The organism is Marinobacter daqiaonensis (assembly GCF_900115285.1).
Classification (GTDB): domain Bacteria; phylum Pseudomonadota; class Gammaproteobacteria; order Pseudomonadales; family Oleiphilaceae; genus Marinobacter; species Marinobacter daqiaonensis.
On record NZ_FOYW01000001.1, the window covers coordinates 286,376 to 400,512 of the forward strand.

Annotated in this window: 107 protein-coding genes, 3 tRNA genes and 1 other RNA gene (1 of these 111 cut by a window edge); 61 read left to right on the forward strand and 50 right to left on the reverse strand. The window is 59.7% G+C overall.

Annotation, left to right across the window (positions count from 1 at the left end; translation table 11 throughout):
- The first annotated feature begins 275 nt into the window (after positions 1-275).
- Positions 276-2,909 carry a type I DNA topoisomerase gene (topA, locus tag BM346_RS01285; protein WP_092008503.1) on the forward strand — a complete coding sequence of 878 codons (2,634 nt, stop codon included), beginning with the start codon at positions 276-278 and terminating at the stop codon, positions 2,907-2,909.
- A 265-nt stretch (positions 2,910-3,174) separates the two neighbouring features.
- Here the strand turns inward: topA and BM346_RS01290 are convergent, their stop codons facing one another.
- A complete protein-coding gene (locus tag BM346_RS01290; protein ID WP_323807475.1) occupies positions 3,175-4,065 on the reverse strand; it encodes an NAD(P)-dependent oxidoreductase in 891 nt (296 codons plus the stop codon).
- Between the two features lie 398 nt (positions 4,066-4,463).
- The gene (gene gltA / locus BM346_RS01295; RefSeq protein WP_092008505.1) at positions 4,464-5,741 is read right to left on the reverse strand and encodes a citrate synthase; all 1,278 of its coding nucleotides are present in this window, start codon (positions 5,739-5,741) and stop codon (positions 4,464-4,466) included.
- Between the two features lie 512 nt (positions 5,742-6,253).
- Between gltA and sdhC the strand changes: the two genes are divergently transcribed.
- The 13 genes from sdhC (at position 6,254) to rluB (ending at position 21,659) form a co-directional block, all read left to right on the forward strand.
- Complete coding sequence (gene sdhC / locus BM346_RS01300; protein ID WP_092008506.1) at positions 6,254-6,631, forward strand: succinate dehydrogenase, cytochrome b556 subunit; 378 nt, start codon at positions 6,254-6,256, stop codon at positions 6,629-6,631.
- Entirely contained in the window at positions 6,616-6,969 is a 354-nt protein-coding gene (sdhD, locus tag BM346_RS01305) for a succinate dehydrogenase, hydrophobic membrane anchor protein (RefSeq protein WP_092008507.1), read from the forward strand. Before sdhC ends, sdhD begins: the two co-directional genes overlap by 16 nt.
- Before the next feature lie 3 nt (positions 6,970-6,972).
- Positions 6,973-8,745, forward strand: coding sequence for a succinate dehydrogenase flavoprotein subunit (gene sdhA / locus BM346_RS01310; protein ID WP_092008508.1), 1,773 nt, complete (start codon positions 6,973-6,975; stop codon positions 8,743-8,745).
- A gap of 14 nt (positions 8,746-8,759) precedes the next feature.
- Positions 8,760-9,464: a succinate dehydrogenase iron-sulfur subunit gene (locus BM346_RS01315; protein ID WP_092008509.1), complete on the forward strand. Its 705-nt coding sequence runs from the start codon at positions 8,760-8,762 to the stop codon at positions 9,462-9,464.
- 314 nt (positions 9,465-9,778) lie between these two features.
- Positions 9,779-12,613, forward strand: a complete 2,835-nt coding sequence (locus BM346_RS01320) for a 2-oxoglutarate dehydrogenase E1 component (protein ID WP_092008510.1) — start codon at positions 9,779-9,781, stop codon at positions 12,611-12,613.
- 26 nt (positions 12,614-12,639) lie between these two features.
- Entirely contained in the window at positions 12,640-13,887 is a 1,248-nt protein-coding gene (gene odhB / locus BM346_RS01325) for a 2-oxoglutarate dehydrogenase complex dihydrolipoyllysine-residue succinyltransferase (RefSeq protein WP_092008511.1), read from the forward strand.
- Between the two features lie 65 nt (positions 13,888-13,952).
- Complete coding sequence (gene lpdA / locus BM346_RS01330) at positions 13,953-15,395, forward strand: dihydrolipoyl dehydrogenase (RefSeq protein ID WP_092008512.1); 1,443 nt, start codon at positions 13,953-13,955, stop codon at positions 15,393-15,395.
- A 278-nt stretch (positions 15,396-15,673) separates the two neighbouring features.
- Positions 15,674-16,840 (forward strand): ADP-forming succinate--CoA ligase subunit beta, encoded by a 1,167-nt coding sequence (gene sucC, locus BM346_RS01335; protein WP_092013161.1) that lies wholly within the window; start codon positions 15,674-15,676, stop codon positions 16,838-16,840.
- Complete coding sequence (gene sucD, locus BM346_RS01340; protein WP_092008513.1) at positions 16,840-17,712, forward strand: succinate--CoA ligase subunit alpha; 873 nt, start codon at positions 16,840-16,842, stop codon at positions 17,710-17,712. Before sucC ends, sucD begins: the two co-directional genes overlap by 1 nt.
- Positions 17,713-17,881: 169 nt before the next feature.
- Positions 17,882-19,096, forward strand: coding sequence for a tryptophan--tRNA ligase (locus BM346_RS01345; protein WP_174805172.1), 1,215 nt, complete (start codon positions 17,882-17,884; stop codon positions 19,094-19,096).
- Between the two features lie 8 nt (positions 19,097-19,104).
- Positions 19,105-19,941, forward strand: a complete 837-nt coding sequence (locus BM346_RS01350; RefSeq protein WP_410477318.1) for a segregation and condensation protein A — start codon at positions 19,105-19,107, stop codon at positions 19,939-19,941.
- A gap of 32 nt (positions 19,942-19,973) precedes the next feature.
- On the forward strand, positions 19,974-20,654 hold the full coding sequence (gene scpB / locus BM346_RS01355; RefSeq protein WP_092008514.1) for an SMC-Scp complex subunit ScpB: 681 nt from the start codon (positions 19,974-19,976) through the stop codon (positions 20,652-20,654).
- Positions 20,655-20,672: 18 nt separating this feature from the next.
- Positions 20,673-21,659 (forward strand): 23S rRNA pseudouridine(2605) synthase RluB, encoded by a 987-nt coding sequence (rluB, locus tag BM346_RS01360; RefSeq protein WP_092008515.1) that lies wholly within the window; start codon positions 20,673-20,675, stop codon positions 21,657-21,659.
- 52 nt (positions 21,660-21,711) lie between these two features.
- Here the strand turns inward: rluB and BM346_RS01365 are convergent, their stop codons facing one another.
- Positions 21,712-22,665 carry a GGDEF domain-containing protein gene (locus tag BM346_RS01365; RefSeq protein WP_092008516.1) on the reverse strand — a complete coding sequence of 318 codons (954 nt, stop codon included), beginning with the start codon at positions 22,663-22,665 and terminating at the stop codon, positions 21,712-21,714.
- 283 nt (positions 22,666-22,948) lie between these two features.
- Between BM346_RS01365 and smc the strand changes: the two genes are divergently transcribed.
- From smc to ligA, 3 genes are all read left to right on the forward strand, one after another.
- On the forward strand, positions 22,949-26,446 hold the full coding sequence (smc, locus tag BM346_RS01370) for a chromosome segregation protein SMC (RefSeq protein ID WP_092008517.1): 3,498 nt from the start codon (positions 22,949-22,951) through the stop codon (positions 26,444-26,446).
- 93 nt (positions 26,447-26,539) lie between these two features.
- Positions 26,540-27,586 (forward strand): cell division protein ZipA, encoded by a 1,047-nt coding sequence (zipA, locus tag BM346_RS01375; protein ID WP_092008518.1) that lies wholly within the window; start codon positions 26,540-26,542, stop codon positions 27,584-27,586.
- A 47-nt stretch (positions 27,587-27,633) separates the two neighbouring features.
- Positions 27,634-29,664 carry an NAD-dependent DNA ligase LigA gene (ligA, locus tag BM346_RS01380; protein WP_092008519.1) on the forward strand — a complete coding sequence of 677 codons (2,031 nt, stop codon included), beginning with the start codon at positions 27,634-27,636 and terminating at the stop codon, positions 29,662-29,664.
- Positions 29,665-29,894: 230 nt separating this feature from the next.
- Here the strand turns inward: ligA and BM346_RS01385 are convergent, their stop codons facing one another.
- The 6 genes from BM346_RS01385 to flgA form a co-directional block, all read right to left on the reverse strand.
- Positions 29,895-30,527 carry a CBS domain-containing protein gene (locus BM346_RS01385; protein ID WP_092008520.1) on the reverse strand — a complete coding sequence of 211 codons (633 nt, stop codon included), beginning with the start codon at positions 30,525-30,527 and terminating at the stop codon, positions 29,895-29,897.
- Positions 30,528-30,605: 78 nt separating this feature from the next.
- Positions 30,606-32,504 (reverse strand): bifunctional tRNA (5-methylaminomethyl-2-thiouridine)(34)-methyltransferase MnmD/FAD-dependent 5-carboxymethylaminomethyl-2-thiouridine(34) oxidoreductase MnmC, encoded by a 1,899-nt coding sequence (mnmC, locus tag BM346_RS01390; RefSeq protein ID WP_092008521.1) that lies wholly within the window; start codon positions 32,502-32,504, stop codon positions 30,606-30,608.
- Positions 32,505-32,506: 2 nt separating this feature from the next.
- Entirely contained in the window at positions 32,507-33,103 is a 597-nt protein-coding gene (locus tag BM346_RS01395; protein ID WP_092013170.1) for a peptidylprolyl isomerase, read from the reverse strand.
- A 180-nt stretch (positions 33,104-33,283) separates the two neighbouring features.
- The gene (locus tag BM346_RS01400) at positions 33,284-33,754 is read right to left on the reverse strand and encodes a flagella synthesis protein FlgN (RefSeq protein ID WP_092008522.1); all 471 of its coding nucleotides are present in this window, start codon (positions 33,752-33,754) and stop codon (positions 33,284-33,286) included.
- A gap of 8 nt (positions 33,755-33,762) precedes the next feature.
- A complete protein-coding gene (gene flgM, locus BM346_RS01405; protein WP_092008523.1) occupies positions 33,763-34,092 on the reverse strand; it encodes a flagellar biosynthesis anti-sigma factor FlgM in 330 nt (109 codons plus the stop codon).
- Between the two features lie 195 nt (positions 34,093-34,287).
- A complete protein-coding gene (flgA, locus tag BM346_RS01410; protein ID WP_092008524.1) occupies positions 34,288-34,992 on the reverse strand; it encodes a flagellar basal body P-ring formation chaperone FlgA in 705 nt (234 codons plus the stop codon).
- 268 nt (positions 34,993-35,260) lie between these two features.
- Between flgA and BM346_RS01415 the strand changes: the two genes are divergently transcribed.
- The 8 genes from BM346_RS01415 to BM346_RS01450 all read left to right on the forward strand — a co-directional run bounded on the left by BM346_RS01415 (position 35,261) and on the right by BM346_RS01450 (position 41,301).
- On the forward strand, positions 35,261-36,190 hold the full coding sequence (locus BM346_RS01415) for a chemotaxis protein CheV (protein ID WP_092008525.1): 930 nt from the start codon (positions 35,261-35,263) through the stop codon (positions 36,188-36,190).
- Positions 36,191-36,249: 59 nt separating this feature from the next.
- Positions 36,250-37,080: a CheR family methyltransferase gene (locus BM346_RS01420; RefSeq protein ID WP_092008526.1), complete on the forward strand. Its 831-nt coding sequence runs from the start codon at positions 36,250-36,252 to the stop codon at positions 37,078-37,080.
- Positions 37,081-37,090: 10 nt separating this feature from the next.
- Positions 37,091-37,987: a LysR substrate-binding domain-containing protein gene (locus BM346_RS01425; protein WP_092008527.1), complete on the forward strand. Its 897-nt coding sequence runs from the start codon at positions 37,091-37,093 to the stop codon at positions 37,985-37,987.
- A gap of 98 nt (positions 37,988-38,085) precedes the next feature.
- Positions 38,086-38,451 carry a DUF7352 domain-containing protein gene (locus BM346_RS01430; protein WP_227662962.1) on the forward strand — a complete coding sequence of 122 codons (366 nt, stop codon included), beginning with the start codon at positions 38,086-38,088 and terminating at the stop codon, positions 38,449-38,451.
- Between the two features lie 82 nt (positions 38,452-38,533).
- Positions 38,534-39,478, forward strand: coding sequence for a sodium-dependent bicarbonate transport family permease (locus tag BM346_RS01435; RefSeq protein ID WP_092008528.1), 945 nt, complete (start codon positions 38,534-38,536; stop codon positions 39,476-39,478).
- A 28-nt stretch (positions 39,479-39,506) separates the two neighbouring features.
- A complete protein-coding gene (locus BM346_RS01440) occupies positions 39,507-40,034 on the forward strand; it encodes a lipocalin family protein (protein WP_092008529.1) in 528 nt (175 codons plus the stop codon).
- 115 nt (positions 40,035-40,149) lie between these two features.
- Positions 40,150-40,356 carry a DUF2905 domain-containing protein gene (locus tag BM346_RS01445; protein ID WP_092008530.1) on the forward strand — a complete coding sequence of 69 codons (207 nt, stop codon included), beginning with the start codon at positions 40,150-40,152 and terminating at the stop codon, positions 40,354-40,356.
- A gap of 6 nt (positions 40,357-40,362) precedes the next feature.
- Positions 40,363-41,301: an ROK family protein gene (locus BM346_RS01450; protein ID WP_092008531.1), complete on the forward strand. Its 939-nt coding sequence runs from the start codon at positions 40,363-40,365 to the stop codon at positions 41,299-41,301.
- 13 nt (positions 41,302-41,314) lie between these two features.
- Here the strand turns inward: BM346_RS01450 and BM346_RS01455 are convergent, their stop codons facing one another.
- Both BM346_RS01455 and BM346_RS01460 read right to left on the reverse strand, forming a co-directional pair.
- Positions 41,315-42,262 (reverse strand): AEC family transporter, encoded by a 948-nt coding sequence (locus BM346_RS01455; protein ID WP_092008532.1) that lies wholly within the window; start codon positions 42,260-42,262, stop codon positions 41,315-41,317.
- 104 nt (positions 42,263-42,366) lie between these two features.
- The gene (locus BM346_RS01460) at positions 42,367-42,966 is read right to left on the reverse strand and encodes a DUF938 domain-containing protein (protein WP_092008533.1); all 600 of its coding nucleotides are present in this window, start codon (positions 42,964-42,966) and stop codon (positions 42,367-42,369) included.
- A 186-nt stretch (positions 42,967-43,152) separates the two neighbouring features.
- On the opposite strand from BM346_RS01460, the gene BM346_RS01465 reads away from it, so the two are divergent.
- A complete protein-coding gene (locus tag BM346_RS01465; RefSeq protein ID WP_092013173.1) occupies positions 43,153-43,932 on the forward strand; it encodes a fructosamine kinase family protein in 780 nt (259 codons plus the stop codon).
- Positions 43,933-44,007: 75 nt separating this feature from the next.
- Here the strand turns inward: BM346_RS01465 and BM346_RS01470 are convergent, their stop codons facing one another.
- The 3 genes from BM346_RS01470 to BM346_RS01480 form a co-directional block, all read right to left on the reverse strand.
- On the reverse strand, positions 44,008-46,341 hold the full coding sequence (locus BM346_RS01470) for a xanthine dehydrogenase family protein molybdopterin-binding subunit (RefSeq protein ID WP_092008534.1): 2,334 nt from the start codon (positions 46,339-46,341) through the stop codon (positions 44,008-44,010).
- A complete protein-coding gene (locus BM346_RS01475) occupies positions 46,338-46,799 on the reverse strand; it encodes a (2Fe-2S)-binding protein (RefSeq protein WP_092013176.1) in 462 nt (153 codons plus the stop codon). The genes BM346_RS01470 and BM346_RS01475 overlap by 4 nt, the downstream gene beginning before the upstream one ends.
- A 200-nt stretch (positions 46,800-46,999) precedes the next feature.
- On the reverse strand, positions 47,000-48,001 hold the full coding sequence (locus BM346_RS01480) for an aldo/keto reductase (protein WP_092008535.1): 1,002 nt from the start codon (positions 47,999-48,001) through the stop codon (positions 47,000-47,002).
- Between the two features lie 137 nt (positions 48,002-48,138).
- On the opposite strand from BM346_RS01480, the gene BM346_RS01485 reads away from it, so the two are divergent.
- The gene (locus BM346_RS01485; protein ID WP_227662961.1) at positions 48,139-49,317 is read left to right on the forward strand and encodes a cation:proton antiporter; all 1,179 of its coding nucleotides are present in this window, start codon (positions 48,139-48,141) and stop codon (positions 49,315-49,317) included.
- A gap of 332 nt (positions 49,318-49,649) precedes the next feature.
- On the opposite strand, the gene BM346_RS01490 is transcribed toward BM346_RS01485, so the two are convergent.
- From BM346_RS01490 to BM346_RS01505, 4 genes are all read right to left on the reverse strand, one after another.
- A non-coding RNA gene (locus BM346_RS01490) (RtT sRNA) lies at positions 49,650-49,791 on the reverse strand.
- A 28-nt stretch (positions 49,792-49,819) separates the two neighbouring features.
- A tRNA-Ser gene (locus tag BM346_RS01495) sits at positions 49,820-49,910 on the reverse strand.
- A gap of 104 nt (positions 49,911-50,014) precedes the next feature.
- Entirely contained in the window at positions 50,015-50,353 is a 339-nt protein-coding gene (locus BM346_RS01500; protein WP_092008537.1) for a branched-chain amino acid transporter permease, read from the reverse strand.
- On the reverse strand, positions 50,346-51,050 hold the full coding sequence (locus tag BM346_RS01505; protein ID WP_092008538.1) for an AzlC family ABC transporter permease: 705 nt from the start codon (positions 51,048-51,050) through the stop codon (positions 50,346-50,348). The genes BM346_RS01500 and BM346_RS01505 overlap by 8 nt, the downstream gene beginning before the upstream one ends.
- Before the next feature lie 167 nt (positions 51,051-51,217).
- Here BM346_RS01505 and BM346_RS01510 point away from each other — a divergent pair, with 167 nt between their 5' ends.
- The 4 genes from BM346_RS01510 to pgsA all read left to right on the forward strand — a co-directional run bounded on the left by BM346_RS01510 (position 51,218) and on the right by pgsA (position 54,862).
- Positions 51,218-51,475, forward strand: coding sequence for a YheU family protein (locus tag BM346_RS01510; protein WP_092008539.1), 258 nt, complete (start codon positions 51,218-51,220; stop codon positions 51,473-51,475).
- A gap of 322 nt (positions 51,476-51,797) precedes the next feature.
- Positions 51,798-52,451: a UvrY/SirA/GacA family response regulator transcription factor gene (gene uvrY / locus BM346_RS01515; RefSeq protein WP_092008540.1), complete on the forward strand. Its 654-nt coding sequence runs from the start codon at positions 51,798-51,800 to the stop codon at positions 52,449-52,451.
- The gene (uvrC, locus tag BM346_RS01520; protein WP_092008541.1) at positions 52,435-54,300 is read left to right on the forward strand and encodes an excinuclease ABC subunit UvrC; all 1,866 of its coding nucleotides are present in this window, start codon (positions 52,435-52,437) and stop codon (positions 54,298-54,300) included. The genes uvrY and uvrC overlap by 17 nt, the downstream gene beginning before the upstream one ends.
- A 7-nt stretch (positions 54,301-54,307) precedes the next feature.
- The gene (gene pgsA, locus BM346_RS01525) at positions 54,308-54,862 is read left to right on the forward strand and encodes a CDP-diacylglycerol--glycerol-3-phosphate 3-phosphatidyltransferase (RefSeq protein WP_092008542.1); all 555 of its coding nucleotides are present in this window, start codon (positions 54,308-54,310) and stop codon (positions 54,860-54,862) included.
- A 4-nt stretch (positions 54,863-54,866) separates the two neighbouring features.
- Here pgsA and BM346_RS01530 read toward each other — a convergent pair whose 3' ends face one another.
- Genes BM346_RS01530 through BM346_RS01545 form a run of 4 tightly spaced genes read right to left on the reverse strand, consistent with a single transcriptional unit; the run spans position 54,867 to position 58,384 of the window.
- Positions 54,867-55,526: an ABC-type transport auxiliary lipoprotein family protein gene (locus BM346_RS01530; protein ID WP_092008543.1), complete on the reverse strand. Its 660-nt coding sequence runs from the start codon at positions 55,524-55,526 to the stop codon at positions 54,867-54,869.
- On the reverse strand, positions 55,523-56,461 hold the full coding sequence (locus tag BM346_RS01535; protein WP_092008544.1) for an MlaD family protein: 939 nt from the start codon (positions 56,459-56,461) through the stop codon (positions 55,523-55,525). Before BM346_RS01535 ends, BM346_RS01530 begins: the two co-directional genes overlap by 4 nt.
- 1 nt (position 56,462) lies before the next feature.
- Positions 56,463-57,266 (reverse strand): ABC transporter ATP-binding protein, encoded by an 804-nt coding sequence (locus BM346_RS01540; RefSeq protein ID WP_227662960.1) that lies wholly within the window; start codon positions 57,264-57,266, stop codon positions 56,463-56,465.
- Positions 57,263-58,384 carry an ABC transporter permease gene (locus tag BM346_RS01545; RefSeq protein ID WP_092008546.1) on the reverse strand — a complete coding sequence of 374 codons (1,122 nt, stop codon included), beginning with the start codon at positions 58,382-58,384 and terminating at the stop codon, positions 57,263-57,265. Before BM346_RS01545 ends, BM346_RS01540 begins: the two co-directional genes overlap by 4 nt.
- A 174-nt stretch (positions 58,385-58,558) precedes the next feature.
- Here BM346_RS01545 and BM346_RS01550 point away from each other — a divergent pair.
- Together BM346_RS01550 and BM346_RS01555 are read left to right on the forward strand one after the other, a co-directional pair.
- Positions 58,559-58,634 (forward strand) — tRNA-Gly (locus BM346_RS01550).
- A gap of 87 nt (positions 58,635-58,721) precedes the next feature.
- Positions 58,722-58,795, forward strand: a tRNA-Cys gene (locus tag BM346_RS01555).
- Positions 58,796-58,885: 90 nt separating this feature from the next.
- Here BM346_RS01555 and BM346_RS01560 read toward each other — a convergent pair.
- The 4 genes from BM346_RS01560 to BM346_RS01575 form a co-directional block, all read right to left on the reverse strand.
- Positions 58,886-59,320 carry a type II toxin-antitoxin system VapC family toxin gene (locus tag BM346_RS01560; protein ID WP_092008547.1) on the reverse strand — a complete coding sequence of 145 codons (435 nt, stop codon included), beginning with the start codon at positions 59,318-59,320 and terminating at the stop codon, positions 58,886-58,888.
- A complete protein-coding gene (locus tag BM346_RS01565) occupies positions 59,320-59,556 on the reverse strand; it encodes a type II toxin-antitoxin system Phd/YefM family antitoxin (protein WP_092013177.1) in 237 nt (78 codons plus the stop codon). Before BM346_RS01565 ends, BM346_RS01560 begins: the two co-directional genes overlap by 1 nt.
- 327 nt (positions 59,557-59,883) lie before the next feature.
- Positions 59,884-60,399 carry a hypothetical protein gene (locus tag BM346_RS01570; RefSeq protein ID WP_092008548.1) on the reverse strand — a complete coding sequence of 172 codons (516 nt, stop codon included), beginning with the start codon at positions 60,397-60,399 and terminating at the stop codon, positions 59,884-59,886.
- A 362-nt stretch (positions 60,400-60,761) separates the two neighbouring features.
- Positions 60,762-60,899 (reverse strand): entericidin A/B family lipoprotein, encoded by a 138-nt coding sequence (locus BM346_RS01575; RefSeq protein WP_139229884.1) that lies wholly within the window; start codon positions 60,897-60,899, stop codon positions 60,762-60,764.
- A gap of 145 nt (positions 60,900-61,044) precedes the next feature.
- Between BM346_RS01575 and BM346_RS01580 the strand changes: the two genes are divergently transcribed.
- Both BM346_RS01580 and BM346_RS01585 read left to right on the forward strand, forming a co-directional pair.
- On the forward strand, positions 61,045-62,052 hold the full coding sequence (locus tag BM346_RS01580) for a 2-hydroxyacid dehydrogenase (RefSeq protein ID WP_092013180.1): 1,008 nt from the start codon (positions 61,045-61,047) through the stop codon (positions 62,050-62,052).
- A gap of 68 nt (positions 62,053-62,120) precedes the next feature.
- Positions 62,121-63,248, forward strand: coding sequence for a CapA family protein (locus tag BM346_RS01585; protein WP_092008550.1), 1,128 nt, complete (start codon positions 62,121-62,123; stop codon positions 63,246-63,248).
- On the opposite strand, the gene BM346_RS01590 is transcribed toward BM346_RS01585, so the two are convergent.
- From BM346_RS01590 to BM346_RS01600, 3 genes are read right to left on the reverse strand one after another with little or no spacing between them, the layout of a single operon-like run.
- Positions 63,229-64,785, reverse strand: a complete 1,557-nt coding sequence (locus tag BM346_RS01590) for an FGGY-family carbohydrate kinase (RefSeq protein WP_092008551.1) — start codon at positions 64,783-64,785, stop codon at positions 63,229-63,231. The two genes, BM346_RS01585 and BM346_RS01590, sit on opposite strands and share 20 nt — an antisense overlap.
- The gene (locus BM346_RS01595; protein ID WP_092008552.1) at positions 64,782-66,359 is read right to left on the reverse strand and encodes a glycerol-3-phosphate dehydrogenase/oxidase; all 1,578 of its coding nucleotides are present in this window, start codon (positions 66,357-66,359) and stop codon (positions 64,782-64,784) included. Before BM346_RS01595 ends, BM346_RS01590 begins: the two co-directional genes overlap by 4 nt.
- A complete protein-coding gene (locus BM346_RS01600) occupies positions 66,340-67,989 on the reverse strand; it encodes an FAD-binding oxidoreductase (protein WP_092008553.1) in 1,650 nt (549 codons plus the stop codon). Before BM346_RS01600 ends, BM346_RS01595 begins: the two co-directional genes overlap by 20 nt.
- Before the next feature lie 344 nt (positions 67,990-68,333).
- Here BM346_RS01600 and BM346_RS01605 point away from each other — a divergent pair, with 344 nt between their 5' ends.
- A complete protein-coding gene (locus BM346_RS01605) occupies positions 68,334-68,747 on the forward strand; it encodes a TA system antitoxin ParD family protein (RefSeq protein WP_092008554.1) in 414 nt (137 codons plus the stop codon).
- Entirely contained in the window at positions 68,737-69,306 is a 570-nt protein-coding gene (locus tag BM346_RS01610; RefSeq protein ID WP_092008555.1) for an AAA family ATPase, read from the forward strand. Before BM346_RS01605 ends, BM346_RS01610 begins: the two co-directional genes overlap by 11 nt.
- A gap of 28 nt (positions 69,307-69,334) precedes the next feature.
- Here the strand turns inward: BM346_RS01610 and BM346_RS18015 are convergent, their stop codons facing one another.
- The gene (locus tag BM346_RS18015) at positions 69,335-69,556 is read right to left on the reverse strand and encodes a hypothetical protein (protein ID WP_092008556.1); all 222 of its coding nucleotides are present in this window, start codon (positions 69,554-69,556) and stop codon (positions 69,335-69,337) included.
- 640 nt (positions 69,557-70,196) lie between these two features.
- Between BM346_RS18015 and BM346_RS01620 the strand changes: the two genes are divergently transcribed.
- Positions 70,197-71,291: a sigma-54 interaction domain-containing protein gene (locus BM346_RS01620; protein ID WP_092008557.1), complete on the forward strand. Its 1,095-nt coding sequence runs from the start codon at positions 70,197-70,199 to the stop codon at positions 71,289-71,291.
- Positions 71,292-71,302: 11 nt separating this feature from the next.
- Positions 71,303-72,058, forward strand: coding sequence for a Crp/Fnr family transcriptional regulator (locus BM346_RS01625; protein ID WP_167812658.1), 756 nt, complete (start codon positions 71,303-71,305; stop codon positions 72,056-72,058).
- 39 nt (positions 72,059-72,097) lie between these two features.
- Here the strand turns inward: BM346_RS01625 and BM346_RS01630 are convergent, their stop codons facing one another.
- The 4 genes from BM346_RS01630 to BM346_RS01645 all read right to left on the reverse strand — a co-directional run bounded on the left by BM346_RS01630 (position 72,098) and on the right by BM346_RS01645 (position 75,232).
- Positions 72,098-72,937 (reverse strand): ion channel, encoded by an 840-nt coding sequence (locus BM346_RS01630; RefSeq protein WP_092008559.1) that lies wholly within the window; start codon positions 72,935-72,937, stop codon positions 72,098-72,100.
- 6 nt (positions 72,938-72,943) lie between these two features.
- Positions 72,944-73,594 carry a hypothetical protein gene (locus tag BM346_RS01635; RefSeq protein ID WP_092008560.1) on the reverse strand — a complete coding sequence of 217 codons (651 nt, stop codon included), beginning with the start codon at positions 73,592-73,594 and terminating at the stop codon, positions 72,944-72,946.
- Between the two features lie 324 nt (positions 73,595-73,918).
- Positions 73,919-74,569, reverse strand: a complete 651-nt coding sequence (locus tag BM346_RS01640; RefSeq protein WP_092008561.1) for a transglutaminase-like cysteine peptidase — start codon at positions 74,567-74,569, stop codon at positions 73,919-73,921.
- A 9-nt stretch (positions 74,570-74,578) separates the two neighbouring features.
- Positions 74,579-75,232 (reverse strand): type II secretion system protein N, encoded by a 654-nt coding sequence (locus BM346_RS01645; protein ID WP_092008562.1) that lies wholly within the window; start codon positions 75,230-75,232, stop codon positions 74,579-74,581.
- Between the two features lie 241 nt (positions 75,233-75,473).
- On the opposite strand from BM346_RS01645, the gene gspE reads away from it, so the two are divergent.
- The 11 genes from gspE (at position 75,474) to gorA (ending at position 85,542) form a co-directional block, all read left to right on the forward strand.
- Positions 75,474-76,988, forward strand: a complete 1,515-nt coding sequence (gspE, locus tag BM346_RS01650; RefSeq protein WP_174805171.1) for a type II secretion system ATPase GspE — start codon at positions 75,474-75,476, stop codon at positions 76,986-76,988.
- Positions 76,989-78,200, forward strand: a complete 1,212-nt coding sequence (gspF, locus tag BM346_RS01655; protein ID WP_092008563.1) for a type II secretion system inner membrane protein GspF — start codon at positions 76,989-76,991, stop codon at positions 78,198-78,200. It abuts the gene before it with no gap.
- 86 nt (positions 78,201-78,286) lie between these two features.
- Positions 78,287-78,724, forward strand: coding sequence for a type II secretion system major pseudopilin GspG (gene gspG / locus BM346_RS01660; RefSeq protein WP_092008564.1), 438 nt, complete (start codon positions 78,287-78,289; stop codon positions 78,722-78,724).
- Positions 78,690-79,295, forward strand: a complete 606-nt coding sequence (gspH, locus tag BM346_RS01665; protein ID WP_092008565.1) for a type II secretion system minor pseudopilin GspH — start codon at positions 78,690-78,692, stop codon at positions 79,293-79,295. The genes gspG and gspH overlap by 35 nt, the downstream gene beginning before the upstream one ends.
- Positions 79,295-79,675, forward strand: coding sequence for a type II secretion system minor pseudopilin GspI (gspI, locus tag BM346_RS01670; RefSeq protein WP_227662958.1), 381 nt, complete (start codon positions 79,295-79,297; stop codon positions 79,673-79,675). The genes gspH and gspI overlap by 1 nt, the downstream gene beginning before the upstream one ends.
- A gap of 62 nt (positions 79,676-79,737) precedes the next feature.
- Positions 79,738-80,481, forward strand: a complete 744-nt coding sequence (gene gspJ / locus BM346_RS01675) for a type II secretion system minor pseudopilin GspJ (RefSeq protein WP_228704302.1) — start codon at positions 79,738-79,740, stop codon at positions 80,479-80,481.
- Positions 80,478-81,515, forward strand: a complete 1,038-nt coding sequence (gene gspK, locus BM346_RS01680) for a type II secretion system minor pseudopilin GspK (protein ID WP_227662957.1) — start codon at positions 80,478-80,480, stop codon at positions 81,513-81,515. Before gspJ ends, gspK begins: the two co-directional genes overlap by 4 nt.
- Positions 81,516-81,531: 16 nt before the next feature.
- Positions 81,532-82,830, forward strand: a complete 1,299-nt coding sequence (gene gspL, locus BM346_RS01685) for a type II secretion system protein GspL (protein ID WP_092008568.1) — start codon at positions 81,532-81,534, stop codon at positions 82,828-82,830.
- Positions 82,831-82,832: 2 nt separating this feature from the next.
- Positions 82,833-83,360, forward strand: a complete 528-nt coding sequence (gene gspM, locus BM346_RS01690) for a type II secretion system protein GspM (RefSeq protein WP_092008569.1) — start codon at positions 82,833-82,835, stop codon at positions 83,358-83,360.
- A 106-nt stretch (positions 83,361-83,466) separates the two neighbouring features.
- Positions 83,467-84,144 (forward strand): GNAT family N-acetyltransferase, encoded by a 678-nt coding sequence (locus BM346_RS01695; protein WP_092008570.1) that lies wholly within the window; start codon positions 83,467-83,469, stop codon positions 84,142-84,144.
- A 36-nt stretch (positions 84,145-84,180) separates the two neighbouring features.
- Complete coding sequence (gene gorA, locus BM346_RS01700) at positions 84,181-85,542, forward strand: glutathione-disulfide reductase (RefSeq protein WP_092008571.1); 1,362 nt, start codon at positions 84,181-84,183, stop codon at positions 85,540-85,542.
- A 23-nt stretch (positions 85,543-85,565) separates the two neighbouring features.
- Here the strand turns inward: gorA and BM346_RS01705 are convergent, their stop codons facing one another.
- From BM346_RS01705 to BM346_RS01715, 3 genes are read right to left on the reverse strand one after another with little or no spacing between them, the layout of a single operon-like run.
- The gene (locus BM346_RS01705) at positions 85,566-87,548 is read right to left on the reverse strand and encodes a hybrid sensor histidine kinase/response regulator (RefSeq protein ID WP_092008572.1); all 1,983 of its coding nucleotides are present in this window, start codon (positions 87,546-87,548) and stop codon (positions 85,566-85,568) included.
- Positions 87,545-88,510, reverse strand: coding sequence for an ABC transporter substrate-binding protein (locus tag BM346_RS01710; RefSeq protein WP_092008573.1), 966 nt, complete (start codon positions 88,508-88,510; stop codon positions 87,545-87,547). Before BM346_RS01710 ends, BM346_RS01705 begins: the two co-directional genes overlap by 4 nt.
- Positions 88,511-88,547: 37 nt before the next feature.
- The gene (locus BM346_RS01715) at positions 88,548-90,764 is read right to left on the reverse strand and encodes a TonB-dependent receptor plug domain-containing protein (RefSeq protein ID WP_167812657.1); all 2,217 of its coding nucleotides are present in this window, start codon (positions 90,762-90,764) and stop codon (positions 88,548-88,550) included.
- A gap of 175 nt (positions 90,765-90,939) precedes the next feature.
- Here BM346_RS01715 and BM346_RS01720 point away from each other — a divergent pair, with 175 nt between their 5' ends.
- Positions 90,940-91,659: a hypothetical protein gene (locus BM346_RS01720; RefSeq protein ID WP_092008575.1), complete on the forward strand. Its 720-nt coding sequence runs from the start codon at positions 90,940-90,942 to the stop codon at positions 91,657-91,659.
- A 42-nt stretch (positions 91,660-91,701) separates the two neighbouring features.
- Here BM346_RS01720 and BM346_RS01725 read toward each other — a convergent pair whose 3' ends face one another.
- Together BM346_RS01725 and BM346_RS01730 are read right to left on the reverse strand one after the other, a co-directional pair.
- A complete protein-coding gene (locus BM346_RS01725) occupies positions 91,702-92,700 on the reverse strand; it encodes a bile acid:sodium symporter family protein (RefSeq protein WP_092008576.1) in 999 nt (332 codons plus the stop codon).
- Positions 92,697-93,380 carry a FadR/GntR family transcriptional regulator gene (locus BM346_RS01730; protein ID WP_092008577.1) on the reverse strand — a complete coding sequence of 228 codons (684 nt, stop codon included), beginning with the start codon at positions 93,378-93,380 and terminating at the stop codon, positions 92,697-92,699. Before BM346_RS01730 ends, BM346_RS01725 begins: the two co-directional genes overlap by 4 nt.
- 161 nt (positions 93,381-93,541) lie before the next feature.
- On the opposite strand from BM346_RS01730, the gene BM346_RS01735 reads away from it, so the two are divergent.
- Positions 93,542-93,772, forward strand: a complete 231-nt coding sequence (locus BM346_RS01735) for a DUF2789 domain-containing protein (RefSeq protein ID WP_092008578.1) — start codon at positions 93,542-93,544, stop codon at positions 93,770-93,772.
- Between the two features lie 18 nt (positions 93,773-93,790).
- Here BM346_RS01735 and BM346_RS01740 read toward each other — a convergent pair whose 3' ends face one another.
- The 3 genes from BM346_RS01740 to sodC form a co-directional block, all read right to left on the reverse strand.
- A complete protein-coding gene (locus tag BM346_RS01740) occupies positions 93,791-94,099 on the reverse strand; it encodes an Mpo1-like protein (protein WP_092008579.1) in 309 nt (102 codons plus the stop codon).
- A gap of 80 nt (positions 94,100-94,179) precedes the next feature.
- Complete coding sequence (locus BM346_RS01745) at positions 94,180-95,148, reverse strand: beta-ketoacyl-ACP synthase III (RefSeq protein ID WP_092008580.1); 969 nt, start codon at positions 95,146-95,148, stop codon at positions 94,180-94,182.
- Between the two features lie 276 nt (positions 95,149-95,424).
- Positions 95,425-95,967, reverse strand: coding sequence for a superoxide dismutase family protein (gene sodC / locus BM346_RS01750; RefSeq protein WP_092008581.1), 543 nt, complete (start codon positions 95,965-95,967; stop codon positions 95,425-95,427).
- A 153-nt stretch (positions 95,968-96,120) separates the two neighbouring features.
- Here sodC and BM346_RS01755 point away from each other — a divergent pair, with 153 nt between their 5' ends.
- The 3 genes from BM346_RS01755 to egtD all read left to right on the forward strand — a co-directional run bounded on the left by BM346_RS01755 (position 96,121) and on the right by egtD (position 100,486).
- Positions 96,121-97,854, forward strand: coding sequence for an isocitrate/isopropylmalate family dehydrogenase (locus BM346_RS01755; RefSeq protein WP_092008582.1), 1,734 nt, complete (start codon positions 96,121-96,123; stop codon positions 97,852-97,854).
- A gap of 314 nt (positions 97,855-98,168) precedes the next feature.
- Entirely contained in the window at positions 98,169-99,503 is a 1,335-nt protein-coding gene (gene egtB, locus BM346_RS01760) for an ergothioneine biosynthesis protein EgtB (protein ID WP_092008583.1), read from the forward strand.
- Positions 99,500-100,486, forward strand: a complete 987-nt coding sequence (egtD, locus tag BM346_RS01765; protein WP_092008584.1) for an L-histidine N(alpha)-methyltransferase — start codon at positions 99,500-99,502, stop codon at positions 100,484-100,486. Before egtB ends, egtD begins: the two co-directional genes overlap by 4 nt.
- A gap of 99 nt (positions 100,487-100,585) precedes the next feature.
- Here egtD and BM346_RS01770 read toward each other — a convergent pair whose 3' ends face one another.
- Complete coding sequence (locus tag BM346_RS01770) at positions 100,586-101,353, reverse strand: C40 family peptidase (RefSeq protein WP_092008585.1); 768 nt, start codon at positions 101,351-101,353, stop codon at positions 100,586-100,588.
- A 294-nt stretch (positions 101,354-101,647) separates the two neighbouring features.
- On the opposite strand from BM346_RS01770, the gene BM346_RS01775 reads away from it, so the two are divergent.
- The 3 genes from BM346_RS01775 (at position 101,648) to merA (ending at position 104,934) form a co-directional block, all read left to right on the forward strand.
- Entirely contained in the window at positions 101,648-103,012 is a 1,365-nt protein-coding gene (locus BM346_RS01775) for a DUF5666 domain-containing protein (RefSeq protein WP_092008586.1), read from the forward strand.
- Between the two features lie 378 nt (positions 103,013-103,390).
- Positions 103,391-103,540: a mercury resistance system transport protein MerF gene (locus tag BM346_RS01780; RefSeq protein ID WP_227662956.1), complete on the forward strand. Its 150-nt coding sequence runs from the start codon at positions 103,391-103,393 to the stop codon at positions 103,538-103,540.
- Positions 103,537-104,934, forward strand: coding sequence for a mercury(II) reductase (merA, locus tag BM346_RS01785; protein WP_228704303.1), 1,398 nt, complete (start codon positions 103,537-103,539; stop codon positions 104,932-104,934). Before BM346_RS01780 ends, merA begins: the two co-directional genes overlap by 4 nt.
- 133 nt (positions 104,935-105,067) lie before the next feature.
- Here merA and BM346_RS01790 read toward each other — a convergent pair whose 3' ends face one another.
- From BM346_RS01790 to BM346_RS01825, 7 genes are all read right to left on the reverse strand, one after another.
- Positions 105,068-105,511 (reverse strand): c-type cytochrome, encoded by a 444-nt coding sequence (locus tag BM346_RS01790; protein WP_092008588.1) that lies wholly within the window; start codon positions 105,509-105,511, stop codon positions 105,068-105,070.
- Positions 105,504-106,352, reverse strand: a complete 849-nt coding sequence (locus BM346_RS01795; RefSeq protein ID WP_092008589.1) for a WD40/YVTN/BNR-like repeat-containing protein — start codon at positions 106,350-106,352, stop codon at positions 105,504-105,506. Before BM346_RS01795 ends, BM346_RS01790 begins: the two co-directional genes overlap by 8 nt.
- Before the next feature lie 11 nt (positions 106,353-106,363).
- Entirely contained in the window at positions 106,364-106,885 is a 522-nt protein-coding gene (locus BM346_RS01800) for a DUF411 domain-containing protein (RefSeq protein WP_092008590.1), read from the reverse strand.
- 581 nt (positions 106,886-107,466) lie between these two features.
- Positions 107,467-109,083 carry a multicopper oxidase family protein gene (locus tag BM346_RS01810; protein WP_092008592.1) on the reverse strand — a complete coding sequence of 539 codons (1,617 nt, stop codon included), beginning with the start codon at positions 109,081-109,083 and terminating at the stop codon, positions 107,467-107,469.
- Complete coding sequence (locus BM346_RS01815; RefSeq protein ID WP_139229885.1) at positions 109,083-109,304, reverse strand: hypothetical protein; 222 nt, start codon at positions 109,302-109,304, stop codon at positions 109,083-109,085. Before BM346_RS01815 ends, BM346_RS01810 begins: the two co-directional genes overlap by 1 nt.
- Before the next feature lie 145 nt (positions 109,305-109,449).
- On the reverse strand, positions 109,450-110,784 hold the full coding sequence (locus tag BM346_RS01820; protein ID WP_092008594.1) for an ATP-binding protein: 1,335 nt from the start codon (positions 110,782-110,784) through the stop codon (positions 109,450-109,452).
- A complete protein-coding gene (locus BM346_RS01825) occupies positions 110,771-111,436 on the reverse strand; it encodes a response regulator transcription factor (RefSeq protein ID WP_092013189.1) in 666 nt (221 codons plus the stop codon). The genes BM346_RS01820 and BM346_RS01825 overlap by 14 nt, the downstream gene beginning before the upstream one ends.
- 198 nt (positions 111,437-111,634) lie before the next feature.
- On the opposite strand from BM346_RS01825, the gene BM346_RS01830 reads away from it, so the two are divergent.
- The 3 genes in view from BM346_RS01830 to BM346_RS01840 are tightly spaced (each overlapping or abutting the next) and all read left to right on the forward strand, a layout consistent with a single transcriptional unit that may run on beyond the window.
- Entirely contained in the window at positions 111,635-112,174 is a 540-nt protein-coding gene (locus tag BM346_RS01830; RefSeq protein WP_092008595.1) for a cupredoxin domain-containing protein, read from the forward strand.
- On the forward strand, positions 112,152-113,885 hold the full coding sequence (locus BM346_RS01835) for a copper resistance system multicopper oxidase (RefSeq protein WP_092008596.1): 1,734 nt from the start codon (positions 112,152-112,154) through the stop codon (positions 113,883-113,885). Before BM346_RS01830 ends, BM346_RS01835 begins: the two co-directional genes overlap by 23 nt.
- Positions 113,882-114,137, forward strand: the 5' end (the start) of a protein-coding gene (locus BM346_RS01840; protein ID WP_092008597.1) for a copper resistance protein B. The gene runs 485 nt beyond the window's last position; the window shows 256 of its 741 coding nt (coding positions 1-256); the start codon lies at positions 113,882-113,884; its stop codon lies off the right edge, out of view. Before BM346_RS01835 ends, BM346_RS01840 begins: the two co-directional genes overlap by 4 nt.

Here is a 114,137-nt window from a genome sequence, read left to right on the forward strand (position 1 = left end):
GGCTCTGGGATGGCGGCCAACCTGCAGGAGCTGGCCTGCCAGCGAGGAGGTTTGCGCCTGCATCAGGCTGGCTTGCGCATGTTGGCAAGCCCCGCCACTGTTGTGCTATAGCGTTACCAAAAATCAAATAATGGGTTGTCTTGACTTTGCTGACCCTGTAAAACAGTGCTCCTATGCGACCGGGCAAGGTGCAGTTGTTTCTCCAGTGGCCTGATTTTATTTGCTCTTTGGCCATGCCTGTTTATTGATCACGTTCCAGGGGTAATGTCTCTGATATGGGTAAAAGTCTCGTTATCGTCGAGTCGCCTGCCAAAGCGAAGACCATCAACAAGTATCTGGGTAACGATTACATCGTAAAATCCAGTGTTGGTCATATTCGTGACCTGCCGGTCAGCGGCAGCGGCTCTACCACGGACCCGAAGGAGCGTGCCCGGCTGGCAGCCCAGACCCGGAAGATGGACCCGGAGGAGAAGGCTGCCTACAAGAAGCGCAAGGCCCGGGAGCAACTTATTGCCCGCATGGGCGTGGATCCGGATCATGGCTGGCAGGCCCGCTATGAAATCCTGCCAGGGAAGGAAAAGGTGGTGAGTGAGCTCAAGCGGCTCGCCAAGTCCGCCGATCATGTCTATCTGGCAACGGATCTTGACCGCGAGGGAGAGGCCATCGCCTGGCACCTGCGGGAAACTATCGGCGGCGATGATGAGAAATACCGGCGCGTCGTGTTCAACGAGATTACCAAGCGCGCCATCCAGTCGGCGTTTGAGGACCCGGGCAGTATCGACACCGATCGCGTCAACGCCCAGCAGGCCAGACGTTTCCTCGACCGGGTGGTGGGCTACATGGTTTCGCCGCTGCTGTGGTCCAAGATCGCGAGGGGGCTCTCTGCCGGCCGGGTACAGTCCGTGGCGGTGCGGCTGATCGTGGAGCGGGAAAAGGAAATCCGCAGTTTTGTGCCGGAAGAGTACTGGCAGCTCCATGCGGATCTGAAGAAGGCCGAGAGCCCGGTCCGCTTCGAGGTTACCCGGTACCAGGACAAGGGCTTCCGGCCCGAGAACGAAAAGCAGAGTAGGGCCCACGTCGAACGCCTGAAACAGGGTCAGTTCCGGGTGGCGAAGCGTGAAGACAAGCCCACGCGCTCACGTCCTTCCGCGCCTTTCATCACCTCGACGCTCCAGCAGGCGGCAAGCAACCGCATGGGCTTCACCGTCAAGAAAACCATGATGCTGGCCCAGCGGCTTTATGAGGCCGGTTACATCACCTATATGCGAACGGACTCCACCAACCTGAGCCAGGACGCTGTCAACTCCTGCCGGGAATACATCAATAAGCAATTCGGCCAGAAGTACCTTCCGGATTCACCCCGGGTGTATGGCAGCAAGGAAGGCGCCCAGGAGGCCCACGAGGCGATACGGCCGACAGAAGTGACTCGCCGACCCAGCGATATCAGTGGGTTGGAGAAGGATGCTGAGAAACTGTATGACCTTATCTGGCGCCAGTTTATCGCCTGCCAGATGGCGGATGCGGAATTCCTCAGCACCTCGGTTGTGGTGGCCAATGGCGACTACGAGTTGCGCACCCGTGGCCGCATCATCAAGTTCGAGGGCTTCCTGAAAGCCGCTCCCCAGTCTGCCAAGAAAGACGAGGATGTGGCGCTGCCCGATATCCAGGTGGACGAAATTCTGGATCTGGTCAAGCTGGATCCGACCCAACACTTCACCAAGCCTGCGCCCCGGTACACGGAGGCAAGCCTGGTTAAGGAGCTGGAGAAGCAGGGCATTGGCCGTCCTTCCACCTACGCCTCGATCATTTCCACCATCCAGGACCGGGGCTATGTGCGGCTCCAGAATCGTCGTTTCTATGCCGAGAAAATGGGGGATATTGTTACCGGGCGTCTGACGGAATCCTTCCCGAACCTGATGGACTACGACTTTACCGCGCGCATGGAAGACGAGCTGGACGAGATTGCCGAAGGGCAGGAGGACTGGAAAAAAGTACTCAACGATTTTTACGCCCGTTTCCGGAAGCAGCTGGAAGAGGCTGAAAAGCCGGAAGAGGGGATGCGCAGCAACACGCCCACGGAAACCGACATTCCCTGTCCCAGTTGCGGGCGCAACATGCAGATTCGGGTTGCCAGTACCGGGGTATTCCTGGGGTGTTCCGGTTACTCGCTGCCGCCGAAAGAACGCTGCAAGACCACCATTAACCTCGTCCCCGGTGACGAGGTGGTCAGCGCTGATGACGATGTGGAGGGCGAGGGCGAAAGCCGGCTCCTTCGCAAGAAGCGCCGTTGCCCGAAATGCGGTACGGCGATGGACAGCTATCTCATCGACGAAAAGCGCAAGCTGCATATTTGCGGCAATAATCCCGACTGCTCGGGGTACGAAGTGGAGGAGGGCAGTTTCCGCATCAAGGGTTATGAAGGCCCGACCCTGGAATGCGATAAATGCGGTGCCGAGATGCAGCTGAAAACCGGCCGTTTCGGCAAGTACTTCGGCTGCACCAATCCCGACTGCAAGAACACCCGCAAGCTCCTCAAAAGCGGCGAGCCGGCACCTCCCAAGATGGATCCGGTACCCATGCCGGAGTTGAAGTGCGAGAAGGTGGACGATACCTACGTGCTGAGGGACGGTGCCTCCGGCCTGTTCCTTGCGGCCAGCAAGTTCCCCAAGAACCGCGAGACCCGGCCGCCCCTGGTGAAGGAGATCAAGCCGCACCGCAAGGAAATCGACCCGAAGTACGATTTCCTGATGGACGCGCCTGAAAAGGATCCGGACGGCAACCCCACGGTGATCCGCTACAGCCGCAAGACCAAGGAGCAGTACGTCATGTCCGAAAAGGACGGCAAGGCGACGGGCTGGTCCGCCTGGTACGAGAACGGCCGCTGGATTCCGCAGGACAAGCGTAAATAATAGGATTTGCCACGGAATTCACGGAAGAACACGGAAAAAAGACTGAAAAGATTCTTTGGCCGCGGAAACCGCGGAAGGACGCGGAAAAAGACTAGTACCGAAGAACGTTGCTGCGAACACTCCCTTACGGAAAAGACGAGAGTTTTTCGTGGTTGTTCGCGCCGTCCCTGGCTCTTCTTTCTCTTTTACTTCCGCGTTTTTCCGCGGATTCCGCGGCTATAAAAGCATTTTTCCGTGTCCTTCCGTGGATTCCGTGGCTAAACAATCATTTGGCCCGTAACCGCTGGATCAGGGAAGAGGTATCCCAGCGTCGGCCGCCCATGTCCTGGACGTCGGCGTAGAACTGATCCACCAGGGCCGCCACGGGGAGTTTGGCGCCGTTGCGGCGGGCCTCCTCAAGGCAGATGGCCAGGTCCTTGCGCATCCAGTCCACGGCGAAACCGTGGTCGAACTCCCCTCCGATCATGGTGGCCGAGCGATTGTCCATCTGCCAGGACTGTGCCGCCCCCTTGGAAATCACGTCGATGACCCGCTTCGGGTCCAGCTCTGCCTGTTCCGCGAAGTGAATCGCTTCCGAAAGACCCTGCACCAGGCCCGCTATGGCAATCTGGTTGACCATCTTGGTTTTCTGTCCGCTGCCCGGCGGTCCCATCAGGTTCAGTGCCTTGGCGTAAAGGCTGAGAGTCTTCTCCACCCTGTGAAAGGCCTCGTCATTGCCGCCGCACATGATGGTTAGCTGGCCCTTCTCGGCGCCCTGCTGGCCCCCGGAAACCGGGGCATCCAGAAAGTGCTGGCCTGCGCTGACGGCTGCGGCTGACAGCTCCTCGGCGATGCCTGCCGACGCGGTTGTGTGATCCACCAGAATGGCCCCTCGGGGAGCGTTGGCAATGATGCCGCCATCACCATAATAGACCTCCCGAAGGTCCGGGTCAGCGCCAACGCAGGTCAGCACCACGTCGGCGTTTTCGACGACCTTGGCAATGGTGTCACTGGCTTCGCCATCGTACTCCCTGACCCATTGCCTGGTTTTCTCCGGATTGCGGTTCCACACCCTGACGGTCAGCCCGGCTCTGGCCAGGTGCCCGGCCATGGGGTAGCCCATCACGCCGAGGCCGATAAATGCCATGTTCTTCATCTGGTGTTCTCCAGTCGACAGCTTGTTTTGCGGGAAAGGTAACAATGATTACAGAACCGTGAAGTATGTTAAAGGTGCTGGGTGTCGCGGCAACCTCCGGAAATTGGGGTCAGACCCTATTTTCTCTTCGAGAAAAATGGGTCTGACCCCATGTGTACCAAGGTCACGCTGTCTTTCGAGGTCGTCAAATGTCTGGGACGCGACGGTGGATGGGGGGGGATCTTTCAGAGCAGGGGCATGGATGCCCCGGAGCAAGGCCGGTCCAGGGAGGGGCCGTGAATTGCGGCGGCGAAAGACTTCCCCCGCCACCGGCGCGTCTTTCTCCGCCGTTCAGGGAGTCCTGATTTACACTGTATGCATCAAAAAAAGGCCGCTGGAATCCAGCGGCCCTTCTGTACGGTCCTGCAGGGCAGGCTACATTACTTCTTGGTCGGGTAGTCCCGTTTCTCCTCGCCGGTGTAAAGCTGGCGGGGACGACCGATCCGGTAGTTGCCGGAAACCATCTCGTTCCAGTGGCTGAACCAGCCAATGGTGCGTGACAGGGCAAAGATAACCGTGAACATGGACGTCGGAATACCGATGGCCTTGAGGATGATGCCGGAGTAGAAGTCGACGTTCGGGTAGAGTTTACGCTCCACGAAGTAGTCATCTTCCAGGGCGATTTTCTCCAGGCGCTGGGCGATCTTGAGCAGGGGATCGTCTTCCAGGCCCAGCTCCGCCAGCACCTCGTGGGCAGTTTCACGCATGACCTTGGCGCGGGGGTCGAAGTTCTTGTAGACCCGGTGGCCGAAGCCCATGAGGCGGAAGGGATCGTCCTTGTCTTTGGCCTTGGCAATGAACTTCTCGATGTTCTTCTCGTCACCGATTTCGGCCAGCATGTCCAGGACGGCTTCATTGGCGCCACCGTGGGCGGGGCCCCACAGGGCGGCGATACCGGAGGCAATGCAGGCATAGGGGTTGGCGCCGGTGGAGCCGGCCAGACGCACCGTCGAAGTGGACGCGTTCTGCTCGTGATCAGCGTGGAGGAGGAAGATCTTGTCCATGGCCTTGGCCAGGGTGGGGCTCGGCTTGTAGTCCTCACAGGGCACGCCAAACATCATGTGAAGGAAGTTTTCGGCGTAATCCAGGTCATTGCGGGGATACATGAACGGCTGACCAATGGAGTACTTGTAGCACCAGGCGGCAATAGTGGGCATCTTGGCGATCAGACGATGGGCCGTGATCTCGCGCTGACGGGGATCACTGGTGTCCATCTGGTCGTGGTAGAACGCTGAAAGGGCCCCAACCACGCCACACATGATGGCCATGGGATGCGCATCCCGGCGGAAGCCGTGGAAGAAGTTGCGCATCTGGTCGTGAAGCATGGTGTGGTTCTTGATGGTGTCGTGGAACCGCTTGTTCTCTTCGGGAGTAGGCAGCTCGCCGTTCAGGAGCAGGTAGCACACTTCCAGGTAATCGGACTGCTCGGCCAGCTGGTCGATGGGGTAGCCGCGGTGCAGCAGAACGCCCTTGGCGCCATCGATGTAGGTGATTGCGGACTCGCAGGCAGCGGTGGAAACGAAGCCCGGGTCGTAGGTGAAAACGCCTTCCTGGACCAGGCCGCGAACGTCAATGACGTCTGGGCCAACGGTGCCTGAGTAAACCGGAAGCTCAATGGATTTGTCACCCACCGAGAGCGTGGCTTTCCTGTCGGTCATGGTGCTCTCCTGTTATCAGCGATAGAGGCGCGGGAAGGCGCGTATTATTAACAAACCGGCGGCAAAATATAGGGTGTTGGCTTTTTTTGTCAATGCGCGACGGGATAAAACCTGATTTTACAATCCGGCCATGATACCGGAAAGTGAGGCTGATTGGAGGCCTCGCTCCGTCGAAAAGTATACGGTACGGTCCCTCCGGGACATTCTGTCATGTTTGGCTAGAGGCTTTTGACGTTTTTGTCAATCATCCCAATAGCGCACCGTATGGCCTGTCCTGACAGTGTTTTACCGCCTTGCCGGTTTGTAATTCCGGGGGGCACTCCTTATAATCCCTAGCCCGGAAACGGGGACAAACCAGAGCCCGAACGCCTGCAACGACGTTTGCGGTAATGTGCTCCCTCCCGAGTTGCCTGTGCCGATACAACGGCGTACCGACACGGTCATCACTTCATACCAACCATCCGCCCCGGCCCCGCCGGAAGCGCGGAGCAAAAAGAGAGTGTGAGAGCGCTGTGAATAGCAAACGACCAGTAAATCTCGATCTCGGCAAGTTTCATTTTCCGCTACCTGCCATAACCTCCATCCTGCACCGGATCAGCGGCGTCATCATGTTTGTTGGTGTTGCCTTTCTGCTCTATGGTCTGGACCTTTCCCTGTCCGGGGAGGCTGGCTTCAACCGGGTCAATGAACTGCTGGACAGCTTCCTGGCGAAGCTGATTATCTGGGGCATTCTGTCAGCCCTTCTGTTCCACCTGGTGGCTGGGATCAAGCATCTGTTAATGGATATGGGGATTGGTGAGGAGCTTGAGAGTGGACGTCTCGCTGCCAAGTTGACAGTGGTTATTTCGGTGATTCTGATTATTCTCGCGGGAGCATGGGTATGGCTGTAGATAGCGTAACTAACCTTGGTCGCAGTGGTGTCTACGACTGGATGGTCCAGCGCGTAAGCGCCTACGTATTGGCACTGTACACGCTTTTCCTGTTTGGCTTCATGCTCACCACGGACGTCGACTACGAAGCATGGGCAGGCCTGTTCAGTCAGACCTGGTTCCGCATGTTCAGCCTCGGTACGCTGCTTGCGCTCGGTGGTCATGCCTGGGTAGGCCTTTGGACCGTTTCCACCGACTACATCAAGGCGACCCTGCCGCGCTTCCTGGTCCAGGCAGCCTGTGGCACCGTCATGTTCGTATATGTCGTCTGGGGCATTCAGATTCTTTGGGGGCTTTAATCGATGGGTAACATCAAGACCATTTCCTACGACGCCATTGTTATCGGTGGTGGTGGTTCCGGCATGCGCGCCGCGCTTCAGCTGACCGAGACCGGTGTCAATACCGCCTGTATTACCAAGGTTTTTCCGACCCGCTCCCATACCGTTTCCGCCCAGGGCGGCATCACCTGTGCCATTGCGAGCGCCGACCCCAATGACGACTGGCGCTGGCACATGTATGACACCGTCAAGGGCTCCGACTACATCGGTGACCAGGACGCGATCGAGTACATGTGTTCTGTCGGTCCTCAGGCGGTTTTCGAGCTTGAACACATGGGCCTGCCTTTCTCCCGTACCGAGCAGGGCCGCATCTACCAGCGTCCGTTCGGCGGTCAGTCCAAAGACTATGGCAAGGGCGGTCAGGCCGCCCGTACCTGTGCCGCTGCTGACCGGACAGGGCATGCGCTGCTGCACACCCTCTACCAGGCGAACCTGAAGGGTGGCACCACCTTCCTTAACGAGTGGTACGCGGTCGACCTGGTCAAAAACAGCAAAAACCAGGTGGTTGGTGTCGTCGCCATCGAGATCGAGACTGGCGAAGTTGCCTACATCAAGGCCAAGGCCACGGTTCTGGCCACAGGTGGCGCGGGCCGTATCTATGCTTCCACCACCAACGCCCTGATCAATACCGGTGACGGTGTCGGCATGGCCCTGCGGGCCGGTTTCCCGGTTCAGGACATGGAGATGTGGCAGTTCCATCCCACCGGTATCCATGGCGCCGGCACCCTGGTGACCGAAGGATGTCGTGGTGAGGGTGGCTACCTGATCAACTCCGAGGGTGAGCGCTTCATGGAGCGTTATGCCCCCAACGCGAAGGACCTTGCCGGCCGTGACGTTGTGGCACGTTCCATGGTTCTGGAAATTCTGGAAGGCCGTGGCTGTGGTCCGGACAAGGATCACGTTCTGCTCAAGCTGGACCATCTGGGCGAAGAGACGCTGAATCTGCGTCTGCCGGGCATCTGTGAGCTTTCCCGCACCTTTGCCCATGTTGACCCGGTGAAGGAGCCGATTCCGGTTGTTCCCACCTGTCACTACATGATGGGCGGTATTCCCACCAACGTGGGGGGGCAGGCCCTGACCGTGGACGAGAACGGTAAGGACCACCCCATCGAGGGTCTGTTCGCCTGTGGCGAGGCAGCCTGTGTGTCAGTGCATGGCGCCAACCGCCTGGGTGGTAACTCCCTGCTGGATCTGGTGGTATTCGGTCGCGCTGCCGGTCTTCACATCGAGCAGATGCTCCGTGAAGGGTTCGAAACGGACATTGCGACCGAGGAAGAGATCCAGAAGGCCATGGCCCGCGTTGACCGCCTGAACAACACCGAAGAGGGCGAGGACGTGGCGAAGGTCCGTAAGGATCTTCAGAACTGCATGCAGCTGTACTTCGGTGTATTCCGTGACGGCGACAGCATGGACAAGGGTCTCAAGCAGCTGGACGAGATCGGCGAGCGGGTTCGCAAGACCAGGCTGGCGGATCGCAGCAACGCCTTCAACACCGCCCGTATCGAGGCGCTGGAGCTGGACAACCTGTACGAAGTCGCCTACGCAACCGCGGTTTCCGCTGTTGAGCGCAGGGAAAGCCGTGGTGCCCATGCCCGTAACGACTACACCGAGCGTGACGACGAGAACTGGCTGAAGCACTCCGTGTACTTCCCGCTTGAGAAGCGGGTGGGCAAGCGTGATGTGAATTTCGCGCCGAAGACGGTGCCGACGTTCGAGCCGAAAATCCGGACTTACTGAGGGGGATTCAAGACATGTTGGTAAGCCTTTACCGTTACAACCCGGAAACTGACAGTGCCCCTTACATGCAGGACGTGGAAGTGGAGATTCCGGAAGGCAGGGACCTGATGGTGCTCGACGTTCTGAGCATGCTCAAGGAGCGGGACCCTTCCGTTGCCTATCGCCGGTCCTGCCGCGAGGGCGTTTGTGGTTCCGACGGCATGAACATGAATGGCCGCAACGGCCTTGCCTGTATCACGCCGGTATCCGACGTGCTCAAGAACAACAAGCTGGTTCTCCGCCCATTACCGGGTCTGCCGGTGATCCGGGATCTGGTGGTCGACATGAACATCTTCTACCGGCAGTACGAGAGCATCAAGCCGTACCTGATCAACAACTCCCCGGAGCCGGCCATCGAGCGGCTCCAGTCTCCGGAAGACCGGGAGAAACTGGACGGATTGTACGAGTGCATTCTCTGCGCCTGCTGCTCCACGGCCTGTCCCTCCTTCTGGTGGAACCCGGATAAGTTCGTTGGTCCGGCCGGCCTGTTGCAGGCCTATCGGTTCCTGGCCGACAGCCGCGATACCGCCCAGGACGAGCGCCTGTCCGATCTGGATGATCCGTTCAGCGTATTCCGTTGCCGCGGCATCATGAACTGTGTCAGTGTCTGCCCGAAGGGGCTGAACCCGACCCGGGCCATCGGCCATATCCGCAACCTGCTGTTGCAGCGGGCAACCTGATCAGCGGTTTTCTGTAATACCGCTATACTGTTCTGGAAATGTTGGCCCCCGGCTCGCATACCGCCTGACCACACAGCCTTCTACCAAAGGCGCATTGGCAGGCGGGGGCCGGTAGGGCATCCTACGGAGCCGCAGTGGGCGCCCAAAAAGCTCCCCTGCGGCCCGATTCATTACAAAAACCACTGGGGAACGGAGAACATCCGTGAGCATTGTGGTGGCAGCAGTCGATCCCGTAAAAACCCGTATTGACTGTGACATACCCCTGGCCGACCATAGTGGGCTCCCCCGCACCAGTCCAAGGTGAGCTATTCAAAATGCATGAAAGCATAATGGAGCAGTTATGGCAGACATCCCATTTACAGGGTGGGAATCTGGCCTATGTTGAGCAGCTTTTTGAAACCTACCTGACAGACCCAAACGCCATTCCAGAAGAGTGGCGGAGCTATTTCGACAAGCTTCCGGGCGTTGAAGGCAACACCCGCGATATCGCTCACTCCACGATCCGCGCACAGTTCGAGCACATCTCCCGCAACCAGCGCTCCTATTCCGGCGCCGGCGTTCCCGCTTCCGTCACCACCGATGCCGACCGCAAGCAGATCCGCGTACTGCAGATGATCAATGCTTTCCGTTTCCGCGGCCATCAGGAGGCGAGGCTTGACCCTCTCGGGGTCTGGCAGCGACCGCCGGTGGAGGACCTGGACCCGGCGTTCCACGAGTTATCCGACGCGGACCGCGATCTGGAATTTCAGACCGGCTCACTGAACTTTGGTTCCGAGCGAATGAAGCTTGGCGATATCATCGACAATCTGCGCAAGACCTATTGCAGCAGTATTGGCGCTGAATACATGCATGTTGTTGATACCCGCATCAAGCGGTGGTTCCAGCAGCGCATGGAGCCGGTTCGCTCAAAGCCGGCGTACGAAGCCAAGACCCGCAAGCACCTGCTGGAGCGTCTGACCGCCGCCGAGGGCCTGGAGAAATATCTGGGCTCCCGCTATCCGGGTGTGAAGCGCTTTGGCCTGGAAGGCGGTGAAAGTCTGATTCCCTGCCTCGACGAGCTGATCCAGCGTGCCGGCAGCTGCGGCGCCAAGGAGATTGTTCTCGGGATGGCCCACCGTGGCCGCCTGAACGTGCTGGTCAATACGCTGGGCAAGAACCCCAAGGACCTGTTCGACGAATTCGAGGGCAAGAAGCTCCAGGATTCCGGATCCGGGGACGTAAAATACCACCAGGGCTTTTCCTCCAATGTCATGACCGAGGGCGGGGAAGTTCATCTTGCCCTGGCATTCAACCCGTCGCACCTGGAGATCGTTTCACCGGTGGTGGTCGGCTCGGTTCGCGCCCGCCAGACCCGTCGCAGCGATAACGATGGCAGCTCCGTCGTTCCCATCATCATGCATGGCGACGCCGCCTTTGCCGGCCAGGGCGTGGTGATGGAAACCTTCCAGATGTCCCAGACCCGGGGCTTTGGCGTGGGGGGCACCATTCACCTGGTGATCAACAACCAGGTCGGTTTCACCACCAGCAGGCAGGAAGACGCCCGTTCAACCGAATACTGCACCGACGTGGCCAAGATGGTCCAGGCGCCCATTCTGCACGTGAACGCGGACGATCCCGAAGCGGTCTTGTTCGTCACCCAGATGGCCATGGACTACCGCAACGAATTCAAGCGCGATGTGGTGATCGACCTGGTCTGCTATCGCCGCCGTGGCCACAACGAAGCGGACGAGCCCTCCGCCACCCAGCCGGTGATGTACGAGCAGGTTCGCAAGCTCAAGAGTACCCGCCACCTTTACGCCAGCCAGCTGGTAAAGGAAGGTGTGATCACCGACGAAGAATCCAAACAGATGGAGACCGAATATCGGGACGCTCTGGACAAGGGTGATCACGTGGTCAAGTCGTTGGTGAAACAGCCCAACAAGGATCTTTACGTGGACTGGTCGCCGTACCTGGGCCACGAGTGGACCGCCAAGTGCAAGACCAGCGTGTCGCTGAAGAATGTCCAGCGCCTGGGCAAGAAAATGACCTATGTGCCGGAAGGCTTCCAGGTCCAGCGGCAGGTTTCCAAGATTGTCGAGGACCGTAACAAGATGACCGCCGGCGCCCTGAGCCTGAACTGGGGTTATGGCGAGATGATGGCCTATGCCTCTCTGCTGGACGAGGGTCACCCGATCCGGCTTACCGGTCAGGACGTTGGGCGCGGTACCTTCTCCCATCGTCATGCGGTGCTTCACAACCAGAAGAACGGCGACACCTGGACCTCCCTGGCCAACCTGTCCGAGGACCAGCCGCTGTTCGAGATATACGACTCACTGCTGTCGGAAGAGGCGGTCATGGCCTTCGAATATGGCTATGCCACCACCGCTCCCAAGTCGCTGATCGTCTGGGAGGCCCAGTTCGGGGACTTTGCCAATGGCGCCCAGGTGGTGATCGACCAGTTCCTCACCAGCGGCGAACACAAGTGGGGCAGGCTATGCGGGCTCACATTGCTGCTTCCCCATGGCTACGAAGGGCAGGGCCCGGAGCATTCCTCAGCGCGGCTGGAGCGCTTCCTGCAGATGTGTGCCGAGCACAATATCCAGGTCTGCGTGCCCACCACGCCTTCCCAGGTGTTCCACATGCTGCGTCGTCAGGTCAAGCGGCCCCTGCGCAAGCCCCTGGTGGCGATTACACCCAAGAGCCTGTTGCGCCACAAGGAAGCCACCTCGGACCTGGACGATCTGACCTCGGGTACCTTCCAGACCATTCTTCCTGAGAAGGAGCCGTCTGACCCGAAGAAAGTGACTCGCCTGATTCTCTGCAGCGGCAAGGTCTATTATGACCTACTCGAGAAGAAAAAGGCGGACAGCCGTGATGATGTGGTCATTGTCCGGATTGAGCAGCTGTATCCGTTCCCCGGTGACGACCTGGACGAACTGCTTGCTCCTTATACCAAGCTCAAGCACACGGTCTGGTGCCAGGAAGAGCCCATGAATCAGGGTGCCTGGTACAGTAGCCAGCACCATATGCGGGCCGCGCTACACCGCCTGAACCCGAAGCTTTATCTTGCGTATGCTGGTCGTGACCCCTCAGCCGCGCCGGCTGCAGGCTATATGTCCACTCACGTCGAGCAGCAGAAAAAGCTGGTGAATGACGCCTTTGAAATCTGACGAGCTACCGAACGTAAGGATCTGAAATGTCAACAGAAATAAAAGCCCCCGTATTTCCGGAATCGGTCGCTGAAGGTACCGTTGCGACCTGGCACAAGAAGCCTGGTGAAGCCTGTGAGCGTGACGAACTGATTGTCGACATCGAGACCGACAAGGTGGTTCTGGAAGTGGTCGCGCCGGCGGACGGTGTCATCGAAGAGATTCTCAAGGATGAAGGCGATACCGTGGAAAGCGGTGAGGTAATCGGCAGGTTCAAGGAGGGGGCAGCCGGTAGCAAGTCAGAGGAATCCGGTTCCGAAGAGAGCAAGACCGCATCCGCGTCCAAGGAGCAGGAGCCCTCCCGGGAAGACGTATCCGCCGCCGGTGTCGACGAGGCGATTCTGAGCCCCGCGGCCCGTAAACTCGCGGACGAGAACAACGTCGATCCCGCGGATGTGAAGGGCTCCGGCAAGGGCGGACGCGTTACCAAGGAAGACGTTCAGGCCCATATCGAGGGTGGCAACAAGGCTGCTCCCACTTCGTCCGAGCCCCGGAAAGAGGCGGCGGCACCGGCCGCTGACGTACCCGTGGGCGATCGTCCGGAAAAACGCGTACCCATGACCCGTCTCCGCGCCAGCATCGCCAAGCGTCTGGTCAATGCCCAGCAGAGCGCCGCCATGCTCACCACCTTCAATGAGGTGAACATGAAGCCGGTCATGGACCTGCGCAAGCAGTACAAGGACAGCTTCGAGAAGCGTCATGGCATCAAACTCGGCTTCATGTCCTTTTTCGCCAAGGCGGCCACAGAGGCCCTCAAGCGCTTCCCGGCAGTGAATGCGTCCATTGACGGTAACGACATGGTCTATCATGGCTATCAGGATATCGGTGTCGCCGTCTCCACAGACCGTGGCCTGGTTGTTCCGGTGGTTCGTGATGTCGACGCCCTGGGACTTGCGGATATCGAGAAGAAGATTGTCGAGTATGGCCAGAAGGCCAAGGGTGGCAAGCTGGGTATCGAGGAAATGACCGGTGGCACCTTTACCATTACCAACGGTGGCATTTTCGGATCGCTGATTTCCACCCCGATCCTGAACCCGCCGCAGACAGCTATTCTGGGCATGCACAAGATCCAGGAGCGCCCGATGGCGGTGAACGGCCAGGTCGAGATCCTGCCGATGATGTACCTGGCCCTGTCTTACGACCATCGCATGATCGATGGCAAGGAAGCGGTACAGTTCCTGGTCGCCATCAAGGAAATGATCGAGGATCCGACCCGCATCCTGCTGGACGTCTGAACCTTTCACTCAATCAAGGAGCCCCGGCCGTCGACCGGGGCTTCCGCCAGATAACGGGATAGAACATGTCTGACAAGTACGATGTAATCGTGATCGGTGCGGGTCCTGGTGGCTATGTGGCAGCCATCAAGGCAGCGCAGCTGGGCCTCAAGACCGCCTGCGTCGAGTCCTGGACTTCAGAAGATGGCAAGCAGCAGGTGCTCGGTGGCACCTGTCTTAATGTTGGCTGTATCCCTTCCAAGGCTCTGCTGGAGATTTCCCACAAGTTTGAGGAAGCCGGCCACGGCTATGCGGAGCAGGGCATCGAGCTGAGCGATCTGAAGATCAACATCAGCAAGATGATGGAACGCAAGAACGGTATCGTGAAGCAGCTGACCGGTGGTATTGCCGGGCTGTTCAAGTCCAATGGCGTTACCTCCATCCACGGGCACGGCAAGCTTCTGGCCAACCGCCAGGTGGAAGTGACCGACAATGAGGGCAACACCAAGGTCTACGAGGCCGAGAACGTGATTCTGGCCAGTGGTTCCAAGCCCATCGAGATTCCGCCGGCGCCGTTTACCGAAGACTATATCGTGGATTCCTGGGGCGCCCTGGAGTTTGACGAGGTACCCAAGCGTCTCGGCGTGATTGGTGCCGGCTTCATCGGTCTGGAGCTGGGAAGTGTCTGGGCCCGGCTGGGCTCGGAAGTGACGGTTCTTGAGGCCATGGACACCTTCCTGCCCACAGTGGACCAGCAACTGGCGAAAGAGACCCTCAAACAGTTCAAGAAGCAGGGGTTGGACATCAAGCTCGGCGCCCGCATGACCAACAGCGAAATCAAGCGCAAGCTGGTCTACGTCGACTATGAAGACGGCAAGGAAAAGCAGCAACTCAAGTTCGACAAGGTGATTGTGGCGGTAGGCCGTCGTCCGTACAGCGAAAACCTGCTGGCCGCCGATTCAGGGGTAAACATGGACGAGCGCGGCTTCATCCACGTTGATGACCACTGCAAGACCGACGTTCCTGGTGTCTGGGCGATCGGCGATGTGGTTCGCGGTCCGATGCTGGCCCACAAGGCGTCCGAAGAGGGCGTCATGGTCGCCGAGCGGATTGCCGGTCACAAGCCGCAGGTCAACTACGACTGCATCCCCAGCGTGATCTACACCTCGCCGGAAGTGGCCTGGGTGGGCAAGACCGAGGAGCAGCTGAAGTCGGAAGGCGAGGCCTACAAAGTGGGCACGTTCCCGTTTGCTGCCAACGGCCGCGCCATGGCGGCCGATGCGGCTGTCGGTATGGTCAAGATCATTGCCGACGAAAAGACCGACCGGATCCTGGGTTTCCATGTGATGGGTCCGCAGGCTTCCGAGATCGTCGCACAGGGTGTCATTGCCATGGAATTCGGCTCCAGTGCCGAGGACCTGGCCCTGACCTGTTTCGCGCACCCGACTCTGTCCGAGTCGGTGCATGAGGCAGCCCTGGCGGTAGATGGTGGCGCTATTCATATCGCCAACCGTCGCAAAAAGAAATAACGCGTTTCCGGGGGCGCGCCGCGTAAGTGGCTGCGCCCCCGGTTATTTTCCGGGCCGGGAAAGCAAGGGCGTTTCCCGCGCGCGGCAGACACGGGCCGTTGCCCGGAACAGCGTTAAGACAGGCTGAGGTGATCCCCGGCCTGTCGACAGGAATTCGCGGACAGGAGTCCATCGGAGTCAGCGCGGGGCCCAGAGTGGCAGGCCTGTTTCCGATGGGTTCCGGCGGGTTCAAAATTCCGTATGTGGTTATCCTCCATCAAAAAGCGGGACACTTGACTATGAATTTGCACGAATATCAGGCCAAACAGCTGTTTGCTGAATACGGCCTGCCTGTATCCAAGGGCTATGCCTGTGATACTCCTGAGGAAGCCGCCGCTGCGGCAGACAAGATTGGCGGTGACGGCTGGGTGGTAAAGGCCCAGGTCCACGCTGGCGGCCGCGGCAAGGCTGGCGGTGTCAAGCTGGTCAAGAGCAAGGACGAGATCAAGGCATTTGCCGAGCAGTGGCTTGGCAAGAACCTGGTTACCTACCAGACCGACGAGAATGGTCAGCCGGTCAGCAAGATTCTGGTTGAGTCCCTGACCGACATCGACCAGGAACTTTACCTGGGTGCGGTGGTTGATCGTGGCACTCGCCGTATCGTCTTCATGGCCTCCACCGAGGGCGGTGTCGAGATCGAGAAGGTTGCCGAGGAAACCCCCGAGAAGATCCTCAAGGCGGAAATCGACCCGCTGGTGGGCGCGCAGCCCTACCAGGGTCGCGAGCTTGCCTTCAAGCTGGGCCTGAGCGGACCGCAGATCGGTCAGTTCACCAAGATTTTCCTGGGTCTGGCGAAGCTGTTCGAAGACAACGACCTGGCCCTGCTGGAAGTGAACCCCCTGGTCATCACCGACAAGGGCGATCTCCACTGCCTCGACGCCAAGATCAACGTCGACGGCAATGCCCTCTATCGCCAGAAGAAGATTCGCGACTTCCACGACCCGTCCCAGGAAGACGCCCGCGAAGCGGAAGCGGCCAAGTGGGAACTGAACTACGTGGCGCTGGATGGCAACATCGGCTGCATGGTCAACGGCGCTGGTCTGGCCATGGGTACCATGGACATCATCAAGCTCTCCGGCGGCCAGCCGGCCAACTTCCTGGACGTTGGTGGCGGTGCCACCAAGGAGCGCGTTTCCGAGGCGTTCAAGATCATCCTCTCCGATGACAACGTGCAGGCGGTCCTGGTGAACATCTTCGGTGGCATCGTACGCTGTGACATGATCGCCGAGGGTATCGTTGGCGCTGTCAAGGAAGTGGGCGTAAAGGTTCCTGTGGTGGTACGCCTTGAAGGCAACAACGCCGAAAAGGGCACCAAGGTGCTCGACGAAAGTGGCCTGAACATCATTGCCGCAACCAGCCTGTCCAATGCTGCAGAACAGGTCGTTAAAGCCGCGGGGGGTAAATAATGAGTATCCTGATCAACAAAGACACCAAGGTTATCTGCCAGGGCTTTACCGGTGCCCAGGGTACCTTCCACTCCGAGCAGGCGCTTGAATACGGCACCAAGATGGTCGGCGGCGTCAGCCCCGGCAAGGGCGGCACAGAGCATCTGGGCCTGCCGGTGTTCAACACCGTTCGCGAAGCGGTAGAGAAGACCGGTGCGGAAGCCACCGTGATCTACGTGCCGGCGCCGTTCTGTAAGGACGCCATCATCGAAGCCGCAGACGCTGGTATCCAGCTGATCGTGTGCATCACCGAAGGTATTCCCTCCATCGACATGCTCTACGCGAAAGAGTACGTGGATCGCAAGGGCGTTCGCATGATCGGTCCGAACTGTCCGGGCGTGATCACCCCGGGTGAAACCAAGATCGGCATCATGCCTGGCCATATCCACAAGCCTGGCAAGGTCGGCATCGTTTCCCGTTCCGGTACCCTGACCTATGAAGCGGTCAAGCAGACCACTGACTTCGGTTACGGTCAGTCCACCTGTGTCGGTATCGGCGGTGACCCGATTCCGGGCTCCAGCTTCATTGACATCCTGAAGCTGCTGCAGGAAGACCCGCAGACTGAAGCGATCGTGATGATCGGTGAAATCGGTGGTACTGCCGAGGAAGAAGCCGCAGCCTATATCAAGGAAAACGTGACCAAGCCGGTGGTTTCCTATATCGCCGGTGTCACGGCGCCTCCGGGCAAGCGTATGGGCCACGCCGGTGCCATCATTTCCGGTGGTAAGGGCACCGCAGACGAGAAGTTTGCCGCCCTCCAGGATGCCGGTGTGAAGACCGTGCGCAGCCTCGCCGAAATTGGCAAGGCCCTGAAGGAAGTCACTGGCTGGTAAGCCGCAAGGCACCAGTCGGTAACCTCCAGAACCCCCGCCCGGTGTGACCGGTGCGGGGGTTTTGTGTTTTCGGGGCCGGCGAGGGTGGCGAGACCGGTCTAAGCGCTGTCATCCACCGCCATCCTGATTTATCATGACCGGTCAAATATCTTGATAAGGAGTTCATGCATTGGGTTCTGTCGATTCCCAGCAACGGGTGTTGTCCGGTATGCGTCCCACCGGGCGCCTGCACCTAGGGCATTATCACGGCGTCCTCAAGAACTGGGTCAAGCTCCAGCATGAATTCGAGTGCTTCTTTTTCGTGGCCGACTGGCACGCCCTGACCACCTGTTACGACGATCCCGCGGACATTCGCGAGAATGTCTGGGAGATGGTGATCGACTGGCTTTCCGCCGGCGTGAACCCCGGGTCCTCGACGCTCTTCATTCAGTCCCAGGTGCCGGAACACGCCGAGTTCCATCTGCTGTTGTCCATGATAACACCGCTGGGCTGGCTGGAAAGGGCACCGACCTACAAGGACCAGCAGGATAAGCTGCGTGAAAAAGATCTCGCAACTTACGGATTTCTTGGATATCCGCTGCTACAGAGCGCCGATATTCTCCTGTATCGGGCGGGCAAGGTGCCGGTGGGTGCCGACCAGGTATCCCATGTCGAAATCACCCGGGAAATCGCCCGCCGGTTCAACCACCTGTATGGCCGGGAGCCAGGGTTTGAGGAGCAGGCCGAGGGCGCCATCGTGAAGATGGGCAAGAAGAACGCCCGCCTCTACCGATCGCTCCGCCGGCGTTACCAGGAGGAGGGCGACATGGAGGCCCTCGAAACGGCCCGGGCCCTGTTGCGTGAACAGCAGAACATCTCTCTCGGGGATCGGGAGCGTCTTTACGGTTACATCGAGGGCACCGGCAAGGTTCTGTTGCCCGAGCCCCAGCCGATACTGACGGATGAGCCGAAAATGCCCGGTCTTGATGGTCACAAGATGTCCAAGTCCTATGGCAACGCCATCGGCCTGCGGGAGGCTCCCGAGAGTGTGGAGAAAAAGATCCGCACCATGCCCACGGACCCCCAGCGGGTTCGTCGCAACGATCCCGGCGACCCGGAAAAATGCCCGGTATGGGAGCTTCACAAGGTTTATTCCGACGAGGCAACCCGTAACTGGGTCAACTCCGGTTGCCGCAGCGCCGGCATCGGCTGTCTGGACTGCAAGAAGCCGGTCATCGAGGCCGTGGTGGAAGAGCAGCGGCCGCTGCGGGAAAGGGCCAGGGAGTACGAGAACAATCCGGATCTAATCCACGCCATCATGGAGGAGGGCTCCGAGCGGGCGAGGGACGCAGCGCGGGATACACTGGACGAGGTCCGGTCGGCCATGGGACTGGACTACCGGTGACGGCGGATGTGACCGGCACCGACGACGCCCCGGAGTCTGTGGCAACGACCGCAGCGCCAGCGCCGGCGAAAGAGCCGTTTGCGCGGGTTGAGGGCAGGCCCCTGTCGGAGTTGCCACAGGATCTGTACATACCTCCGGATGCCCTGGCGGTATTTCTGGACGCCTTCGAAGGTCCGCTGGATCTGTTGCTTTACCTGATCCGGCGTCAGAATATGAACATCCTGGATATCGACGTCAGTGAGATCACCCGACAGTACATGGAGTACATCAGCGCGGTGGAAGCCATGCGCTTCGAACTGGCGGCCGAGTACCTGGTGATGGCGGCCACGCTGGCGGAGATCAAGTCACGTATGCTGTTGCCCCGCCAGGAAAGCGAAGAAGAGGAAGAGGATGATCCCCGGGCGGAGCTGATTCGTCGCTTGCAGCAGTACGAGCGCTTCAAGAAGGCCGCGGAGGACGTCGATGCGCTGCCACGCATGGAGCGGGACACCTTCAGCAACTCCGCGGCACTGCCTGAACTGCCCCGTGCCAGCGTCCACCCACCGGTGGATCTCCGGGAGATGCTGATGGCGCTCCAGGGCGTGCTCCGGCGCGCGGACCTGTTCACCAGTCATCATGTGGAGAAGGAACGACTGTCCACCCGCGAGCGCATGTCCTCCATATTGGCCATGTTGCCGGCGGACCGTTTCCTTCCCTTTGAGCACCTGTTCACCCGTGCGGAAGGCCGGCTCGGTGTCGTGGTCACTTTCCTGGCCATGCTGGAACTGGTGAAGGAAGAACTCATCGAGATTGTCCAGGCGGAAACCCTCGGGTCCATTCACGTCCGGGCCCGCACCAGTAACTGACCATTGGTTGATGTGAACGGAACGGCACCCCCATGAATGAAGAAAACCTCAGGCGCGTTCAGAATATCGTCGAGGCAGCGCTGCTGACGGCTGGCCGGCCTCTGTCCCTGGAGCAGCTCCGGGAGCTGTTTGAGGAAGCGGAGCGGCCCGCGCGCCAGATCATGGAGCATGTTCTGGTGATGCTGGGAAAAGCCTGCGAAGGGCGCGGCTTCGAACTTCGCAAAGTGGCCAGCGGCTACCGGTTCCAGGTTCGGCAGGAATACGCTCCGTGGGTGGGGCGACTGTTCGAGGAAAAGCCCCAGCGCTATTCCCGGGCGCTACTGGAAACCCTGGCGCTGATTGCCTACCGTCAGCCCATTACCCGGGGTGAAATCGAGGACATCCGTGGTGTTACGGTAAGCAGCAATATCATCCGTACGCTGCAGGAGCGAGAATGGGTGCGTGTGGTGGGCCACAAGGACGTACCGGGACGCCCGGCGATGTACGCCACCACCCGTCAATTTCTTGACTATTTCAATCTCACCACCCTGGAACAACTGCCTCCGCTGGCGGAGATCCGGGATCTGGAGGAAATCGGTCGCGAGATCGAGCAGGAAATCCAGGCAGAAATCAAGTTTGAGTCACCGGAATCTTCGCCCGGACCAGAAGGTACCGACAGCGAAGCTTCCACCGGTGAAGAAAGTGCCGGAGACAGCAGTACCACACTTCACTAATCCCGTAAGGATCGTTTCATGGCGTCACAGCGCCCCCCGAAAAATGACAGGCCGGCCCCCAGCTCTCAGCAGGATCAGCCGGAACGCTTGCAGAAACTTCTTTCCCGGGCCGGTGTCGGTTCCCGCAGGGAGGTGGACGCCTGGATACAGGAAGGCCGGGTGACGGTCAATGGCAAGGTAGCCGAGCCAGGAACGCGGGCGCTGCCCAATGACCGTATCGCTGTCGACGGCAAGCCGGTGGAGAGTCGTGCCTCGGCCGATGTGATCCGCCGGGTTCTGGTCTACAACAAGCCGGAAGGCGAGGTCACTACCCGCAATGATCCGGAGGGGCGGCCGACGGTATTCGATAACCTGCCCAGGCTCAAGGACCAGCGCTGGATTGCTGTCGGACGTCTGGATATCAACACCACCGGTCTGATGCTTTTTACCACCGATGGTGAACTGGCCAACCGTCTGATGCATCCCTCCACCGAAATTGACCGGGAGTATGCGGTCCGGATCTTCGGAGAAGTGGATGAAGCCATGCTCCAGCGTCTGCGGGAAGGTGTTCTGCTGGAAGACGGCATGGCGTCTTTTTCCGACATCGCGCCGGCGGGAGGCAAGGGTCTGAACCAATGGTTCCACGTGACCCTGATGGAAGGCCGGAACCGGGAGGTGCGCCGGCTCTGGGAATCCCAGGGGGTAAGGGTGAGTCGACTGAAGCGGGTCCGCTACGGACCGGTCTTTCTGCCCAGCCGCCTGAGCGTTGGCCGCTGGGAGGAAATGGACCAGAAAGGAGTGGATGATGTCAGCCGAGCAGTGGGGTTGGAGGTAGTCACCGTGCCGACCAAGACTCCGGGTGAGCAGGCGGAACATGACCGCCGTCGGCGCAAGGCGCCCTCCCGGCCACCCCAGAAGTCCACCCGGACGGGCAAACGCTGGCAAGTGGATGACCGTGCTCCCGCGAAACCCGGGCGGAAAACCGCGCCGGGTCGCAGTCGCGCGCCGGGTTCCGGCGGGTCATAGGAATACGGCGTTCCCTGCAGGCAAACGAACTGCCCGGCTGGAAAACCATCGGTCACATGTGGGCCTGGCGGTTCCCAGTCACCACGTGGGCAACCTGAGTGCAGTTGCGGCCGGCGTTTTTGGCGCGATAAAGAGCGTCATCGGCCCGTGCCAGCCACTGGGTCGGTGATTCCCCGGTCCGGTGGGCCGCCACCCCGGCGCTGGCCGTCACCCGCACCTGATGCTCTCCGCAGGGAATCCGGATATCGTGGATCGCCTTGCGGATGCGGTCCGCCACCTCCTTGCCCGCGGGGGTTTCAGCATGGGGCAATACGATCGCGAACTCCTCGCCCCCGAAGCGGAAAATCGTGTCACCGTCACGGATGGCTTCCCGCAACGCCTTCGCGGTGGCCTGAAGGATGTGGTCACCGATGACATGACCAAAGTTGTCGTTGACCGCCTTGAAGTGGTCCAGGTCGCACAGGATCAGGGTGTAGGCGTCCCCGTGGCGGTCGTCCAGGCTGCAGTCCCGCGCCAGTTCCAGATCGAGGGCCCGTTTGTTGGGGATCTCGGTGAGCGAATCGGTCAGCGCCGCCTGTTCCACCATGGCGTACTGACAGGCATTGCGCAGGGGGCAGATCAGGATACTCAGCAGGAATTCAATAGCCTCCAGTTCCTCTTCCGCGAAACGGAGCCGCCGATTGAAGGAGATGGCACCGTAGTTCACCCCCTCAAGTGTCAGCTGATAATCACAGCGATGGGAACCGCCCAGGCCGTTGGTATAGACAAACTCCTGATACCCCAACTGATGGCGGTAGACCATCTGCCCATAGGGCAAGGCGTGAGCAAGCTCTTCACTGAAGATGCCCAGCAATCGCTCAAGGGAGAGAGTGGTGCTCGCCCGCCGGTAGAGGCGGGCCACGGGATCGCCGGCGCGAGTCCATGCCTGCCGGGCTTCACGCAGGGCCAGCAGTTTTTCCTGATCGGCGGCTCTTGACTGAGCAAAGGTGCGGTTATTGCCTGCCATGTCTACAACCTGTCAAAGACGTTTGTCGGAAAAAAGCAGGTTGCATGCCAATCATATAAAAACGTTTTAAAACAATAAATAAAAAGGTATTTATCGAGATGCTGTCAGAGTGGGACGCAGGGAGCGGCAAAAATCTGTCGCCTGCCGGGGGGCGTCGGCCAGAATTGCGACCGCCTGCGCTGGGCTTCCATAACGCCTGTGGTAAACTGCGCCGTTGCCGATGTCCCGCGCCCGGGATACGACGATCAAAAGGCCCGGAACCGCCACAGGAAGACAGACGAGCATGCGCCTGAAGTCCATCAAACTCGCGGGTTTCAAATCCTTCGTAGACCCCACCACAGTGCCGTTTCCCACCAACATGACATCGGTTGTCGGGCCAAACGGTTGTGGCAAGTCCAATATCATTGATGCTGTCCGCTGGGTGATGGGTGAAAGTTCCGCCAAGTATCTGCGGGGCGAGTCCATGACAGACGTGATCTTCAATGGCTCAAGCGCCCGCAAGCCCGTCGGTCAGGCGTCCATCGAACTGCTCTTTGACAACTCCGATGGCTCCGCGCCGGGGGAATTCGCCAGCTTCAACGAGATTTCCGTCCGCCGCAGGGTCTCCCGGGAAGGCCAGTCGGACTATTTCCTCAACGGCGCCAAGTGCCGCCGCCGTGACATCACTGACCTGTTTCTTGGGACCGGCCTGGGACCCCGCAGTTACGCCATAATCGAGCAGGGCATGATTTCCCGCCTGATCGAGGCCAAACCGGAAGAGCTTCGGGTCTACATCGAGGAGGCGGCCGGTATTTCCAAGTACAAGGAGCGCCGCCGCGAGACCGAAAACAGGATTCGGCGGACCCAGGAAAACCTTGAACGCCTGACGGACCTTCGGGACGAGCTGGGCCGCCAGCTGGAACACCTTCAGCGCCAGGCCCAGGCGGCGGAACGGTATCGGGAGCTCAAGGCCAGCGAGCGCCGCTATCGGGCAGAGCTGACGGTACTGCGGTGGCAGGGGCTGGACGAGGACCTCCAGCGGCGCCGGGCACAGCTTGGGGAGACCGAGTTGGAACTGGAGAAGCATCTCACCGACCGGGTCAACCTGGAAACCGCCCTTGAGCGTCTGCGGGAGGAGCACCTGCAGCGAACCGACGAATTCAACCGCAACCAGGCCCGCTATTACGAAGCCGGCGCTGATATCGCCCGGGTGGAACAGAGCCTCGAACACCAGCGGGAGCGTAGCCGGCAGGTGGCCACCGAGCTTGATCAGGCCCTGGCCAGCCGTACCGAGCTCTCCCGGGAACTGGCCCAGGACCAGGACCGGTTGACCGCGATCGACGAGGAACTCGCCGTCCTGGAACCGGAACAGGAAACCCTCGCCGCCCAGGCGGAGGAGTCGGCAATCCAGCTTCAGTCCGCCGAGGAAGCCATGGCCACATGGCAGCATCAGTGGGAGGGCTTCAGTGCGCGATCCTCGGACACGCGGCGGGAAGCCGAGCTGGCCCAGAACCGGATTCGCAACCTGGAGCAGGAAATCGAGAATCTCCTGAACCGCCAGCGCCGGCTGGAGGACGAAAAAAAGCTGCTGGACCAGCAACTGGACCGCTCCGAGCTGGAAGCGTTGCTGGAGGAGGAGGAAGAGCTCACCCTGCAGCGGGAGGAGACGGCCGACGCCATCGAGCAGGCCGGCGAGCGGCTCCAGGACCTTCGTGGGGATCTTCGGGAGCAGGAACAGCGTACCGGCGAACTGAATCAGCGGGAGCAGTCACTGCGGGCGTCGCTGGAATCACAACAGGCATTGCTGGATGAGCAACTCGGCGGCGATGATGATTCACTTCAGCACTGGCTGGGTCGGGCCGGTCTTGCTGATGCGCCGCGGATCGCACGCCAGCTTCAGACCGAGCCGGGCTGGGAATTTGCCGTTGAGGAGGTTCTGGGAAACCTGCTGCAGGGCGTCCAGGTGGAGCGTCTCGATACACTCTCCGGACAACTGGCGGAAGCGCCCAGAGGCGTTGCCCTGGTCCAGGCCAGGTCGGCTTCCCCACAGGTGGGGGCCGACACCCTGGCAGCGAAGGTGCGCGGCGCAGCCGGCCTGAGCGAGTGGTTGGCGCGGGTTCTGACGGCGGACACCCTGCAAGACGCTCTCTCGAGACAGGATTCCCTGGCGCCCGGGGATACCCTGATCACACCCGAAGGGGTCTGGCTGGGTCGTGGCTGGCTTCGCATGCCGGAATCCGACCGCTCCCGTACGGGGGTCATTGAACGCCAGCAGAAAGTGGATGAACTGGCCGGCGCCCTGGAGCTGGCTGAAACCCAGCTTGCCGAGGCCCGGGAACAACTCGCCGGCGTCCGGGAGCGTGCCGCGGATGCCGAACTGCACCGGGATGAGGCCCAACAGCGAGCCAACGATGTACAGGGCAAGCTGACGGCCCTCAGCTCGCGGGTCAGCGGCCTCAAGGCACGGGCCGAGCAGATCAATGACCGGGTCCAGCGTATAGACGAGGATGCCACGGACATTGGTGAGCAGCTGGCTGAGAAACACGAAGATATCGAGGAAGCACGGCTGAAGTGGGATCAGTCCCTGGCGGACAACGAAGACACCGAGGCCGAAAAAGAGCGTCTTCTTGGTCGTCGCGATGAATTACGGGAGAGGTTGGACCATCTTCGCCACCAGGCCCGCAGTGATCGCGACCATGCTCATCAGTTGCAGCTCCAGATTCAGTCCCTGAGTAGCCAGCAGGACGGTCTGAAGCAGACTCTGGAGCGAACCCGCCTTCAGGACGAACGCCTGGAGGAGCGTCTCGAGATTCTCCGGGAGAACCGGGAGAGCGCCGAGTCGCCCATCGAGGATCTGCAAATGCAACTGGAGGGCCTGCTGGACCGGCGTCTGGCGGAGGAGGAAAAGCTCTCGGTCGCCCGGGATGCCCTTGAGGAGATTGATCGGGACGTCCGCCAGAAGGAACAGTCCCGCAGCCAGGCCGAACACCGTGCCCAGGAGATCCGGGGCCAGCTGGAAAAGCTGCGCATGGAGTCCCAGGCCCTGGAAATCCGTTCCGCCAACCACATTGAGCAACTCCAGGAAATGGACGTGAAGCTGTCCGAGATACTGGAGCAGCTGCCCGAAGAAGCCGAAGAGAAGACCTGGGCGGACGAGCTCGAGAAAATCGGCAATCGCGTCCAGCGCCTCGGTGCGATCAACCTGGCGGCCATCGAAGAGTACCAGGTCCAGAGTGAGCGCAAGACGTACCTGGACAGCCAGCATGAGGACCTGATGGAAGCCCTCGAGACTCTGGATACCGCGATTCGCCGCATTGACCGGGAAACCCGTCAGCGTTTCAAGGAAACCTTTGACAAGGTCAACGGCGGCCTGCAAGCGCTGTTCCCGAAGGTGTTCGGCGGTGGTAACGCCTACCTGGAACTCACTGGGGAGGATCTTCTGGAGACCGGGGTCGCCATCATGGCCCGGCCTCCCGGCAAGAAAAACAGCACCATCCATCTGCTTTCCGGTGGCGAGAAGGCGCTGACCGCCATTGCCCTGGTATTTTCCATCTTCCAGCTTAACCCGGCGCCTTTCTGTATGCTGGATGAGGTGGACGCACCTCTGGATGACGCCAACGTGGCCCGTTATGCCAACATGGTGAAGGAAATGTCATCCCAGGTTCAGTTCATCTACATTACCCATAACAAGATTGCCATGGAGATGGCGGACCAGCTGATGGGCGTTACCATGCATGAACCAGGATGCTCACGACTGGTGTCAGTGGATGTGGATGAAGCCGCTGCCCTGGCAGAGGCATGAAAAAACAGCCACGTGACAAGTCATTGCGTTGTATTCCCGCCGGCGTTTTCTTAGAGTTACGGGTTTAAGGATCACACACAGGATCGCGTTGTTATGTCTCTTCGGGAATGGTTGGTTGCCATTGGTGCCCTCATTATTATTGTCATCGTGGTGGATGGCCTACGCCGCATGCGGCGCGCCCGAAAGGACGCGATGGCCATTTCCTCGGGGATGGGGGCGGACGACATCGAAAAGTCTCCCCTGGACGAAGACTACAATCCGGAGCTGCCCAATGGTGGGGCTCGGCCGGTTTCCCGGGATACCCTCGAAGAGCGAGGCTACCTGACTTCCGCGAAGGCGCCCGGGAAAGAGCCACAGGAAACCTTTGCCGCCCATGATCCGATGGAATCCGGACCTGACGCGACCGTGTTCGGACCGGCGGAGCCGGTGATCGATCGGGACCCGGTGCGTGAAGCGGTTCCCTCTGAGGAACTCCCCCAGGACCCGGAGGAAGATGAGGTGCTTGAGGTCCGCCCGGCCAGACCGGTTTCCCGGGCGGATCGGAAACGGGAAATGAAAACCGGGTCCGGCTCCAGAGCGAAGGGCCCGGCCCCTCGCAAGGTTCCGGAGCCACCCACCGTCACAGAGGTCGAGGAAGACACCGCCATCCGCGGCCCACGGAGCGATGCGGCCCGGGCCGGGCAACCGCAGGCCGGCGCCAATCGACCGCCGGCGGAAGAGGTTGTGGTCATCAATGTGCTGGCCCGTGAGCAGGAGGAATTCTCCGGTTCCCCCCTCAGGAAGCTGTTTGAGGCCTGTGGTCTGGAGCATGGGGATCTGGATATCTTTCATCGTCATGAAACCGCCGACACCAACAGTCCGGTGCAGTTCAGCGTGGCCAACGCGGTTGAACCGGGGACCTTCGAGCCCGCCCGAATGGACCGCATGTCAACGCCGGGAATCAGCTTCTTCATGAGCCTGCCGGGACCCAGGAATCCCATGCAGGCTTTCGACTTCATGCTGGAGACTGCCCAGGCTGTGGTGAGAAACCTGGGCGGGGAGCTCAAGGATGAGCGTCGCAGCGTGATGACCGCCCAGACCATCGAGCATTGCCGCCAGCGGATTCGCGAGTACGAACGCAAACGGCGCTCCAGGCGCTGACGGCCTTTATCGCCTGGTGCACCGTTTCACTCCCGGAATCGAACGACATGAATGACAAGTCTTCCGTTAAGTCGCGTATCGAAGAACTCCGAGATACCATAGAAGACCATAACTACCGTTACTATGTGCTGGACGAGCCGGCGATTCCCGATGCCGAATATGACCGGCTGATGCGGGAACTCCAGGACCTGGAAAAGGAACACCCGGAGCTGGTGACCCCGGACTCGCCCACCCAGCGGGTCGGCACCAGGGGGGACAGGACGTTTGAGGAGGTCACCCACCGCATTCCCATGCTCTCCCTGGATAATGCCTTCTCGGGGGACGAGCTCAAAGACTTCGACCGTAGAGTCCGGGATCGCCTGGGAACCAGCGACCCCGTGGAGTATGTCGGCGAGCCGAAGCTGGACGGCCTTGCAGTCAGCCTGCATTACGAAAAAGGGGTTCTGACCCACGCGGCCACCCGGGGAGACGGTTATACCGGCGAGGACATCACCGCCAACATCCGTACCATCAAGTCGATACCGTTGCGTCTGCGGGGCGAGGGGTATCCTGAGGTCGTGGAGGTGAGAGGCGAGGTCTACATGCCGCTGGAGGGTTTCGAGTCCCTGAACAGCAGGCTGTCGGACAGGGGCGAGAAAACCTTCGTCAACCCCCGCAACGCCGCTGCGGGAAGCCTCCGACAGAAAGACGCCCGGGTCACCGCCCGCCGGCCGCTGGAAATGTGCGCCTACAGTGTTGCGGTGCCCGACGAGGACGTTTTGCCCGATACTCACTACGCCTGCCTGGAGATGGTTCACGACTGGGGATTCCGGATCAATCCGGAAATGCGACTGGTCACCGGGCCAGATGAGTGTCTCGAGGCTTACGAGGACCTGCTGGACAAGCGGGATAGTCTGCCTTACGAAATCGATGGTATTGTTTTCAAGGTCAATTCCCTTGCCGATCAGGATCGGCTGGGCTTCGTTTCCCGGGCGCCACGGTGGGCCATTGCCCATAAGTTCCCCGCCCAGGAGGAACTGACCAAGCTGGAGGACGTGGAATGGCAGGTGGGCCGTACCGGGGCGGTCACTCCAGTGGCCCGGCTCAAGCCGGTGTTTGTTGGTGGGGTGACCGTCAGCAATGCCACCCTCCACAACATCGATGAAATCCGCAGGCTGGATGTGCGCATTGGCGATACCGTGTTCGTCCGCCGCGCCGGTGATGTGATTCCGCAGATCGTCAAGGTGGTCAAGGACAAGCGACCAGAGGATGCCGGGGAAGTGGAGCTGCCGGAGCATTGCCCGGTCTGCGGTTCGGACGTTGTCCAGATGGAGGGCGAAGCGGTGGCCCGGTGCAGCGGCGGGCTTTACTGTCAGGCTCAGCGCAAGGAAGCCATTCGCCATTATGCCTCCCGCAAGGCCATGGACATCGAGGGGCTGGGGGAGAAATGGATCGATCTGCTGGTTGAGCGGGAGATGGTGAGCACCGTCGCCGACCTGTATCACCTGAAAAAAGAGGATCTCGTCCAGCTGGATCGGATGGGCGACAAGTCCGCCGACAACCTGCTGGCGGCCATTGATCAATCCCGTCGCCCGGAACTCTGGCGCCTGATTTACGCCCTGGGCATCCGGGAAGTGGGGGAGGCCACAGCCAAGGCCCTGGCCATGCACTTCGGTACCCTTGAGAAGCTCTCGGAGGCTTCGGAAGAAGCACTGCAGGAAGTGCCGGACGTCGGACCGGTCGTCGCCGGCCACATCCACAGCTTCTTCCAGCAGTCCCATAACCAGGAAATCATCGACCAGCTTCGAGACGCCGGGGTCCGGTGGCAGTCGGTGGATGTGCCCGCCGAAGAGGATATGCCCCTGAAAGGCGAGACCTGGGTGTTGACCGGCACCCTGTCGGACTTCACCCGGGAGCAGGCCCAGGAACGGCTCGAGTACTTGGGCGCCAAGGTGACCGGCAGCGTTTCCCGGAAAACCAGCTGCGTGGTGGCGGGAGAATCCGCGGGCTCCAAACTCGACAAGGCTGAGTCCCTGGGGGTCCGGGTCATGGACGAGGAGGAGTTCATGTCCTTCCTGAAGGCGCACGGCCAGGACTGACGATTTGCCGCGGAATCCGCGGAAGGGCGCGGAAAAGGCAAAGACAGGATTAGCCACGGAAACCACGGAAGGACACGGAAAAGGGAAAAAGCAAAGCCACGGACACAGACAAAAGATTTAAATCACTTCAAATCCTATGTCTGTGTCCGTGCAAATTCGTGAGGGTCCCTGGCCAGAATCTTTTGGTTCTATTCCGCGTACTTCCGCGATTTCCGTGGCAAATCGATCCTTTATACCTCTCCCTCCTGCTGGCTGAGGCTGGCATAGAGCCTCAGGTAGTCGGTGCTGGTGATCAGCCCGCTGGGGGTGCCGTCGGCTTCCACCACCAGGGCGGCGTCGAGCTGGTGGGCCAGCATGAGACGGGCCAGTTGATGGGCGTCGGTTTCCGGTGATGCCGTAAGAAAGGCGGGGAGTTCAATACTCTGGAAAGACTCGTCCGGTCCCCGATCCCGGTTTTCATGAAGCCAGCCGAGGATCCAGCGAGTGTCCACCAGGCCTCCTACCAGGTCGTCGGCAGTGATTACCAGGTGATGCACCCCGTGCTGTTCCATTTCCTCCAGGGCGTCGGCCAGGGTTGAGTCCGCTGACAGTGAGTGGAGGCGGGAGCTGGAAATCCGGCCCACGGGCAGATAGGCGCGCTCCGGCTCCGGCTCGGCGTCGTCCGCCTGTCCGTACTGTGCGACCGCCCGTCGCGCGGTCGCCTGCCTGGCTTGCTGGAAGCGGGCATCGGAGATCTCCTCGTTGCTTTCCCGGAGTCGTCCGATTTCCCGGGGTTCTTCCACAGTTCCTACCCGGCGTTTGCGGAAAACCTCTGGCAGACGGGTTCCCATCGGCCGTCCGGGTTCGCTGACATGTATGCCCATGGGTGCTCCTCATCGTTGCTTCCAGTCTTTATACACTGAATATCGGCGACAGATGAAAAAACTGGACACTAACGGGAATTATGGGAGCCGGTTTGGCGTTTTCGCCAGGCAGCGAGCGGGATCCACCCGCCTCATCAGGGAATGGGGCAGGGCGACTGGCTGGCCGCAGATCCGGTCCGCCAGGTACTCTGCCATCAACGGGCCCCACATCAGGCCCTTGCTGCCAAAGCCGGTCAGTAGCCAGGCCCCTTCAAGCACCTCCTTGCGATCGTTGACCAGAGGTCCCACTACCGGCTGATAGTCGTGGGTGGTGCAGCGGAAAGCGACTCGTCCGGTGGCCTTTTCCAGGGCTTCGGCCGGTGTCCGGAGTAGCCCGGGCACCATGGTCTGAAGAGCCTCGAGATTTTCCAGGTGGCTGTCCCTGCGCTCCTGGGGGTCGGGGTCCCGGAGATCGAAAGTGGCGCCCGTTACCAGGGTGTTTCCAAGGGGCGGATTGAGATACCGGTTACCGGTGACCACCGCCCTGGGGGATACCGTTAACTGCTCCAGCGGCAGGCGGGTGATCTGCCCTCGAATGGGCTTCATGCGATACTCGCCCGCCACCGGCATCAACTTGCGTACTTCATGGCCTGCGGCCAGTACCACATCATCTGCCATCAGATCCTGCTGTCCTTCGCCTGACAGACACCAGTGGTTGTTACAGGGCAGCAGCCGGGTCGCCCGGAATCCGAAAACCGGCTGGATATGGGGATGATCCAGAAGCAGGGCGCAGACCTTTGGGGGCTCGAGCCATCCGGAGTCGGGGAACCAGAGGCCGCCATCGGGGCAGGGAATCCCGGTCAGATCGCTGGCCCCGGATTCATCCACCGGTTTCAGTATTGAGGATGGGTAGTGGTTGCCGGCCAGAAACTTGTCCTGTCGCGCCCGTTCCTGGTCCGATGACGCCATCATGAGCAGGCCGGTGCCATGCCAGGCGTGAGGGGTAACGGCGGGATAGAACCGCTGGGCAAAAAGCAGCGAGCCCAGGGCCAATCGGGTCTGGGCGTTGAACTGGACCCCAAGCTTGGCATAGAGAGCACCCTGGGGATTGCCTGAAGCACCGGCCCCGGGGGCCTGCGCCTGATCCGCCACCACCACCCGGATTCCCCGTTGTGCCAGGTTTCGGGCCAGGAGGCACCCGGCAATGCCGGCGCCCACCACCAGCACCGAGCGGTCTTGGGGTCTCTCAGAGCTTCTTTTGCCGGTGGACTCCGGTGCCAGACTACCCGATGTCATGTCGCGCTTGGGGCCATACCCGGGAACCCGCTCCACCCGGAAACCGGCGTCGGCCAGGGCCCGTCGGATCCGGCCGGCGGCAGTGAAGGTGGCGAGGGTGGAGCCGGCCCTGCTGTGGGCCCGGATCTGTTGCACAAGGGACGGTTCCCACAGCTCCGGATTACAGGCTGGAGCGAAGCCGTCAAGGAACCAGGCATCCGCTGTGAAGTCCAGCTCTTCCAGCGCTTCCAGGGCGTCCCCCAGATAGAGGGTCAGGCGGATACGACTCTCTGCCATTACCAGACGATGGCTGCCGGGTACCGGTGGTGGGTAGACAGCGAGAAGTTGCCCGGCCTGGGCCGCCAGCTCCGGCCAGAGGTTCAGGGCGGCGGCAAGGTCATCCCGGGTCAGGGGGAACCGTTCCACCGACACGAAGTGCAGATGGGCGTCTGCCGGCGCCTGTGCCAGAAAGGCGTGCCAGGTGGCCAGGAAATTCAGGCCGGTTCCGAAGCCGGTCTCCCCCACCACGAAGCACTCGCCGCTCTGAAGGGCACTGAAGCGGGATCCAAGGTTGTTCTGGTTCAGGAAGACGTGACGGGTTTCCTCCAGGCCGTTATCCCGGCTGAAGTAGACATCGCCGAAACGCCGGGAGACCGGCTGGCCATCACGCCATTCAATGTCGGCGGTTTCAATACTCGCATACGCGAGCGTTCCCTGGCTCATCGCTACTGACCGGCTTCCACCCGCCGGATTTCCTCGATGATCACCGGTTTCCGTGGAACGTCGGCCATCCCCCGGACCCGGGTGGTATCGACGCCGGCTATGGCATCCACCACGCCCATGCCATCGATGACCGAGCCGAACACGGTGTATCCGGGGCGGGACGCCGAGGCATCCAGATGGGGGTTATCCGTCAGGTTTATGAAGAACTGTGAGGTGGCCGAGTCCGGGTTCCGGGTGCGTGCCATGGCAATGGTGCCCCGAAGGTTCTTCGCCGTCTGGCGGGACTCGTTCACCACCGGATCGTCGGTGGCCTTCTGCCCCATGTCGGTATCAAAACCACCACCCTGGATCATGAAGCCCGGAATGACCCGGTGGAACAGGGTATTATCGTAGAACCCCTGGTCCACGTAGGAGAGGAAATTCTCCACGGTGTTTGGGGCCAGGTCCGGGCGCAGGCGAATCTCGAAAGCGCCCTCGGTGGTGATGACCCGGACCTTGGGAAAGTCAGCCTGGTCAGGCCCCTGATCCGACGCTGATGATTCACTGGCGTTTCCGGGGGCAGCGGCAAACAATGCGACGAGAAGGATCAGGGCGACCATCGGGTAACTGATGATGGCCCGTATTCCGTCACATGTTCTGCCATGAATGGTGTAACCCATGTTGTCTCTCCCCGATGGTAACTGTGTGAATGGCTGAAGTTTATCAGAATCCATCACAGCCGTGACCGCGGGAGAGTCAGATTACCAATCTGTGTGATTGTCGGTAGCCGACAACTGTCGTCAGGCGCTCGCCAGCATATTGCGCTGACCGACCGAGGTCTGCTGTCCACTGGCGCCATAGAGTTTTTGCTGGCCGGAACTGCCACGGAAGATATCCGTCAGTCGGGCGAGGCGGGTTTGCAGGTGGCTCACGATCTTGCTGTTCTGCTGGTTCAGTTTCTGGCAATTCTCAAGGGCCGTCTGGGCCTGCTGCCATGCGGCGTGAAGCCCGGTGAGCCCGGCACTGCGGATAAAGCGGGAAGGATGCCCCTGATCAGGGCGGTAGCCCATTTCCACAAGAAGGTGGACTTTCTGGCGGGCCCGCTGGCGAATCTCATCAAGAAGGGCGTTCTTGCGCTGCGTCAGAGGTTCGATTGCCCTGACGTCCGATTCCCGAAGCAGGGCACTTTCCTCTTCCAGCAGTCTGTTAAGCTGCGTCAACTGATCAAGATCGGTGGCCAGCAACTGCTGGAGTTTCTCAACGGTGGACATGGTTTACCTCACCCAAAAATGCTTTTGTCCATCTCAAGCATTTTCTGGGCCAGTTTCTCTGCATCCACCTTGTAGGAGCCGTCGGCCAGGGCCGCGCGAATCTGCTCAACCCGACTGTCATCCACTTCCGGAGAGCTTTCCAGCTTCTGGCCAATCTGTTTCAGCTCTTTGGCCTGCTGGCTCAGGTTGACGTTCTCGCCGCGCGCAGCCGGTGTCTGCCTGGGCGCCTGCTCAGCGGCGGCGGACTGGTTGCCGGACTTCGTGTTCTGGGCCTGATCAGCCGAGGTCTTCTGGGGGTTGACCTGGCTGTTGCCGATTCCATTGAAGCCAACTGTCATGATAATACCTTCTTGATTGCGTGCCGCTCCGTGGCGGTCAGAATGTTTGTCTAGCCTTTGTATCGGCCGGGTTCACCCACACTTTAGTAAAAAATTCGTAAAATTTTGTTCATTTCTGTGAACCGGGTCAGCGGATTCCCGTTGCCGGCAACCGGCGGCAATGGCGTGCCCTTGCCGGCAGCCTTTTGCCGATGGCTACATGGCGATCTCGACCTGTCCGGGACCCACCACCCGTCCCCGAATCCTGCGGGACGAGGCCAGGTTTTCCACCATAACCTGTTCTCCGACCCTGGCATTGGCGAGGGCCTTACCCCTGGAAGTGACGGAAAACGCTCCGTTAGTGGCAATGATCATAACATGGTCGCCCCGGGAGACGGCATCGGGGACGACCACAAGATCCGGGGTGAAGGGCGTCCCGGTATTAACCGGGCGTTTGAGCTCCATGCCCAGCAGCTGGCGCTGATCGGTGATCGCACCCCGGCGGACGGCATTCACCACCACCGGCTGGCGCCGGATCATATTGGCCTGAACCCGGTCGCCACGAGCCAGGGGGCGGGCCGCCACCAGGGCATCGCCATGAATTTCCATTGAGGCGGAGAGGTACATGCGCCAGGGGCGATCGCCACCGCAACTCACCAGCAGTGATGGCTGAGTGGAGCGCCAGGGATCGCCGCTGAACGCCACATCCATTCCATCGGGGCAGGGGGCCAGGTTCAGCCGTGGGTCGAGGCTGCCAAGGCTGTACTCCACCCGGAAGCTTTGGTTGGCCTGTTCATCCCGGAAACCGTCGAGGAACAGGCGGGCAGCGTCGAGAATCTGGCCGGGACCGGTGCTCCCGGTATCGGCGACGGACTGGGTGCTGCTCAGGGTGATGGTGAACAGTAAAAACAGAATGCGCATTTGTCCGGGTTTGACCTATGCTGTTGAATGGACTCCGGAGCCGGAAATTGTTTGCCTGAAAGCGCTAAACTTCCGTGGATACCAGCCGTTACATACGATAGCCGGTAACGGGGTTACAATGCTTCGGAACCTGACTGATACCAGGGCAGACCTGTCGGTTTTCCGTCACCCTGTCCCGGTTTGAGCCTTTATCAAACTATTTAATGCAACTACCGTGCCGCCATTGAGGGCCGCGGTAAGCTGCCAGCACAGTTTCCGGGAGTAACGAATGGCAGGCGTTCTTGACAGTGTTAACCAGCGCACCCAGCTCGTCGGTGAGAACCGGCTCGAACTGCTTCTGTTCCGCCTTCGGGGCCGGCAGATGTACGGTATCAACGTGTTCAAGGTCAAAGAGGTGCTGCCCTGCCCGAGGCTGACGTCAATTCCCAACAGCCGGCCCATGGTGCGGGGCGTTGCGCATATCCGGGGCGAGACGATTCCCATCATCGATCTGTCCATGGCCATCAGGGGACCCGCATTGCCGGCGGAGGACGTTGCGACCAGTTTTGTGATCATCACCGAGTACAATCGTCGGACCCAGGGCTTCCTGGTGTCCGGGGTGGACCGCATCGTCAATATGAATTGGGAAGACATCATGCCGCCGCCCAAGGGAGCCGGTAAGGAAGTCTATCTGACCGCGGTGACCAAGCTTGATGACAAGCTGGTTGAGGTCATTGACGTGGAGAAGATCCTTTCCGAGGTATCGCCTCTGGACGAGGACGTCACTGAAACCGTCCTCTCGAAAAACACCCGTGATCGCAGCACGTCCCGCCCTGTTCTGGTGGTGGACGACTCCGCCGTGGCCCGCCGCCAGATGATCCGCTGTCTCACCGCCATTGGCCTTGAAGTGGAATCGAGGAACGACGGCAAGCAGGCGCTGGACTACCTGAAGGAAGTGACTTCCGACGGCAGTGCCGTTACGGATCATGTCTCGATGGTCATCTCCGATGTGGAAATGCCGGAAATGGACGGATACACTCTGGTCGCCCGGTGCAAGAATGACCCGGAGCTCAGGGACCTGTACATTATGCTTCACACCTCCCTGAGCGGAGTCTTCAATAAGGCTATGGTGCAAAAGGTCGGGGCAGACGACTTCATGGCGAAGTTCAGCCCCGATGAGCTCGCCGAGCGGGTGATGGAGATCCTTGACCGGGAGTGATCCCGGTCCGTTACTGACCTGACCGCCGCTCATACGTTGCAAGCGACTGCAGAGACCCAATGAAAGCCGATATCACCCCCCAGGAATACGACTCATTCAAAAAGTTCCTGCAGGATGCGTCCGGCATTCTGCTCGGTGATAACAAGCAGTACCTGGTAAAGAGCCGCCTACGGCGGCTGCTTGAGGACAACCGGCTGGAATCCCTGGGGGATCTGCTGGAGCGGCTTCGCCGTCCCGGGGCAGCGCAGCTCAAGGAAACCGTCATCGACGCGATGACCACCAACGAGACCCTCTGGTTCAGGGATACGCACCCTTTCCGCATTCTTTCGGAGAAACTCCTTCCGGAACTGGCGGCGAGAGTCAGCACCCAGACGCTTCGCATCTGGTCCGCCGCCTGCTCCACTGGCCAGGAACCCTACTCCATTGCCATGGCCATCGAGGAGTATCGGCGTTTCCAGCCGGGCCGGCTGAAAGCCGATGTCAGAATCGTGGCAACGGATATTTCGCGGTCGGTACTCGACACCGCACGCCGAGGGGAATACGAAATGCTGGCCATCGGCCGTGGTCTTTCGGCGGAACGCCAGCGGCATTTCTTTACCCCTCTGCCCAGCGGTGGCTGGAAGGTCAAGCCCCACCTTCAGCAGATGGTGGAATTCCGCGAGCTGAACCTGCTGGACCGTTACTCGCTGGGCCGGTTCGACCTGATTTTCTGTCGCAATGTCCTGATCTACTTTTCCGCGGATCACAAGCGGGACATCCTGACCCGGATGCACGGAGCGCTGAACCCGGGGGGGTACCTGATTCTTGGCGCCTCGGAGTCCCTCAGTGGCCTCTCCGATCTCTATGAAATGGTGCAGTGCCATCCCGGTATCATCTACCGGCGCAGGTAGGTCTTCCCCGATGAAAGATATCAATTTCCGTCACCTCCATTACTTCTGGGTCATCGCCAGGGAGGGAGGCATCAGTCGTGCCAGCGAAGTGCTGGAACTGACGCCCCAGACCCTCAGTGGGCAGCTCGCGACCCTGGAAGACACGCTGGATGGCGCGCTTTTCCGCCGCGAACATCGTTCCCTCGTCCTGACGGACTTTGGCCAGACTGTCTTCCGGTATGCCGATGCCATGTTCACCACGGCCGAATCCCTTTCTGAATTGCTACGCCAGCCCCCGGAACATCGTCCCCTCAGCCTGTCGGTAGGATTGTCCGCCTCGATACACAAGCTGATCGCCTACCACCTGCTTGAACCGGCGGTGCGGCTTGATCGGGAGGTGCGCCTGCAGTGCCAGACCGGCGACAGCCAGGGGCTGCTCACCAAACTCGCGCGGCGGGAGCTTGACGTGGTGCTCACGGACCGACAGCCGGGAGCGGATCTGGCTGGCGGGTTCAAGACTTACCAGCTGGCCAGTTCCTCCATGTCGCTGTTTGCCGCATCGGCCCTCGCCGCCCAACTGAAACCGGAGTTCCCCGCGAGCCTGGACAACCAACCATTTCTCGCCGCTTCCCTGGAGGCGCCCTATGTCACTGAGCTGATGAACTGGTTCGCCGGTAACTCCGTCTCGGTCCGGGTCGCCGCCGAGGTGGATGACAGTGCCCTGATCAAGGTCTTCGGCCGCCAGGGGCTGGGTTACTTTGCGGCCCCGACCGCCATCCGCGATGAGGTTTGCCGGCAGTACCAGGTGGAGCATGTGGCCAGTATCAACGAAGTCAGAGACAACCTTTATGCGGTCACGCGCACCAACGGTGCCAGCCATCCCGCCATCCAGGCACTGATCGAGCCTCGTGCCGGGTTGAATGAATAGATCGAAAAAACCGAATCAAAAATATAATAAAAGTTTATTCTTTCGAGGTATTGGCTCTGAGACCATGGTCCCGTGTTCGACCAGAGGAGAACCGAGCCATGAAAACCATCCATAAATTTCGTATCGAAGCTGATCGCAAGCCCACAACCCTGCGGCTCAAGGAGGGTTTCCGCGTTGTTCGCTGCGAATATCTGATTGCGGAGAAAGGGGTCTATCTCTGGGTGGAGCAGTCACTGAAGGTGGTTATCCCGACGGTTGAGCGGCAGTTCATGATGGCCTATTCCGGTGATCCCGTTCCCGATGATTTCCATTATCTCGATACGGCACTGGACCCTTTTGGCCCTGAGGCCTACCATGTTTTTGAGGTGCCTGCGCAGGGCTCGACTGCGCAAGTGCCGGTGAATGCTGGAATTGATCTGGCGTTACCGGCAAAATCCCGATTCGTCCCCCTTGGGACCAACTGACTATCGGGATTACCCGGAATGACTAGCACGGGCCCTCAGGGGCCCGTTTTTTTTTGACCATGAAAACCGAAAGGACCAGCTGATGCCCGATATTGTGGTCATGTTTTTCCTGCTTGGCCTTGTGGCCGGGGCCTTCCGTTCGGATCTGGCAATTCCCAAGGCCGCCTATGACGTCCTCAGCCTGTTGCTGATGCTCACCATAGGCCTGAAAGGCGGTATGGCACTGCATGGCAACTTCCACCTGGAACTCATACTGGAACTGGTCGGTGTGCTGGCTCTCGGCTTCGTATTGCCGTTCGTGCTGTTTCCGGTGCTGCGTTACCTGGTGGGCCTCAATGTCGCCAATGCGGCCAGTTTCTGCTGCCATTATGGATCGGTAAGCGCGGGCACCTTCGCCGTGGCGGTGTCGTGGGTGGAAGCCAGGGGCCTGGTGACCGGTGGGGAGGTCACGCTCTACCTGGTGTTACTGGAACTGCCGGCGATTCTGTTGGGGCTTTTCTTTTACCAGAAGCTCAGCGAGAAGGGGGCCCAGAAGCAGGAGGGGCCGCCGCTATGGCAGGAGACCCTGACCAACCGCAGCGTCGTGCTGCTGGTGGGGGGCGTCATTATCGGTGTGCTCTACGGTACCGGCAAGGGAGAGCAGGTGACAGAGCCGTTGACCGGCGCGTTCTCACTGGTGCTGTCGCTGTTTCTTCTCGAGATGGGGCTGGTGGCCGCCGAAACCCTGAGACGATTCCGGCTGGCCTACTGGAAGATCGTGGTGTTTGCGCTCGTGGCGCCGCCGCTGCTGGCGCTGCCGGGGCTGCTGGCCGGCACCTGGATGGGCCTGGCCCCGGGTAACGTGGTTATCCTAGCCACCCTGACTGCCAGCGCTTCCTACATCGCCGCACCGGTCGCGGTCCGGCACGCCATTCCGGACGCCGACATCGGCCTGGCCATGCTGGCTTCCCTGGGCGTGACCTTTCCCTTCAATGTGCTGGTGGGAATTTCATTCTACGGGTACCTCGCCAGTCTTTTTGCAGGCTGAGCCTCGCTGACCGACAGTAAGGAGATTTATGCGAGCCCAACTGACAGCCGTCCTCGTTACGCTTGGTCTGACGGCCTGCACAGGCGTCCCGGAGGGCATCGAGCCGGTCGCCGGCCTGGAAAAAGAAAGGTACCTTGGCACCTGGTATGAAATTGCCCGGCTGGACCACTCCTTCGAGGAAGGCCTGTCAGATGTGACAGCCGAGTACATTGCCAACGACGACGGCAGCATCCGGGTCATCAATCGGGGCTTCTCCAGCGAAGAGGGTGAATGGCAGGAGGCGGAAGGAACCGCACGTTTTGTCGGGAGTGAGGACGTCGGCCATCTGAAGGTGTCGTTCTTTGGCCCGTTTTACGCGTCCTACGTGATTTTTGATCTGGACAAAGAGGATTACCGATTTGCCTACGTGACAGGCTACGACCGGGATTACCTGTGGTACCTGTCGCGAACGCCGGAAGTGTCGGATGACGCCATGGCCCGCTTCCGCAGTATGGCGGAATCCCTCGATTTCAATCTTGATGAGCTGATTGTGGTGGACCAGAGCCGCAATCTCTGACGGCCGGAGTCCCATTCCACATGTGCGGGGCCGGTCGTTCGCTGTAGAGTGGGTGCAAACCCCCCATGCAACGCTGGATCAGAGAAAGGGCGGTCCGCCCGGGAGGCTTTAGCCCATGTCACGGTGGTTTATTGTTGCCGGAATCGCATTGCTGGTGATTGGGCTGGTCCTGCACTTCGCACCCGGCCTGCTGCAGTGGTTCGGCAAACTGCCCGGCGACATACATGTCCGGTCTGAGCGGACCCAGCTGTTTGTCCCGATCACCTCCATGATCATTGTCAGTATCGTACTCACCATCCTGCTGAACCTGTTTAACCGGTAGCCGGCCATGAATCAGGAGTGGCTCATTGGCATTGACCTTGGTGGTACCAAAACAGAGGTCGTCCTTCTGGACCGGGACAGCCGGGAGCACTTCCGTGAGCGACGCCCCACCCCTGCCGGAAATTACCCGGGCACGCTTGCCACGATACATGCCCTGGTGGAGGAGGCGGAGGCCAGCGCCGGTCGCCGGGGTCTGCCGGTGGGTGTCGGCATTCCCGGATCGGTCTCACGGCTTACCGGCGGGGTCAAGAACGGCAACTCGATCTGGCTCAATGGTCAGCCGATGGCCGAGGATCTGGAACGCCTCCTCGGCCGCCCGGTGGTGCTGACCAATGATGCCAACTGCCTGGCGCTTTCCGAAGCCACGGACGGTGCCGGTCAGGGCTATCCCGTGGTCTTTGCGGCGATCCTGGGAACCGGTTGCGGAGCGGGAATGAGTATTGACGGCCGTTTGCTGACTGGTCCCAATGGTGTGGCCGGTGAGTGGGGGCATAATCCACTGCCGTGGACCCCCGACGGCGAACTCCTCGGCCGTCCCTGCTTCTGCGGGCGCCACGGCTGCAACGAAACCTTTCTGTCAGGCACCGGCCTCGCCAGGACCCATCAGCGTCTTTGGGGGGCTGCGATGGACGCCCGACAGGTAGTCGAACTCTCCGCCGCCGGCGACGGCCCGGCCCGGCAGACCATGAGCCAGTACCTCGAGCACCTTGCCCGGGGGCTGGCGGGGGTGATCAACGTGCTGGATCCGGACGTCATCGTACTGGGGGGAGGGATGTCCAATGTTCCGGGCATTTACAGTGAGCTTCCGGAGCGGCTGCCGCGATACGTATTTGGGGGCGAGTGCGATACCCCGGTGTTGTCCGCCCGTCACGGTGATTCCAGTGGCGTTCGGGGCGCCGCCTGGCTGGGGGCGCCGGGGGCCCTGGGCTCAGTAGTTCCGCGATAAACCTGACGGGGCACTAGATCAGGTCCGCCGTCTGCAGGATAAACACGCCGATCGTTACCGTCACACTGGCCAGAAGGGTGGATAGGGCAACAATGTTGGCGGCCATCCGGGCATTGCCCCCCAGCGCTTTCACCATCACGAAACTGGCCGCCGCGGTAGGGCTGGCAAAATACAGGAACATCAGGCCCAGCTCACGGCCTTCAAAGCCCACGATCCATGCCGCCGCGGTGCACAGGGCAGGCAGGGTGACCATCTTGAATGTGGTGGCGCCGAAAGCGGGGCCGCTTTCCTGACGAATGGCACCCAGCGACACGGTGGCTCCGATGCAGAGCAGTGCCAGGGGAAGGGTGAGGGAGGCAAAATAATCCCCACTGGTCATTATCCAGTCGGGCAACCCGATATTCCACCAGGCAAAGGGGATGGCCACCAGCACCGACAGAATCAAGGGGTTGCGGGCAATATCCCCGAGAATGCGACGCCAGCTCACTTTTCCCCCTGGCTGGTAGCTGAGCAGCACAACCACCGACAGGATGTTGTAGCAGACAATGACCAGGCCCAACAGGATGCCGCCCGCGGAGAGTCCGTACTCACCATACATGCTCGCCGCAAGTGCCAGGCCCACAATGCCGCAGTTCCCCCGGAATGAGCCCTGCACGTAGACACCACGGTCCTGCCGTGGCACCCGCCAGATGGCCCACAGCCAGCACAGCAGGAAGCTGCCAAGGGTCGCGAAGACAAAAAAGACCAGTAGCCGGGGATTGAGTGCTGTATCCAGGTCGGCCCGCAGGATACTGAGGAACACAAGCGTGGGCAGAGTGGCCCTGAAGACCAGCGCCGACGCCGTATTAACGAAGCTGGCGTCGATCCATCCGATACGCCGGAGTCCGAGACCGATAAACACCATGGCAAACACCGGCAGAATGGTTTCCAGGGTCTGGAAGAAAAGCGTCATTAGGGGCATGGCGATACGCTGGACGATGGCCTGAGGAAAGCGGGTTCAGGACCGGGTTTGTGGATCGGTGAAAATAGGCGTGCAATGAATCGGAGTCAAGGGCTTACGGCTCGCTACTCTCTGGTAAAGACAAGCAGGCGGTTGTTGGCGGGCATGTCGAAATCCTGTGTCGGGCGCAGCCCCAACCCGGCGGCGAGCGGGTAAATATCCCCCACGTCGCGGATGCCCATGTGGGAGGCTCGAGCTCTGAGGTGAAGATCGAACCGCTCGTTGCTGGCACTGGTAAACAGCCCCTGATAGCGGAAGGGACCATACAGGCAGAAGTGACCACCTGTAGCCAGGCCCGCAGCGACACCATGGAACATATCGACGACTTCCTGCCAACTCATGATGTGGGCGGTGTTGGCGGAGAAAGCGTGGTTGAACTCACCCAGGTTCCAGGGTTGCTCCGACACGTCGAGGGGCTGCGGAGTCGCGACGTTGGCCAGCGCTGCCTGTTCGAGTCGTTGCCGACATATCTCCAGGTTATCGGGATGGTCCGTAGGCTGCCAGATCAGGTGTTGCAGGTGCCGGGCGAAATATTCCGCATGCTGGCCGGTACCGGTGCCGATTTCCAGCACGACGCCAGGCCTGGAGAGAAGGGGAGTGATTCTTTCCAGTATCGGTTGGCTGTTGTTCTCGCACGCCTGGGAGAAGGGCAGAGTGGCGGACACCGGATTTTCCTCTATGTTTGTGGAGACACACCAGCGTTCAGGGAACAGGGGGACCTTACCTGAAATCCAGGTGGGAATTGAAGGGCGTCACGCTTCATAACCAGGGTTTTGCGTAGCATTGTCATTACGGAACCCGCGATGTTGCTGAAAACCCGCGGGCCTGAGAAATCCCAGGGAGTCGGAATCATGGAAGCTGAGGGACTGAAAAGTCGACCCGTACACACGAAAAAGAACGAAACCGGTTTTGCGGATGCGTTGTTCCGGGAGGCCGAGGGCCTGGCACTGCTCCGGGAGGCGGTGGCGGTTTCCGGCGTGGAAGGTGTCCGGGTTCCGGAAGTCTATTCCGTTAGCGAAGAGCGTCTGGAAATGACCGGCATTGTGTCGCAGCGCCAGTCCGACAGGCTGCTGCGTCAGCTGGGACATGGGCTGGCCCGTATTCATGGCCTGCCGCAGGGGCGCTACGGTTTCCACCTCGATAACTACATTGGCCTCAACCCCCAGAAGAACACGGAAAGTGATCACTGGGGCCGCTTTTTCCTCGAGTTTCGACTTGGTTACCAGGTGAGTCTGATCGGGGACGAGAAGATCCGCTACCGTTTTACCGATATCCTGGAGCAGAAGGGCACCCTGCTCACCGAATGGCTGGATGAGCGCTGCCGCGCACCAAGTCTCCTCCATGGTGATCTCTGGTCCGGCAACGTCATGTTCGACAATGCCGGCGCGTGGCTTATTGACCCGGCGGTCTATTACGGTGATTCGGAGGCGGACATGGCCATGACGGAGATGTTCGGGGGCTTTGGTCCGGCCTTCTATCAGGCTTATGGGGAAAGGCGGCCGTTCTCGCCGGATTACGCCAGCAAGCGGGAAATCTACAACCTGTACCACTTCCTGAACCACTACAACCTTTTTGGCGGGTGGTACCTGGGACCCTGCGAAAAGGGGTTCGGACTGATCAGCAGGCTGTAGCCTTATCGTGAGGGGCGGGGGCACCGGCAGGGGCAGGACACCGCCCCGTGTGGACGGTGCCCCCGGTTGCCGGTTTCATGCCTTCAGCTGGTCACCCACCGGCAGCCGGCGAATCCGCTTGCCGGTGGCCGCATGAATGGCATTGCACAGGGCGGGCGCCACCGGAGGAAAGCCAGGCTCCCCCACGCCGCCCATGGCGTCGTCCGGGTTGTCAATCAGGTGTACCCGGACCACTTTCGGTGCATCCGGCATTCTCGGGATCAGGTACTTGTCGAAATTACCCTGTTGGGCAACGCCGTCCTCGAATGTCACCTCGCTTTTCAGGGCGACACCGATGCCCATGACCACGGAGCCCTCCATCTGGGCCCGGATGCGTTCGGGGTTGGCCTGGGGGCCGCAGTCGAAGGCGATGTCCGCCCGGTGAATAGTCAGCTCACCCTCATCGTCCACTTCCACATCGAAAACAACGGCGGTGTAGGAGACAAAACTGTGATGGAAGGCCAGGCCCAGCCCGCGGCCTTTCCCGGTCTCGCGCCCCCAGCCGGCTTCCTCGGTGGCTCGCTCAATGACCCGGCGCATACGGGCCGTATCAATCGGGTACATGTCCGGGTCTTCCCCGTAATTCCAGCCATCACCGACCGTCAGGTTGTGAACCTCCCGGTCCGGCCCAAGCAGTTCCAGCAAATAGTCACGGTGATCTCTGCCCGCCGCCTGCGCCAGTTCATGGGCAAAGCTCTGGATGGCCCAGGCATGGGGGAGGTTGTAAACCGACCGGAACCAGCCGATACGGACGTGGGCCGAGGCGGGTGGATTTTCAAGACGGATGGCCGGAATGCTGAACGGCATGGTATTAAAGCCCATACCCAGCTCAAATTCGGCCTTGTGCTTGGGATCCGGGGCAAACAGGGACGCAATGCTCGGGGAAAGGGTCCGGTGACGCCAGCTGGTCGCCTTGCCGTCGCTGTCGAGCCCCGCTTCCAGGTGATCGACGGAAACCGCATGGAAGTAGGCGTGGTGGATGTCGTCCTCCCGGGACCACTGCAGCTTGACCGGCTGACCCTCGAAGGCTTTGGCCACCTGGGCCGCCTCGGTCACGAAATCCGGTTTCGATTTCCGGCCGAATCCGCCGCCGAGTAGCGTTTGATGAACAGTGACGTTTTCCAGGTCCATCTCCAGCACTCCCGCAATGCCTTCGCGAGTCGCCCTAGGATTCTGGACCGGCGCCCAGGCCTCGGCCTTGCCGTCCCTGATCCGAACCACCGCCACTGGCGGCTCCATGGGAGCCTGTGCCATGTGGGGCATGTAGTAGGTGGCTGATACCCGTGTGTCGGCCTTTTCCAGAGCGGCTTCCACGTCCCCCCTCTGGCGGATGACCTTGCCTGGGGATTGCGCCCGCTTTTCCAGGGCCTCACGGTAGGCCTCTGACGTATAACCGGCATTGTCGCCGGCAGGACCTCTGTCCCATTCAATCTTCAGCGCCCTGCGGCCCTCCATGGCGGCCCAGGTGTTGGAAGCCACCACGGCGACACCACCAAGCGGGCTGAAGGCCGCGGGCTGACCCGTGCCCTCGATACGTACCACTTTCTTTACGCCGGTCACCTTCAGCGCGTCACTGTCGTCCACGCTTTTCACCCTGGCACCATAGACTGGCGGCCGGGCCACCACGGCGTAAAGCGTATCCTCAAGATCAACATCACCCCCAAAAACCGCTTTGCCAGTGACGATGTCCTCGCCGTCGATGGCTTTGGGGTGGGCCGATTTCAGTTCGCCGTTGATCAGGCCGGATTCCTTGCCAATGAAGCGAAGCTCGCTGGCAGACTTCAGGACGAGAGCATCCCGACCGGGAACGTCCAGCTCCCTCGCGGCCTTCGCAAGCTCCCCGAAGCCGAGCTCCCGGCCGGTGGCGGTATGTACCACCTTGTGTATGTCGGTCTTGACCTCATGCACCGGAACATCCCACTGATTGGCCGCGGCCTGCTCCAGCATCAGTCGGGCGGCCGCCGCTGCCCGGCGCATCGGGTCATACCAGTGCCGCATGCTACGGGAGCCATCGGTATTCTGGTTGCCATACTTGTCCTGGTCCGCGTTCGCCTGACGCGCCCGCACCCGGTCCCAGTCGGCACCCAGCTCATCCGCCGCCACCATCACCAGGCTTGTACGGATACCCTGGCCCATCTCGGCACGGTTGTTAACGATGGTGACCACACCGCCGGAATCTATGTGAATGAACACGTTGGGGTCGTCGACCCACCCCCCGGGCATGGCGCCCGCGCCGAACTGGGCCTGTTCATTGGCCAGGCCCAGGTCCCAGCGGGCGGCCAGTAAAAGTGCCGAGCCTCCGGCCAGCCCTTTCAGCAGACCACGACGACTGACATTGGCGAGCAGCAGTTTTTCGTCTGAGTGGCTCATGAGCTGGTCTCCTCGTCTGCTGCCCGTTCAATGGCCGCCAGGATGCGATTGTAGGTGCCGCAACGACACAGGTTGCCTGCCATGGCGTCGACGATTTCCTGGGTTTCCGGTTCGGGTGTCTTCTTGAGCAGCGCGGTGGCATTCATGATCTGGCCACCCTGGCAGTAACCGCACTGGGCCACACCCAGGTCCAGCCAGGCCTGCTGGACTTTCTTGCCAACGGCGTCCTCGGCCATGGCCTCGATGGTTCGGATTTCCCCCTTTACGGCAGAAACCGGCGTCATGCAGGAACGCGTGGCAACCCCATCCATGTGGACGGTGCAGGCACCGCACTGAGCGATACCGCACCCGAACTTGGTGCCTTTGAGTCCGACAACATCCCGAATGGCCCAGAGCAGGGGCATGTTGTCGGGAATATCCAGCTCGTGCTGCTCTCCATTGATATCGAGGGTGACCATGGCAATCTCTCTTTTTTTGGGTTCAGACCTCATAAAAAGTAGTTAATGAAAGCTCAAAGGCAAAGTTTCCTGGCGGGGGCGGCGCGAGAAAGATGGGAAGATTTACAGGAGGTGCGGGCTGGTAGGGCGTGATCGATGTGGCAGCGGCGCCATGGGGCAGGGCGGCGAAACCAGCATGCCGCCCTGCCCAAAGAGCTGATTCAGTCGGCCTCCTTCCGTGTTGGTGGTGCCATGAACTCGGGACCCACGGGATCCTTTATGCAGCGACCGAGAATGTCATCGATTTCCCTGAACGCCTCCCCATCCAGTGACCAGCCTTCAATGTCGCTGACGGGGTCGAGCTGATCCGGCCGGCGGGCGCCCCATAGCGCGGTGGTGACAGCGGACTGGTCGATCAGCCAGCGCAGGGCCAGGGCCAGGACATTCTTGCCGTACCGGTCCCGGGCGAACCGGTCCAGCTCGGCCACTGCGTCAAGATACTGGCGATAGCGCTTACCCTGGAACTTGGGATCGTTTTTTCGAAGGTCATCACCCTCGAACCGGGTGTCTTCCCGCATCTTTCCTGTCAGCATCCCCCGGCACAGCCCGCCATAGGTGATGGTGGCAATCCCGTTTTTCTGACAGTAGGGCAGTATATCGTCCTCTATTTCCCGCTCGAACAGGTTATAGGGGGGCTGCAGGCTGTGCAGGGGCACACTTTTGCGGAATTCATCCATCTGGGCGGGGCTGAAATTGGAAACGCCGATGGCCCGGATCTTGCCCGCCTTGAGAAGGTTTTCCATGGCCCGGGCCGTCTCCTCCATGGGTGTTTCGGGGTCGGGCCAGTGGACCTGGTAGATATCAATGACCTCCGTCTGCAACCGTTTCAGGGAGTCTTCGACCTCCTTCTCGATACGGCTGGCGGTGGCCTCCCGCCAGACTTTGTTCTCATCCGCGTTCCAGTTGAGAGCGACCTTGGTGGCAAGGGCCACCTTGTCCCGGCGACCCCCGGACAGGGCTTTACCAACAATTTCCTCGGAACGGCCGAAGCCATAGACGGGCGCGGTATCGATCAATCCGATACCCTTGTCGATGGCGGCATGGATGGTGTCAATGGACTGGCCTTCATCGGTGCCTCCCCACATCCAGCCTCCAATGGCCCAGGTGCCGAGGCCAACCGGTGTCACCCTGATATCGGTATTGCCAAGAAGTTGAGTTTCCATGATGCCTCCCCAAAGTAGGAATCTGAGTTTCGAAAAAACAGCATAGTAAAGAGCGAGCGGGGAGATGAAGTAATGGTGCGGCAATCGCTTATCCGCCGGATTGAGATGGGGGCCTGGCTTTGATGCAGAGCGGAATTTTGCACGTTTCCGAGCATATACCCCTGATTCTTATTTTCGGGGCCATGTTGCTGACCGGCTGGTTTGCGCACGTCGCCGGGGAAAAAACCGGGATTCCCCGGGTCACGTTGCTGCTGATTATTGGCGTATTGGCCGGGCCCGACATCCTTGATCTGGTACCCGACCAGGTCTCCAGCTGGTTCGATCAGGTGACCCACCTCGCGCTTGCCATGGTCGGCTTTCTCCTGGGTGAGCGCTTTATGGGGCGGGAGCTGAAACGTTCTGGCCGCAAGGTGCTGATCATTTCCGTGGGAGAAGTTTTGGCTGCCGCCGGTATCGTCTTCCTGGCTACCCAGCTCATTGGACTCGATCCGGTAATGGGCCTGTTGCTGGCGGCCATGGCGCCAGCCTCGGCGCCGGCCGCTACCCTCGATGTCATCGAGGAAAAGGGGGCCAGGGGTCCACTCAGTCGCACAGTGCTTGGCGTGGTCGCCATCGACGATGCCTGGGGCGTCATTCTGTTCAGTCTGCTGCTGGTCGTGGCCCAGGCCCTGAGCACTGATGCCGCGCCCCTGGGCTGGATGGTCTCCGCTCTCTGGGAAGTCCTCGGCGGTATCGCTCTGGGTGTCATCCTCGGCATTCCCATGGCCTGGATGACCGGACGCTTGCGGGATGGCGAGCCTACCTTGCTGGAGGCCTCGGGTTTCGTTCTGCTGTGCGGAGGGCTTGCCCTGTGGCTGAATCTGTCCTATATGCTGGCCTGCATGGCCCTGGGCGCCACCGTGGCAAACCGGGCAAAACACTACAAGCGCCCCTTCAGCGACATCGAGGGAGCCAAAGAGCCCTTCCTGGTGATGTTCTTTCTTCTGGCGGGCTTCAAGATGGATGTCGACATGTTGCCGTCGCTGGGAGTCATCGGATTGGTATACATCGCCTCACGTACCATTGGCCTCGTGGGGGGTGGCGCCCTGGCGTCCTCGGTGGCCGGCGCGGAGGAGGTGGTGCGCCGGAACGTGGGCTGGTGTCTTCTTTCCCAGGCTGGTGTGGCGCTGGGCCTGGCCCTGCTGGTGGAGGAGAGGTTCCCTGAAATAGGCAGCAAGATCCTGCCCCTGGTGATCGGTTCGACGATCATTTTTGAGCTTCTGGGACCCGTGGTTGTGCGTTGGCGGCTGAAGAAAGCTGGAGAAATCCCCACCTGAGAGGGAGGGATTATTCGGTCCTTCGGACCTCACCCCTTCGGGGCCGTCGTCGCATTGCTCCGACGTTCCTCCGGCTGCGTTGCAGCCTGTGGTCGAATCCGCGAGGCTTCTCACCCGCCCTCACGGCCAATAAAAAACCCCAGCAGCGCTGGGGTTCTGTATTGGCGGAGAGGGAGGGATTATTCGGTCCTTCGGACCTCACCCCTTCGGGGGCCGTCGTCGCGTTGCTCCGACGTTCCTCCGGCTGCGTTGCAGCCTGCGGTCGAACCCGCGAGGCTTCTCGCCCGCCCTCACGGCCAATAAAAAACCCCAGCAGCGCTGGGGTTCTATATTGGCGGAGAGGGAGGGATTATTCGGTCCTTCGGACCTCACCCCTTCGGGGGCCGTCGTCGCGTTGCTCCGACGTTCCTCCGGCTGCGTTGCAGCCTGCGGTCGAACCCGCGAGGCTTCTCACCCGCCCTCACGGCCAATAAAAAACCCCAGCAGCGCTGGGGTTCTATATTGGCGGAGAGGGAGGGATTCGAACCCTCGATACGCTATTAACGTATACACACTTTCCAGGCGTGCGCCTTCAGCCACTCGGCCACCTCTCCAATAAACTGTTCCAAATCAGCGATCTCGTCGCTCATTTGAGGGCGCAAACTGTAATGGTTTTTTGGGGTTTTGGCAACTACCGCGCCAAAAAAAACCGGAACGGTTAAAGGTTGACCAGTTGTGTCTGCTGTATTGCCATGTAGACCACCGTGCCGGCGACGATGGAGAGGAGGGCGTTTCGGCGCCAGAGGTGGAGCGCGACAACCAGGACGGACGGAATCAGGGCATCTGCGCCGAAGGCCGGGGCGGCCCAGGTGCCGGAGCGGGCCAGGAAGACCACTACCAGTAGAGCCATGACAGCCGCTGGCAGGTATCGGCCTACGTGCAGTAGCAGGGGATGTTCATGGTGTCGCCCCAGGAACAGAAAGGGTATGGCCCGGGTGGCGAAAGTGGCCAGGGTGGCGACCACGATAAAAGCGACAATATAGGTGGTGTCATCCATGCTGACCCTCCTGCAGGGCGTCGTGGTTTCTTCGCTTGAGGTACTGCAGGAGAAGAGCGATGGTTGCCAGCACGACCGCGCCTATCAGCTGGTTGTCCGGTGGAAGGGCCAGCAGGGCGACCCCGGCGGCCAGGGCGCCGATCCAGAGAGGGAGCTGTTCGCCCAGGGATTTCAGTTGCTCGATGGCGAGCACGATAAACAGGGCAACCAGCGCAAACTCTATGCCTGTGCTGTCAAAGCTGACGTTGTCCCCCAGCCAGGCGCCGAGTGCGCAGCCGATCACCCAGTAGGCCTGGTTGTAGAGCGTGATCAGAAAGTCCTTTCGCTGCTCTTCCCGGCGCTCGCCGGTTCGGGTACGACTGGTCAGGAGGGAGTAGGTTTCGTCGGTGAGCCCGAAGATCAGATACGCTTTCCGCCACCCCGCGCCGCGGAACTGGCCCAGCAACGAAAGGCCGTAGAACAGGTGCCGGGCGTTGAGTACGAACATGGCAACGAAAACCTCGAGCATGCCGGCTTTGGCGGCGATCAGGCTGACCGCGAGAATCTGGCCGGCACCGGCGAAGATGGTAAGCCCCATAACCGGTGCAATCCACCAGGCGTAATCCAGCTGTGCGGTAAAGAGTACTCCGAAGGCCATGCCAAGGGGCAGGTAGCCGAACAGGATTGGCAGGGTCTTTCGGAAAAGCGCTGCGTTCATGACGTTAGGGCGTATGGGGGAACAGGAGCGCGGGATGATACCGTGGATTCGGTTCGCTTCCCAGAGACGTCGCGGGGGCTATTCAGTAATCGCCGGGCTGCCAGTTCACGTGATAGGGAAGCGATACACGGGTTATCATCGGTGCCCAGTCAGATACAGAGACCGTTATGAGCGACGATACTGAAAAAATGGCGCAGCCGGATCCACGGGAGGAACGGTTCGTGGTTGATGCAAAGCTGCTGACCGCAGACCAGCTGGAGGGCCTGGTACAGGAGTACTGCACCCGCTACCACGGCATCAACGACACCGAGAATCCGCTGGGGGAGCAGGAGAGGGTCATGGCCGCGGTGACGCGCGGTGATCTCGTCGTCTGGTTTGACCCCGTCGAAAATACCGCGGGACTCGGGCAGCCGGGGCGGCCATGAACATTATGGACGACCTGCTATTAATGATACGGTTTTCCTCTGGGGGTAAGCCCTGCCATCCTGACCCTGAAAAGATGGATGTGTCTACTCGGTAAACTCGTCGCTTTTTCCTGAGGTCTGTGAGAATGTCCTCACAGACCGGATATTCTTTCACTTTGGGTGCTTGCGTACTAATGTTTAGGCTATCGGGTCATTCCGACAGGCGGTACAATCTCCCCATTGTCTTGCACCGGTCCACGGGGCCGGGAATAAAAGCGCAAACGCGATGCTGGCCGGATGGCTATCCGATCAAGAAGGCATTGAACCTGGCAAGAGGTGAACATTGATCAGCGTACTGGTTGTAGATGATCACGAACTGGTTCGTTCCGGGATTACCCGGATGCTGGCCGACAATCCTGATATCGAAGTCCTGGGCGAGGCGGCCTCGGGCGAAGAGGCGGTAGATGCCGTTCGGGCGAAACGCCCGGACATTGTACTGATGGATATCCGTATGCCCGGAATCGGGGGGCTGGAAGCAACCCGTAAGATCCTTCGTCTCGATGACTCCATCCGGGTGATCGTGGTGACTGCCTGCGCCGACGACCCCTATCCCACGCGGGTCATGCAGGCCGGCGCGACCGCATACATCACCAAGGGTGCGGACCTGGACGAGATGGTGCGCGCGATCCGCAAGGCTCATGCCGGGCAACGCTATATCAGCCCTGAGATCGCCCAGAAAATGGCGCTTAAACAGCTGGGGGGGGAGGAGGATCAAGAAGAATCCCTGTTTGACCGGCTGTCGGAACGAGAACTGCAGATCGCCCTGATGGTGGTGGACTGCCAGAAGGTGCAGGATATTTCAGACAAGCTGTGCCTGAGCCCCAAAACAGTGAACAGTTACCGTTACCGCATCTTCGAGAAGCTGGAAATCTCCAGCGATGTGGAGCTGGCGCTCATGGCGGTTCGATTCGGGTTGCTTGATGCCGACAAGGTCTGACGCTACGTCCGCTGACCAACCCGCTGAGTTCGACAGTAAGGCATTCCTCAAACAGCTGACGGAACGGCCGGGGGTGTATCGCATGTACGACAGCGCCGGCCAGGTGCTGTATGTGGGCAAGGCCCGTAACCTCAGGAAACGGGTCGGCAGCTATTTCCGCAAGACCGGCCTGGCACCCAAGACCGCAGCCCTGGTCTCCCGCATCCATCAGATCGAAGTGACGGTCACCGGCAGCGAAACGGAGGCCCTCCTTCTCGAGCAGAATCTGATCAAGTCGGAGCGTCCTCCCTACAATATCCTGCTCAGGGATGACAAATCCTATCCCTATATCTACCTGTCATCCCACCATGACTACCCGTCGCTGACATTCCGTCGTGGTCGCACCCGGAAGGGTCTCGGCACCTGGTTCGGTCCCTATCCCAGTTCGGGGGCGGTGAAGGAAAGTCTTAATATCCTGCAGAAGATATTCCGTATAAGAGATTGTAGTGAAAGCTATTTCCGAAATCGTACACGGCCCTGTCTGCAGTACCAGATAGGTCGTTGCACCGGGCCATGTGTGGGTTACATCAGCGAGGAGGACTACCGGGCGGACGTGCGGCACGCCACCATGTTCCTGGAGGGCAAGAACCCCGCCATTATCCGGGATCTGATGGACAGCATGGAGAAGGCGGCCGCCAACCTGGAGTTCGAGAAGGCAGCGGCCTGCCGGGACCAGATCAATCATCTCCGCCATGTCCAGGAGCAACAGGCCATTGACAGCGAGGGCGGTGACGCCGATGTGGTCGCACTGGCCCAGGATGCTGGTGTGGTCTGTGTGGTGGTGATCATTGTCAGGGGTGGTCGGGTGCTGGGCACCAAGGACTATTTCCCCCGGTTTTCCCTGGAGCAGAACGAAGAGGAACTGCTCAGCGCCTTCCTGGGTCAGTTCTACTTCGGCAGCGAGACCCGCCGTGAGATCCCCAGGGATATTCTGGTGAGTGTCCTGCCGGAGGGCCATGAGTTACTCTCGGAAGCCCTCAGCGAGCAGGCCGGCCGGGAAACCCGTATCCGTCGGAATGTTCGTGGCGAGCGCCGGAAGTGGCTGGAACTGGCCGAAACCAATGCCCGCCAGACACTGCTGACTCACCTGGCGAGCAAGGAAACGGTCTATCGCCGGTTCCTGGCCCTGAGGGACCTTCTCGACCTTCCGGAAACCCCTGGCCGGCTCGAGTGTTTCGATATCAGCCACAGCCACGGCGAAAACACGGTCGCATCCTGTGTGGTTTTCGACGAGAATGGCCCCCTGAAGAGTGATTACCGGCTCTACAATATAGAAGGGATCACCGGCGGCGATGACTACGCCGCCATGCAGCAGGTGCTGACACGCCGCTACCGGCGAATGGTCAATGGGGAAGGCAAGCGTCCGGACCTGGTGCTGATTGACGGGGGCAAGGGGCAGCTCAGAGTGGCCCGTGAGGTGTTCGAGGAACTGGGCATCCGCGACATCCCACTCATTGGCGTTGCCAAGGGCGTTACCCGCAAGGCCGGGATGGAGCAGTTGATTGACGCCCTGACCGACCGGGTGTTCCGCGTGCCACCCGATTCCCCGGCACTGCACCTGATCCAGCATATCAGGGACGAGAGTCACCGTTTCGCCATTACCGGGCATCGCGCACGCCGCGACAAGAAACGGCGCCAGTCGTCCCTGGAAGGCATAGAGGGGGTGGGGCCGAAACGCCGGCGGGACCTGATCCGGTATTTCGGCAGCGTGCGGACCCTCCGCGATGCCAGTATTGATGAAATCGCCAAGGTTCAGGGCATCAGCAAAGTCCTGGCAGAAGCCATCCATGCGGCACTACACGACGAGTAAGGAAGCCATGAATCTACCCAATATCCTCACCCTGTCCCGTATCGTGATGATTCCGGTGTTTGTGGTGGTGTTCTACCTGCCGGTTGAGTGGCGCTATGTGGCCAGTGCGGCCATCTTTGGCATCGCCGCCGCCACCGACTGGCTCGATGGCTACCTGGCCCGAAAGCTGGACCAGTCGACGCCTTTCGGCGCTTTTCTCGACCCGGTGGCGGACAAGCTGATGGTCGCGGTGGCATTGACGGTTCTGATCGAGGAACATGCCAGCATCCTCCTGACCATCCCCGCCACCATCATCATTGGCCGTGAAATCGTGATCTCGGCCCTGCGGGAGTGGATGGCCGAAGTGGGAAGCCGTGCCAGCGTAGCCGTATCCTATATTGGCAAGATCAAGACCACCGCCCAGATGGTGGCGATCATCATGCTGCTTGCAGCGCCTCCGGGCATCCTGATGGCCCACCTGGGCATCGCGCTGCTGTATCTCGCTGCGCTCCTGACCCTATGGTCGATGATGCTCTATCTGAAAGCGGCCTGGCCGGACCTGTTCCCCGACAATAACGCCTGAAACCTCAGGGCCTGGCCGGTGCGCTGGCAACTATCCAGTCCGCCAGTTCCGTCGCCAGGCTGGTGGCGGCATCGCCGAATGCATCGATGGAATGGTCAAGACTTTCCCCCGCCGGCTCGTGGCTGACCTGGAAATCCCTTGTGGCCAGAATCTCACGGCTACCGTTTTCCACCAGCTGGGCCTGCAGATAAATGCGGATGACCTTGGAGTTGCCGGTGCGGTCCTCCTGGAACTCCCTCAGTGAGGAGGTCAGCGTCAGGGTGGTCACCGCCCCGCTCTCATCGGACACCACGTTCCCCATACGCGGATCCTGCCGCAGTGACCTGACCAGGTGTTCACGTAGCAGCAGCGGTGCATCCGCAACCCAGCGCGTCCCGCTATAGGCCGCCAGTTCATCGGACTCCAGCTCGATCACCACCCTGTTGCTGTCGTGGACACCGCTGGCATGGGGCCGGTTCACCTGCAGCGGCGGAATCTGTTCGGTTTTTCTGCCGGCGGGCTCCGGAGCTGTGTAGGGCAGGTCGAAGATCCGTTGCGGGGTCTTCTCCGGTAGCAGGCTGACGCTGCACCCGGAAATGACGATGGCGCAGGCCGGCGCCAGCCATCGGGACAGGGCAAAAGACATCCCCGGGCTGCGGAACGGCCTGTTTTGCGCTTTCTTCATGGCGAGATCTCCTGAATCGGGTCTTTGCCGAGCAACGCCCGGGCAGGGTCCTCCTCCAGTCTCTGGCTAAGGCGATTGAGGTTCCTGAGGGTTCCCTGCAACTGCTGCATGACCGGCCCCATTTCACCCACGCTCCGCAGACCCTGGTCCAGGGCGCCTTCGTTGGCGTCGATCAGGCCGTCTATCCGCGTGGTTGCCCGGTTAAGGGCGTCTGCTGCGTCCCGCGCCGACAGCAGTACCGCCCTCGCATCGTCCTGGAGGAGGGTATCGATATCTCCGGCGAGCTGGTTGTAACGCTCAAAACCCGCTTCGGCCTGGTGAGCGGCCTGCTGGATGGCATTCAGGGCCTGATTGAGATTTTCCCGCTCCGCGACAAGACCTTCGGAAGCGACACGAAGATTCTCAAGGGCCAACGCGAAATTCATTCGGTTGTCCTCCGACAGAAGCTGATTGGCACTGTCGAGGAATGAATTCGCTTTCCTGAACAGGTTCTCGCTGCTGCTGAGCAGGGTGCTGAACTGGGAGGGTTCCGCTTCAATGCGGGGGGGGTCTTCCCTACTGCCCTTCAGTACGGGGCTTTCCGGTGTGCCCCCGAAAAGCTGGATGCTCATGGCGCCGGTAACGTTGACCAGCATCAGGCTCGCACGGGTGTCTTTTTTCACCGGCACCTCGGAATACACCCGGATAAGTGCCTGAACCTGGCGGGGGTCCTCGGGGTCGAGACGAAGGCTGACGACATTGCCGACCTCCAGGCCGCTATATTGCACCGGGCTGCCTTCGGAAAGGCCGGTGACCCCCTGATGAAAAATCACCATGTAATAACTGTATTGCCGGTTCTTGTCGGCGTCTCCCAGCCAGAGGGCGAACAAAAGAATGGCCGCGAGGGTGACGACAGTGAAAATGCCAATCAGCACATGATGGGCTCTGGGTTCCAAGTTACTGCTCCTCCCTGGTTGTTTGACGATGGGCCTTTGCGGCCGCCCGGCCCCGGGGACCATGGAAGTATTCACGGATCCAGCTGTCGCTTTGCTGTTCTACCACATCCAGGGAATCCGCCACCAGCACCTTGCCTTCGGACAGAACCGCAACCCGGTCACAGGTCGCGTACAGGGTGTCCAGGTCATGGGTCACCAGGAACACACTGAATCCCAGGGCATCCCGAAGGGTGGTGAGCAGGCTGTCGAAAGCGGAGGCCCCGATCGGGTCCAGCCCGGCCGTTGGCTCATCCAGGAACAGCACCTCCGGGTCGAGGGCAAGCGCCCGCGCCAATGCGGCCCGTTTGACCATGCCGCCGGAAAGCTCCGATGGATAGTTCAGGGCCGCCTGGGTGGGCAGTCCCACCATGGCCAGCTTTACCCTCGCCAGATGCTCGGCGTTTGCCCGGCTCAGCCCCGCATGTTCTATCATCGGCAGGGCGATATTTTCCTGGAGGTTGAGGGAGGTGAACAGGGCCCCGCCCTGGAACATGACCCCCAGCCGACGCTCGGTGTGGGATCGTTCACGGGTCGACATGGCCAGAAGGTCGCGACCCAGAACCCGGACGGTACCGGCACTTGGTTCCAGCAAGCCCACTATACTGCGCAACAGGACGGTCTTGCCGGTCCCCGATCCGCCGACCACGCCCAGAATTTCCCCCGGAAACAGGTCCAGATCCAGGTCGTCGTGCACGGTGTGTTCGCCAAAGCGGTTCACCAGACCACGAACCTCGATAAGAGGCTGTCTGCTTTGCTGCCGGCTCACCATCCCATCTCCATGAAAAACAATGCCGCGATGGCGTCCAGAAGGATGACCATGAAAATGGCCTGTACCACGCTGGAAGTGGTGTGCTCCCCGACGGATTCAGCGCTGCCGCTGACCTTGAGCCCCTCCAGGCACCCTATGACCGCCACTATAAACGCGAAAATCGGCGCCTTCCCCAGGCCGACAAGGAAGTGGTTGATGGGAATGTCGTTTTCAAGAATGTTCAGAAACTGGGCCAGAGGAATGTCCAGGGAAAAAATACAGACCAGCGCCCCGCCAAAGATCCCGCTGATCATGCCTACGAACGTCAGGAAAGGCAGGCTTATGATCATCGCCAGCACCCGGGGGATCACCAGCATCTCCATCGGATCGAGACCGATGGCCCGCAGGGCATCGATCTCCTCATTGGCTTTCATCGAGCCCAGTTGGGCGGTGTAGGCGCTGGCGGTCCGGCCGGCCAGAAGTATGGCGGCCAGCACCACGCCGAACTCACGCAGAAAGGCAAAGGACACCAGGTGCACCGTGTAGATGGTGGCGCCGAAGTTGTCCAGTACCGTCGCACCAAGAAAAGCCACAACCGCGCCCACGAGAAAGGTAAGCAGAGCCACGATGGGAAGCGCGTTAAGGCCGGTACGCTGGATGTGGGAAATCAGGGAGGTGAAACGCCAGCGATTGGGGCGGGGCAGAATGTAGAGGATGGTGGCCAGGGTCTGGCCTATGAACCCCGCCAGCAGCTTCTGTCCCCGGATAAAGCCAAGAGTCAAACGGCCGACCCTCGCCAGTTGTTTGCGAATGCCCTGGGGCTCGGCCGGTACCTCTTCATCCTGCGCCTTCAGGGCCCTGGCGATAGTGAGCAGGAGACCCTGGCGTTCCTGGCTGATGCTGGACGTGTCCGCCACCAGTTCCTGGAGCCGGGCGCCGCCAAGCAGCTCGGCCAGCACGCTGGCGCCAGCGCTGTCCATGCCTTCAACCCCCGACATATCGATGTCATCAATCCCGCTCAGCTCCTTTTTAAGGCTCTGCACCTGGCGTCGCAGGGACTGGAAATGGGCAAGGGTCCACTCGCCGGAGAGTCTGAGAGTCGTATTGTCCTGTTCAAACTGTCCAGGAGAGGGCATTCGGATGACTCTTGTTTATCGGGGTTGTATTCATGCATACAGCATAACCCAATATCCGGCACGTTGAAGGCGGAGCATGGGTAAAAAATCGACAAAAGTGTCAGAAAAACAGAATGTTGAAAAAAATGGTTGACGGCCTGGGGCGAATCCGTAGAATACGCCCTCGTTGACCAAGCGGGAATAGCTCAGTTGGTAGAGCACAACCTTGCCAAGGTTGGGGTCGCGAGTTCGAATCTCGTTTCCCGCTCCAATTTCTCTCCGGTTCGCCGGTTGGAAATCACAATCCAGTCTCTCAATGCCCACCTGAGAGCAAAAGCCCGATCCTGACGGCTTTCCCGGCGCGGTGGCAGAGTGGTTATGCAGCGGACTGCAACTCCGTGTACGCCGGTTCGATTCCGACCCGCGCCTCCATTTTTACCCTTATAAATCAATATCCTGTCGTGTTCGGTTTCGGTTGAGTTTCTCGCCCGACATATATCCGAAATACTATCCCCCCTGGTTTCAGCCGCCCTTCGATGCCGGACTGGCGTCAATGCCAAAGAAAATGGCAGCACTCACGAGAGCTTCATCCTCACTGATTAGGTGAGCCTGGTGATGTTCTGCGCATGCCAGGTGAAGCGCATCCAGTGTCCTCAAGCTTGTCTTCCTTGTGCCAATCCAATGGCTGGCCCGTTTATAGTGGGCCCTTTCAATGGGGCACAAGCTGAAGCGCCCATGGCTGACGTCATCATGGAATGCACTTTCGATCCGGTTCGCCTGGGGCTCGCTGAGCTCTCCCATCCGAACCCATCGGGCCAGTGCGCTTGCCACCTCGACTTCCGTCAGATGACTGATAAGAACCGGCTGGGTTTGCGACTCAAGCAATGCCTGAACTCGATCGCTAGCGTGCTCTTGTCTGTAATAGGGGAAAACGGCGCTCGTATCGAAGTACAACATTAATAGCGCTCATCCTCTCTGAGTTCCCGCACCGCTTGAGCAGCGCTTTCCTGCACGGGCGGTAGAGAGGCTCTGAGCTCCGAACGGTTGGGAAATTGAATCTTCTCGGGCGAGGCCGCGGTCAGACGGGCGGCTGGTTTGCCGTGGCGTAGAATTACAACCTCTTCTCCTGCGGCCACAGCGTCCAACAGATTTGAGAGCCTTTCTCGAGTTTCCCGAACATTGATCGTTTGCATGATTTTTACCCTATGCGTGTACACAACTAGTGTACTCTCAGTGGAAGTTCCGGAGCAATCAGGACCGTCGGAGAATTTCATATTTTACCTCGGTCATTCAGATACTTTCTGTTCCCGCTCAAATCTGATCGTTGTCCTGGCCCGCTTCGGCGAGTTGATCAACCGATAATGGTTCCGTATGGCCTCAGTTTTATAGCCGCCACGATTGCGGGCGAAGGGACATTTGTGTCTGGGCTCACTGGCAGGGGCTACTGTGACGGGAGGTTATTACAGGGAAGGGGACATGGGGATCCCTGGCCCGGGCGGGCCAGGGGTTCAGGCCTGGGATCAGAAGTTGAAACCCATGCCCACGCTGTAGTACAGGATACCGTCGTCGTAGTTGTCATCCACGTCGCTGGAGCCCTCGAACAGGAACTGGTATTGCACCATTCCCTGAATGAAGGTCTTCTCCAGAACGTAGTACTTCAGGCCGGCTTCCGGACCCGCCGAGAAGGTTTCCTCGGTACGGTCACCGTAGTTGAAACCCAGGTTGGCGCCGATAAACGGACGCATTTGGCCCTGGCCGAAATGGTGGTCGTAATAGCCCACCGTGGCACCGTCGATGTCAGTGCTGTCGCCTTCCCGGTCAGCCAGGCTGAGGGACTGGCGAACACCGATCTGGCCCCGATCATTGATGTACTGACCGTAGCTTGCCGTCATCGAGAAAGCGTTGTTATCCAGATCCTTGTCGCTTTGACCCTGACCACTGATAGTGACTTCCCGGTCACCATTGACTGCCTGCGCAAAAACCATGGACGGGGCAATTGCCGTAACGATAAGTGTGCTTTTCAGAAGCGTGTGCATTGCAGGTTCCTCCTGGATGTCAGTTTGGCGTAACGTCCGAGACGCTGCGTCAACTGCTTCATTGCAGGAGTTGTGCCACTGGTGGATCTGGCGCTGGTTTCATCGTTTGCCAAGCGGATTAATCGGTTATTGACGTCTTTTGAAGCAATAACTGAGGTATTTTTTTGCGGGACTCGACTGGCCGTCGCTGATCCGGATCGTAAAATTTACCGGAAAACTGGCAAATCCTACCGGTCTGAATTCAGGTGAGCTTCTGCTCCATGGGGTGGCGACCATCCCGCAGACCGGGTCTGATCACCAATTCAAGGACGCCGACAGGCTGAAAGAGGGGCGTTGTACGGCCATACCCCGCCGGGAGGTGCTCAGGTTTCTTCCGCTTCTTCATCAATGGTCTCACCAACGGCTTCCACGTCTTCGCCCATGCCTTCGATGGTGTTGCAACCGGCCAGTCCCGTACCCAGCAGGAATGCAAACAGCAGGGATCCTATCGCGAACTTCATGATTACCTCCGATTTTCGTCGATAACACCAGAATTCAAGCAGGTCCTCACTGGCCATGCAAGTTCCGGGGCACTAGCCTTATGTTTCAGAGAGAAACCATTTCAGGAGTTTTATCTTGCCAAAGAACGATTCCCCCAGCGTTGCAATGTTCAGCACCCACGAATTTGAAAGGCCCGGATTCGAGCACTACGCGGGCTCGGACCTGTCGATGACCTACCATGAGACGAGCCTTAGTGAAAAAACCGCCCCCTTGGCGGAAGGTCACGATGCGGTCTGCTGTTTCTCCGAGGATGATGTGGGCGCCGGAGCCATTCGGCGACTTGCCGATGCCGGCATCAAGCTGATTGCCCTACGCAGCGCAGGATTCAACAACGTGGATCTTCGCGCCGCCGACCGCCATGCCATTCCCGTGGTACGGGTGCCCGCCTATTCCCCCAGCGCCGTAGCCGAACATGCGATGGCGCTGATCCTGTGCCTGAACCGTAAAATCCACAAGGCCCACAATCGGGTAAGGGAACTCAATTTCTCCCTTGAAGGTCTTGAGGGGTTTGATCTTCACGGGAAAACCTTCGGTATTATCGGCACCGGTAAAATCGGTGAGCAGATGGCCCGAATCGCCCATGGATTCGGCTGTAAGGTCATTGCCTTTTCCAAGGAGAAATCCGACGCGCTGGTTGAAGAAGGCTGGACCGAATACCTGGATTTCGACGAGGTCATCGAACAGTCCGATATCCTGAGTCTCCATGTGCCCCTGACACCAGAGACCAGACACCTCATTGATGAAGACGCGCTTGGTCGCATGAAAAAGCACACCATGCTTATCAACACCGGCCGTGGGGCCCTGATCGATGCGGGCGCGCTGATCCGATCGCTGAAAAAGGGCGGTATCGGCGCTGCCGGGCTGGATGTTTACGAAGAGGAGGAAGGCGTGTTCAGGGAAGACCTGTCCGACCAGGTGCTGCAGGACGACACTCTGGCCCGCCTGCTGACGTTTCCCAATGTGCTCATTACCTCTCACCAAGCCTTTCTGACCCGTGAGGCCCTGGATAACATCGCCGAGACAACGGTCGACAATATTCTGGGTTATTTCCGCTCGGCTGAACTCAGGAACGAAGTCCGTGTGGATAGAAACGTGGCCTCCGGGGCAGACTGAGTGCGACGGCCGGGGCCTTACTGGCCACCTTTGTCGAAAGGGTCGCCTGCCGGTACTACACTTCGAGCATGAGTGAAACGGTAACCCTGTTCCTGTGCGGAGACGTGATGACCGGTCGCGGTATCGACCAGGCCATGCCACATCCTTCGTCACCGGAGCTTTACGAATCCTATGTGCAGGACGCCCGTGACTACATCGCGCTGGCGGAACGTTCCGGCGGCGCCATTGAGCGACCTCTGGGGTTTGCCGATATCTGGGGTGATGCCCTGGACGAACTGGCCAGGTTTGACCCTGAGGTCCGTCTGATCAACCTGGAAACCAGCATTACCCGGAACGCCGAGCCCTGGCCCGGCAAAGGCATCCACTACCGCATGAGCCCGGACAATGCCGAATGCCTGAAAGTCGCTGGCATCAATGCCTGCTGCCTGGCCAATAATCATGTTCTGGACTGGCAGCGGGAAGGCCTTCTGGAAACCCTGGATGTCCTCGACCGGCTATCGATCCCCCACGCTGGCGCGGGTGGGAACGCCAGGCGCGCCAGAGAGCCGGTCAGTCTGGGCCTGCCGGCTGGCGGTCGTGTCCGGATATGGAGCGTCGGTCTTTCCGACAGCGGTATTCCGGAAAACTGGCAGGCCGGTGACGAAACACCTGGTGTCTTTATGCTGCCATCCACGTCTCATGAAGACACCAACCCCCTGATCCGCGAAATCACCAGGCAGCGGCGACCAGGCGACCTGGCCGTGGTTTCCATCCACTGGGGGAGCAACTGGGGGTATGACATTCCCGATGGCCATCGGAATCTGGCCCGGCAGCTGATCGATGCCGGCGCGGATGTCATTCACGGCCATTCATCCCACCATCCCCGGGGAATGGAACTTTATCGGGATCGGCCCATTTTTTATGGCTGTGGCGATTTTATCAATGATTACGAGGGCATTGGTGGTCACGGCACTTACCGGCCCGAACTGGGCCTGATGATTTTCTGCCGGATGAGCCGACAGACCGGTCGCCTGGAGGGGCTGTGGCTGACCCCCCTTCGCCGTAAGCATCTTTCGCTGTACCGGGCCTCTGATGAGGAAAGGCGCTGGATGCGCCACACACTCAACCGGGAGCGGCATCCGGACATGCCGGCGTTCCAGCTTGCCGGTGAAAACCGGCTGGAGTTGTCCCCCGGCACTATTCCGGGTAACCGGTGATACGGCGGATATCGCGATAGAGCGGGTCGAGGCGACCATACATTTTCCGGTAGACCTTGCTGTACAGCTGCTCATAGAGCTTCCGCGCCTGTTCGTCCGGCTGGAATACCTCTGTTGTCGGGGTCATGGCCCGGGCGGCGGCCGGCACGTCCGGATGCAGGCCCAGTCCCGCTGCGGCCACAATGGCGGCTCCGAGACCAGACGCTTCTGTTGTGGCTGGGCGCTCCGCCGGCATACCGAAAATGTCGGCGGTCAGTTGCATGGCCGCGTCGCTCCGGGAACCACCACCTGCCACCCGCAGAATCCGGACGGGCACACCACTGCGTTTCTGGATCCGCTCCATGCCTTCTCTCAACGCATAGGCGAGTCCCTCGAGGATGGCGCGGTAGATATGGGCCCGGGTATGGACGTCGCCAAATCCGATCATGGCTCCCTTGGCATCAGGCCCGGGATGGCGTACCCCTGGTGACCAGTAGGGCTGCAGCATCAGTCCCATGGAGCCCGGCGGCACGGCCCTTACCAGTTCCTCGAACAGAACTTCAGGCTCGATACCCCGCTCCCGGGCGATGGACTGCTCCCTCTGACCGAATTCCCGTTTGAACCAGCTGACCATCCAGTAGCCGCGATAGATCATTACCTCGGTGGAGTAGTGGCCGGGCAGGGCGGACGGGTAGGGAGGCATCAGCCGCACCGGCTCCACATAACGGGGGTTGGTGACGTTGACGGTCGCGGTGGTGCCATAGCTCAGGCAGGCGATTTCCGGGCCGGTACCGCCGCTGCCAAGGACCTCACAGGCCTTGTCGGAGGCCGACGCGATCACCGGGAGTCCGGCTGGAAGTCCCAGGTGTTCGCCGGCTTCCCGGGTCAGATGGCCCAGGGTGTCGGCGGGTTGTGCGAGCTCCGGCAACTGGGTGGATTTAACCGGCATCAGTTTCCATTTGAAATCCCGGGATGCTGCCCACTGGTGGCGGCGAAAATCAAACGGCAGGTAGCCCACCTGGCTTCCCGTTGAATCCCGGTACTCGCCGGTCAGGCGGTAGTTCAGGTACCCGGAAAGCAGCAGGTACCGGCGGGTACGCTGCCAGATGTCCGGCTGGTAATCGGCTATCCAGTTGGCTTCGGCGTTGCGGCGGAACTGATCAATGGTGTTCTCAAGCCGGAGGCCCCGGAACACCCAGCCCCAGGGGCCGGGGACAGGTCCGTGGACAGCGGCCTGGCGCTGGTCAAGCCAGAGAATCGCCGGCCGCAGTGGCTGGCCGTCCTCGCCGAGATTCACCACGGTACCCCGCTGACAGGTGATGGTCACTCCCATCACCTGTTCAGGCCGGGCCGCTGTTGTGGTCCACAGGTCATCGCAGGCCAGCCCGAGCTGGCGCCAGAAATAGTCCGGGTCCTGCTCCGCCCAGCCCGGCTCGGGGGAAACGTAAGGCTCGATCTCCCGCCGGCCCCGGCCCACCAGAGTGCCCCCGGCATCGAACAGCAGTGCGCGAACGCTCTGGGTGCCCTGGTCAATGGCCAGGATCAGCGGCGTGCTCATGGTTCCGGAGACTCTTCAGGCAGGAAACAGGCTGTTCGCCACAGGGTCAGATAGCGTTGCTCTTCCGCGGCCCAGTGGTCATCGTCCCAGCCAAGATCGGGCTGAAGCCGCTGTTTCAGTTCCGCCAGCAGGTCCACCCCGCCCCCGGGCAGGATCAGGCCAAGACGGGTGCGGCGAAGCAGCAGATCGTCAAGGTGAATAACGCTCTCATGGCTCGCTGCCCAGTGCAGCTCGGCCCAGAGATATTCCGTTGTCGGGACTTCGGCCAGCGGACCCGCTTCAAGCAGCCGGGGCAGGTGGCGTCCGAACTGGCCCTGCAGACGGCGCCAGGTGAGATGACGGATTGTCTCCGGTCGCGGCAGACCATCGGCCGGGGGAAACACAGGCTCGCTCTCATCTGCCAGGGCCAGAGTGTTCAGATAGGGGGTTCCGGTCAGCAGGATCTCCCTGGCAATCAGTCGAAAGGTGGTCAGCTTGCCACCGGCCACGGAAATCAGGCCGTCGTCATCCCAGATCACATGTTCACGATTCTCTTTAGAGGGTGACAGGTCTGACGACGTGTCCTGGCTGCTGACCACGGGTCTGACGCCCGACCAGGTCGAGATAATGTCGCCCCGATCCAGTGAGCAACCGGGGTAAGCGCTGTTGGCTGCCTCGAACAGGTACCCCACCTCCTCCGAGGTTATGGCAGGCTCCAGGTCCAGATCGCGCCGATGGTCGAGATCGGTGGTGCCTACCACGGTTCGCCCGAGCCACGGGTAGATGAACACCGGGCGTTTGTCACGGGGGTGGGGAATGGTCAGTGCCACCGAGACCGGCAGTCTGTGAAAGGGGAGCACCAGGTGGCTACCCCGAAGCGGTCGGATGTGTTCCTTCCGGTCCTTTACCGGCCAAAGTCGATCGGCCCAGGCTCCCGTGGCGTTCACCACCAGTGTTGCATCAACGGTACGGCGGGCTGACTGGCCAGGTCCCCTGTCTTCAAGGGTGACGGACCAGTGCCTGTCCCCGGGTTTACTCACTTCCGTGGCCGCCACGTAGTTCAAAGTGGTGGCGCCACGGCTGCGGGCTTCATCGAGGATCCGCATCACCAGGCGGGCGTCTTCCGTTACCGCATCGGTGAAACCGGTGGCCCCCAGCAGATCCCTGTGACTCAGCCCCGGTAGCCATTGCAGCATTTCGGTCTGTTGAATCCGGTGCCGGTAACGCTCGCCGGCAAAGAAGTCATACACGGCCAGCACCAGTCCGAACAGCCTGGGTCCTGGAAACCGTTTACGATAATGGGGCATCACATATCGCATCCGCTCGACCAGTCCCGGTGCCTCGTCGAGCATCCGCTGGCGTTCACGGACCGCGTCCCGGGTCAGGCCGATGTGGCCGCCGGCAAGATAGCGCAACCCGCCATGTACCATCTTGGATGACCTGGAGGAGGTGCCCCATGCGTAATCCTTCTGCTCCACCAGCAGTGTTCTGAGGCCGGCTGCCGCCGCTTCACGGGCGACGCCGGCACCGGTAATACCGCCGCCAATCACGATGATGTCAAAATCGGGGTTCAGGTCAGTGAGTTTCCGGCTCATGGTGGCCCCCCTTTTTACTGCCCCATCCTCCATCAGTCTTTCTCAGGAGCGTGCCTTCGTTGAGGATACCTGTCGGGTCGAAGGTGGCGACGAGGCTCCTGAGAGCCGTCATTCCCAGGGTGCCTTTCTCGACGTGAAGCCATTGGGCGTGGTCCTTGCCCACTCCGTGCTGGTGGGAGATCGTGCCCCGGTTCTCCACGATGAGCGCAGAGGTGGTGTGTTTGAGTCTTTCCCACCGTACCAGCGTGCTTTCGTAGTTCTCGGCGACCGGAAAAACGTAGGTCGTGTAGATGGAGCTGCCCTGGGGATAGACATGGGAAAGGTGGCTGAACACATGGACCGGTTGCCGTTCGTCCGCCAGACCCTCATGAAGATTGTCTTCTATCCGGGTCATCAGGCTGTCGACGTTATCCCAGTCCGTAGCGGTTTCCAGGGTATCCACGGCGTAACCCCGCTGCCACAGGGATTCCCTCAGGTACGGCATGGCAAAGCGCTTCTCCGCCCATTTCTGGCCCATGCCGGTGCCCATGTAAACCGCCCGGAAGCGTTTGCCGAACCGGCGGGCCTCCTTCAGGGCATGACGGCACTGACGTTTGCTGCCGGTGACCCCGAACGTCATCAGGCATTTACCGTCACCCGCTCCGCGTCTGGCGAGATAGGCCTCCAGCAGCCGGATTTTGGTGGGATGGCCGGCCAGGGCCAGTTGCGTCCGGGTTTCTTCCCCGTTGCTGACGCGCAGCATGGACAGGGGGATTTTCGCCTGCACCATGCGGCGGGCCGCCTCACGGGCGAGTTGCCAGTCGTGGAAAAACATCACATGGAAGGATTCCCGTTCAGGCAGGGGCGTCACCCTTACTTTCGCTTCCGTTATGATACCCAGGCGCCCCTCCGAGCCCAGTACCATCTCCCGCAGATCCGGACTGGCGGAAGAGGCGGGCAGGGTGGGTACGGTCAGGGTGCCCTGGAGTGTTTCCATGGTGCCACCGGCAAACAACTGTTCGATGCGCCCATAGCGCAGTGACTGCTGGCCGCTGGAACGGGTGGCGATCCAGCCGCCGAGGGTGGACAGCTCGAACGACTGGGGGAAATGGCCCAGTGTGTAGCCCCGCGCCCGCAGTTGTGATTCCACCAGCGGACCGGGCGTACCTGCTCCGAAAGTGGCGATCTGGCTTTCGCTGTCCAGGTCCAGCAGTCGGTCCATGCGGGCCAGGCTGATGGTCAGCACGGGCCTTTCGCCGGCAAGGGGGTTGATATGGCCCGCAACACTGGTGCCGCCGCCGTAGGGAATAACGATGAAGCCATGTTCGGCTGCCAGTTCCAGCAACTCCCTGACCTGTTCGCCCCGCTCGGGCCGGGCCACGCCATCGGGGAAAACCCCGAACTGCCCGCTACGCATGGCAAGCCAGTCCGGAAGGCTCTGTCCGCGGGCGTGCCGTACCCGGATGTCGGCTTCCTTGCGGATCAGGGGATGGTCAGGGAGCCGCGAAGCCGGAACCTGCCGGATGACCCGTTCAAGGGCAGCGTCCGCGAGCGGTTGGGCGATGCCGATGCGGTCCTCCAGGAAGCCGAGGCCCGAGGCCGGGAGTTCGGGCTGGATACTGTCGTCGCCCCAGCCGTTCCATCTACGCATTGTTTTTCTCTTTTTTGGTTTTGTCTATATCACCGTGCCAGAGGATCCGGTTCGGTATAACTTTCCCGGACACGCCCCGCAAGTACGTCCATGTAGGGCTCGACGAGCGCCTTCCCTGGCGCTCGACGGTCCGGGGAAATCATCCCCAACCGGCTCCCTCAAGGTTAACAGGTGTCTGAAACCAAGTTGATCTTCTCAGTAAAAGAACACTGAAGAAAGTCCTTGGCTCCCGGTTCCCCGGCTCCCCGGTTCTCCGTATCAGGCTCTGCCTGAATACAGGCTGTTGCAACCTGCTACAATCGTGGTAATCTGTATCAAATCGTCGGGAATTCCCTGGAGGAGTTATGACCACACCGGTGCGGCTTGAAGATACCCTGGTTCGCCATGCGGCAGCCGAGGCTCAGGTTCAGCGGCGTTCGACGCCGAAGCAGATCGAGTTCTGGGCCGAGATTGGCCGGGCCATTGCCGGGGAAGTGAGTGCCGAAGACCTGATTGCGATCAGTCAGGGTATTCGCCGGGTCAAGGTGGAGCCGGTCCTGCCGGAGCCGGTGACCAGTGACGATATCTGGGCCGAGGTTGAGGCGGATCGTGACTCCGGTGGACTGTCCCGTCACATTGCCCGGGACAGGATTGTGTACCAGGCGTCGGAGCGTCGGCCCGGATACCTGGAGGCGATCTATCCCGATGGCCAGAGAATCATCGGCCAGTTCCGTGATGGCCGTTTCGAGCCCCTGAGCGGGCAGGGTCATGCAGCCTGAGCTATGGCTTCTTGTCGGAGGCAATGGCTCTGGTAAAACAACGTTCTACGAGCGTTTCTTAAAGCCAAAAAACATCCCTCTGATCAATGCGGACAACATAGCAAGGACGCTCTGGCCCGCCGAGCCGGAAAACCACAGCTACGAGGCGGCCCTGGTTGCCGAGAAGGAACGGTTTCGCCTGTTGGAGGAGGGTCGGACCTTCTGTTTCGAGACGGTCTATTCCCATCCCTCCAAGCTGGATTTTATCGCCAGGGCCAAGGCAGTGGGTTTTAGGATCCATATCTTCTATTTTCACCTGGGAGACACCAGCCTGCACAATGCCCGCGTCCATTCACGGGTCAAAGCCGGTGGTCACAACGTCCCCGAGGAAAAGGTCAAAAGCCGTGTCCCCAGAACTTTCGCAAACGTAAAGGATTCCGTGGGCCTGGCGGATGAACTTCATCTGGTGGACAACTCAAGCGCAACGCGTCCCTACGTCCGTATTGCGAGCTGGAAGGACGGTGCCTGGGAGGCGTTTGCCGACAAGGTGCCTGAATGGGCATCCCGGGTCATGGACTGAGCCAGAAACTCAATGGCCGGCAGCAAGGTCAGAATAGTCTCCGGAAAGGAATCCAGCCCGCCTTGTTGAGGGATCCCACCAACTCGCCGGCCCGTTTGTCAGCCATGGGTGGGAGATTTCCCGGAAATGGGCCCGCCAGTTCCTGCCTGCGTTCTTCGAGTTGTTTGCCCAGTTCCTCAACAGAGTGATCGGATCTTTCTGACGGGCCATAATGGTCCTCCTTGGTGGCGACGTTTACCCGTTTCACCATGGTGTTGTCCTTCAACTCAGGCATCATCAGGGTTGTTTATTAAGCAAGATTTAATCCGAAGTATTTATAATTATATGTCGTTAAAAATGACAAGCAGAACTCACTTTTCCCTGTGTCAAAACATTTACCCTTCTGGAGGGGATCCTTCCAAAAAATAATACAAAATTAAAAAATATAGTTTCATGGAGTGTTATTCTTAAAGTGTGATTGCAATCACAGATAATTGAAACATGTGATATTGGTGCTTCAATGAGTAGGCAGGTGCTGAATCTGTCGATACCAGGGGGTACGGGGCTGACACGTTAATGGGTCGCTCTTTAAAACAACAGGTTACTAAAATGGCGGTTTTTATCTGAAAATGCCGAAGCACCTGCGAGAGGATCGGAGCACTATTTTGCGTAGTGTAAAAATCCACATCAAAATTTTATGTAAATTCAATATGTATATAGTGAGTCATAATCGTTCTAGCTGCAGCATTTTCTTATGCACGGAATCTAGGTGAATAATGCATCGAAGGCAGTTCCAATCGATAAAGTGACATTGCCTTTTGGACACGATCAGGGTCTTTGCCTCGGGTTTCATTTCGAGGCTGTCCAGGCTGGCGGAATGTCTGGGTAGAAATCAACAAAGGAGAAGGGCAATGAGTCTTGTTGAATACAGGGAGTTCCTTGGAAGAAGTGGGGGCTCCGATGAGAGCGGGCCCCGGCCAAGCGCTGAAACCAGGCTTCGTTGTTTGCCCGACAAGCCGGAATCAACACATCACCTGCACCTCGAAGCCTTGCTGGGCCGCTCCAGTGGAATGAAACATGTGCTGTCCCAGGTCCGGCGTGTCGCTCCGACCTCGGCGACGGTCCTGATTACGGGTGAGAGCGGCACCGGCAAGGAAATTACCGCTACCGCCATTCATGAACAGAGTGACCGTCGCGGCCAGCCATTTGTCCCGGTGAATTGCGGTGCGATCTCGCCTCAGCTGATCGAAAGCGAGCTGTTCGGGCACGACAAGGGCAGTTTTACCGGCGCGGTGAGGAGTCACAGAGGGGTCTTTGAGCAGGCGGACGGTGGTACCCTGTTTCTGGATGAGTTGACTGAAATGCCCCTGGAGCTACAGGTGAAGCTGCTTCGTGTTCTTGAGACACGTCGGTTTGTCCGGGTAGGAAGTGACCACGAACGTGACACCGATGTGCGGATCATCGCAGCAACCAATCGTTGCCCGGAGGATGAGGTTGCCTCTGGAAAACTGCGGGCGGATCTGCTTTACCGCCTCCAGGTATTCCCCATTGAGCTGCCCTCTCTGCGGGAACGCAGGGATGATATCCGTGATCTTGCGCTTCATTTCCTGCAGGAACTGAATCAGGCGGATGGCGCCCACAAGGCTTTCTCCGAAGATGCCCTGGTGAATCTGGAGAACTACGCCTGGCCACGCAACATAAGAGAGCTCAAGAACGTGGTTCAGCGAGGCTATATCATGGCTGATCACAGGATTACGGTTAAGGAACTGCCTTCGGAGATTGCCAGGCCCACGGCCCATCGGGTTCGTCAGAATGGGCAGACCCTTACCGTGGATATCGGAACATCCGTGGCCGAAATGGAAAGAAACCTGATCATCGCAACGCTGGATCAGTGCGGCGGGCGGAAGGAGAGGGCAGCCAATATTCTGGGTGTCAGCATGAAAACCCTCTATAACCGGTTGCGGAAGTATGAGGAACAAGAGAGTGGTCAGCCCACCAGGGAATGAGGTGTTCCGTAATGACTGCTCCAAGGAATATAACGGAATGTCTTGTCGGCATCGCTTCGCTGTCTGAGTGTGACCGGAAATTACTGCAGACCCTGGAACCCGAAAGGTGTCACTACCCCAGAAACTCGGTGGTCTTCCGTCAGGGTGACCCCTCCGATCAACTCCTGGTGGTGGAGAGTGGCCAGAGTTTCACCTGTCGTTACCTGGAGGACGGCCGACGGCAGATCATAGACATCCATTTCCCCGGGGATGTTATTGGCCTGGACGAACTGTCCCAGCCTCACCATCTCTCGGATCTGACAACGATGACAGACGCCAGTTTTCTTCACTACGACAAGGCTGAGGTGATCACACTGTTCGCCTGGTCTCCGGGGTTGTCGCTCCTGCTGTTTCAAGTGGTGTCCCGGGGGCAGGCCTTATTGAAGGAACGTATGGTCGGACTTACCCGACATTGTGCCCTTCAGCGCGTTGCCCACTTTCTTCTGGAAGTCCGGCTCCGCGCCTTTCGGGGTGACATTCCGGGAGCACAGATAACAGTAGAGGACAGAGTCGGTTACGACACCAGGCTGAAGCCGCCAACTGTGCTTCGTATTCCCCATAACGTCATCGCCGATGCCCTTGGTCTCAGCATTGTCCATGTCAGCCGTATACTGGCTCAGCTTCGTGAAAAAGGGCTGATTGGCTCCAGCGGTCATGCCATCACCCTGGTTGATCTGAACGGTCTCAAGACCGTTGCAGGCTGGCACACCGCGGATCTTGCCCTGTGAGTTTCCATTCCGCGGTCGATTCCGGGTCAGGCACCATACTCAGAGCTTGCTCAATTTCACCAGCCTCTCTGACATGTCGTCGTCCGTTATGCCCGTAAGCGACGTATACCGGTCCAGGACAGAGAGTAGACTCTCCAGTTCCTTTGCCGAGGGTTCCGTCGCGCCTGCGTTGCGGGTTTTCCTGTAGCACTCGATCCCCAGGGCGGCTAATTGCACGGGAAGGGAAAATCGCTCGTCCTTGCTGGTGAAACAATCCAGTACCGGGTAGGCAAGACGTTGCTCCGTACAGGAAACGAGCTCTTTCGAGATTTCTCCGACCCAGGCCGCGAACTCCTTTTCACCTGGAAACTCCGTCAGGAACTCCCCTTTGTGTCCACCAACCAGGTAAAGTTTGAAGGCAAGCACCCGGCGGGCGACGACAGCCCCCACCACCGAAATGGCGTAGGTCACTATCAGCGTTATAACCAGCAAGCCGCTGAAGGAGGTCAGCACTGTCGCCATCTGTGCCATCGGGTTTCTGGGTGCCAGGTCGCCAATGCCGAGGCTGGAGAGATTGAATCCCACGAAATAGACAATGTCGTAGATACCAATGCCGACCTTGCTGCCGGAATGTGCGATCGCATCCGGAATTCCCATGAAGACCAGAACCCACCCCACCCAGAGACCGGCCAACCAGACCGATCCTATAGAGATGACGCATATCGCACCAAGCACTTCCGATGGCCGGTGCCCCATGCGTATCGACAACTTTGCCAGATTCCGCAAAACTCCGGACACCACCGAGGACAGGGGGCCTTCGCCTTTTGTGGTGAGGGTTGTCCGGACAAAATCCGCCATCACAATCAGGATAAGAACGAGGCCAGGTATGATGTATTCCATAACGGTCTACAGGTACTTCCGGAGCCAGCTATCGATCTGGCGCCGGTATCGTTTTGATTTTTTAATCCGGGTATCCAGCGTATCCGGATAAAGGCTGATCCGCTGGCGGTCCTCGGGAGTGTCGATGGTGAATCGCCTTACCGCGCCAAAGGCCTTATCCTCTGAACCATAGATGCATACCACGTGTATCTCAAGCCAGTGCAGCTGCAACCCCGAGGCCAGGGGCGCGCCCTCCTTGATATCAAGGTTGGCAGAGCTCATTATTCGCTCAATCATTCTCCTGAAGCTGATAACCTCCAGGAATTCTCCGCTGCCCAGAGGACCCTGACGGGTTTTGCTTCGAACGCCGAGTGTTTCGTCGCTTTCCGGTAACTCGTCGCCGAGGCGATCCATCAGGGGGGTGGTATGAGTGCCCTCTGAAGTTTTCAGCTGGGCCACGAGGAAATATATGAAGACAGGCTCCTGGCTCATATTACAGATCAGGCAGGGCGAATCGATGTATTCGTCGCCGACGCCTTTGTTGATGAGGATCCGGGGGCGACGCTGGCGTTTGTAGCCGCTGTACAGGAGCTGGGCATAAAAAATCCACACGAATAACGTGCCGATACTGGTGAGCCCGGCGACAGCGGTGTAGTTATTTGAAATCCATTCAAACATGTAAGTCTGATTTGATGTTGAAGTTCCTGTGGGCCGGGCAATAACATTCGCTTTGCCAGGGCCTGGGGGAGGGCAGAAGCCGGTCCCTGAACCGTAGCCACCCATACCTTTGCGAACTTTGCGCCATGAAACCACGTATTAATGAGGATTAATGGCTGCGTTGTAGCGGCCGGGGAATTCAGTGAGTTCGGTTGGTGGAGGGGGAGTTCTCTCCTGCTGTCAGCGAAAGGCGGGGAGCTGTCGGGCGGCAGGACAGGGAAAGTTTACCGTCGGAATTGTAGTATTTGCCGACCAGTCTGCGTTATCGAAGTCATTCCAGCCCCGCTATTTGAGCGGATCGATCAGGCGTTCGGTGAGGGCGCGCCAGTGGCTTAACTGTTCTGCTGTGCCAGAGCGCTTGTCGCGACCGCCCCGAACCCGCCAGAGGCCTTCGCCGTTGAAGCTGTACACCGGTTCCAGGTCATCCCGCTGGGAGGCGGGTCTGATCTGGTTGATCAGGTTGTCGAGGATCAGGGGATCGGCGTCAGGGGTCGGATACCAGGCAAGCACCATGTGGGCCTGGTTCAGTTCGAGGGCCTTCACATAGACGATACGTAACTGCTGATCAGGAACGCCCATGGACCTGAGGGTAAGGTACTTGGCGATGGAGTAATCCTCACAGTCGCCGCCATTGGTCGCGAGCAGTTCCACCGGTGTTGCCCAGAAATCCTCCTCGTTCCAGTGGGCGAGGTCACTGATAAAAGGCACTCGATTGAAGAAGGAGTTGACCAGACGGATCTGGCGACGGGTGGGGGCGGAACCGGCCAGTTGATGAAGGTCCTGCCAGGTCTCAAGACGTTGCCGGGCCTCGGTGCCATATTCCTGCTGGATATAATTGAGGAGCTCGGTACCAAGCTCAAAGGCGGTAGCCAGGGCGGCGAACATGAGGGCGATCAGCAGAGAGCTGTGTCTGGCCGTCTGCCGCGATGGTCCCATGAAGCTACCTCATCCGTTGTTTTCCCTCAGACGCTCACGGAGCTCTTCCAGCCGCTGGCGTATCTGTTGCCGCCGTTCGTCGGTCGCCTGAGGCGTTCCCATTGAACGGGACTGGCTCTGCTGCGGCGCCCGGGATGGTTGCTGCTGGCTATCGCCGTTGTCCACGGCAGCAAGTTCCAGACCCCGGGAGTCATCTGTCTCAGGAAAGTACAGGTTCTCCAGCTTGCCGCCGCGCTCAATGACAATGCGGTTCGCATGGACCGAGCGCAGTTCGGCGTTCCCCGGTAGTTCATCACCAATCATATAGACCTCAGTCCGGTTTCTGTCATCCTCGACCAAAGCGGTGCCGGGCTGATCTTCGGTACCGGCCAGTACGCCCCTGAGGAAGAGTCGGAGGTTGGTCTCCGGAAGGTCTTCGGTGTTCTGGTTGGCGGCCATGGCCTCGGCGTCCGCGCGTCCGAACATGTCGATGTTGGCGAGATCGACCTCGGGGGCGCGTTCCGCTGGGGAGCGAACCACCTTCGACGGTTGGCTCGCAGGCTGTGATTGCCGGGCTTGTTCCTGTTCCCAGAACCGGTATCCCTGCCACCCGACCGTACCAACCATGGCAACAGTGAGCAGCGACGCGGTTATCAGGGGCAGTCTGGCGCTGATAGCAGACATGTCTATCCTTATTTACCTTGCAAAAAGCATTAACAACGCATCCATTCTTCCTGAAGAGCCTCTGAAAAAGACGCTCATCACAATGTAACAGCTTCGGCGGCATTATAGTGTATTGAGTTATTCAGCGGGCGCCAAAACCTGTGGTAGCCTTCACACCTACAGGGAATAATAATAGGAACAGTCCTCAGTTACGGGGGTCTGGCTTTCGGGCGGTGACGACTGTTCACACTGAAACACGGGGATGACCTTGACTACTGAAACGCAAATCCAGCCGCAGGATTCTCCGCTGGGACGCCTTCCTTTCACCTTCGCCAAGCGCAACGGGGTCATCCTGACCCGTAACCGGACCGGTGACGCGGTTATATTGGTACGCCCGGGCGCGCCCCACAGCGCACTGGCGGAGGCCAACCGTATCAGCGGAGGACGGGCAAAGTTCGAGGCCATCGACCCGGGCGAGTTTGATGAAGCGCTGAATAACGCCTACCAGAGCGATTCCGCAGAAGCCATGCAGATGGTAGAAGGTATCGGCGATGATATGGACCTGGCTTCGCTGGCGGAATCGGTGCCGGAGACCGAAGACCTGCTGGAGCAGGAAGACGACGCCCCCATTATCCGCCTGATCAACGCCATTCTTACCGAGGCCGTCAAGTCAGGGGCTTCCGATGTGCACATCGAAACCTACGAGAAGCGCCTGGTGGTCCGGTTCCGGGTTGACGGTGTACTCCGTGAAGTGGTCCAGCCCAAGCGGGCGCTGGCACCGCTCCTGGTCTCGCGGATAAAGGTCATGGCGAAACTGGATATCGCCGAAAAGCGGATTCCCCAGGATGGCCGCATCGCCCTGCGGGTGGCCGGCCGTGAGGTCGATATCCGCGTATCCACCATGCCGTCAGCCAGCGGTGAGCGGGTGGTGCTGCGACTGCTGGACAAACAGGCGGGTAATATCCGGCTGGAATCCCTGGGTATGAAGGGCCGTGACCTGGAGCTGCTGAGGAAGATGGTCAAGCGACCCTACGGCATTCTCCTGGTTACCGGCCCGACCGGTTCCGGTAAGTCCACCACGCTTTACGCCGGATTGCAGGAGATCAACGACCGCAGCCGCAACATCCTCACGGTGGAAGATCCTATCGAGTACAATCTGCCGGGCATCGGGCAGACCCAGGTCAACACCAAGGTGGATATGACCTTTGCCCGGGGGCTGCGGGCCATTCTCCGTCAGGATCCGGACGTGGTGATGATTGGTGAGATCCGTGACCTGGAAACGGCGGAGATCGCCGTTCAGGCCAGTCTGACCGGTCACCTGGTTCTGTCCACGCTGCACACCAACACCGCCGTGGGGGCCATTACCCGCCTCATGGACATGGGCATCGAGCCCTTCCTGATTTCCTCCAGTCTGGTAGGACTGGTTGCCCAGCGCCTGGTACGGGTGCTGTGCCAGGAATGCCGCGAGTCCTATGTGCCTTCGGCGGAGCAATGTGAATTCCTCCAGGCGGACCCACAACAGCCGCCGACCATTTTCAGGGCCACAGGCTGTGAACACTGCAATAACCTCGGTTACCGGGGCCGTATCGGCATCTATGAGGTGGTTGAGATTACCGACGCCATCAGTTCCATGATCCATAAGCGCGCCGGAGAGCTGGACCTGGAGAAAGCGGCCCGCCAGTCCGGCCCCAGCATCCATGCCGACGGCGTCAAGAAAATTCTGGATGGCGTCACCACCATGGAAGAGGTCCTCCGCGTGACCCACCGGAGCCGCTAGATGCCAGCGTTCGACTACAAGGCGCTGGACAGGCGTGGCAAGCAGGCCCAGGGCGTTCTGGAGGCAGACAGCGCCAGGGCCGTTCGCCAGCAGCTTCGCGAAAAGGGTATGGCGCCTCTGTCGGTGGAGCCGGCCCGTGAGAAGCAGGCCAGGGGTGCGTCCTTCAGTCGCCGGGGCAGCCTCAGCGCGGCCGACCTTGCGCTGGTAACGCGGCAGCTCGCGACGCTGATCCAGTCCGGCATTCCCATTGAGCAGGCCCTGTCGGCCGTGGCCCAGCAGTCGGATAAACCGGCCATGAAAAGCATGCTGATCGCGATCCGGGCCAAAGTCATGGAGGGCTATACCCTGGCGGACAGCCTGGCGGAATACCCACGGGCCTTTCCCAGGCTCTACCGGTCGACCGTGGCGGCGGGGGAGCACGCGGGTCATCTCGACCTGGTGCTCAACCGTCTTGCCGACTATACGGAAGCCCGCCAGGAAGCCCGCCAGAAAATCCAGCTGGCGGCCATCTATCCCATCATTCTTACCTTTGTGGCCCTCGCCATCGTGGTGTTCCTGCTTACTTACGTGGTGCCTGACATCATCGAGGTGTTCGTCAAACAGGGTCAGGAACTCCCGGCCCTGACCCAGGCAATGCTCGCCGCCTCCGACTTCCTGACCACTTGGGGTATCTGGTTGCTGCTTGCGCTGATCATCGCGGCGGTGGCCTTCCGCATGTCCCTGCGGACGGAGGCCAACCGGCGGCGTTTCCACAAGGCACTGCTGGACATTCCGCTGATCAAGGGGATGGTGCGGGGGGTGAACACCGCTCGGTATGCCAGTACCCTCAGCATCCTGACCACCAGCGGCGTGCCTCTGGTCGAGGCGATGCGGATCGCCGGTGAGGTGCTTGGCAACGATCACCTCCGGGCTAGACTCCGGGATGCGGCCCAGAAAGTCAGTGAAGGTGGCAGCCTGAACAAGGCCCTGGAACAGACGGGCTACTTCCCTCCCATGATGCTGCACATGATCGCCAGCGGCGAGTCCAGTGGTGAGCTGGACAGCATGCTGGAGCGCACCGCACGTATGCAGGAGAACACACTTCAGTCGAAAATCGCGGCCATGGTCGGGCTGTTTGAGCCCATGATGCTGCTGGTAATGGGTGTTGTGGTTCTCATTATTGTGCTCGCCATCATGCTGCCGATACTCAATATGAGTAACCTCGTAGGTTGAACCAATCTGCACGGCGGCTGCCAAAGACCGGATAATAATAAGACAAGGAAGACTCTGTGTTGAACCCTGAAACAGGAAACAAGGCAATGACGATGAAACAACCTACGCAACGAGGGTTCACCCTCATCGAGATCATGGTGGTTATGGTGATTCTCGGCCTTCTGGTGGCCGTGGTGGCACCCAATATCATGGGGCGCAGTGACCAGGCCAAGGTCACCATCGCCAAGACCCAGATGAGCAATATTGCCAACGCCCTCGATATGTATCGCCTGGACAATGGTCACTATCCCAGCACCCAGCAGGGTCTGGAAGCACTGGTCGAACGTCCCAGCGGATCACCGGAACCCAGGAACTGGAATCCTGACGGCTACCTGAAGAGCGTACCGGAGGATCCCTGGGGCAATGAGTACCAGTATATGAGTCCGGGCGTGGAAGGACCCTATGACCTTTATTCCTATGGCGCCGATGGCCAGGAAGGTGGCGACGGTGATGCCGCGGACATCAGTGTTCACGACCTCGACTAATCCCCCGTCAACCCACGGAGGCTCCCTCCTGCCAAGACCCGGCCGCGAGACCGGCTTCACCATGATTGAAATCCTGGTGGTTCTGGTTCTGGTCGGTCTGCTGGCTTCCCTGGCCGTGGTCAACCTTGGCGGCGGCAGTCAGGAGCGGGAAATGACCAGCAAGATCCGGGAGCTGTACGTGCTCATGCAGACCGCCTCGGAGCAGGCCATCCTGAACAACCAGGAGATCGGGCTGATTATTGACGATCGGGGTTACCGGTTCGTGGTGCTCGATGAACTGGAGCAGAAGTGGAAGAGTCAGGGTGAACGCCTCTTTCAGGGACGGGATTTCCCGGAGTGGCTGAGTGTCACCCTGTTTCGCGAAGGGGATTTCCCCAGAATGGTCGGCGACGACGAGGAAGATGGAGAAAACCGGTTACAGCCGGATATCGTGTTTTTTTCCAGTGGCGAGACCACGCCGTTTGACCTGGAGTTCGTTGCGACCCCCTCTCCAGACCGGGTCTATCGACTGACCTCCGACGGTCTGGGTGAGATCGAGATGATATTCCCGGCGGACACGGACGAAATCTGATGCGACACCGTGGTTTCACACTGATCGAGGTGCTCGTCGCCCTGATGATCTTTGGCCTGATCGCGACGGCGGCCTCCCGTGTCGGTAGCCAGTATATCGGCAGTTTCGAGCGGGTCAGGGACCTGACCCTGGCCTCGTGGATCGCGGGAAACCGCATGAACGAGGTTCGCCTGCTGGAGGACTTTCCCGCTGTCGCGGAAAATCGTGAAGAGCTGGAATACGCGGGCCGGCGCTGGCGGGTGGTGACGGTCGTCAGCGATACCGATGAGCCGAGCATGCGTCGGGTCGAGGTGCGGGTTGAGGCTTACCGGGGCGACTCCGGAGAACCGGCCCGGCTACAGTCACTCTCCGGCTTTATCCGTAATGCGGAGCCGGGCTGATGGTGCTTAGCGCGACGATCCGATCGGGGCGGTCACCCATCGGGAGACAACCAGCCCGGCCAGTGGGGAGGCAGAACGGCTTCACCCTCATGGAGGTGCTGATTGCCGTCTCAATCACAGCGGTCATCGGTCTTGGCATCTGGCAGGTGCTCTCCGGGGTGATGACATCCCGGGAACGGGTCGATCAGATTGCTGAGGAGTTCAGCGGGCTGCAGAAGACCTTTCTCCTGCTTGAGCGTGACCTGCGCCAGGTGGTCAATCGCCCGGTCCGGAATATCTACGGTGACTATGAGCCGGCCATCGCTTCCGAGGGCCAGGAATTCGAGCTGGTGGTGACCCGTCAGGGCTGGCGCAATCCCCTCGGGAACCAGCGCAGCAGCCTCCAGCGCAGTGCCTGGGAATTCACGGGCGATGAAATCCGGCGCCGTTACTGGGTGATGGTGGATCAGGCTCAGGAAGACGAAAGTCTCGATCAGCTTCTGCTCGGTGACGTGACCGATTTTGTCGTCCGGTTCATGGATGAGAACCGCACCTGGCAGGATACATGGCCCCCGCCCAATCAGGCCATGCCCAGCGGCCCCGGTGCACCCATCCTGCCATTGCCCAGAGCGGTGGAAGTCATGGTAACCCACAACCGGTTCGGGGAGGTGCGACGGCTCTTCCTGATGCCGGATTTCGACTATGGCGCGGTGCAGACCCGTATCAGTCAGCGCAATCAGGACGAAGAGGAGCCGGAAAGGGAAGACGGACAGGAGGAGCAGGGTGGCAGTAATAACGGAAGTCAGGGACAGGGAGGCGGGTCTTGAGATTGCAATCGATGATCCTTTTCCGTCTGTCCTTCGCCCCTGGTCCGGGTCGTATCAGCCACCCTCAGCGAGGGATGGCGTTGATCATGGTGCTGCTGTCCATGGCCCTGGTTGTGATGATGGCGGCGGGCATGATCCAGCAGCAGAGCGTCCGGGTGTTCAGGGCAGGGCATTTTCTCGCCCAGACCCAGGGCTACAATGTCGCCCTGGGAGCGGAAGCCTTTGCCAGCCAGATACTGTTTAGGGACCTTGAGAACGATAAGGAAAACAACGAATACGTCGACAGTCCCGACGAGCCCTGGGCCCGCTACGCCGCCGTCCTCCCGCTGGACGATGGCGGCGTAGCGGAGGTGCAGATCGATGACCTTTCCGGGCGCATCAACCTCAATAATCTGGTCAGCCCGACCGGTGCCGTGGATCAGACGACCCGCGACCGAGTGGTTCGGTTGCTGATGGTGCTGGGCATCACCGACGTGCACGTGGATGCCCTGGTGGACTGGATAGACCCGGATGAAGAAACCCTGTCCGCTTTCGGTGCGGAAGATGGTCAGTATCTGATGAAGGATCCACCGTACCGGGCGGCAAACCAGGCTTTCGTCAGCGTTTCCGAACTGCGCCTGATCGAGGGCATGTCGCCAGAGGCCTATCAGGCGCTCCGTCCACATGTTGCGGCACTTCCGGTTTCCGGCACCGCCATCAATGTTAATATGGCAACGCCCGAGGTGATCCGCTCCCTTCATCAGGATATTACCGAAGCCCAGGCCCAGGCCATTGTCGAGGGGCGCAAGGAGGAGAGGTTCCTGAACGTCGGTGACTTCAAGGCGCAGTTTGCCGGTATGGACTTTCCGAACCAGGGCCTGACCGTGAATTCGCTGTTCTTTGATGTGGTGTCCCGGATTACCTGGAACGACCGGGTTGTGAACCTGGTCAGTACCGTGTACCGAAGCAGTGATGGTGAATTGTCGGTGGTGAGCCGCGACACGGGGCACAAGCAAAGAATAACCAAGGAACCCTACGGGGTTACCGAGGAATAAAACAAGGACGCATCCTATGTCATATCACCTGTACGCACGACCCGTGTCGACCGCTGCCGGCACCCCCCGGGAGGTGCCGCTGTTTGACTGGCTTTTGCTGGACGCCAGCGGTGAGCAGCAGGCCAGGGGCGACAGTGAATCCCGTGAGAGTATCGAAGATGCCCTCAATCGTAACTCCCTGGAGGGCGTGCGGCTTATCGGTCTGATTCCCGGTGATGAAGCCATGTTCTGTTTTGCGGACATTCCCGCCAGGCAGGCCCGGTTCATACGCCAGGCTCTACCCTTTGCCGTGGAGGAGCAACTGGCCCAGGATGTGGATTCCGTTCACCTGGCCCTCGGCGATAAGGATGAGGATGGCTACCGGGTTGCCGCCATTGACCAGCAGCGAATGGGCTACTGGCTCGAGGTCTACAGCGACTGGGAAGGGGCGGAACTGGAAGCCATTTTCCCGGATGCGGCGCTGGTACCACTCAGGGACCATGACTGGGCCATCTGCCTGGGAGATGATCTTGCGCTGGTCGCTTCCCGTCGCGGTGAATGGATGACCATGCGCTCGGAGAATCTCACGGTCTTCGCCCAGACGCTTGCCATGCCATCGGAGGACGAGGTGGCGGCCGAGGTCCAGATCGTGGTGTATGGCAATGAAGAGGCCTTCGGGAAGAACGAGAGTTCGATGTCCGAACTGGTGGGCACCTCGCGGCTGAGTGTCCATCGCGAGCTCATGACCGGCGGCACACTGGAATTGCTGGCCAATGCCCACTATCACCACGCCGTACAGGCCATTAACCTGTGCCAGGGCAGCTATGCGCCCAGCCATGGCGAGGGGGGCGCTCTGAGGGAGTGGCGTCCTGCTGTCGCCATCGCGGCCGTATGGTTCCTTCTGCTGGTGGGCAGTCAGGCGGGGATGGGGTACTACTACCAGCAGGAGGCAGATGCACTCGAGGCGCAGGCCATGGCCATTTATCGGGAAGCATTCCCTGAGGATCGCCGTGCTACCCCGCAGAATGTGCGCCGAATGGTGGAGGCCCAGTTCAGGGTGGCGGGTGAACAGGGTGGTGACGCCGGTTTCCTGCCATTGATGAAATATACCGGACAGCAATACAGTCGCCTGCCGAACAACCAGTCGGTGGTTTTCAATTCCGTGAACTACACGGCCTCCCGGGGCGAACTGGTGGTGGATGTGCGTGCGGACAGCTATGAAAAGCTCAACACCCTGCGCTCCGGCATCGCCGAACAGGGCCTGGAGGCGAGCATCGGGTCGGTGGTCAATGAACCCGAGGGTACCCGTGCCCGTCTTACGGTATCAGGAGGTTAACCGTGGTCAGGAAGCTCAAGGAAAACCCGTCACTGAAGCGCCTGGTTGCGCGCTATGATCATCTGCCACGGCGCGACCAGCAGGCTCTCAAACTGATGGTCGCTGCACTGGTGCTGGCGTTGTTGTATTTTGCCATCTGGCGACCTGTGGATCAGTACCAGGATCAGGCCCGGGCCAGCCGCGAAAATGCCGCCGAACTGCTGGCCTGGATGCAGGAAAACCGAATAGCCCTGCGTGAGCTCTCCGGGAAGGCCGGCACCACCACTAGTAATGCCAGCAAACCCGCCGATGGCCGTGAGCTGATGGCCACAGTGACCTCGACAGCCCGGGAAGCAGGGCTCAGTCTTCAGCGATTCGAACCCAGCGGTGACGACGCCATTCGGGTCTGGATGGAGGACGTGCCTTTCTCCCAGGTGGCGGCCTGGCTGGAAAGACTCAACAACAATCATGGCATTATGATTGATCAGGCCGCGGTTGACCGGCGTAATACACCCGGCGTGGTGTCCGTGCGCCTGACGCTGGCAATTTGAATGATTATGGGACAAAGTGTTGGCCTGAGGCCTCCGGTCCGGTGGAAGGCCTCTGAAACAGGCCGCCACTGGCGGTTTCTGCGCATTGTTCAACGGAGCCCAAAGAATGACAGACGGTATGGCAACGGCTGATAAAACCCTTGAAGGCCAGAGAGCGCCTGCCATCGTCAGGCTGGATGAAACCGCCTTCAACGAAGCAAAGTCCATTCTCTATCAGGCCTATCGCCACGAACCTACCTTCCAGTACCTCTTCGACCACCGCAAACCGGGCTACGACAAGCGGGTACGCGCCACGATCCGGGAACTGCTCAATCTCTACTTCGAACTGAACCAGGATGCTGTCGGCGTAATGGCGGACTATACCCTGGTGGCGGTTGCGTTTATCGGCGAACCCGAGCTGCGCCTCAACCTGGCGCAGCAGCTGAGCTGGCGGATCCGCATGGTGCTGACCGCAGGCTTCGCCTCAACCCGTCGCTATCTGGATTATCACGAAAAAATACGCGGCATGTTGCCCGAAGAGGGCACATATCAGTTACCGATGATGGGTGTTCATCCAAAATACCAGAATCGTGGGTATGGACGTCTGTTACTTTCTTCCGTTGAAAAGCTCTGCTCAGAGAACCCCCGGGGCAACGGTCTCGTACTTGATACCGGCAACAGCCGATACCTGCCGTTCTACAAATCGGAAGGTTTTCGCAGCCTCGGCACTATCAGACTCGGAGACTATGAGGACTTTGTTCTGTTCAGGGAAGCGGACGCTCCACAGATGGCCGGCGCGGAATAGAATCCCCGTAACTTACCTTGTTGAACAGGAGTCCATGTGACTGATTCCCAAGACTTTGATTTGATTGTCATTGGCGCCGGATCCGGGGGCGTCCGCCTTGCCCGTATGTCGGCACAGCGCGGCGCCAGGGTGGCCGTTATCGAATCCCGCTACCTGGGCGGTACCTGTGTCAATGTTGGCTGCGTTCCGAAAAAACTGTTCGTCTATGGCGCTCACATCAGTGAAGACCTGGAAGACGCAGCGGGCTACGGCTGGCAGGTTCCTCGGTCCGATGTGAAATTCGACTGGCCGACGCTGGTGGCCAACAAGAACGCCGAGATCGAGCGTCTGAACGGTATCTATCGCCAGCTTCTCGAGGGCGCGGGGGTGACCATTATCCAGGGCACGGCCACGGTCAAGGGCCCCAACACCGTGACCGTGGGCGAACGGGAACTGACCGCCGCCCATATCACAGTAGCAACCGGTAGCTGGCCATCCATCCCGGATGTTCCCGGTCACGAGCTGATACTGTCATCCAACGAGATGTTCTACCTGCCCCAGCTCCCCAGGGAAGCCATTGTCTGGGGTGGCGGTTACATCGCGGTGGAGTTCGCCGGTATCCTGGCGGGACTTGGTGTGGAAACCACATTGATGTATCGCGGTGAGCTTTTCCTGCGGGGCTTTGACGATGATATCCGCCGCTTCCTGGTGGGCGAACTGGAAAAGAAGGGCATTCACCTGCGCTTCAACACCACCATCAACGCTGTGGAAGAGTCCGGTGCCGGGTACCGGGTTTCCCTCTCCGACGGCGGCGTGGTGGAGACGGGTCTGGTCATGGCGGCAACCGGTCGCCGCGCACTGACGGACGGACTCGGACTGGATGCCTTGGGAGTGGAGTTCACCGCCAGTGGCCACATCCTGGTGGACGAATTCTTCCAGACGTCCGTTCCCTCAATCACCGCGCTGGGTGACGTTATTGGAACCCCGCAGCTGACGCCCGTCGCCCTCGCTCAGGGCATGGTGCTCTCCAGTCGCCTGTTTGGCGACGGCAAGGGGGAGATGGATTATCGCAATATACCCACTGCGGTGTTCTGTCACCCCAACATCGGAACGGTGGGGCTGACCGAGGCCGAAGCCCGGGAAGCCAATCACAAGGTGGTGATCTACAGATCCGAGTTCCGGCCCATGAAGCACACCCTCAGTGGCCGGGATGAGCGCAGCCTGATGAAGCTGATTGTTGACGCAGAGGACGATCGGGTGCTGGGTGCCCATATGGTGGGACCGGATGCGGGAGAAATCATCCAGGGGCTGGGTGTCGCCCTGAAGGCCGGCGCCACCAAGGCGGATTTCGACAGCACCCTCGGTATCCACCCCACTTCAGCGGAGGAGTTCGTGACAATGCGGGTGCCGGTGGGCTGATACCGGCACCCGACCGTTCCCGATCAGAGCGGTACCCACCGGCTGAGCACGGTTCGCAACTGATGCTTGCGCACCGGTTTGGCCAGGTAATCGTTCATGCCGGCCTTGTGACAATGACTTTCAGTGTGGGGCAGGGCGTCCGCCGTCAGGGCGATGATTGGTGTCTGGCGGACGTTCTGCCGTCGCTCCCAGTCGCGAATGGCCTCAGTTGCCTCGAAACCGTCCATAACCGGCATGTGGCAGTCCATCAGAATCACCGTGTACTGGTGGGCACTGGAGGTCACCTGCTGTAATGCCTCACGACCGTTATCCACCGCCTCGGCATCGAACCCCAGCCTTTCCAGCAGGGTTCTGGCTACCCGCTGATTGACCGGATTGTCCTCCACCACAAGTGCCCTGGGTGGTCTGCGTCCATCTGCATTGGGGCCGGAACGGCTGCCAGCGGCATTTTCGGTCAGTGCCAGGGGCTCCGGCTGCTCCGGAGATTGTTCCGATACGACATCAAAGGGCACTTCGAAACCAAAGCTGGAGCCTTCGCCAATGTCCGTGGCGACCCGGACATGGCCACCCATGAGCTCCACGAGCTTCTGCACCAGGGAGAGGCCGATGCCAGTGCCGCCGGCCTCCCGCGAGAGGGAACCATCAAGCTGTTCGAAGCTGTTGAAGACCTGGGCCACCTGCTCCAGGGGGATGCCACGGCCATTGTCCTGAACCTCGCAGCCAAGAAACACGCAGTCGTCGGACTCCTGGTGCCAGTCCATCACCACGGTGATGGCGCCGTCGTCGGAGAACTTGATGGCGTTGTCAAGCAGGCAGGCGAGAACCTGACGATAGCGAACCGCATCACCAATCAGCAGGGGCCTGTCCGGCCAGTGTCCGGTCAGCTTCAGGGAAAGCGGCAGGCCAGCCTGCTCGGCGGTATGCCGGAAACTGGCGATGCAGTTCTCGGCCAGCTCCGCCGGATTGAAATGGCCGCTCTCCAGCAACAGTTTGCCCTGGTCAAGCCGGGAGAAATCAAGAATGTCGTCGATCAGGATCAGCAGGTCTTCGGTGGATTTGCGAGCGGTGTGAAGGTAATCCGTCTGGCGAGGGGTTAGGGGTTCTTCCGCCACCAGATCCACCATGGCGAGCACGCCGTTAAGGGGCGTGCGCAACTCATGGCTCATCACCGCCAGGAATTCGGATTTTGCCGCGCTCGCGGTCTCGGCTTTCTCGCGGGCGCTCTCAGACAGAGACAGGGTCTGGTCGCGGGACTCCTTGAGCTGATGTAAATGGCGCGCCAGTTCGTTCAGGTTGGTTTCAAGCTCAGCGATCTCCGCCACCCTGGCATGGGTTGGCTCAACTTCCCGGTATTCGCGACGGGTCATATCCAGGAGGTGGGCCGCCAGTGCCCGGATGGGTTCCACCACCGGCGCCAGCATTCGGTTCACCAGCAGTAGCGTGAACACCAGTAGGGAGATGCCGACCACGCCGGAAGTAAGCAGAATATCCGAGCGCCGCTCGGTCAACAGTTGTTCGCTGACCGCCACTTCCACGGTGCCGACACGCAATGCACCACCTGTCAGACGATAGTCCGTCTCGAACCATTCGGTTCCGTCGTTTGCCGCGAGGTCCAGCGGATACTGCAGTATTTCCGAGGAAAAACGTTCGACCTCTTCGCTCTCCAGGGCCTGACCCGGCCAGCGTGGGTAGTCGGGGCCGCCAACGAATCCCATCTCCTTGCCCATGACATCGGTGACCCGTATCCATTCCAGGTTGCTTCGGCCCATGGATTGCTCAAGCACCTGACTGACCACCGAACGGTTGCCCGAAACCACGGCGTATTCCAGCGCCGGTGCCAGGTTATCCGCCAGCGTCTGGGTGGAGTCGAACAGATCCTCCCGGGCATCGGAGAGCCTGGCCGTGGTGAAAAACAGCATCAGACCCGCAAACATGAGCACTGCGGGCAGGGCACCCAGCAATATCAACTGACGATTGAGACTGCGCTTGGCGTGGGAATACTTCAAGAGCCGTCCTCCGCCGTCATTCTCTCCAACATGCGCTTGACCTCTTCCACGATCACCGACCCATCCGGTAGCGGAATGTTCAGGGAACGGGCAACCTGTCGATTCAGTTCAACGTCGAAATCCCGGGGATAGGTGGGCTCCGGCAGTTCACCGGTGTCCTGCCAGTGCTGCACATAATCCGCCGCGGCGGCGGCATAGTTCGGTAATGGCACAAAGGAGGACCCCAGCACCCCGGCCCGGACGAAGGCGTGACCGGGTCCGATAACGAGCCGGTTGCGGCGGTAAGTGGTCAGGAGAATGTGCTTGATGGTCCGGGCGTTATAGATCATCTCGTCCGGTGTCGCGAGCAGAAAGTCGCCGTAGCTGAGCGCCCTGCTTAACGTGGGAATCAGGGTGTCCTCTCCGGTGACCAGGAAAACCCTTGCCTCCAGGCCTATCTCCGATAACCGGGCGGTCAGTTCATCGTAGCGGTTGGCGTCTTCGGGGCGGGCCAGCAGGGCAATGCGGGTCGACTGGGGGAGAACGGCATGACCGACAAGCACCTGGCGCAGTAACGGGGGGTCGTAGAAGATGGCCGACAGGGGGGTGTCGGTCTCGTTCATGAAACCCTGATAGGCATCCCGGCTGACCAGAAGCGCAAGCACTGGCCGGCTGGTGCCCGCCTCGAGGACTTTGCTGAGGGCTTCCGGCCCCAGCGTAATGACCGGGCCAGGTGGTGCTGCGTCAAAATGGGAAACAGCCGTGAAAGAGCGGATCTCGATGTCCGGTCCCAGTTCTGACTGAAGCAGTTCGGTGAAGCGAAGATTGAAGGTGGGGTTGGCGGAGCCCTGCAGATAGACAACCTCCGCAGCCGCTCCCTGGGCCAGCAATAGCAGAACGAAGATGAGGGCAAGCCCCGGGAGTCGGATATCGAATCCTGGCGCCCGCGGCTGTTCTGAATGCCGGGAAATACTGCTACCCATACCCACCCTGGTTATCGTCAGCTCCAGCCCTGTGGCGTCAGAAACGAACGCCGGCCTCGACGAAGAACTGATTCCGATTCCTGTAGTTATTGTCGCGGCTTAAAAGCGGATTGTCGTTAAGGTAATGGTGAAGGATCAAGGCTATGTCGTAGCTCAGGCCAGCCCCGTGCACGGTCTTCGCCAGACGCAGATCCGCCCTCTGGTAAGGCCCACTGCGAAACTCATCCGCCACGTACCACGCCACCGCGGAACTCCAGTCCGAGGCGTATCGCTGAATCCAGGCCAGGCTTCCAGAATGCCTCACCGTCAATCGGCTTTCAAGATCTATCTGGCGTTGCTGCTGCGCGGGTGACAGCTCCGGGGAGCCCCGGTACTCACTGTCCTGATCCATATAGCCGTAGCTCAGGCGAAGCTGGGTATTGCCATAATCCAGCGCTGTTTCAAGTTCCACACCCTGCTGATCCAGCGCGACGCGGTTGCCGAGATCGAAGTTCTCAACGGATATGAAACCGCTCACGAGATTCCGAAGATGGTCGTGGAAATAGCGGACCTCCGTGGAGAGAATGCCCCCGCCCAGGCGGAACTGTCCGTAGTAACTGATCTCCCGGCTGATGATGCGCTCTTCTTCCAGCCCGCCCCCGGCAACCGCGTAATAGTCGGAAAGGTCCGCCGGAATGCTGGCGTCGAGCTCCGCGTCGATCCGGCTCCCTTCCAGGAAATCGTAAATGCCGGGGCTGACGTTTGCCGGTGTGTAGGCCCAGTCGGCCCGCTGTTCTAGCGCATCCGGTGTGCGCACCGCTTCCGAATAAACGAATCTCAGGGTCTGGTTGTCGGTGAGGTGAAGGTTTGCCGCTAACCTTGGCGAGAGGAAGCTGTCCTTCATCAGCGAAGAGTACTCCCAGTTGGCACCGGCGTTGAAAGTCACCAGCTCGAAAGGTGAGTATTCCAGGTTTGCGAAAACCCGGGACTGATAGATATTGCCATCGCCGCCAAAAAACGTTTCTGACACATAGGCGTCATCCCTGTAGCCAAGCCCGCTCACCAGGCGAAAATCCGGACTGATTTCCCAGGTATCCTGCAGTTCCATTTCCAGGCGCTGTTGCTTGACATCGTGGTTGAGCCGGGCGCAGATGTCTGGTTGGCCGGGTAGCAGGGGTACACAGCTGATCCAGTCCTGTCGGCGGTTATAGCGCTGGAAACTGCTCTGGACCTGCACCTGGTGGCTCCCAAGGTCACTGATGTTGAGCTGTGCCTGGAGATAATAGTCGTCCACCCTGGCATCCGGCTTACCCTGGATTCCGAAGTCCCGGCCCAGCTTGAGCGGGTCGTCCTGGTCGATACCGTCGGTCACCCCGGCGCGGAGTACGAGGTCGTAGCCGGGCGACAGCAGCACAATGCCATCGTATAGGAAATGATTGAACTCGTAGCCATCGCGGATGGGTATCTGTCGCGGTGGGTTAACATCCCCATCATACTGGTAATCGAAACCACTGGACTCGCGGTGTTCCCAGGTGACCCGCCAGCTGTATTGTTCATCGTTATGGCCGTGGTAGCCGGTATAGCGACGGTGGCCCACGTCGCCGGCCTGGGCATGGAGCCGGGTACCTGCCGTGGTTTCCGGGGTCAGGGTAATGATATTAATAGACGCGAGAAAGGCATTGATGCCATAGGACGCCGCGTTGGGACCCCGGCTGATCTCGATGCGGTCAATCAGCTCAAGAGGAACCGGCATGGCGTTCCAGTCCACATCGGCAAGACTGGGCTGATAGCCAGTCCGTCCATCGATCAGGACCTGGAGCCGGCGCTGCTCGTAGGCAACGGTACCATGGTAACTGACCACCGGCTGATTGCTGCCAACCGCTGCAACGGTCATTCCTGGAACCAGCCGGAACACGTCCGCCAGTGTCAGCAGGCCAAGGTCCCTTATCTGTTCCCCGGAAATGACAGTGGTGCTGCCGGGTACCCGGGATTTGGGCTGTTTGAGGCGGGCGGTGGTCAGCACTTGCGGCAGATCTGCAAGGCCGGCGGCATCGGGCCCGACGGGACCCCAGAGATGCATGTCGTTGTTCGTCACGACATCGGCGGGGCGTTGGTTGGCATTCCCATCATTGCCCGCCGCGACTGGCACAATAACAATCGTCGACACTGCCACCAGCAATCCGGGACAGAGCTTTTGGCTTACCCGTAGTGCGAAGCCTCTCCCCGTGACCCCGAAGATGGCGGACCGCAGGCTGTTCATCCCCTTCACTTTCATCCTGTTACTGCCTCCGGTCCTCTGCGGTTGTTTGTTGTATTTGAGCTCTATGAGCGGCGGGACCGTCAATTTATCTGAAACTGATTTAAGATTAACCCAGGAATTGGCATCATACGTCAATGCACACACAGAGTCTGGTCTTCGTGCCGGACCGTGATCGGGAGTATCGTGTCTGATGAATTGCTGGGAAGTACTCGGCATCGAGCCCACCGGCGACAGTCGTGCCATCCGCGAGGCCTACGAACGCCAGAGTAAGTTCGCTGAGGGCGAGGACGCCGAACAGCTTGAAAGTGCCTATCAAAAGGCCATGGAAGAGGCTGGCCACAGCAGTGACCGCCAGACTGGCGGAGCTGACACCAGCGTCTCACCCAGGGCGCCCGCCGGGGCGGGGCCGTCCGACTGGCAGTCGGAGGCCAATTCGCGACCGCTCTCCGCGGAAGAGGAGCAGGTGGTTCGGGAGGTGGTGATCCAGATCAAGGCGCTGTTGAACGATAGCGCCCGGGCCAGCGATGTGGCCATCTGGCGGGCGATCCTGACAGAGCCACCGGCGGATGAGGACGCCATCCGGGCAGCCATTGGCCGTGAGCTGGAGCCGGAGTTACGTCCACTGGCCGATGACGCCTGGTTTGCGCCACCGGTCGCCCGCTTCCTTGGTGACTGGTTCGGCTGGTATGGCATGACCGACGCCGTGGAACAGCACCAGAACAGCGATGCGACCATAGACGATGCCGGCAGGTACCAGGGCATCAGCCGTTTTCCCGATACCGATGCCGAGGATCAGCAGTCCGATCCCGACAGGCCCAAGATGGCGAACTTCTGGCCGGCGGTTATCGGCTGGATTGTAGGTATCATCATTCTTACGAGCCTGTTCGGCGGACTGGTCGGAGGCGGGTAGGGCGAACGAGGCACCCGCCCCGCTATCCGGTCTGCCGGGGCATCAGGGCGTGCCCCTGTTTTCCTCCTTGGCCTCGATCAGCCTGCGATATCTCTGGGCCAGCATGGCACCGACGATCACTTGGATCTGGTTGTAGCACATGATCGGCAGGACGATCATGCCGAACCCGGGATGGCCGGAAAACAATACCTTGGCCATGGGAAGGCCAGAGGCCAGGCTCTTCTTCGAACCGCAGAACACCACCGCCGCCTCGTCCTCCAGGGTGAATCCGAACCTGCGCACCAGCAGGTGAGCCACCAGCATAAAGAAACCCAGAAGCGCAAAGCACAGAACTATGGTCAGCACGATCGCGCTGATGGGAAGGTTCTCCCACAGCCCGCTGACCACGGAGTGGGAGAAGGCCGAGTACACGATCAGCCAGATAACGCACTGGTCGTACCGGAAGGCCAGGTTTTCATGGCGGGCCAGGAAACCGCCCAGCAGGGGCCGGAAACCGTGCCCCACCGCAAACGGCAGCAGCAGCTGAAGAACGATGTCCCTCAGTGCCTCGAGAACCGAGAAATCCCCGCTTCCGGCCGTACTGACCAACAGGATCAGCAGGAACGGCGTCAGCATCATTCCGAAGACATTCGACGCAGCTGCACTGCAAATGGCGGCCGGTACATTCCCACGGGCCATTGCGGTATAGGCGATGGACGAAGATACCGCTGATGGCAGCACGCCCAGGTAAAGAAAGCCAAGGCCAAGGTCCTCGGGCATCCACTCCGGCACGATACCGCTCAGCTCGTTGATCGGCAGAACCATCAGCGGGAACAGTATGAAAGTGAGGCAGGTAATCACGATGTGAAGCCGCCAGTGGGTGGCTCCCTCGACAATCTGCTGCCGTGAAAGCGCGGCCCCGTGCAGGAAGAACAGAAGTCCCACCGCAACAGACCCCGCCACCGACAGAACCTCGGCCGCCTCACCGCGAACAGGAAGAAAGGTGGCCAGGACAATGGCCCCAAGCAGCAGCAGGGTAAAGCCATCAATACGGAATTTCATTGAGCGGCCTCGTCGAGGGCAGTCAGGCTGGGCTGCAGGAGTCCCCGGGCCAGGGCAATGGACCGCTCCCTGTTCTGTTGCCGGATCGCCGCCAGTAACAGTTCGTGATCCTCCTGGGAAGGCTCCGGCAGGTCCGCATCCTGCTCCGTGCGCTGGATGGTATCGGTAATGGATTGTGCGAAGTACCGATACATTTCCAGCAGGGCAGGGTTGTGGGCGGCTTCCACCAGGGCGTGGTGGAACCTCTCATCGTGGCGGATCCGCAGCTCGAGGTCACTGCCCGCAGCGGCGCGTTCATCAAGGGCACGGGTCATTTCATCGAGGTCGTCCCGGGTTCGTCGGGCCGCGGCCAGACCCGCGGCTTCCGCCTCCAGCATGACACGCACTTCCAGCTGATCCCGTAATCGTGAGCGGGATGCCCGGCGTAGTGCCTCTCCGGGATCCCGTGTCGAGCGCACGTAGGTGCCATCACCCTGCCGGGTTTCGAGCATGCCCACATGGGCCAGCACCCGGACCGCCTCACGAACGGTGTTGCGGCTGACACCCAATGCCTCGGAAAGCTCCGCTTCAACCGGCAGGCGTTCGCCCACGTTCCATTGCGATGTCTGTATCGCGTTGCGCAGACTCTCGATGGCGGTGTCCACCAGGGACCCCCGCCGAATCGGGGTTAAACGGGTCATGATCGGCTCATCCTTTGATCGGTCCACCAATCATCCTATGTTTGGACAAGGGTTTCAAGCATGGTGGAAAGTGCGGATCAGGCCTTTTATTCTGCCGGAATCGGCTACACTGACAGTGAGTTAGACACCAATTCGTGGAATCAGATACCAACGGAGGCACTATGGAGCAGCCTAATCACACCCTTTCCGAACTGTTCAAGCAACTGGGTCTGCCGGATGATAACGACTCTATTGAGGCATTCATTGAGGAGCACCGCCCCCTGCCGGAGAGCACCACGCTTCCTGACGCGCCGTTCTGGAACGAATCCCAGAAGCACTTTCTCAGGGAGGAGTGGCAGGAAGACGCGGACTGGGCCGAGATGGTGGATACGCTGAATAACCGGCTTCGATAAGCCTTGCCGGCCGGCCCGTCAAAGACGGATGCGGCCGGTCAGCATGTCCTTGAACATGACCCAGTCGCCCATCAGGCTGTACACGGGGTATTTGAAGGTGGCCGGCCGATTCTTCTCGAACACGAAGTGGCCAAGCCAGGCAAAGCCATAGCCGATGACGGGTACGAGCAACAACCAGGCCCAGGCCTGGCTGAAAAGGACCCAGCCGATCACCATCAGAACCAGCAGGCTGCCCACAAAGTGCATGCGGCGGCAGTTCAGGTCGCTGTGCTCTTCGAGATAATAGGGATAAAACTCGGCGAAACTGCGGAATTGCTGCGTGGACATGGCCTGCCTCGTCGTCATTGTTGTTGTGAGGGTAACCACTTCAGTCTATCCGAGGTCTCCGGCCACGCTCAAGCCATTCATCAATAGCGGAGCAGGGCGGATCCCCAGGTAAAGCCGCCACCGAAGGCCTCCAGCAATAGCACTTCATTACGCTTGATGCGGCCATCACGCACCGCGGCATCCAGTGCCAGTGGTATCGATGCGGCGGAGGTGTTGCCGTGCTTGTCCACGGTAACCACCACCTGATCCATGGACATGTTCAGCTTCTTCGCGGTGGCCAGGATAATCCGCAGATTGGCCTGATGGGGCACCAGCCAGTTGATGTCGGACTTCTGCATCTGGTTGGCCTCCAGGGTCTCATCAACGATCTTGCCAAGGGTGTTCACCGCAACCTTGAATACCTCGTTGCCCTTCATCTCGATGAACGCACCACCAGCCTTGACCTGCTCGTAGTTGGAGGAGATGCCGCAAGGCACATGCAGCAGTTCTTCGTACTGGCCATCCGAATGAATGTGCGTGGAGAGAATCCCGGTTTCTTCGTCGGCCTCGACAATCACCGCGCCGGCACCGTCACCGAACAGCACGCAGGTTCCGCGATCCTCCCAGTTGACGATGCGGGAAAACACCTCCGCACCCACCACGAGGGCCTTCTTGCTGCTCCCGGTACGGATAAATTTGTCCACCACGGAGAGAGCGTATACGAAGCCGCTGCACACCGCCTGAATATCAAACGCCGGACAACCATGAATGCCCAGGCGGGCCTGCAGAATACAGGCGGATGCGGGAAAGATCTTGTCCGGAGTGGAGGTGGCGAAGACGATCAGGTCAATGTCCTGCAGATCAATGCCCGCCGCTTCAGCCGCGCGCCGTGACGCCTGCTCAGCAAGACTGACAGTGGTCTCGTCGTCTCTCGCAATGTGGCGCTGCGCAATGCCGGTCCGTTCACGGATCCACTGATCCGTGGTATCGACCATTTTCTCCAGGTCCTTGTTGGTAACTACGTTTTCCGGCAGATAAGAGCCAGTGCCGGTAATTCGAGCGTATGGCATGCGTGACGATTCCTGGAATTGCAAAATTCTGTTATCGATAGGTCTATGATTGCATCCTACACTGTAACCCGGGGCTTCGGGTATTAGCGATTTGTCAAAGTGAGGAATTGTCAGGACGGTCAGACGGGACCGACGGTGCTCTGACGCGAGTCACGCAGTGGTAATGCACCAGGGGGTCGACCCTGTTGCGAATGCAGGGCGAACAACGTAAAGAGGAGAAGCGTAGCCGACACTACCTCCAGTGAACTGGGCAGGACATGTCGGCAACAGCGGTTTCTATGGCCGGATAACACCACAGGCGACGCGGGCGCCACCACCACCGAGAGCTTCGGGCTCATCGGAATAGTTGTCACCGCCCTGGTGCACCACCACCGCGCGGTCGTGGAAATCCGACAGTTCCAGGCGCGGGGCAAGCACTGGATGGGTCGCGTGGCCATCACCGTTCACGAACAGCGCCGGAAGGTCACCGAGGTGGCCATCATCGGAGTAGGGCCCCTGATGGGACTTCTTGTCCTTGGGGTCATAGTGGCCGCCGGCGGCTCCACCGGGTGTTACCTTGCCATCCTTGCTGGAGGGACCGCAATCGGGATTCTGATGCAGGTGGAAGCCGTGCAGCCCGGGCTCAAGACCCTTGAGTTCGGGGCGGATAAGAACGCCATGGTCGTGCTCCACCAGGGTAACCGTTCCGACGGATGCTTCCGTGCCTTTTTCGGATACCTCATGAACCTTCACTTCGATGCTGTCGCCCGCCACCGCAGCGGGAGCCGCCGCGAACAGGTAGCAGGAGCCGGCGAGTATCGCCAAGGGCAGATGTCGCATGTTGCTGGTCCTCCAGGTGTCAAGGGAGTTGGCCTCGGTTGTTAACCGACGGTTTCACCCTTAGCGTAGATGATTATTGCCAACTAACATGCCATTTAAGAAACAGTAATGATCCGAAATCCACGTCAACGACCTGAAAGCAAGGAGAACATAATGGGGAAGAAGATCGAGGTGGAGTCGCCGCTGGTTATCCTTCACGGCGACGAGATGGCCCAGGTGGCCTTCGAGGAACTGCTCAGAACCTTTGTCTCCTCGAAGCTGGATATTGATCTCAAGGAAATCGACCTGTCCGCCGAAAACCGCCTGGTCACCAATGGCAATGCGGTAACCGAATCAATTGAGGCACTCAGAAAATACGGAGTGGGTATCAAGAACGCCGGCATAACCGTCAATCGGGCGCAGCTGGACGATCTGCTTGAAAAGCATCCCGACATCGATGAATCCTCACTGGACCCACTTGCGACAAAATCCCCTAACGGCGCCATAAGAAAGGGCATTGGCGGCAACATCACCCGGGAGGATATCCAGTTCCGGAACCTCAGGATCAGCCGCCCGGAATGGGTAGACCGTGACATCGAGGTGATGACCATGGACGATGGCGGCATCAAGGACAGTTTCAACGAACTGTCCCGTGCCACCGGTATCATCAAGCTGCTTTTCGTGGGCAGCAGTGGTGACCCCGAGGAACTGCATCGCCGTGAGATCAACAAGGGCGACCCGCTGCTGCTTGCCACCAACAACATCGACGATATCACCGACTGGGCGCACCGTTTCTTCCAGCGGGCCATCGATGAAAAACGGGATATCTACCTGGGCCTCAAGGACACGGTAATTCCCGGCTACGACGGCGCCATGCGCTCCACCATCGAGAAGATCTACAAGAGCGACTACAAGCAGCGAGTCGAGCAGCTGGGCCTGAACTTTTATTACGAACTGATTGATGCCCAGGCCGCCCGCATTGTTTCCAACCCACCCAAACGGGCCCTGTGGGGTGTGCCGGACAATACCACCGGGCGAAAACTCTTCAAGCTGATCAACCAGCTGAAACTCCATGGCATCCCGCCCCGCAGTGCCCATGTCTCCATTTCCCGTATGAGCGCGGGGGGCGGGGACCAGTACGGCAGCTACAACGCCCCGGCCAGGGAGGACGGCATCGTCAAGGTGGTGGTGGACGGTGAGGAACGGCACGCAAGGCGTGTGAAGAAAGGGGACCCCATGCTGCTGATGTCCAACGACCGCCAGGCGATCAAGGACTGGGTCAGCCAGGTGTTCCGGGACGCCTCCCGCAAGGAAAAGGAGGTCTACTTCGGCCTGAAGCGGGAATACATGGAGTATGACGAAGTCTTCAGTAACGTGATCACCGAGGTGCGCCGGGAGCTGGCCAAGCAGCATACGCCACCTCCGTCCTTCATGATAATGCGGCCCTCCAGCCAGCTCATCAAGATGATCACCGACCCCCCAAGAAACGCGCTTTATCCGTCCCAGAACCTGGATGGCGACATTTTTTCCGACATCTCCGCGGCCCTGGGCGGCAGCCTGGCTACAGCCAGTTCGATCATCGAGAGCAAGGAAGGCACCATGCTCTTTGAGGCGCCCCATGGCACCGCCCACGACCTCTACGTCAGATACCAGGAAAGCAACGGAAAGGAGGCCCACTTCAACCCCTCGGCACTGATCTATGCCCTGGGCAATGCCCTGGAAACCCTGGGTGAGCGCGAGGCCAATGAGGAGCTGGCGGAGTACGCGGGAAGACTCAAACAGGCCCTCAAGGACACCGTGGCTGATGGCATTGTCACTGCGGACCTCAAGGGCAAGACCACCGACCCGGACTCCGAAAAAGTGGTGGACATGTACGGTTTCATTGATGCACTGAAGGAGCGTATCTGAGGGTCTGTCGCGAAGATGGCTTGGCCCTCGGGGATATCTGAGAACCACCAGACTCAAAGTCGCTCACGGTGATGCGCCGCTACCGGGCTGCCGGAGGCGAAAAATCTGAAACCCAAATGACCCGGCAATCGCCCTTCCACGCCAGAACATGGACCAGAGGCAACTTGACCGATGCCGGCGGGCCGGCCTTTACTTGAGGCAACGGCACTGTCGGCGAGGGCGATTCGGGCACGGCAGTGCCGGCAGGATTCAGGCACCGGTGGTTGGCCATTTACGGGCTACGGGCAGACCCCCACCAGACAGAGAGCGCCGCCATGTCATATGCTGAACCGCTTTACCCGGTATCAGCCGGGGAATACAGCGAGTCCGAAGACTGGCTGGATGCCTTCAGGGACGTTCGTGCTGTTACCGAACAATTGTGCAGTCCCCTGGAAACAGAAGATTACGTCATTCAGAGCATGGACGACGTGAGCCCCCCGAAATGGCATCTGGGGCACGTTACCTGGTTCTTCGAGACCTTTCTTCTGAAACCGTTTCTGCGGGGTTATGTGCCCCTTAATGAAGCCTACGATCATCTGTTCAATTCCTATTACGAGACCCATGGCAGCCCCTTTCCCCGGCCCCGGAGAGGCGTGCTGTCCCGGCCGACGGTCGCTGAAGTCTATCGTTACCGGCATTATGTGGACGAAGCCATGGGGCTTCTGTTGAATAACCCGCCCTCGGAGTACCGCCACGCCATCGCCGAGCGCACCTGCCTGGGTATTCACCACGAGCAACAGCATCAGGAACTGCTGGCCATGGACATCAAGCACATCCTGGCCCAGAACCCCCTGCGCCCGGTTTACACCGAGCGCCTGCAGGTGCCGCCAAAACGTCATCCGGTGCCCATGGGCTGGCGGAGCTATGAAGGCGGCGTGGTGTCAGTTGGTGTGAAGCCGGGGAACGGAGGGTTTGCATTTGATAACGAAAGACCGGCCCACCGCCAGTACCTGGAACCGTTCGATCTCGCCACGCGACCGGTGAACAATCAGGAATACCTGCGTTTCATGGAGCAGGGCGGTTACCAGGATCCAGCGCTGTGGCTTTCGGATGGCTGGCATCTGGTCCGGGAGAAGGGCTGGACCGCGCCCCTGTACTGGATGAAAGAGAATGACCGCTGGTACCACTTCACCCTCAGGGGATGGCGCCGGCTGGACCCCAATGCGCCGGTATGCCATGTCAGCTTCTACGAGGCGGATGCCTTCGCCCGCTGGGCCGGAGAGCGTCTGCCTACCGAAGGGGAATGGGAGCGGGCCGCAACCCACGCCCGTAACTGGAATGGTAACTTTCTGGAGAGCGGGTATTTGCATCCCGTCGCTGCGGAGGGTGAAGGCCTGGGCCCGCTCCGACGGCAGATTCCCCTGCAGATGTTCGGCGATGTCTGGGAGTGGACGGGAAGCGCCTACCGGCCCTACCCTGGATTCAGGACACTCTCGGGGAGTCTCGGTGAGTACAACGGCAAATTCATGTCCGGACAGATGGTGCTCAGGGGAGGCTGTTGCGCCACACCGGCAAGCCATATCCGGCCGACGTATCGCAACTTCTTTCCGCCATCGGCCCGCTGGGCTTTTTCAGGTTTCAGGCTTGCCAGGGAGGCAACAACCCCATGAACATTGCAGAGATCCATTTCCACAATCAGCTGTCTGGCGACAGCTTCCCCACCATGACCGAGGAAGTGCTGGCTGGACTCACTGGAAAGCCAAAGCACTGCTCCCCAAAATACCTTTATGATCAGAAAGGTTCGGAGCTTTTCGAGAAAATATGTGAGCTTGACGAATACTACCCCACCCGTACCGAAGAGACGATTCTGATCCACGCCATGCCGGAAATCGCCGCCCTGGCGGGAAAGGATGCCACCCTCGTTGAGTTCGGCAGCGGGGCGAGTCGCAAGGTGCGACTGCTGCTGGACTCCCTCTCGATTAACTGTTACCTCGGTATCGACATATCCAGGGAGTTTCTGATTGAGAGCACCCGACGGCTGGCGGCCGACTACCCCTGGCTGGAGGTCCACGCTGCCTGCGCCGACTTCACCCGTGGAGTGGCCCTGCCGGAAACGATCGAACCCAGGGGACTGGTGGCTTTCTTTCCCGGCTCCAGTATCGGAAATTTCACGCCGGAAGCGGCAGAGCGCTTTCTCAAAAGTCTGCACCACCTGTTGCCACCGGGCAGTGGGCTGCTGATCGGGGTGGACCTGCTGAAGGATATCCGGATACTGGAAGCCGCCTACAATGATGCAGAGGGCATTACTGCCGAGTTCAACCTGAATCTGCTGGACCGGTTGCGGCGGGAACTGGGCCTTTGTATTGACCGGGAACGGTTCAGTCACCGGTCATTCTTCAACACAGACGAATCCCGCATCGAGATGCATCTCGACAGCCGGGTCGCCCAGGTCCTGCAATTCCACGGACAGACCATCCGCTTCCGGGAAGGGGAATCGATACACACGGAAAATTCCTACAAGTATTCCGTTGAGGGCTTCCAGCACCTGGCCGCGCGCGCCGGTTTTGCAAGCCGAGGGGTATGGACTGACGACCAGGATCTGTTCAGTGTGCATTACCTTCTCGCATCGCCGGCACCGGAATCCTCTCCATGAGCCTTGATCCGCCCCTGGCTGATAATCGCCTGTAACAATGCACGGTAAGTTGTGTCAGTAAGGTAACTTCTGCTGCGCCAGATAGCAGAGAGCTGACCGTTACCGATTCTCCCGCTCATGCTTCTCCCAGTCGATCTCCCGATAGTCAAAGCCCTCCGCCAGGGACGGTTTGATGATCTGGAAGTAGGGAGAGGCGTCGAAATCCCGCGGTGTAAAGAGTGAGTGATGGCGGATACTGAACAATTCTCTCTCACACCGAATGCAGCGGGGATCCTCGGCGGGCAGGGTTTTGACTTTTGGCAGGATGGGGTAACGGATACTCTGAAAGGCCTGGGCAATAAAAGAAGAGCAAATGGCTCGGCTGGGGTCACCGCTGCCAAAAGCCATCGCCCGTCGCCGGTATCGGCCCGGTACCGGGAGTGGCACCAGGTACCGGGCCAGATCGAACACATTCTTCATGTCATACTGGTGACCGATTCGCTCTTTCGAAAAGCGGGCGATATGGTCGATGTCCTCCTCACGCAGCCCGACAGGGTGACAGATGCGACTGTGATCGTGGCGATAGAAGGACAGGGGCAGGGTGCGGATGCCTTCCTCCAGGTCGGCCTCGATGAGCACATGGGGTTCCCCGTCATCCGCCACCGGCAAGCCCGCATCCGGCCCGAGGTATAAGGCCGAGTGCGACCAGGTGGACTGGGTCAGGTACTTGATGACCTTACTGATCCGGGTATCGCCGTCAATCAGTAGCACATCACATGGCTGCAGTGAATCCCGGAGGGCCTCGAAGTCTGTCGTACTGATCGAGCGGCTTTCCACCCGCTTGGTAAGAAACGCCGCCAGCCTTCGGTTCAACCACTCCAGAATCATACTGCTTCCCCATCAAATCGTGACACATTGCCCTCAGTTTAGACAATTCGGTCAGCAAGGCGTTACGCCTTCAATATGACGCCAGTGATTTTTACGGGCGCCAACACCACCGGAGGATTGTCAGGACCGGCGATCGGCCTTTAAAGACAATTACAGTCTGTTACCAGAAAGTCTGGAACGATTTCAATAAACCGTCGTGAGAGAAATGAGACGTCGAGACACTCATGATCGCCGATGTCCGGATCATCAGAAGCCTGGCCAGAAAACAGAACTGGCAAACTCGGAGAAGTGACTATGACACCCCAATTGATTAAAGGTCTGAGTGTAGCGGCACTGGCGGCGGCCATTTCGGCTTGCGGTAGCGGTACCGAAAGCACCTCGGCAACCACCAGTCAGACCACCGTAGGGCCCATCAGCGGCTTCGGTTCGGTTATCGTCAACGGCGTCCACTACGATGTCGAGGGGGCAAACGTGACCTCTGACGGCATGAGCATCACGGAAGCTGACCTTAAAGTCGGCATGATCGTGCGGATCAAGGGCCAGACCAATGGCGATGGCACCGGAACGGCAACCAGTCTCAGTTTCGACGATGACCTGGAGGGTCCCGTCAGCAGCGTCGATCTGACCAACAAGCTGTTTGTGGTGCTGGGACAAACAGTCATCGTCAATGCTGATACGGTCTTCGATGATATCACTTTTGACACTCTGACGGCCGGCACCGTGGTCGAGGTCAGCGGTTTCTTCGACACCACCGGTAATCTCAGGGCGAGCCTTGTCGAGAAGAGCGACAGCACGGAATACGAAGTCAAGGGTCATATCGCTGATCTGGATACTGCTACAGAGACCTTCCTCCTCGGTGGCCTGACCGTGAGCTACAGCGGTGCAGTGCTTGAAGATATTGCTGCCCTCGCTGATGGACTGTTCGTGGAGGTCAAGACCAGCCAGTCTCTGCAAAACGGTGTCCTTGTCGCGGACGAAATCGAGGGTGAAGAGGAAGGCGTGGATGCAGAAGAAGGCGAAGCTGTCGAGATTGTTGGCATTATCACCAACTTCAACCCCGAGGGTTTTGTCGTCAATGGCCAGCAGGTCCGGATTGTTGCCGGCACCGAATTTGAGGAGGGCTCTGCCACCAGCCTGGCCAACGATGTCCGCATCGAGGTAGAAGGCCGTGTTGACGCCAACGGCGTGCTGTTCGCTGAGGAAATTTCCTTTGAGCAGGAGAGCGAGATTGAGGTGGAGGCTACACTGGATGCGGTCGGTGCCAGCAGCATCACCGTACTCGGTCAGGAGTTCAAGGTTACTGACCGGACGTTCCTGAAAGACGACAGCTCGTTGGATGACAAATATCTGAGCCTTGAAAAGCTGCTTTCCGGTCAGTGGGTCGAGGTCAATGCCTACCAGGGCAGTGATGGCTCTCTGGTGGCCACGTCAATTGAACGGGGGGACGCCGAAGAGGGCGAGAGCGCGAGTCTCGGGGGGCCGGTTGAGGAAAGTGCTCAGCCAAACTTCAAGATGATTGGCATTACCGTGACCACTGACACCGATACCAGCTTCGAGTCCGAGGGGGCTTTCCCGCAAGTGGGCGAACTGGCTGAAGCCGAAGGTAGTCTCACGGCAGACGGCGTATTCCGGGCTGAATCGGTCGAACTGGAAAACTGATCAGCATAAGTCAAGGGGACTGCTGTGCAGCCCCCTTGACTGAAAAATAAAATATAGGTTTTTGTCCCCCACGTGTCAGACCATGATGGCGCCGGCAAAAATCCCTTTACCCCGACGTTTCGCGGGGCGTGACCAGAACCGTATTGCTTCAGCAAACTGTCCCCCAGACCCCGTCGCAGACTCTCCCAGCTGCCGCCTCCTCGAACTTCCACTTTAACTGCAAACCCTAAATGTGCACGGGCGCCTTGTTCCGGAATTTCCAGATTTCCGGGTCGCCAGGGCGGACGTTGGTTTCTACATCCTTCATGACTTGACTCCGTAGTCAGGTACGGTCGTAACCTTACCGGGACGAATACTTTCAGAGAAGGAATTGCTGCAGTGCCCAGAAAAGGCCTTACCGGTTATCTCGATTACGTGCTGCTGCCGGCACTGGCTTTTTTCATCGGCCTGACCATAAACTCACTCTCGCAGAAAAAATGGTATGACACTTATTACCGCGAATCGCTCTGTAAGGAGTCACGCCCGTGAGGAAGCTGAAAATCGCAGTCATTGGCAGCGGTGGTTCCGCCATGGCGGCAGCCCTGAAAGCGGCTGAGCGGGGAGCCGACGTCACGTTGATAGAACGGGGCACCATAGGCGGCACTTGTGTGAATACCGGCTGCGTGCCTTCAAAAATCATGATCCGCTCCGCGCAGATTGCGCACCTTCGCAGGCGGAGTCCCTTTGATGAAGGTCTCAGCGCCCAGACACCGGAGGTTGATCGTGTGGCACTCTTTGCCCAGCAGCAGGCCAGGGTCGACGAAATGAGAGAGGCCAAATATGAAAGCATTCTCGCGGGCCATGCTGGCATAACCGTAGTGCAGGGTGAGGCCCGGTTCATTGATGGCCGCACCTTGCGAGTCCACCGTGAAACGGGTGACGGGCAAAACGTGCATTTCGACAGGGCTTTCATCGGGACGGGCAGCCGGCCCAGTGTTCCGCCGATTCCCGGTCTTGTGAATACGCCTTATCTGACCTCGACCACCGCCCTGGAACTGGCCAGTATTCCGGAACGGCTGATCGTGCTTGGCGCAGGTTTTGTTGCGCTGGAGTTATCCCAGGCTTTCGCCCGACTGGGCAGCCAGGTGACAGTTCTGGCTCGCAGCCGGTGCCTGTCTCAGGAAGATCCGGCGGTGGGCGAGGCTGTGGAAGCGGCATTTCGACGTGAGGGCATTACCGTCATGACTCAGACCCAGCCGAGCAGGGTCGATTACACCGACGGAGAATTCATTCTGGATACCAGCGCCGGCGAATTACGTGCCGATCAGCTGCTGGTGGCAACGGGTCGTACTCCCAACACCGACCACCTGAATCTCCAGGCCATCAATGTGGAAACCCGGGGTGGTGCCATTCAGGTTGACGACAGGCTGCAGACCGCCGCTGCAGGCATTTATGCAGCAGGAGACTGCACGGACCAGCCGCGATTTGTCTATGTCGCAGCTGCGGGTGGAAGCCGGGCCGGCGTAAACATGACCGGCGGTGAGGCGAAGCTGGACCTGAGTGCTATGCCAGCGGTCATGTTCACCGACCCCCAGGTTGCCACGATCGGTCTCACTGAGGCCCGGGCAAAGGCGCAGGGCTTCAAAGTGAATACCCGGTTGCTGGAGCTGGAGAATGTGCCCAGGGCCCTGGTGAATTTTGACACTGGCGGTTTCATCAAGATGGTGGCAGAGCAGGATTCAGGCCGTCTGCTGGGCGTTCAGGCCGTAGCCGGCGAAGCAGGCGAGCTGATCCAGACAGCCGTGATGGCGCTGCGGGCGGGCATGACCGTAGAGGACATCGGCAATGAACTGTTTCCCTACCTGACGATGGTGGAGGGACTGAAACTCTGTGCGCAGACCTTTACCAAAGATGTTTCCCAGCTTTCCTGCTGTGCCGGATGAATCCTTCTCAGTCGGCAATTGGCTGTCACAGGCAGGACATGCCGGATGCCGGACACTCGCCTTGCAGCCTGCGGGGCCAGATGCGGTAGTGCAATGACTATCGAAACGGAGTTCGTTTCCGCGATGACTTTGATCAGTTCGAAGGCATGTCCTGGCTTTCAGTCTGCTGATAAAGACGCTGCTCTCCGGTCCAGAATGTTCTCAGGTAGTCAATGACAGCCCTGATCTCTTCATCCGTCAGGATGTCCCTGAAAGCCGGCATGGTAAGCCGATCGGACTTGTTGAAGGGATGTCGCCATCCCTCCGCAATCATCCTGAACAGCATGGCGTCGCTATGGCGCCAGGTATGGCCGGATTCGTCGTGGGGCGGGGCGGGCATTTCTCCCTTCTCATCCGGTTTTTGCCAGTTGGCCGCGCCTTCCCCCTGCAGACCATGGCAGGCGGCACAGTATTGCTCGTAAATCCGTTGGCCCTCGATGAGGTCAGCCGGCATACCCTCAATAACTCTGCTGCCGCCCGAGGCGACAGCAAAGGCTGGAACAACGAGCAGGACCAGCAGCCAGATCCACTTAGTCATGGACAGGCGTCCATTCGCCGGCGGAGCCTCGGGCCAGCAGGTCGCCATCGACAGTACCGGCCACCAAGCCCTTTTCCGGAGAGAAAGCCAGGGCCGTGACCGGTTGCGGTACGTCCAGTGCTTCCCAGGCTTCCCCGCCGTCGGCGCTGTGGTGAAGCACGCCTTCGATCACGGCATAGACATTCTCAGGAGCCGCGGGGTCGTAGCTAATGGCGGATACCGTACCTCGCAATTCACCCGCATCGCCCCAGAAGCAGAAACAGTCCATGGACCGGGCGACGCCGCGGGTCGTGCCCGCGAAAAGCCAGCCGCTTTCCATGCTGCCGGGCATATCGGAGTGCAGGAATGTCTGAACCGGCTCCCGCGGGCCGCCATCCACTCTCGCCCATTCGGTGCCGCGGTCCCTGGAGCGGAACATGCCGTTCTGCTCGCTGTAGGCATAGAGAGTCCCTGGCTGGTTCGCGTGGGCGGCGATTGCGTTGACCGAAAGGTCGGGGAGGCTTTCATTGAGAGACTGCCAGTCCCCGCTGGCATTGTCATAGCGCCAGACACCCATGCCGGGGCCTCCGAGATAGACGTCACCGTCCGCGCCTCTTGCGAGGGAGGTTGGCTGACCATCGGAAGCCGGTAGCGGAATGACCGCCGCTGTTCCATCTTCAATGGCGACCAGGCTTCCGCCACGCAGGACCAGAATGGTTCCGGAGGCATCCGTTGTCACAGCCGTTACCGGCTGGTTATCGTCAAGGGGCTGAGCCTGAGCCAACGCCGGCAGGAAGGCGGCCAGCATGAGCAGGCAAAGGGGCCAGACCTTGGTGTTCAGAGTGTGGATCATCGATTTCATGGAGCCGGGCCTCAGTAGTCTTTATGTTCGCGGAATACGCTCTGCTGGCCATTGGCATTGAAGGCAATGACCTGGTAATCGTCTTTACGGCCAGTCTCCATACCAGGCGTACCATGGGGCATGCCGGGCACTGAGAGCCCGAGAGTGTTGAACTGGGGTTTTTCGAGATAGGCCACGATGTCACCAGCCGGGACGTGTCCCTCTATCACCAGATCGCCGATCAATGCTGTATGGCAGGATGCCATTTGGCGGAGCACTCCCTGTTGCTGTTTGACTTCATTGAGGTTGTCCGTCTCGACAATGGTGATTTCGAAGCCGTGGGCGTCAAGGTGCTCCGCCCAGGACTGACAGCAACCGCAATTCGGGCTCTTGTACATGGTGATCGCCGGACCAGCAAGACTATCGGAGACTTGAGCTGATGATGGCTCCATGGGCTCCTTTGCCTGGACCGCCAGAACGGTCGCGCCGGCGGCGAGGAAAATCCCCGCCACACCGGCTGAGAAAGCTGTCAGTTTAATGGTTGATTTGCGCATTGGATTCACTCCGGCTAAAAGCCCGCGACAAATGGATCAAGGCGGGACTTCAGATTCAAGAATTAACGTCAACAAGCTGGCGCAACAGGCGCAGCTCCGGGTTAAAACTCAGGAGTGGCGTTGAGGAGGAGGGGTTATTGCTGCCAGGTAGGGGGCCTGATAATGGGTCGCGTAGCCCACAAACGCAGGCTGGAAGAGGAGTGGGACAAAGCCGTGGAAAGCTGAAACAAGGGTAGCAAGGGTAACCGCGCAGGAGTTCAGTCCACCTGCACCGAGGCAAACCATATTCTGGATTTCCGGACAGCCGCCCTGGCCCTGTAAGCCGGCATCACCACGTGGTTCCTGATCCATTGCCATGGAACCACAGTCCGCCATGGCTGGCGCTGCTTCATCGGCCGGAACCTGAGACATCGCCAATACCGGCCCGCTTATCACCAGAAGTAGTGACAGCAACAGGGGAATGAGTCGGCGGTTCGTTAGTGTCATCGCGATTTCAGGCACCGGGTATCAGGGTTGCAACGATAGGACAGCGAACAGTATGCATAGTTCACGAGGTTATGGCACCTTTTTGATTGGCTCGGTCAGCCCTCTATCCTGAAATAACGCATCATCCCCGCATCTTCATGTTCCATGTTATGGCAGTGGTACATATAGAGGCCATCAAAGCGCTCGAACTTCATCGCCAGTTGCACCGTTTCCCGGGGCATGACCAGAACCGTGTCATGCCAGCCGGAGTCCACCAGACCCTGTCGCACACTGTCCCGGCTGCCACCTCTTCGCCCCAAGACGTTAAACTGCAAACCGTGAATGTGGATAGGGTGGGGCATGGGTGTGTTGTTCCGGAATTCCCAGATTTCCGTGTCGCCAAGGCGAACTTTCTCGTCATCCGCGACACTGGTTCCCTCAAAACGCCGGCCGTTAATGGCAAAACCCCGCATCATTACCATGCTTAACTCAAACGGTCGGACTCGAGTGGCAGTGTTTACCGGAATCTTTTGCCGGTGCAATCCTAACTGCGCCGGTAGCTGTCCGCTGGCCTCTACCGATTCGGCCACCTCCAGCCTGGTCAGGGTGAACCGGCTGCCAACGGGGAGGGCGGAGCTGCTCATCATTCCCATACCGCCCATCATACCGCCGCCCATCATACCGCCGCCCATCATGCCGCCGTCCATCATGCCGCCCCTCATCATTCCGGCATCGTAATGGTCGCTGATGAGCTCGAGCGAGCGTCCTGGTTCTGACTCGGAAAGATCTACCCAGATATCAAGTCGCTGAGCCGGAGCCAACATGACATAAGGCCTTTCTTCCGGTTCGCGAAGAAGGCCACCGTCGGCGCCGATAACCGTGACGGGGCGTCCGTCACTCCAGGCCAGTTTATAGATGCGGGCATTGGAGCCGTTCAGGACCCGAACCCTGTAGGGTCGGCTGGCGACCTTCCGTGTGGCGGGAGGTACTCCGTTGACCAACATGCGGTCTCCCAGGAAACCCCGCATACGTTCCATCATTCCGCCCATACCGCCGTCCAGATAAACCAGTTCGTTGGCGCCGGTAAAGGTTCGGTCCTGAAGAACAAGCAGTAATTCATTATCGCCGGACGGCAGCTCCAGATCCCGTTCTTCATCATCCTCAATGATCAGAAGCCCGGCGAGGCCCGCATAACTCTGGAACCCCACACGACCACCCTGCTCGCCGTGAGCATGGGAGTGGTACCAGAACAGTCCCGCCCGGTCCAGAACCTCAAAGCCGACCGTCATTGTCTCACCGGGAGGGATAGGCAGTCTTGGCTGACCGTCCACATCGGACGGTACATGAAGCCCGTGCCAGTGCACGGTGGTGTCCTCGGGCAGTTCGTTGTGGATCTGGATTTTCACTGTCTGGCCACGGCGCAACCGGATGGTGGGTCCCAGGTAGCTGTCCGGGATTTCGGAGAGGGTATCGCCAGGGCCTTTCAGCAATTTCGCCCTGTAGCGCCATACCTCACTGGGAGCGCCGGGAAGGATGGAAGCCGAGTCGGGTGTGGCACGAAGGTCCAGCTCGACATCGTATTCCTCTGAATCAAGGCCCAGTGTTCCCGGTTCGGTCGCTATCACGCCATCATCGCACCCGGTTAGAAGAAACCCCGGCGACAGGGCGAGAAGAAAACCCGTGCCCGCCATGGCCTTCAGTACAGTGCGGCGGTGGAGGCTTTTCCGGCTCATCACTTGTTCCGCAGATACTTGATCAAGGCCAGAACCCCAAGCACCAGCAGGGCAATCAGAAGTAGCCAGATAATCATCATGAATATCCCCATGATTCCCATACCGGGCATCATAAAGCCGTCCATCATGCCATCTCCCATTTGGCCGGGCCCCTGGGCCAGACCGAGGGCAGGCAGGAAAATTCCCGCCAGGAGGATCAGTGCCTTTTGTAAATTCGTCATCGTGTTTTCTCCCATTTTCAGTTGAGTGACCGATTCCTCGGGTAACAAGGAAATAGACGCCCAGCCCCATGAGTCTTGAATACCCGTTGGTATCCTGCAATTGATACAGCTAACCACTGGGTTCAACATTGATCTGTCATCAGGCTCAGACAGCGACGTCGATCACCACCTTTAAGCCGCCGTTTTCGTCAGTCGAAAAACTCGTCTGCCCCCCGTAGCGGACAACGATCTCCCGGACGATGGCGAGACCAAGGCCGTGGCCGGGCGTTTGCTCGTCCAGGCGCAATCCCCGCTGGCCCAGGCTCGCCAGGGACCCCTGTTCAACGCCGGGACCGTCATCGGTGACCGTCATTCGGGCCAGGCGCCCGTTCTGGGCCAGGGAGAGTTCAACGTTTTTTGTCGACCATTTACCCGCATTATCCAGCAGATTTCCCAGAATTTCGTTCAGGTCATGTTCTTCAATGGGCCACCGGCACTCCTCGGGAAGGGACGTCGAGAGCTCGAAGGACTTTTCCGGGTACAGCCGGCCCAGCATCCATAGCAGGTCCCGGGCCTGTCTGACCGGATAAGCGCTTTTCCCGATCTGAGGCCCCGCAAACCGGCTGCGGCGCATTTCAGCCTCAAGCTGCCGGTCGATATCACCGAGCCTCGATGCCATTTCACGCCTCAGATCCTCGTCCAGGGGCCGGTTGGCATCCTCGAGAATCTGACGGACAGCCGCTATTGGCGTCTTCACGCTGTGGGACAGGTTCGCCAGGGCCTCCCGGGAGCGCTCCAGCCGCTGATCCAGCGAGTCGAGCAGCTGGTTGAGCTGTTGGACCAGCGGGCGGAATTCTTCGGGGCCTTTCACATCGATCCGCGATATCTCGCCCCCCTGGAGTTTCCTGAGGTTCTCCTGGAGGGTCACCACCGGTTGCAGGGAAAGGCTGATTCCAACCCAGATGCTGCCCACCAGCAGAACGATCAACAGGATCGAGATCACCGCCGTCCAGGCGTGCAGCTCGGCCTGTCCCTTTTTTAAAGCCTCCATGTCCTCCGCAACGATAACCGTGACGGGGGAACCGTCGACAAGAAACGACCGGCGATAGGCGAGGATGTCGGATGGCGCACCCGGCTCACTGGCATCCCGCACTCTCACGGCACCCTCGTCTCCGGAGGCAAGCAGAGGCCTCAGTAACGGCGCCCAGGATGCCGGCGAAACCGTCTGGCTGGATGAGGAGGCAATGGCAAAGGCATGATGGAAGACATCCTGGAAATAATCGCCGGTCCTGAGTGCGTCGATTCTGCCTCCGGCCTGACGTACCTGGTGTTCCAGAAATGCGGCTTCGTCCTGTAGACGGCTCTCGATGAAGTCCCGGGACATCCTCTCCAGCAGGACACCGTGGATGAACCACGCCAACACCATCAGGCCGATCCCCGCCGGCAACAGCAGCAGCAGGAGCATGCCCCTTACCGAACGGGGCCATTCAGACAGTGTCATCAAACAGATACCCCTGACCACGCCGCGTCCTGATGGTTTCCGCCCCAACCAGCTTCCTGAGTCGGCGGATATACGCCTCAATAACATTTTCACTCGGGCTTTCGTTGAGGCTGTATAGCTGCTCGATAAGCTGTTCCTTGGAGAATACCTGGCCGGGTCGACTCATGAGACAGCGGAGCAGACGAAATTCCGTACCGGTCAGGCTGGACTCGCCGCCGCCTTCCGTTTTGAGGATCTGGCGGTTCTCGTCCAGCTCGAAGCGACCAGCCTTTACCGAGGACATGACTCTGCCTTCGCTGCGTCGCACGATGGCGTGGAGCCGGGCCACGAGCTCCTCTGTCTGGAATGGCTTGGCCAGGTAGTCATCGGCTCCGGCCTTGAGGCCGTTCACCTTATCCTGCCAGTCGCCTCTGGCAGTCAGGATCAGTACCGGGAAGTCGATTCCGCCGCCACGCCATTTCCGCAACACATCCAGACCGTTGCCATCGGGCAGACCCAGGTCGAGAACACCCGCGCGATAGTCCTCCTGCTCGCCCAGAACTCTTGCCTCACGGGCGGTGGATGCCACATCCACGCTGAAACCGACTTTTTCCAGCTGGCTCGCGAGCCCGTTGGCCAGCAGGTGGTCATCTTCCACCAACAATAGTCGCATTCGCTGTTTTTCTCCCGGAACCTGCATGAACAGCCAGTATCGCAGAATGATCTGAATCGAGGCTGAACGATACGTAATCCCGTTATTCAGCAAGGATTCAGGTTAATGGGCGATGGTAGCAACCGTTTCCGGACATTGCTCAAATTTCAGGGCAGGGCAACAGGCGTCGAACGGAAAACCATTACAGGAGAAAACCGGATGAAAGCATCACATCTCATGGTTGCAGCAGCAGCCTTTTCCATGTCTGCGGCCGCTCTCGGGGCAGGAGCCCACGGCCAGGGGCATGGACACGGAGGTGGTTCAGCCATGGGCGAGGCCGCCAAGGCATCGGAATCCGCCCGGACCATTACCGTTGAAATGCACGACAACTACTACGAGCCCGAATCCATCACCGTGAAGCCCGGAGAAACCGTGCGGTTCGTGATTGAAAACAAGGGCGCCCTGGTGCACGAGTTCAACCTCGGTACCGCGCAAATGCACGAGACTCACCAGCGATCCATGCAGATGATGGTGGACCACGGAGTCATCAGGGGTGATCACATCGATCACAGGATGATGGAAATGGACATGGGCGACGGCCATTCCATGAAGCACGATGCCCCCAACGCGGTGCTGATGGAGCCCGGTGAGACAAAAGAGATTGTCTGGCGTTTCGGCGGTGCCACCGATCTGGAGTTTGCCTGCAACGTGCCGGGGCACTACCAGGCAGGCATGTATGGGGATATCGAGTTTGAATAGGCGGGTGCATGCATTGAAAAGGTCCATTCTAACGGCCCTGCTGGCCGGTTTTGCTTCCCTGGCTGTCAATGCCGGTGAGTACAACATTTCCGTTGACCGGGTCCAGATCGACACCGGCGACTTTGTCAAAGAGGGGATTGGCTACAACGGGGCATCACCGGGGCCGATACTGCGCTTCCGGGAAGGGGAGGAGGTGACCATCAATGTCACCAATAACCTGGATGAGATGACGTCCATCCACTGGCATGGCCTCATCCTTCCGTTCGAGCAGGATGGGGTACCGGGTATCAGCTTCCCGGGCATCAGGCCGGGGGAGACGTTCACCTATCAGTTTCCGATTGTGCAGGCCGGCACTTACTGGTTCCACAGCCATTCCGGCTTCCAGGAACCCAACGGGGCCTATGGCGCAATTGTGATCGAGCCCGAGGGCCGGGAACCCTTCCGCTATGATCGGGAGTATGTGGTGCAACTCACCGACAAGCACCCTCACTCCGGCGACCGCATCATGCGCAATCTGAAAACGTCGGCGGACTACTACAACCGTCAGCAGCAGACGGTGGGTGATTTCTTCAGCGAATCCGCCAGGAACGGTTTCGTGGCGACGCTGAGGGACCGCATGATGTGGGGCGAGATGCGCATGATGAAGGCGGATATCGAGGACGTCCAGGGTTTCACCGGGCTCATCAACGGCAAGGGCCCGGAGCAGAACTGGACTGGCCTGTTCGAGCCCGGTGAGCGGATTCGCCTGCGGTTCATCAATTCCTCCGCCATGACCTATTTCGATATCCGCATTCCCGGTCTCACAATGACCGTGGTTCAGGCCGACGGCAATAACGTGCAGCCGGTCAATGTTGATGAATTCCGACTTGGCGTGGCGGAAACCTACGACGTCATCGTCCACATCAGGGATGAAGAGGCTTACACCATCTTCGCCGAATCCATGGGACGTTCCGGCTTCGCCCGGGGCACCCTGGCACCGAAAGAGGGTATGACCGCTGACGTACCGGAACTGAGGGAGCCACCGCTGTTGACCATGGCGGACATGGCCGGACACATGGACCATGGCGACATGAACGATGATGACATGGCCGGTATGGATCACGGTGGCGCAGCAATGGGTTCCGGCATGGACCACAGCGCCATGGGCCACGGCAATATGGATCAGGGTAGCGGAAGCTCGCTGCCGCAGGACCCTTTCTATGCCCAGGGCAGCGGGTTGACCCCTGTCGCCAGTAATGGTGGCAGGTTCCTGTCATACGCCGATCTCAGGGCCCAGAATCCCCTGTACGAGTACCGGGAGCCGACACGGGAAATCGAGCTTCGCCTGACCGGCAACATGGAACGCTATGAGTGGAGCATCAACGGGATTAAATACGAAGATGCGGATCCCATCGTGCTCCAGTACGGCGAGCGGGTGCGTTTCAAGTTCGTCAACGAGACCATGATGACCCACCCCATGCACCTCCATGGCATGTGGTCCATCCTCGATGTGGGGGAGGGCAAATGGAACCCCCTCAAACACGTCATCAGCGTTGCGCCCGCCACCACGGTCTACATGGAAACGGAGGTGGATGCCCCCGGTGAATGGGCTTTCCACTGCCATCTTTCCTACCACGCCGCCGCAGGGATGTTCCGCAAGATCGTGGTTGAGGGTGGCCCCGACGACCAGGTGGACGTCAGCGCCGTAGCCCGTGAAGGAGGTGATGCATGAAATCATGGTCCAGAGGCGTGCTCCTGCTACCTTTGATCGTGGCTCCCGTTCTCTCCGCCCATGCCGACAAGGACAGGGCAGTTGACGCCCACAGTGCTGGCGCCCAGTGGGGAATCGGCGCGGAGAAATTCGAATACCGCTACAGCGATACCGGCGAGGAACTGGCGGTTGTGGAGGGCGACGCCTTCTACGGTAGCGATGAACTCAAGTTCCGGTGGCTGTTCGAGGGCGAGTGGGAAGAAACCCACGATG

Coding starts and splice junctions, on each gene's coding strand:
- topA (WP_092008503.1), top strand. CDS start 276: ATGGGTAAAAGTCTCGTTATCGTCGAGTCGCCTGCCAAAGCGAAGACC.
- gltA (WP_092008505.1), bottom strand. CDS start 5,741: ATGACCGACAGGAAAGCCACGCTCTCGGTGGGTGACAAATCCATTGAG.
- sdhD (WP_092008507.1), top strand. CDS start 6,616: ATGGGTATGGCTGTAGATAGCGTAACTAACCTTGGTCGCAGTGGTGTC.
- sdhA (WP_092008508.1), top strand. CDS start 6,973: ATGGGTAACATCAAGACCATTTCCTACGACGCCATTGTTATCGGTGGT.
- BM346_RS01315 (WP_092008509.1), top strand. CDS start 8,760: ATGTTGGTAAGCCTTTACCGTTACAACCCGGAAACTGACAGTGCCCCT.
- BM346_RS01320 (WP_092008510.1), top strand. CDS start 9,779: ATGCATGAAAGCATAATGGAGCAGTTATGGCAGACATCCCATTTACAG.
- odhB (WP_092008511.1), top strand. CDS start 12,640: ATGTCAACAGAAATAAAAGCCCCCGTATTTCCGGAATCGGTCGCTGAA.
- lpdA (WP_092008512.1), top strand. CDS start 13,953: ATGTCTGACAAGTACGATGTAATCGTGATCGGTGCGGGTCCTGGTGGC.
- sucC (WP_092013161.1), top strand. CDS start 15,674: ATGAATTTGCACGAATATCAGGCCAAACAGCTGTTTGCTGAATACGGC.
- sucD (WP_092008513.1), top strand. CDS start 16,840: ATGAGTATCCTGATCAACAAAGACACCAAGGTTATCTGCCAGGGCTTT.
- scpB (WP_092008514.1), top strand. CDS start 19,974: ATGAATGAAGAAAACCTCAGGCGCGTTCAGAATATCGTCGAGGCAGCG.
- rluB (WP_092008515.1), top strand. CDS start 20,673: ATGGCGTCACAGCGCCCCCCGAAAAATGACAGGCCGGCCCCCAGCTCT.
- BM346_RS01365 (WP_092008516.1), bottom strand. CDS start 22,665: ATGGCAGGCAATAACCGCACCTTTGCTCAGTCAAGAGCCGCCGATCAG.
- smc (WP_092008517.1), top strand. CDS start 22,949: ATGCGCCTGAAGTCCATCAAACTCGCGGGTTTCAAATCCTTCGTAGAC.
- zipA (WP_092008518.1), top strand. CDS start 26,540: ATGTCTCTTCGGGAATGGTTGGTTGCCATTGGTGCCCTCATTATTATT.
- ligA (WP_092008519.1), top strand. CDS start 27,634: ATGAATGACAAGTCTTCCGTTAAGTCGCGTATCGAAGAACTCCGAGAT.
- BM346_RS01385 (WP_092008520.1), bottom strand. CDS start 30,527: ATGGGCATACATGTCAGCGAACCCGGACGGCCGATGGGAACCCGTCTG.
- mnmC (WP_092008521.1), bottom strand. CDS start 32,504: ATGAGCCAGGGAACGCTCGCGTATGCGAGTATTGAAACCGCCGACATT.
- BM346_RS01395 (WP_092013170.1), bottom strand. CDS start 33,103: ATGGTCGCCCTGATCCTTCTCGTCGCATTGTTTGCCGCTGCCCCCGGA.
- BM346_RS01400 (WP_092008522.1), bottom strand. CDS start 33,754: ATGTCCACCGTTGAGAAACTCCAGCAGTTGCTGGCCACCGATCTTGAT.
- flgM (WP_092008523.1), bottom strand. CDS start 34,092: ATGACAGTTGGCTTCAATGGAATCGGCAACAGCCAGGTCAACCCCCAG.
- flgA (WP_092008524.1), bottom strand. CDS start 34,992: ATGCGCATTCTGTTTTTACTGTTCACCATCACCCTGAGCAGCACCCAG.
- BM346_RS01415 (WP_092008525.1), top strand. CDS start 35,261: ATGGCAGGCGTTCTTGACAGTGTTAACCAGCGCACCCAGCTCGTCGGT.
- BM346_RS01420 (WP_092008526.1), top strand. CDS start 36,250: ATGAAAGCCGATATCACCCCCCAGGAATACGACTCATTCAAAAAGTTC.
- BM346_RS01425 (WP_092008527.1), top strand. CDS start 37,091: ATGAAAGATATCAATTTCCGTCACCTCCATTACTTCTGGGTCATCGCC.
- BM346_RS01430 (WP_227662962.1), top strand. CDS start 38,086: ATGAAAACCATCCATAAATTTCGTATCGAAGCTGATCGCAAGCCCACA.
- BM346_RS01435 (WP_092008528.1), top strand. CDS start 38,534: ATGCCCGATATTGTGGTCATGTTTTTCCTGCTTGGCCTTGTGGCCGGG.
- BM346_RS01440 (WP_092008529.1), top strand. CDS start 39,507: ATGCGAGCCCAACTGACAGCCGTCCTCGTTACGCTTGGTCTGACGGCC.
- BM346_RS01445 (WP_092008530.1), top strand. CDS start 40,150: ATGTCACGGTGGTTTATTGTTGCCGGAATCGCATTGCTGGTGATTGGG.
- BM346_RS01450 (WP_092008531.1), top strand. CDS start 40,363: ATGAATCAGGAGTGGCTCATTGGCATTGACCTTGGTGGTACCAAAACA.
- BM346_RS01455 (WP_092008532.1), bottom strand. CDS start 42,262: ATGCCCCTAATGACGCTTTTCTTCCAGACCCTGGAAACCATTCTGCCG.
- BM346_RS01465 (WP_092013173.1), top strand. CDS start 43,153: ATGGAAGCTGAGGGACTGAAAAGTCGACCCGTACACACGAAAAAGAAC.
- BM346_RS01470 (WP_092008534.1), bottom strand. CDS start 46,341: ATGAGCCACTCAGACGAAAAACTGCTGCTCGCCAATGTCAGTCGTCGT.
- BM346_RS01475 (WP_092013176.1), bottom strand. CDS start 46,799: ATGGTCACCCTCGATATCAATGGAGAGCAGCACGAGCTGGATATTCCC.
- BM346_RS01480 (WP_092008535.1), bottom strand. CDS start 48,001: ATGGAAACTCAACTTCTTGGCAATACCGATATCAGGGTGACACCGGTT.
- BM346_RS01500 (WP_092008537.1), bottom strand. CDS start 50,353: ATGGATGACACCACCTATATTGTCGCTTTTATCGTGGTCGCCACCCTG.
- BM346_RS01505 (WP_092008538.1), bottom strand. CDS start 51,050: ATGAACGCAGCGCTTTTCCGAAAGACCCTGCCAATCCTGTTCGGCTAC.
- BM346_RS01510 (WP_092008539.1), top strand. CDS start 51,218: ATGAGCGACGATACTGAAAAAATGGCGCAGCCGGATCCACGGGAGGAA.
- uvrC (WP_092008541.1), top strand. CDS start 52,435: ATGCCGACAAGGTCTGACGCTACGTCCGCTGACCAACCCGCTGAGTTC.
- pgsA (WP_092008542.1), top strand. CDS start 54,308: ATGAATCTACCCAATATCCTCACCCTGTCCCGTATCGTGATGATTCCG.
- BM346_RS01530 (WP_092008543.1), bottom strand. CDS start 55,526: ATGAAGAAAGCGCAAAACAGGCCGTTCCGCAGCCCGGGGATGTCTTTT.
- BM346_RS01545 (WP_092008546.1), bottom strand. CDS start 58,384: ATGCCCTCTCCTGGACAGTTTGAACAGGACAATACGACTCTCAGACTC.
- BM346_RS01560 (WP_092008547.1), bottom strand. CDS start 59,320: ATGTTGTACTTCGATACGAGCGCCGTTTTCCCCTATTACAGACAAGAG.
- BM346_RS01565 (WP_092013177.1), bottom strand. CDS start 59,556: ATGCAAACGATCAATGTTCGGGAAACTCGAGAAAGGCTCTCAAATCTG.
- BM346_RS01570 (WP_092008548.1), bottom strand. CDS start 60,399: ATGCACACGCTTCTGAAAAGCACACTTATCGTTACGGCAATTGCCCCG.
- BM346_RS01575 (WP_139229884.1), bottom strand. CDS start 60,899: ATGAAGTTCGCGATAGGATCCCTGCTGTTTGCATTCCTGCTGGGTACG.
- BM346_RS01580 (WP_092013180.1), top strand. CDS start 61,045: ATGTTCAGCACCCACGAATTTGAAAGGCCCGGATTCGAGCACTACGCG.
- BM346_RS01585 (WP_092008550.1), top strand. CDS start 62,121: ATGAGTGAAACGGTAACCCTGTTCCTGTGCGGAGACGTGATGACCGGT.
- BM346_RS01590 (WP_092008551.1), bottom strand. CDS start 64,785: ATGAGCACGCCGCTGATCCTGGCCATTGACCAGGGCACCCAGAGCGTT.
- BM346_RS01595 (WP_092008552.1), bottom strand. CDS start 66,359: ATGAGCCGGAAACTCACTGACCTGAACCCCGATTTTGACATCATCGTG.
- BM346_RS01600 (WP_092008553.1), bottom strand. CDS start 67,989: ATGCGTAGATGGAACGGCTGGGGCGACGACAGTATCCAGCCCGAACTC.
- BM346_RS01605 (WP_092008554.1), top strand. CDS start 68,334: ATGACCACACCGGTGCGGCTTGAAGATACCCTGGTTCGCCATGCGGCA.
- BM346_RS01610 (WP_092008555.1), top strand. CDS start 68,737: ATGCAGCCTGAGCTATGGCTTCTTGTCGGAGGCAATGGCTCTGGTAAA.
- BM346_RS18015 (WP_092008556.1), bottom strand. CDS start 69,556: ATGGTGAAACGGGTAAACGTCGCCACCAAGGAGGACCATTATGGCCCG.
- BM346_RS01620 (WP_092008557.1), top strand. CDS start 70,197: ATGAGTCTTGTTGAATACAGGGAGTTCCTTGGAAGAAGTGGGGGCTCC.
- BM346_RS01625 (WP_167812658.1), top strand. CDS start 71,303: ATGACTGCTCCAAGGAATATAACGGAATGTCTTGTCGGCATCGCTTCG.
- BM346_RS01630 (WP_092008559.1), bottom strand. CDS start 72,937: ATGGAATACATCATACCTGGCCTCGTTCTTATCCTGATTGTGATGGCG.
- BM346_RS01635 (WP_092008560.1), bottom strand. CDS start 73,594: ATGTTTGAATGGATTTCAAATAACTACACCGCTGTCGCCGGGCTCACC.
- BM346_RS01640 (WP_092008561.1), bottom strand. CDS start 74,569: ATGGGACCATCGCGGCAGACGGCCAGACACAGCTCTCTGCTGATCGCC.
- BM346_RS01645 (WP_092008562.1), bottom strand. CDS start 75,232: ATGTCTGCTATCAGCGCCAGACTGCCCCTGATAACCGCGTCGCTGCTC.
- gspE (WP_174805171.1), top strand. CDS start 75,474: ATGACCTTGACTACTGAAACGCAAATCCAGCCGCAGGATTCTCCGCTG.
- gspF (WP_092008563.1), top strand. CDS start 76,989: ATGCCAGCGTTCGACTACAAGGCGCTGGACAGGCGTGGCAAGCAGGCC.
- gspG (WP_092008564.1), top strand. CDS start 78,287: ATGACGATGAAACAACCTACGCAACGAGGGTTCACCCTCATCGAGATC.
- gspH (WP_092008565.1), top strand. CDS start 78,690: ATGCCGCGGACATCAGTGTTCACGACCTCGACTAATCCCCCGTCAACC.
- gspI (WP_227662958.1), top strand. CDS start 79,295: ATGCGACACCGTGGTTTCACACTGATCGAGGTGCTCGTCGCCCTGATG.
- gspL (WP_092008568.1), top strand. CDS start 81,532: ATGTCATATCACCTGTACGCACGACCCGTGTCGACCGCTGCCGGCACC.
- BM346_RS01695 (WP_092008570.1), top strand. CDS start 83,467: ATGACAGACGGTATGGCAACGGCTGATAAAACCCTTGAAGGCCAGAGA.
- BM346_RS01710 (WP_092008573.1), bottom strand. CDS start 88,510: ATGGGTAGCAGTATTTCCCGGCATTCAGAACAGCCGCGGGCGCCAGGA.
- BM346_RS01715 (WP_167812657.1), bottom strand. CDS start 90,764: ATGAAAGTGAAGGGGATGAACAGCCTGCGGTCCGCCATCTTCGGGGTC.
- BM346_RS01720 (WP_092008575.1), top strand. CDS start 90,940: ATGAATTGCTGGGAAGTACTCGGCATCGAGCCCACCGGCGACAGTCGT.
- BM346_RS01725 (WP_092008576.1), bottom strand. CDS start 92,700: ATGAAATTCCGTATTGATGGCTTTACCCTGCTGCTGCTTGGGGCCATT.
- BM346_RS01730 (WP_092008577.1), bottom strand. CDS start 93,380: ATGACCCGTTTAACCCCGATTCGGCGGGGGTCCCTGGTGGACACCGCC.
- BM346_RS01735 (WP_092008578.1), top strand. CDS start 93,542: ATGGAGCAGCCTAATCACACCCTTTCCGAACTGTTCAAGCAACTGGGT.
- BM346_RS01740 (WP_092008579.1), bottom strand. CDS start 94,099: ATGTCCACGCAGCAATTCCGCAGTTTCGCCGAGTTTTATCCCTATTAT.
- BM346_RS01745 (WP_092008580.1), bottom strand. CDS start 95,148: ATGCCATACGCTCGAATTACCGGCACTGGCTCTTATCTGCCGGAAAAC.
- sodC (WP_092008581.1), bottom strand. CDS start 95,967: ATGCGACATCTGCCCTTGGCGATACTCGCCGGCTCCTGCTACCTGTTC.
- BM346_RS01755 (WP_092008582.1), top strand. CDS start 96,121: ATGGGGAAGAAGATCGAGGTGGAGTCGCCGCTGGTTATCCTTCACGGC.
- egtB (WP_092008583.1), top strand. CDS start 98,169: ATGTCATATGCTGAACCGCTTTACCCGGTATCAGCCGGGGAATACAGC.
- egtD (WP_092008584.1), top strand. CDS start 99,500: ATGAACATTGCAGAGATCCATTTCCACAATCAGCTGTCTGGCGACAGC.
- BM346_RS01770 (WP_092008585.1), bottom strand. CDS start 101,353: ATGATTCTGGAGTGGTTGAACCGAAGGCTGGCGGCGTTTCTTACCAAG.
- BM346_RS01775 (WP_092008586.1), top strand. CDS start 101,648: ATGACACCCCAATTGATTAAAGGTCTGAGTGTAGCGGCACTGGCGGCG.
- BM346_RS01790 (WP_092008588.1), bottom strand. CDS start 105,511: ATGACTAAGTGGATCTGGCTGCTGGTCCTGCTCGTTGTTCCAGCCTTT.
- BM346_RS01795 (WP_092008589.1), bottom strand. CDS start 106,352: ATGAAATCGATGATCCACACTCTGAACACCAAGGTCTGGCCCCTTTGC.
- BM346_RS01800 (WP_092008590.1), bottom strand. CDS start 106,885: ATGCGCAAATCAACCATTAAACTGACAGCTTTCTCAGCCGGTGTGGCG.
- BM346_RS01810 (WP_092008592.1), bottom strand. CDS start 109,083: ATGAGCCGGAAAAGCCTCCACCGCCGCACTGTACTGAAGGCCATGGCG.
- BM346_RS01815 (WP_139229885.1), bottom strand. CDS start 109,304: ATGACGAATTTACAAAAGGCACTGATCCTCCTGGCGGGAATTTTCCTG.
- BM346_RS01820 (WP_092008594.1), bottom strand. CDS start 110,784: ATGACACTGTCTGAATGGCCCCGTTCGGTAAGGGGCATGCTCCTGCTG.
- BM346_RS01825 (WP_092013189.1), bottom strand. CDS start 111,436: ATGCGACTATTGTTGGTGGAAGATGACCACCTGCTGGCCAACGGGCTC.
- BM346_RS01830 (WP_092008595.1), top strand. CDS start 111,635: ATGAAAGCATCACATCTCATGGTTGCAGCAGCAGCCTTTTCCATGTCT.
- BM346_RS01835 (WP_092008596.1), top strand. CDS start 112,152: ATGGGGATATCGAGTTTGAATAGGCGGGTGCATGCATTGAAAAGGTCC.